This window comes from Streptococcus ilei (genome assembly GCF_000479335.1).
GTDB classification, from domain to species: Bacteria; Bacillota; Bacilli; order Lactobacillales; family Streptococcaceae; genus Streptococcus; species Streptococcus ilei.
In genome coordinates this window covers 56,505-171,847 of the sequence record NC_022584.1, presented here as the reverse complement: position 1 = coordinate 171,847, position 115,343 = coordinate 56,505, and the positions used below count along the sequence as shown (strand labels likewise).

121 protein-coding genes, 3 pseudogenes and 1 riboswitch (2 of these 125 cut by a window edge) are annotated in these 115,343 nt (G+C 41.3%); of the genes and pseudogenes, 17 read left to right on the top strand and 107 right to left on the bottom strand.

Annotated elements, in window-relative coordinates; translation table 11 throughout:
* The 8 genes from pepF to N596_RS00930 form a co-directional block, all read right to left on the bottom strand.
* A protein-coding gene (pepF, locus tag N596_RS00965; protein WP_023026612.1) for an oligoendopeptidase F crosses the window boundary here: on the bottom strand, positions 1-573 show its 5' end (the start). The gene continues 1,230 nt to the left of window position 1, outside the view; the window shows 573 of its 1,803 coding nt (coding positions 1-573); it begins with the start codon at positions 571-573; its stop codon lies beyond the left edge, outside the window.
* Between the two features lie 70 nt (positions 574-643).
* Positions 644-1,594 (bottom strand): competence protein CoiA, encoded by a 951-nt coding sequence (locus N596_RS00960; RefSeq protein ID WP_023026611.1) that lies wholly within the window; start codon positions 1,592-1,594, stop codon positions 644-646.
* 424 nt (positions 1,595-2,018) lie between these two features.
* On the bottom strand, positions 2,019-2,573 hold the full coding sequence (locus N596_RS00955) for a hypothetical protein (RefSeq protein WP_023026610.1): 555 nt from the start codon (positions 2,571-2,573) through the stop codon (positions 2,019-2,021).
* A 362-nt stretch (positions 2,574-2,935) separates the two neighbouring features.
* Positions 2,936-3,487 carry a hypothetical protein gene (locus N596_RS00950; RefSeq protein WP_023026609.1) on the bottom strand — a complete coding sequence of 184 codons (552 nt, stop codon included), beginning with the start codon at positions 3,485-3,487 and terminating at the stop codon, positions 2,936-2,938.
* Positions 3,488-3,961: 474 nt separating this feature from the next.
* Positions 3,962-5,251, bottom strand: coding sequence for a DUF1958 domain-containing protein (locus N596_RS00945; RefSeq protein ID WP_023026608.1), 1,290 nt, complete (start codon positions 5,249-5,251; stop codon positions 3,962-3,964).
* 83 nt (positions 5,252-5,334) lie between these two features.
* A complete protein-coding gene (locus N596_RS00940; RefSeq protein WP_023022707.1) occupies positions 5,335-6,498 on the bottom strand; it encodes an MFS transporter in 1,164 nt (387 codons plus the stop codon).
* A 72-nt stretch (positions 6,499-6,570) separates the two neighbouring features.
* Positions 6,571-7,905: a DUF1958 domain-containing protein gene (locus N596_RS00935; RefSeq protein WP_023026607.1), complete on the bottom strand. Its 1,335-nt coding sequence runs from the start codon at positions 7,903-7,905 to the stop codon at positions 6,571-6,573.
* A gap of 107 nt (positions 7,906-8,012) precedes the next feature.
* On the bottom strand, positions 8,013-8,714 hold the full coding sequence (locus N596_RS00930) for a glucosamine-6-phosphate deaminase (protein ID WP_023026606.1): 702 nt from the start codon (positions 8,712-8,714) through the stop codon (positions 8,013-8,015).
* A gap of 203 nt (positions 8,715-8,917) precedes the next feature.
* On the opposite strand from N596_RS00930, the gene queA reads away from it, so the two are divergent.
* Both queA and N596_RS00920 read left to right on the top strand, forming a co-directional pair.
* A complete protein-coding gene (queA, locus tag N596_RS00925) occupies positions 8,918-9,946 on the top strand; it encodes a tRNA preQ1(34) S-adenosylmethionine ribosyltransferase-isomerase QueA (RefSeq protein WP_023026605.1) in 1,029 nt (342 codons plus the stop codon).
* A gap of 12 nt (positions 9,947-9,958) precedes the next feature.
* Entirely contained in the window at positions 9,959-10,429 is a 471-nt protein-coding gene (locus tag N596_RS00920; protein ID WP_006596653.1) for an arginine repressor, read from the top strand.
* A gap of 53 nt (positions 10,430-10,482) precedes the next feature.
* Here N596_RS00920 and N596_RS09525 read toward each other — a convergent pair.
* The 15 genes from N596_RS09525 to N596_RS00840 all read right to left on the bottom strand — a co-directional run bounded on the left by N596_RS09525 (position 10,483) and on the right by N596_RS00840 (position 28,550).
* A protein-coding gene (locus N596_RS09525; protein ID WP_123159464.1) for an IS3 family transposase occupies positions 10,483-11,834 on the bottom strand; the annotation gives its coding sequence in 2 pieces (ribosomal slippage) (positions 10,483-11,393 and positions 11,393-11,834; 1,353 coding nt in all).
* An 86-nt stretch (positions 11,835-11,920) separates the two neighbouring features.
* A complete protein-coding gene (locus N596_RS00905; RefSeq protein ID WP_023026602.1) occupies positions 11,921-13,261 on the bottom strand; it encodes a dipeptidase in 1,341 nt (446 codons plus the stop codon).
* 17 nt (positions 13,262-13,278) lie between these two features.
* Positions 13,279-14,790 (bottom strand): YfcC family protein, encoded by a 1,512-nt coding sequence (locus tag N596_RS00900; protein ID WP_006596655.1) that lies wholly within the window; start codon positions 14,788-14,790, stop codon positions 13,279-13,281.
* Between the two features lie 203 nt (positions 14,791-14,993).
* Positions 14,994-15,938 carry a carbamate kinase gene (gene arcC / locus N596_RS00895; RefSeq protein ID WP_023022692.1) on the bottom strand — a complete coding sequence of 315 codons (945 nt, stop codon included), beginning with the start codon at positions 15,936-15,938 and terminating at the stop codon, positions 14,994-14,996.
* A gap of 85 nt (positions 15,939-16,023) precedes the next feature.
* The gene (argF, locus tag N596_RS00890; RefSeq protein ID WP_023022690.1) at positions 16,024-17,040 is read right to left on the bottom strand and encodes an ornithine carbamoyltransferase; all 1,017 of its coding nucleotides are present in this window, start codon (positions 17,038-17,040) and stop codon (positions 16,024-16,026) included.
* A 95-nt stretch (positions 17,041-17,135) separates the two neighbouring features.
* Entirely contained in the window at positions 17,136-18,365 is a 1,230-nt protein-coding gene (arcA, locus tag N596_RS00885) for an arginine deiminase (protein ID WP_023026601.1), read from the bottom strand.
* 266 nt (positions 18,366-18,631) lie between these two features.
* Complete coding sequence (locus N596_RS00880) at positions 18,632-19,318, bottom strand: Crp/Fnr family transcriptional regulator (protein ID WP_042361014.1); 687 nt, start codon at positions 19,316-19,318, stop codon at positions 18,632-18,634.
* A gap of 143 nt (positions 19,319-19,461) precedes the next feature.
* Positions 19,462-20,514, bottom strand: a complete 1,053-nt coding sequence (locus N596_RS00875; RefSeq protein ID WP_023022684.1) for a serine hydrolase — start codon at positions 20,512-20,514, stop codon at positions 19,462-19,464.
* Between the two features lie 142 nt (positions 20,515-20,656).
* A complete protein-coding gene (locus tag N596_RS00870; protein ID WP_023022682.1) occupies positions 20,657-22,129 on the bottom strand; it encodes a helicase HerA-like domain-containing protein in 1,473 nt (490 codons plus the stop codon).
* A gap of 254 nt (positions 22,130-22,383) precedes the next feature.
* On the bottom strand, positions 22,384-22,989 hold the full coding sequence (gene sodA, locus N596_RS00865; RefSeq protein WP_023022680.1) for a superoxide dismutase SodA: 606 nt from the start codon (positions 22,987-22,989) through the stop codon (positions 22,384-22,386).
* A gap of 71 nt (positions 22,990-23,060) precedes the next feature.
* Positions 23,061-24,098, bottom strand: coding sequence for a DNA polymerase III subunit delta (gene holA, locus N596_RS00860; RefSeq protein ID WP_023022678.1), 1,038 nt, complete (start codon positions 24,096-24,098; stop codon positions 23,061-23,063).
* Positions 24,076-24,741 (bottom strand): DUF805 domain-containing protein, encoded by a 666-nt coding sequence (locus tag N596_RS00855; protein ID WP_023026598.1) that lies wholly within the window; start codon positions 24,739-24,741, stop codon positions 24,076-24,078. The genes holA and N596_RS00855 overlap by 23 nt, the downstream gene beginning before the upstream one ends.
* A 62-nt stretch (positions 24,742-24,803) precedes the next feature.
* A complete protein-coding gene (locus tag N596_RS00850) occupies positions 24,804-27,044 on the bottom strand; it encodes a DNA internalization-related competence protein ComEC/Rec2 (RefSeq protein WP_023026597.1) in 2,241 nt (746 codons plus the stop codon).
* A complete protein-coding gene (locus N596_RS00845) occupies positions 27,028-27,705 on the bottom strand; it encodes a helix-hairpin-helix domain-containing protein (RefSeq protein ID WP_023026596.1) in 678 nt (225 codons plus the stop codon). Before N596_RS00845 ends, N596_RS00850 begins: the two co-directional genes overlap by 17 nt.
* Positions 27,706-27,806: 101 nt before the next feature.
* Entirely contained in the window at positions 27,807-28,550 is a 744-nt protein-coding gene (locus tag N596_RS00840; RefSeq protein WP_023026595.1) for a lysophospholipid acyltransferase family protein, read from the bottom strand.
* A gap of 137 nt (positions 28,551-28,687) precedes the next feature.
* Here N596_RS00840 and N596_RS00835 point away from each other — a divergent pair, with 137 nt between their 5' ends.
* From N596_RS00835 to N596_RS00825, 3 genes are all read left to right on the top strand, one after another.
* Positions 28,688-31,027, top strand: a complete 2,340-nt coding sequence (locus tag N596_RS00835) for an HAD-IC family P-type ATPase (RefSeq protein ID WP_023026594.1) — start codon at positions 28,688-28,690, stop codon at positions 31,025-31,027.
* A gap of 98 nt (positions 31,028-31,125) precedes the next feature.
* Entirely contained in the window at positions 31,126-31,872 is a 747-nt protein-coding gene (locus N596_RS00830; protein WP_023026593.1) for a tRNA1(Val) (adenine(37)-N6)-methyltransferase, read from the top strand.
* Positions 31,862-32,149 carry a GIY-YIG nuclease family protein gene (locus N596_RS00825; RefSeq protein WP_042361012.1) on the top strand — a complete coding sequence of 96 codons (288 nt, stop codon included), beginning with the start codon at positions 31,862-31,864 and terminating at the stop codon, positions 32,147-32,149. The genes N596_RS00830 and N596_RS00825 overlap by 11 nt, the downstream gene beginning before the upstream one ends.
* Positions 32,150-32,196: 47 nt before the next feature.
* Here N596_RS00825 and N596_RS00820 read toward each other — a convergent pair whose 3' ends face one another.
* The 15 genes and pseudogenes from N596_RS00820 to N596_RS00755 all read right to left on the bottom strand — a co-directional run bounded on the left by N596_RS00820 (position 32,197) and on the right by N596_RS00755 (position 45,303).
* Positions 32,197-32,835, bottom strand: a complete 639-nt coding sequence (locus tag N596_RS00820; RefSeq protein WP_023026591.1) for a GNAT family N-acetyltransferase — start codon at positions 32,833-32,835, stop codon at positions 32,197-32,199.
* 283 nt (positions 32,836-33,118) lie between these two features.
* Positions 33,119-33,262, bottom strand: a pseudogene (locus N596_RS09520) (CAT RNA binding domain-containing protein); the annotation flags it as partial.
* Between the two features lie 291 nt (positions 33,263-33,553).
* Positions 33,554-34,348: pseudogene (lacD, locus tag N596_RS00815) on the bottom strand (tagatose-bisphosphate aldolase); the annotation flags it as partial.
* A gap of 4 nt (positions 34,349-34,352) precedes the next feature.
* A pseudogene (gene lacD, locus N596_RS00810) lies at positions 34,353-35,030 on the bottom strand (tagatose-bisphosphate aldolase); the annotation flags it as partial.
* A gap of 1 nt (position 35,031) precedes the next feature.
* Positions 35,032-35,961, bottom strand: a complete 930-nt coding sequence (locus N596_RS00805; RefSeq protein ID WP_023026586.1) for a tagatose-6-phosphate kinase — start codon at positions 35,959-35,961, stop codon at positions 35,032-35,034.
* An 11-nt stretch (positions 35,962-35,972) separates the two neighbouring features.
* A complete protein-coding gene (lacB, locus tag N596_RS00800) occupies positions 35,973-36,488 on the bottom strand; it encodes a galactose-6-phosphate isomerase subunit LacB (RefSeq protein WP_023026585.1) in 516 nt (171 codons plus the stop codon).
* Positions 36,489-36,504: 16 nt separating this feature from the next.
* A complete protein-coding gene (gene lacA / locus N596_RS00795) occupies positions 36,505-36,930 on the bottom strand; it encodes a galactose-6-phosphate isomerase subunit LacA (protein WP_023026584.1) in 426 nt (141 codons plus the stop codon).
* 69 nt (positions 36,931-36,999) lie between these two features.
* Positions 37,000-37,884, bottom strand: a complete 885-nt coding sequence (locus N596_RS00790; RefSeq protein ID WP_023026583.1) for an aldose 1-epimerase family protein — start codon at positions 37,882-37,884, stop codon at positions 37,000-37,002.
* Positions 37,885-37,987: 103 nt separating this feature from the next.
* A complete protein-coding gene (locus N596_RS00785; RefSeq protein WP_023026582.1) occupies positions 37,988-39,463 on the bottom strand; it encodes a PTS galactitol transporter subunit IIC in 1,476 nt (491 codons plus the stop codon).
* Positions 39,464-39,559: 96 nt separating this feature from the next.
* Positions 39,560-39,865 carry a PTS sugar transporter subunit IIB gene (locus N596_RS00780; RefSeq protein ID WP_023026581.1) on the bottom strand — a complete coding sequence of 102 codons (306 nt, stop codon included), beginning with the start codon at positions 39,863-39,865 and terminating at the stop codon, positions 39,560-39,562.
* Positions 39,866-39,904: 39 nt separating this feature from the next.
* Complete coding sequence (locus N596_RS00775; RefSeq protein WP_023026579.1) at positions 39,905-40,381, bottom strand: PTS sugar transporter subunit IIA; 477 nt, start codon at positions 40,379-40,381, stop codon at positions 39,905-39,907.
* A 198-nt stretch (positions 40,382-40,579) separates the two neighbouring features.
* On the bottom strand, positions 40,580-41,326 hold the full coding sequence (locus N596_RS00770) for a DeoR/GlpR family DNA-binding transcription regulator (RefSeq protein WP_023026577.1): 747 nt from the start codon (positions 41,324-41,326) through the stop codon (positions 40,580-40,582).
* Positions 41,327-41,651: 325 nt separating this feature from the next.
* Complete coding sequence (cshA, locus tag N596_RS00765) at positions 41,652-43,226, bottom strand: degradosome RNA helicase CshA (RefSeq protein WP_023026575.1); 1,575 nt, start codon at positions 43,224-43,226, stop codon at positions 41,652-41,654.
* Between the two features lie 702 nt (positions 43,227-43,928).
* Positions 43,929-44,837: a magnesium transporter CorA family protein gene (locus N596_RS00760; protein ID WP_023026573.1), complete on the bottom strand. Its 909-nt coding sequence runs from the start codon at positions 44,835-44,837 to the stop codon at positions 43,929-43,931.
* 85 nt (positions 44,838-44,922) lie between these two features.
* Positions 44,923-45,303 (bottom strand): PH domain-containing protein, encoded by a 381-nt coding sequence (locus N596_RS00755; protein ID WP_023026571.1) that lies wholly within the window; start codon positions 45,301-45,303, stop codon positions 44,923-44,925.
* Positions 45,304-45,404: 101 nt separating this feature from the next.
* Positions 45,405-45,529, top strand: a riboswitch (TPP riboswitch).
* Positions 45,530-45,610: 81 nt separating this feature from the next.
* On the opposite strand from N596_RS00755, the gene thiT reads away from it, so the two are divergent.
* A complete protein-coding gene (gene thiT / locus N596_RS00750; RefSeq protein ID WP_023026569.1) occupies positions 45,611-46,186 on the top strand; it encodes an energy-coupled thiamine transporter ThiT in 576 nt (191 codons plus the stop codon).
* A gap of 553 nt (positions 46,187-46,739) precedes the next feature.
* Here the strand turns inward: thiT and N596_RS00745 are convergent.
* The 10 genes from N596_RS00745 to pbp2b form a co-directional block, all read right to left on the bottom strand.
* A complete protein-coding gene (locus N596_RS00745) occupies positions 46,740-48,284 on the bottom strand; it encodes a peptide chain release factor 3 (RefSeq protein WP_023026567.1) in 1,545 nt (514 codons plus the stop codon).
* 201 nt (positions 48,285-48,485) lie between these two features.
* Positions 48,486-50,411: a DUF2207 domain-containing protein gene (locus tag N596_RS00740; RefSeq protein ID WP_023026565.1), complete on the bottom strand. Its 1,926-nt coding sequence runs from the start codon at positions 50,409-50,411 to the stop codon at positions 48,486-48,488.
* Positions 50,412-50,471: 60 nt separating this feature from the next.
* A complete protein-coding gene (locus N596_RS00735) occupies positions 50,472-51,152 on the bottom strand; it encodes a YwaF family protein (RefSeq protein ID WP_023026563.1) in 681 nt (226 codons plus the stop codon).
* Between the two features lie 12 nt (positions 51,153-51,164).
* Positions 51,165-51,854, bottom strand: a complete 690-nt coding sequence (locus N596_RS00730) for a YwaF family protein (RefSeq protein WP_023026562.1) — start codon at positions 51,852-51,854, stop codon at positions 51,165-51,167.
* A gap of 28 nt (positions 51,855-51,882) precedes the next feature.
* Positions 51,883-52,584 (bottom strand): YwaF family protein, encoded by a 702-nt coding sequence (locus N596_RS00725; RefSeq protein ID WP_023026560.1) that lies wholly within the window; start codon positions 52,582-52,584, stop codon positions 51,883-51,885.
* A 30-nt stretch (positions 52,585-52,614) separates the two neighbouring features.
* The gene (locus tag N596_RS00720) at positions 52,615-53,226 is read right to left on the bottom strand and encodes an NUDIX hydrolase (RefSeq protein WP_023022628.1); all 612 of its coding nucleotides are present in this window, start codon (positions 53,224-53,226) and stop codon (positions 52,615-52,617) included.
* Positions 53,216-54,586 carry a UDP-N-acetylmuramoyl-tripeptide--D-alanyl-D-alanine ligase gene (locus N596_RS00715; protein WP_023026558.1) on the bottom strand — a complete coding sequence of 457 codons (1,371 nt, stop codon included), beginning with the start codon at positions 54,584-54,586 and terminating at the stop codon, positions 53,216-53,218. The genes N596_RS00720 and N596_RS00715 overlap by 11 nt, the downstream gene beginning before the upstream one ends.
* 88 nt (positions 54,587-54,674) lie before the next feature.
* Entirely contained in the window at positions 54,675-55,721 is a 1,047-nt protein-coding gene (locus N596_RS00710; RefSeq protein WP_023026556.1) for a D-alanine--D-alanine ligase, read from the bottom strand.
* Positions 55,722-56,100: 379 nt separating this feature from the next.
* A complete protein-coding gene (recR, locus tag N596_RS00705; protein ID WP_006596694.1) occupies positions 56,101-56,697 on the bottom strand; it encodes a recombination mediator RecR in 597 nt (198 codons plus the stop codon).
* Between the two features lie 10 nt (positions 56,698-56,707).
* Positions 56,708-58,789 (bottom strand): penicillin-binding protein PBP2B, encoded by a 2,082-nt coding sequence (pbp2b, locus tag N596_RS00700; protein ID WP_023026554.1) that lies wholly within the window; start codon positions 58,787-58,789, stop codon positions 56,708-56,710.
* Positions 58,790-59,105: 316 nt separating this feature from the next.
* Between pbp2b and N596_RS00695 the strand changes: the two genes are divergently transcribed.
* The 3 genes from N596_RS00695 (at position 59,106) to N596_RS00685 (ending at position 61,095) form a co-directional block, all read left to right on the top strand.
* On the top strand, positions 59,106-59,933 hold the full coding sequence (locus tag N596_RS00695; RefSeq protein WP_023026552.1) for an exodeoxyribonuclease III: 828 nt from the start codon (positions 59,106-59,108) through the stop codon (positions 59,931-59,933).
* 11 nt (positions 59,934-59,944) lie between these two features.
* Positions 59,945-60,331, top strand: a complete 387-nt coding sequence (locus N596_RS00690; protein WP_023026551.1) for a bleomycin resistance protein — start codon at positions 59,945-59,947, stop codon at positions 60,329-60,331.
* Between the two features lie 170 nt (positions 60,332-60,501).
* A complete protein-coding gene (locus tag N596_RS00685) occupies positions 60,502-61,095 on the top strand; it encodes a helix-turn-helix domain-containing protein (RefSeq protein ID WP_023026549.1) in 594 nt (197 codons plus the stop codon).
* Between the two features lie 25 nt (positions 61,096-61,120).
* Here the strand turns inward: N596_RS00685 and nth are convergent, their stop codons facing one another.
* From nth to N596_RS00525, 32 genes are all read right to left on the bottom strand, one after another.
* Positions 61,121-61,750: an endonuclease III gene (gene nth / locus N596_RS00680; protein WP_023026547.1), complete on the bottom strand. Its 630-nt coding sequence runs from the start codon at positions 61,748-61,750 to the stop codon at positions 61,121-61,123.
* A 105-nt stretch (positions 61,751-61,855) separates the two neighbouring features.
* On the bottom strand, positions 61,856-62,164 hold the full coding sequence (locus tag N596_RS00675; RefSeq protein WP_023026545.1) for a YjgN family protein: 309 nt from the start codon (positions 62,162-62,164) through the stop codon (positions 61,856-61,858).
* A 21-nt stretch (positions 62,165-62,185) separates the two neighbouring features.
* On the bottom strand, positions 62,186-62,878 hold the full coding sequence (locus tag N596_RS00670; protein WP_023026543.1) for a 5'-methylthioadenosine/adenosylhomocysteine nucleosidase: 693 nt from the start codon (positions 62,876-62,878) through the stop codon (positions 62,186-62,188).
* Between the two features lie 27 nt (positions 62,879-62,905).
* The gene (gene macP / locus N596_RS00665) at positions 62,906-63,244 is read right to left on the bottom strand and encodes a cell wall synthase accessory phosphoprotein MacP (protein WP_023026541.1); all 339 of its coding nucleotides are present in this window, start codon (positions 63,242-63,244) and stop codon (positions 62,906-62,908) included.
* An 18-nt stretch (positions 63,245-63,262) separates the two neighbouring features.
* The gene (locus tag N596_RS00660) at positions 63,263-63,811 is read right to left on the bottom strand and encodes an NUDIX hydrolase (RefSeq protein WP_023026540.1); all 549 of its coding nucleotides are present in this window, start codon (positions 63,809-63,811) and stop codon (positions 63,263-63,265) included.
* A 9-nt stretch (positions 63,812-63,820) separates the two neighbouring features.
* Positions 63,821-65,200: a bifunctional UDP-N-acetylglucosamine diphosphorylase/glucosamine-1-phosphate N-acetyltransferase GlmU gene (glmU, locus tag N596_RS00655; RefSeq protein ID WP_042361008.1), complete on the bottom strand. Its 1,380-nt coding sequence runs from the start codon at positions 65,198-65,200 to the stop codon at positions 63,821-63,823.
* 258 nt (positions 65,201-65,458) lie between these two features.
* Entirely contained in the window at positions 65,459-65,899 is a 441-nt protein-coding gene (locus N596_RS00650) for an ASCH domain-containing protein (RefSeq protein ID WP_023026536.1), read from the bottom strand.
* The gene (locus N596_RS00645; RefSeq protein WP_042361007.1) at positions 65,841-66,743 is read right to left on the bottom strand and encodes a putative PEP-binding protein; all 903 of its coding nucleotides are present in this window, start codon (positions 66,741-66,743) and stop codon (positions 65,841-65,843) included. The genes N596_RS00650 and N596_RS00645 overlap by 59 nt, the downstream gene beginning before the upstream one ends.
* A gap of 41 nt (positions 66,744-66,784) precedes the next feature.
* Positions 66,785-67,513, bottom strand: coding sequence for a GNAT family N-acetyltransferase (locus N596_RS00640; RefSeq protein ID WP_023026532.1), 729 nt, complete (start codon positions 67,511-67,513; stop codon positions 66,785-66,787).
* Between the two features lie 7 nt (positions 67,514-67,520).
* The gene (locus N596_RS00635; RefSeq protein ID WP_023026530.1) at positions 67,521-68,000 is read right to left on the bottom strand and encodes an NUDIX hydrolase; all 480 of its coding nucleotides are present in this window, start codon (positions 67,998-68,000) and stop codon (positions 67,521-67,523) included.
* Positions 68,001-68,145: 145 nt separating this feature from the next.
* Positions 68,146-68,751 (bottom strand): DUF6707 family protein, encoded by a 606-nt coding sequence (locus N596_RS00630; RefSeq protein ID WP_023022589.1) that lies wholly within the window; start codon positions 68,749-68,751, stop codon positions 68,146-68,148.
* Between the two features lie 72 nt (positions 68,752-68,823).
* On the bottom strand, positions 68,824-69,375 hold the full coding sequence (locus N596_RS00625) for a hypothetical protein (RefSeq protein ID WP_023022587.1): 552 nt from the start codon (positions 69,373-69,375) through the stop codon (positions 68,824-68,826).
* Between the two features lie 22 nt (positions 69,376-69,397).
* Positions 69,398-69,985 carry an SMI1/KNR4 family protein gene (locus N596_RS00620; protein WP_023022585.1) on the bottom strand — a complete coding sequence of 196 codons (588 nt, stop codon included), beginning with the start codon at positions 69,983-69,985 and terminating at the stop codon, positions 69,398-69,400.
* Between the two features lie 64 nt (positions 69,986-70,049).
* Positions 70,050-70,409, bottom strand: a complete 360-nt coding sequence (locus N596_RS00615) for a hypothetical protein (RefSeq protein ID WP_023026528.1) — start codon at positions 70,407-70,409, stop codon at positions 70,050-70,052.
* 208 nt (positions 70,410-70,617) lie between these two features.
* A complete protein-coding gene (locus N596_RS00610; RefSeq protein ID WP_224781601.1) occupies positions 70,618-70,980 on the bottom strand; it encodes a hypothetical protein in 363 nt (120 codons plus the stop codon).
* A gap of 132 nt (positions 70,981-71,112) precedes the next feature.
* Positions 71,113-71,658 carry a DUF4304 domain-containing protein gene (locus N596_RS00605; protein WP_023022580.1) on the bottom strand — a complete coding sequence of 182 codons (546 nt, stop codon included), beginning with the start codon at positions 71,656-71,658 and terminating at the stop codon, positions 71,113-71,115.
* A gap of 50 nt (positions 71,659-71,708) precedes the next feature.
* Entirely contained in the window at positions 71,709-72,029 is a 321-nt protein-coding gene (locus N596_RS00600) for a hypothetical protein (protein ID WP_023026524.1), read from the bottom strand.
* A 100-nt stretch (positions 72,030-72,129) separates the two neighbouring features.
* The gene (locus N596_RS00595; protein WP_023022576.1) at positions 72,130-72,822 is read right to left on the bottom strand and encodes an Imm43 family immunity protein; all 693 of its coding nucleotides are present in this window, start codon (positions 72,820-72,822) and stop codon (positions 72,130-72,132) included.
* A 247-nt stretch (positions 72,823-73,069) separates the two neighbouring features.
* Positions 73,070-73,999, bottom strand: coding sequence for a hypothetical protein (locus tag N596_RS00590; RefSeq protein WP_023026522.1), 930 nt, complete (start codon positions 73,997-73,999; stop codon positions 73,070-73,072).
* Positions 74,000-74,087: 88 nt separating this feature from the next.
* Positions 74,088-74,486, bottom strand: a complete 399-nt coding sequence (locus tag N596_RS00585; RefSeq protein ID WP_023026520.1) for an NTF2 fold immunity protein — start codon at positions 74,484-74,486, stop codon at positions 74,088-74,090.
* Between the two features lie 37 nt (positions 74,487-74,523).
* Positions 74,524-75,087 (bottom strand): hypothetical protein, encoded by a 564-nt coding sequence (locus tag N596_RS00580; protein ID WP_023026518.1) that lies wholly within the window; start codon positions 75,085-75,087, stop codon positions 74,524-74,526.
* A gap of 54 nt (positions 75,088-75,141) precedes the next feature.
* Complete coding sequence (locus N596_RS00575) at positions 75,142-75,426, bottom strand: hypothetical protein (RefSeq protein WP_023026516.1); 285 nt, start codon at positions 75,424-75,426, stop codon at positions 75,142-75,144.
* Positions 75,427-75,523: 97 nt separating this feature from the next.
* Entirely contained in the window at positions 75,524-75,964 is a 441-nt protein-coding gene (locus N596_RS00570; protein ID WP_023026515.1) for a hypothetical protein, read from the bottom strand.
* A gap of 13 nt (positions 75,965-75,977) precedes the next feature.
* Positions 75,978-76,625, bottom strand: a complete 648-nt coding sequence (locus N596_RS00565) for a hypothetical protein (protein WP_258025870.1) — start codon at positions 76,623-76,625, stop codon at positions 75,978-75,980.
* 172 nt (positions 76,626-76,797) lie between these two features.
* Positions 76,798-77,424 (bottom strand): hypothetical protein, encoded by a 627-nt coding sequence (locus N596_RS00560; RefSeq protein ID WP_023026511.1) that lies wholly within the window; start codon positions 77,422-77,424, stop codon positions 76,798-76,800.
* A gap of 16 nt (positions 77,425-77,440) precedes the next feature.
* Positions 77,441-77,953: an Imm26 family immunity protein gene (locus N596_RS00555; RefSeq protein ID WP_042361005.1), complete on the bottom strand. Its 513-nt coding sequence runs from the start codon at positions 77,951-77,953 to the stop codon at positions 77,441-77,443.
* A gap of 19 nt (positions 77,954-77,972) precedes the next feature.
* Positions 77,973-78,407 carry an immunity protein gene (locus N596_RS00550; RefSeq protein WP_258025869.1) on the bottom strand — a complete coding sequence of 145 codons (435 nt, stop codon included), beginning with the start codon at positions 78,405-78,407 and terminating at the stop codon, positions 77,973-77,975.
* A gap of 178 nt (positions 78,408-78,585) precedes the next feature.
* Positions 78,586-78,924 carry a DUF7716 domain-containing protein gene (locus N596_RS00545; RefSeq protein WP_023026507.1) on the bottom strand — a complete coding sequence of 113 codons (339 nt, stop codon included), beginning with the start codon at positions 78,922-78,924 and terminating at the stop codon, positions 78,586-78,588.
* A 176-nt stretch (positions 78,925-79,100) separates the two neighbouring features.
* Complete coding sequence (locus N596_RS00540; RefSeq protein ID WP_023026505.1) at positions 79,101-79,799, bottom strand: 3-oxoacyl-ACP reductase; 699 nt, start codon at positions 79,797-79,799, stop codon at positions 79,101-79,103.
* Positions 79,792-80,028, bottom strand: coding sequence for a DUF2829 domain-containing protein (locus tag N596_RS00535; RefSeq protein ID WP_000141913.1), 237 nt, complete (start codon positions 80,026-80,028; stop codon positions 79,792-79,794). Before N596_RS00535 ends, N596_RS00540 begins: the two co-directional genes overlap by 8 nt.
* 100 nt (positions 80,029-80,128) lie before the next feature.
* Positions 80,129-80,959 (bottom strand): hypothetical protein, encoded by an 831-nt coding sequence (locus N596_RS00530; protein ID WP_023026503.1) that lies wholly within the window; start codon positions 80,957-80,959, stop codon positions 80,129-80,131.
* Positions 80,956-81,285, bottom strand: coding sequence for a PadR family transcriptional regulator (locus N596_RS00525; protein ID WP_023026501.1), 330 nt, complete (start codon positions 81,283-81,285; stop codon positions 80,956-80,958). The genes N596_RS00530 and N596_RS00525 overlap by 4 nt, the downstream gene beginning before the upstream one ends.
* A 233-nt stretch (positions 81,286-81,518) precedes the next feature.
* On the opposite strand from N596_RS00525, the gene N596_RS00520 reads away from it, so the two are divergent.
* On the top strand, positions 81,519-83,483 hold the full coding sequence (locus N596_RS00520; protein WP_023026499.1) for a peptide ABC transporter substrate-binding protein: 1,965 nt from the start codon (positions 81,519-81,521) through the stop codon (positions 83,481-83,483).
* Between the two features lie 109 nt (positions 83,484-83,592).
* Here N596_RS00520 and N596_RS00515 read toward each other — a convergent pair whose 3' ends face one another.
* From N596_RS00515 to N596_RS00505, 3 genes are all read right to left on the bottom strand, one after another.
* Positions 83,593-85,584, bottom strand: coding sequence for an FtsX-like permease family protein (locus tag N596_RS00515; protein ID WP_023026497.1), 1,992 nt, complete (start codon positions 85,582-85,584; stop codon positions 83,593-83,595).
* Positions 85,577-86,344 carry an ABC transporter ATP-binding protein gene (locus N596_RS00510; protein ID WP_006597128.1) on the bottom strand — a complete coding sequence of 256 codons (768 nt, stop codon included), beginning with the start codon at positions 86,342-86,344 and terminating at the stop codon, positions 85,577-85,579. Before N596_RS00510 ends, N596_RS00515 begins: the two co-directional genes overlap by 8 nt.
* Before the next feature lie 175 nt (positions 86,345-86,519).
* Complete coding sequence (locus tag N596_RS00505) at positions 86,520-86,777, bottom strand: SemiSWEET family transporter (RefSeq protein ID WP_003011864.1); 258 nt, start codon at positions 86,775-86,777, stop codon at positions 86,520-86,522.
* A 280-nt stretch (positions 86,778-87,057) separates the two neighbouring features.
* On the opposite strand from N596_RS00505, the gene N596_RS00500 reads away from it, so the two are divergent.
* Positions 87,058-87,321 (top strand): SemiSWEET family transporter, encoded by a 264-nt coding sequence (locus N596_RS00500; protein ID WP_003006096.1) that lies wholly within the window; start codon positions 87,058-87,060, stop codon positions 87,319-87,321.
* 279 nt (positions 87,322-87,600) lie between these two features.
* Here the strand turns inward: N596_RS00500 and N596_RS00495 are convergent, their stop codons facing one another.
* From N596_RS00495 to N596_RS00480, 5 genes are all read right to left on the bottom strand, one after another.
* On the bottom strand, positions 87,601-89,586 hold the full coding sequence (locus N596_RS00495; protein WP_023026494.1) for an FtsX-like permease family protein: 1,986 nt from the start codon (positions 89,584-89,586) through the stop codon (positions 87,601-87,603).
* Positions 89,587-90,345 carry an ABC transporter ATP-binding protein gene (locus N596_RS00490; RefSeq protein ID WP_023026492.1) on the bottom strand — a complete coding sequence of 253 codons (759 nt, stop codon included), beginning with the start codon at positions 90,343-90,345 and terminating at the stop codon, positions 89,587-89,589. It abuts the gene before it with no gap.
* Positions 90,346-90,360: 15 nt separating this feature from the next.
* Positions 90,361-90,489 carry a hypothetical protein gene (locus N596_RS10300; RefSeq protein ID WP_023026490.1) on the bottom strand — a complete coding sequence of 43 codons (129 nt, stop codon included), beginning with the start codon at positions 90,487-90,489 and terminating at the stop codon, positions 90,361-90,363.
* A 157-nt stretch (positions 90,490-90,646) separates the two neighbouring features.
* Complete coding sequence (locus tag N596_RS00485; protein ID WP_023026488.1) at positions 90,647-91,621, bottom strand: sensor histidine kinase; 975 nt, start codon at positions 91,619-91,621, stop codon at positions 90,647-90,649.
* A complete protein-coding gene (locus N596_RS00480; RefSeq protein ID WP_023026486.1) occupies positions 91,614-92,291 on the bottom strand; it encodes a response regulator transcription factor in 678 nt (225 codons plus the stop codon). Before N596_RS00480 ends, N596_RS00485 begins: the two co-directional genes overlap by 8 nt.
* A gap of 184 nt (positions 92,292-92,475) precedes the next feature.
* On the opposite strand from N596_RS00480, the gene N596_RS00475 reads away from it, so the two are divergent.
* From N596_RS00475 to N596_RS10400, 4 genes are all read left to right on the top strand, one after another.
* Entirely contained in the window at positions 92,476-93,633 is a 1,158-nt protein-coding gene (locus tag N596_RS00475) for a DUF2974 domain-containing protein (protein WP_023022521.1), read from the top strand.
* A 184-nt stretch (positions 93,634-93,817) separates the two neighbouring features.
* Entirely contained in the window at positions 93,818-94,384 is a 567-nt protein-coding gene (locus tag N596_RS00470) for a helix-turn-helix domain-containing protein (RefSeq protein ID WP_023023319.1), read from the top strand.
* On the top strand, positions 94,315-94,950 hold the full coding sequence (locus N596_RS09510; protein WP_081698214.1) for an IS3 family transposase: 636 nt from the start codon (positions 94,315-94,317) through the stop codon (positions 94,948-94,950). Before N596_RS00470 ends, N596_RS09510 begins: the two co-directional genes overlap by 70 nt.
* A gap of 15 nt (positions 94,951-94,965) precedes the next feature.
* Positions 94,966-95,202, top strand: coding sequence for an IS3 family transposase (locus N596_RS10400; protein WP_373364507.1), 237 nt, complete (start codon positions 94,966-94,968; stop codon positions 95,200-95,202).
* A gap of 350 nt (positions 95,203-95,552) precedes the next feature.
* Here N596_RS10400 and N596_RS00460 read toward each other — a convergent pair whose 3' ends face one another.
* Positions 95,553-96,821 (bottom strand): DUF6287 domain-containing protein, encoded by a 1,269-nt coding sequence (locus N596_RS00460; protein WP_023026484.1) that lies wholly within the window; start codon positions 96,819-96,821, stop codon positions 95,553-95,555.
* Between the two features lie 175 nt (positions 96,822-96,996).
* Between N596_RS00460 and N596_RS00455 the strand changes: the two genes are divergently transcribed.
* On the top strand, positions 96,997-97,518 hold the full coding sequence (locus tag N596_RS00455) for a DUF2975 domain-containing protein (protein WP_023022517.1): 522 nt from the start codon (positions 96,997-96,999) through the stop codon (positions 97,516-97,518).
* Between the two features lie 10 nt (positions 97,519-97,528).
* On the top strand, positions 97,529-97,735 hold the full coding sequence (locus tag N596_RS00450) for a helix-turn-helix domain-containing protein (RefSeq protein WP_003006064.1): 207 nt from the start codon (positions 97,529-97,531) through the stop codon (positions 97,733-97,735).
* A gap of 216 nt (positions 97,736-97,951) precedes the next feature.
* Here the strand turns inward: N596_RS00450 and metG are convergent, their stop codons facing one another.
* The 18 genes from metG to N596_RS00365 form a co-directional block, all read right to left on the bottom strand.
* Positions 97,952-99,943 (bottom strand): methionine--tRNA ligase, encoded by a 1,992-nt coding sequence (gene metG, locus N596_RS00445; protein ID WP_023026482.1) that lies wholly within the window; start codon positions 99,941-99,943, stop codon positions 97,952-97,954.
* A 161-nt stretch (positions 99,944-100,104) separates the two neighbouring features.
* A complete protein-coding gene (locus N596_RS00440) occupies positions 100,105-100,797 on the bottom strand; it encodes a phosphoglycerate mutase (RefSeq protein WP_023026480.1) in 693 nt (230 codons plus the stop codon).
* A 258-nt stretch (positions 100,798-101,055) separates the two neighbouring features.
* Positions 101,056-101,517, bottom strand: coding sequence for a Fur family transcriptional regulator (locus N596_RS00435; RefSeq protein ID WP_023022509.1), 462 nt, complete (start codon positions 101,515-101,517; stop codon positions 101,056-101,058).
* Between the two features lie 277 nt (positions 101,518-101,794).
* A complete protein-coding gene (locus tag N596_RS10225) occupies positions 101,795-101,950 on the bottom strand; it encodes a hypothetical protein (protein WP_023022508.1) in 156 nt (51 codons plus the stop codon).
* Between the two features lie 119 nt (positions 101,951-102,069).
* The gene (gene hbs, locus N596_RS00430; protein ID WP_006596762.1) at positions 102,070-102,345 is read right to left on the bottom strand and encodes a non-specific DNA-binding protein Hbs; all 276 of its coding nucleotides are present in this window, start codon (positions 102,343-102,345) and stop codon (positions 102,070-102,072) included.
* A gap of 134 nt (positions 102,346-102,479) precedes the next feature.
* A complete protein-coding gene (gene fakB / locus N596_RS00425) occupies positions 102,480-103,313 on the bottom strand; it encodes a DegV family protein (RefSeq protein WP_023022507.1) in 834 nt (277 codons plus the stop codon).
* Between the two features lie 83 nt (positions 103,314-103,396).
* Positions 103,397-104,128 carry a metallophosphoesterase gene (locus N596_RS00420; RefSeq protein ID WP_023026478.1) on the bottom strand — a complete coding sequence of 244 codons (732 nt, stop codon included), beginning with the start codon at positions 104,126-104,128 and terminating at the stop codon, positions 103,397-103,399.
* 16 nt (positions 104,129-104,144) lie between these two features.
* Complete coding sequence (gene recN, locus N596_RS00415; RefSeq protein WP_023026476.1) at positions 104,145-105,809, bottom strand: DNA repair protein RecN; 1,665 nt, start codon at positions 105,807-105,809, stop codon at positions 104,145-104,147.
* Between the two features lie 7 nt (positions 105,810-105,816).
* Complete coding sequence (locus N596_RS00410) at positions 105,817-106,248, bottom strand: arginine repressor (protein ID WP_006596766.1); 432 nt, start codon at positions 106,246-106,248, stop codon at positions 105,817-105,819.
* Positions 106,241-107,056: a TlyA family RNA methyltransferase gene (locus N596_RS00405; RefSeq protein ID WP_023026474.1), complete on the bottom strand. Its 816-nt coding sequence runs from the start codon at positions 107,054-107,056 to the stop codon at positions 106,241-106,243. Before N596_RS00405 ends, N596_RS00410 begins: the two co-directional genes overlap by 8 nt.
* Positions 107,037-107,924 (bottom strand): polyprenyl synthetase family protein, encoded by an 888-nt coding sequence (locus N596_RS00400; RefSeq protein ID WP_023026472.1) that lies wholly within the window; start codon positions 107,922-107,924, stop codon positions 107,037-107,039. Before N596_RS00400 ends, N596_RS00405 begins: the two co-directional genes overlap by 20 nt.
* Positions 107,921-108,133: an exodeoxyribonuclease VII small subunit gene (locus tag N596_RS00395; protein WP_023026470.1), complete on the bottom strand. Its 213-nt coding sequence runs from the start codon at positions 108,131-108,133 to the stop codon at positions 107,921-107,923. The genes N596_RS00400 and N596_RS00395 overlap by 4 nt, the downstream gene beginning before the upstream one ends.
* Positions 108,111-109,451, bottom strand: a complete 1,341-nt coding sequence (xseA, locus tag N596_RS00390) for an exodeoxyribonuclease VII large subunit (RefSeq protein WP_023026468.1) — start codon at positions 109,449-109,451, stop codon at positions 108,111-108,113. The genes N596_RS00395 and xseA overlap by 23 nt, the downstream gene beginning before the upstream one ends.
* Positions 109,452-109,870: 419 nt before the next feature.
* Positions 109,871-111,325, bottom strand: coding sequence for a glycoside hydrolase family 32 protein (locus N596_RS00385; RefSeq protein WP_023026464.1), 1,455 nt, complete (start codon positions 111,323-111,325; stop codon positions 109,871-109,873).
* 9 nt (positions 111,326-111,334) lie between these two features.
* A complete protein-coding gene (locus N596_RS00380) occupies positions 111,335-112,180 on the bottom strand; it encodes a carbohydrate ABC transporter permease (RefSeq protein ID WP_023026462.1) in 846 nt (281 codons plus the stop codon).
* Position 112,181: 1 nt separating this feature from the next.
* The gene (locus N596_RS00375; protein WP_009732413.1) at positions 112,182-113,084 is read right to left on the bottom strand and encodes a carbohydrate ABC transporter permease; all 903 of its coding nucleotides are present in this window, start codon (positions 113,082-113,084) and stop codon (positions 112,182-112,184) included.
* An 84-nt stretch (positions 113,085-113,168) separates the two neighbouring features.
* Complete coding sequence (locus tag N596_RS00370) at positions 113,169-114,482, bottom strand: ABC transporter substrate-binding protein (RefSeq protein WP_042360999.1); 1,314 nt, start codon at positions 114,480-114,482, stop codon at positions 113,169-113,171.
* Between the two features lie 132 nt (positions 114,483-114,614).
* Positions 114,615-115,343, bottom strand: partial view of a LacI family DNA-binding transcriptional regulator gene (locus N596_RS00365; protein ID WP_023026458.1) — the 3' portion only. The gene runs 264 nt beyond the window's last position; 729 of the gene's 993 nt are visible here — the last part of the coding sequence; its start codon lies beyond the right edge, outside the window — the gene reads right to left on this strand; it ends in the stop codon at positions 114,615-114,617.

Sequence of the window (115,343 nt, the reverse complement as noted above, 5' to 3'; positions counted from 1 at the left end):
TTTTTGCCCTTGGTCATCTTTCACCATTGGGAAGACGATATCGGCATTGTCCAGAATCTCAAAGGTTTCACCCGCAGCAGCAAAGATTTCACCCGCTCCTGCTAGCAATTCTTCTTCTTTTTGAGAAAGAACGTGCTCTTTGGTTTTGAGCAATTTGTCAAAGTAATGAGCATAAGCTTCTAAGGCAGGGACTTCTTTCAAGAAGTTGGCATATTGCTCTTCGGTGATCTCCATAAATTCTGGTTCGTAGAAGGCAAAAGTCTCCCCTAAAAGGCTGTAAAGGGACATGGCTTTTGATTGGAATTCTTGGTATTTGGCTACGCGCGTATCCTGATCATTCTTCATATGGGCGTAGACATAGACCTTCTCCAAACGACGGCTCAAGTCCAAATAAACTTCTGTTGTTTCTAATAGGTTGGCTGGAGAAGACAATAAAGAGCCTGCAAAATGGGCAGCATCTTTAATCGCTGCAGCTAAAGCAGTTGCTTCTTCTTCCCAAGCTTGGTCTGTCGCAAAAATGGTTGACAAATCCCATTGGTATTTTTCATCAATTTCATTTCGTTGTTTTACCATTACAAAAATCCTCCAATGTTTCTATTTTATCACATATATTACCATTTGGGGGTATTTGATTCACGGAAATTTAAGCTTTCCCATTCTGATAAAAACGAGGTGAATAAAGAGTCTGCGTCGCTTTCATTCCAGTTGAACGATAGTAGGTCATAAAGTCCTGGTAATAGCTTCGCCAATCTCCCCTAATCTGGATAAAATGGGAAGACTTCAGCGGCCGACAAAGGGGATAAAAAGCTTCCAAGTCCAATTCCAGGAGATGCTTTCCTTTCAGATAGAGTTGTTCCTGAAGAGCCATCCATTTAGAATGCCGGTAGTACAGCTGTTGACGAAGATAGTCCTTAAACTGTCTGTCTAGAGGGACTGTCATTTGTTGCAAGTTTTGTTGGGCATAAGGCGTCCGCAAAACTTCTAACAGATTCCCTCCATAAAAAGGAAAATGTTGAGTCCGATAATAAAGACGCCCTCGCAAGTCTTGATGAATGAGATAGTGGAGACGAACTTCCTGCTTCTCTAGGTCCAACTCCCAGAGATGAAAGCCCCTATTTTGACTAAAATAGACAAAACCTTCTTGCAGAGCAGACAAGCTTTTCTTAAGCCACAAGTTTTTCCCTAACAACCAATAGACCTGATAACCATGCTTGCGATAGGCATCGCTCCGTTCTTTCAAACGCTCCATAGACAAGGAACTACATTGCACTTCTAAGGCAATCTTTTGATCCGGAAGGAGAACATCCGCAATCTGTTGGAAAGCCTGCAGAGGACTTTCTACTTCAGCATCTGAGTTTTGCTTGGCCCATTGATAAAGCCCCAGCTTTAACTCTAGATGTTCGGGACTTTCCGTCTCATGATGAAAGGGGCAAGCCTCTAGGCTAACGTGAGCAAAATGAGGACGCATCACGACCCCTTTCTTTAAGCGGACTTCCTTTCCACACAAGAGACAGAAAAAAGGACCTTCCTTTTTCATCGGGATCTTCTCCAAACAATTCCAACGCTGTTGCTTTGCATCTGTCGCAATAAACATGTCATCACCTCCACTTATATAATTCGTAACCGAAGAGGCTTCTATAGAAGAGAAAGAAAAAAAGGAGCCCAGCTCCTTGTTGAATCCAGACAAACTATTATTTTTTTATAAAACAGCTGGATGATTTTCAAAAAATGACTTTCATTTTTTAGTCGTTTAAGAAGATGAAAAACTTTCCGCCGTGAGAAAAGTGCCTGAAACACAGTTGTTTCAGGCACTCGGGAGTTTTGAGACCTTAGGCTCAAAACTAAGTCATGGAACTTCGTAGAAGTTCGCTGACGTCCGTACTCACCTAAGGAAAGTTTCTAAAATTACTTTATCTTCAATCTGAAAGGAGCCAAGCTCCTTGTTTAGATATAATCGTCCTTACATGTAAAGCAACTGCTCATCCATCCTAGACGAGACGTTTAAAAACATCCCTCGCTTATTGATCTGACTCGCTCGAATTCTCGTCTGATGCCGGATCTGGAGTTTCCGATGATGGAGCGGTCCCATTTTCAGATGCTTCAGCTTGTTTTCGAGCCGTTTCAAATTTTTCAACAATGGTTGCACGAGTAGCTTCCGGAACTTCGGTATCTTCGGACCCTATCGTATCCATGGATTCATTAAAGCGGGCCTTGCTCGTTTCCATTTTCTCTTTCAAATCTTTCAGATAGGTCTCATAGGTCTCTTTAGCTGAGCCCGTCAGTGATGCTCCTGCTTCCTCTGAATGAGCAACGGTTCGGTCCATCATCAAAGCATAGAGCGCTTTAAAGTCTCCAACAGTTCTAGCATTTTCAAGTTCCTCATCTGTATACAAGACAAAAGGAGACTCTGAGGATCCTTTCAAGCTGGTCACTTTCTTGCCCTGAGAAGAGGTTGATGACTGGCGTGTTTCCTTTACAGACTTTTCACTGGACGAGGTCCCTTCTTGATTCGAGCAGGCTACTAGCCCCATCACTCCCAGTAAAGCAAGCGTCGATAATAGTATTTTTTTCATTCACTCTCTCCTTTTTAAGCTTCCACTACCATTTTAGCATCAAGCTAGGTTGCCGTCAATTCATGCATCCTCCCTGAGACTTTCTAAAAAAGACCAGAGATCAGTTGATCTCCGGTCTATCGATTTATTTGGATGAGGCGCACCTCTCCCTTATCTCCAGATACTTAAAGGTTGATTCACTGTCGAAATCCTAGAAAATATCGGCATCACGTGGACAAGTTCTTCTATCTCTACAACTTCTCCAACATGAGGTATAAGAGAGGATACCCTAAGGGAAGAGGGAGATTCTTGCAAGTAGAAAATCCCTCCACTCGTCTCCTCCTTTTGGCTTTTAACCAAAAAGTCCAATGCTAGCCATCTATTTATTCATCTGAATCGCTGTCTTCATCGTCTGAATCATGGTCCACTGGTGACTCTGATGAATCTTTGGCAGAGTCGCGAGCATCCTTCAACTGTTCAATAAAGGTTTCACGAAACTCTTTTGGAACTTCCGCATTATCATCCCCATAACGCTCAACCGCTTTGTTAAATGCTTCCTTAGATTTTGCAAGAGTCTCCTTAAGAGAATCTGCCGTTTGAGCAAATGTCTCTTTGGCACTTTCAGGAAGAGATTCCATTGATTCAGTCATCAGGCGATTGGATTCATCCAAGATTTTTGCGAAACACTTTTTAAAATCACCAACTGTTTTTAACTTCTCAAGCTCTTCATCTGATGGGAATATATCACTAGTTGTTTGAGAGCTAGTATTAGAAGAAGTCTTTTCTGCCTTAGATGAGCTAGAAGACTTGCTTGTTACCTTTTCTGTCTTCTCAGTAGATGAAGAAGCTTCGGTTTTTACTTCTTGCTTACCTGAACAAGCTGCAAGCGAAGCAGCTGCCAACAAGGCTGTAGTAGATAAAATCAATTTTTTCATTCGATTACTCCTTTAATATTGATTCGAGACCATTGTATCATCGAATAATTTGACAGTCAAATCAATCACTAACTGATGATAGATTGTGAAATCAAATCCGAAAATGTAGGAGAACAACTGCTCTAGCACTGCTTCTCTCCTCCCAGGAAGCAGCGGTTCCTTTTGTTCACTACAAAAAAAGATTTCCGTATTTGGAAATCTTCGAATGTAGAGAAACTATTTTTTACTTAAGATAGTCGGATGATTATCAAAGAATGACTTATATTTTTTAGGCATTTAAGAAGGACAAAAACTTTCCGCTGTGAGAAAAGTGCTAGAAACACTCTTGTTTCTAGCACTCGGGAGTTTTGGAGCCTTAGATCCAAAACTAAGTCATGGAACTTCTTCGAAGTTCGCTGACGTCCGTACTCACCTAAGGAAAGTTTCTAGGAATACTATTTCTTTAATTTAAGATTTCCAAATCTGGAAATCTTTTTATTTTCTCTTATATCTGATGTTAAAGAAAACTCTTAAGAAAATAAAGGGAAGGAAGCAACAGAGCCACATTGGATCCCAGCCTTTTTGACGACTACTCGTGGTCTTCTGGTGGGGCGCTTCTACTGCGCTTACAGCCTGCGTTTGCTGAATGGACGGAGATACCGTTTGCAAGCCATTTGCGATTTGTAGTTGTCCATTTTGAACACTAATCTCTGGATTGGTCCCTCTTTTCACTGTAGCATAGAAGGGTTTGTCTAAGTGATAGGTTTGCCCCTGAATCGTGTGATCCCCTGCAGGCAGCACCTCTTTGTACTCATAATCCTGATACAGTCTTTCAATCAGGGCATTTCCAATGACGTGGCGCAGGCTCTCTGCAATTTCCACATCGTAATGCCCAACTCCCATAATGACTTGAACAAATCGCTGATTTCCGCGATTAACCGTCAAGGTGTAATTATAATCTGCTGTCGGACTAGAGCCGGTTTTTAGGCCATCCGCTCCCTTTAGAGAATACCTTCCACCTTCCAAGGAATAATTGTAATTTTCATGGGTTTCTTCATAATCTGTCCCTTGGAAGAGTGTTATCTTGGCATTTTTAGTATAGTTGAGAATTTCAGGGAACTCATTAACTATGTGATAGGCCAAAATAGACATATCTCTTGCTGTTGTTTGGTTAATGGCATGTTGATCATAGCGGGTCGGATTATAGTAGCCATCTAAGACTGCAGTTGGGGCACCATTAGGATTGTTCCACTTGGTATTGGTCATTCCAATTTCCTGGGCCCGCTGGTTCATCAAATCCAAGAATTTATCTGGATCTCCTCCAGACACCTTATTGGCAATCATGATGGTAGCAGCACTGGATGAAGGAACAAAAATCATATTTAGGAGGGTAGATACCTTGTATTGAGCACCCGCCACAATGGGACTATTGCTCAACTTCTGATTTTGAGAAATGATCACATCCGTATCCGTCGCTGTAATCAGGGTATCATAATCCAGCTGCCCTTCTTTAATAGCTCTCAGAAGCACGTAGACGGACATCAATTTAGCCATACTACCGGAGTCACGAGGAGCATCAATATTATCTCCGTAAAGAATAGCTCCTGTATGAGCATCAACGACAATATCAGCCTTGGGACGGAAAAATTCATCCACCGAAGTCCCTGATTTTTCTGTGATCGACATGATATCTTCTTGTTGATAAAGATCATCCGCCTTTGCTAGCATTGGGAAAGACAGGCAAGCAAGGGAAAGTGTCGCAAATAAGGCACGTTTAAACTTCATTCTCTCTCATTTCTTTCATAAACATCATCGTTCTCCATTATAGCATAAGTCCTTCTATTCACAAACTCTATTTCCTAAACTTTTTACTCCTTCGTGTTCCCAAAGAGACCTGGAGATTTTCCTTTTGGCATCTTTAAAAAGAGACTTAGTAGAAGGACGAGGACCAGGACAGCCACCAAGAAGTAACTCATCATTGAAAATCCTCCGTGATCCACAAAGAAAGCTGCTAGCGGTTGCAAGAGAATGGTACCAAGATAGCGGACTCCTTGCACAAGAGCCATGGCTAATACTAGATCTTTTTTATCCACCTGTTGGGAGATAAAACGCAAGGAGACCATGATCAAGACCATCCCTGTCGTATGCTTAGCCAAGAGGGTGACCAGCACTTTTAAGAAGACCGGACTCGGAAGAGCATAGATGAGATACTGAAGCAAGAGAATCCCCACAGGAAGCAAAATCAGGAGACGCAAGGGCCAATGGTCCATAAAACGGTCCGAGAAAAAGATGAGGGGCGCTTCTACAACGACAGATAGGGCCACAACCGTAGACGCTATCTGAACAGGGAGCCCACTATCCATCAAGAGAGCTGGAATATAGGTATGGCCAATATTACCCACGCCCGACACAAGCCCCATCAGTAGTAGGAAAAAGAGATAGGGACCATTGTGGAGCAAAGGACGGATCGATACAGCTTCTTTCTGTACCCGACTGGTCTTGTCGATACGAATAGCTCCTAAAGTGAGGAAACTAAGAAGGATAGTTACCAAAACACAATAGTATACAGACTGGGGGCTAAGATGAGCATAGAGCCAACCAGCTAGTTGCGCTCCAGCCGCATACCCTAGTGTCCCCCAAACGCGGATTTTTCCAAAAGCATAGGAACTCTGGGTAGCGAAAACCTCCATCATGGGAGCCGTCCCATTTAGACACAGCAAAACTAAGCCATAAAAAATTGTCAACCAAAAGTAGTTAGGGGCCCAGATGAAGCCAGCCACTCCTGCCATGAGGACTCCTAAGCTCAAAGTGGTGATTTTAACAATACCAAATCGTTCATTGATATAACCAAATAAGGGCTGGGTAAGCATGGATAGGAAAAAGGCCATTGATACCAAATGAGAGACTTGACTGGCTGAATACTGCTGGCCGATAAGATAGACAGAGATTAGAGTCGTAAAGAGAGCAGTCGACATGAAGTAAAAACTATATAAAAATAAATAAGCAGAATAGGAATTTCGAAATGCTTTCATTAGTTTCCTTTCAAATTTAAATATAAGAGGCAATGACAAAACCCAACTGGATTTCAGTTGAGTTTTGATTATTTATTTTTTGTATCGATCCTGAGCCTTGAGCGCACGTTCTTTACGACGGGCTTTTTCTAAATACAGAATCATAGCAAGAATGAAAATTGGAATCAGAATGATCAGGCTTTCAAGAGGAAAATGGAAGGATTTCCCTGTAGTTGAAGCCGTAGTACTTTGGGTATCCGATTGATTCACGGCTCCTTCTTTGACTGGAAGTCCATCAGAAATCTTTTCTGATAGGGTCATCAAGCCTGAATCCGCCTCTACCAGTCCATTTTTGACAACGAGTTTTGGATTCTCTTCTCCTTTTTTGACCGTGGCATAGAAAGGTTGATCCAGTGTGTAGGTCTTTCCATCAATCGTCTGAACACCCTTATCCAATAACTTCTTATAACGATAATCTGCAAAAGCTTTTTCGATCAAGGCATTGCCAAATGGATGTCGATAGTATTCGCCATCCTGGTCAGACCAATCACCAACTCCCATGACTACGGAGATAATTCGTTGCTCTCCTCGTTTAGCGGTTGCGATGTAGTTAAAGGCACCACGAGGACTCGAGCCTGTCTTCAGACCATCTACTCCTTCAAGAGCATATCTAGCTCCTGGCAAGGAATAGTTATAGGTATCAAAGGTTTCCTCATAAGGAGTTCCTTGTTTGACGGTCACCTTAGCCTGATTGGTATAGCTAAGAATCTCAGGATATTCTTTCACGAAATGATAGACGAGAATCGCCAAGTCTCTTGCAGTTGTCTGGTTAGCAGCATCATTTGGATAGTTATAACTGGTATATAAACCTTGGAAGGTTGAAATGGCCGCACCACTAGGATTGTTCCAAATGGTATTAGTCATCCCCAACTCCTTGGACTTTTCATTCATCCTCTGAATAAAGGCATCCGCATCGTGGTTAGAAAGGAGATTGGCCAACATAATCGTGGCAACATTGGAGGATGGAACCGCGGTCATGGTAATCAATTCAGAGACCGTATAGTCTACGCCTGCAACGATGTTATTGTTGGAAATCTCATAGATTTTTGACATGGATTGATCCGCAGCTGTTGCAGTGACAACCGTATCTTTGGTAATCTTCCCCTCTTTCGTGGATTCGAAAAGCAGATACAACGTCATGAGCTTACTCATACTTGCAGGATCCCGCACCTCATCAATATTGTCTCTCCACAAAACATCCCCGGTATTCGCGTCGATAACGAGGGAAGACCTAGGTCGGTTATAGGCCTGCACATGATCATTGGGATACATTTTTTGCGCCATATCCACTAACTCATCAGCCACAATCGACAATGGCCGGAGCAGAGATAAGACGACGATTCCTAAAACGAGCAACTTCTTTTTCAAAATATATTTTCCTCAAATATAGAATTTTATCTTATTGTACCATACTTCAATCCATAAAAAAACCTATCTTTCAGGATATTTCAGATAGGTCTCTCTTTTTCAACTGGTTACAGTAGGCTCAAGGCTGCTTGGTCTGCAATAATCACGACATCTGGATGACCTTGAAGCGCACTCGCTGGTAAACTCTCTGTTTTTGGACCATTGACCATTCCTGCGATTGCTTGCGCCTTTGATTCTCCATAGGCAAAGAGAATGATAGACTTAGCAGCGAGAATATTCGCAATCCCCATGGAAATGGCTTGAGTTGGCACATCTTCAATTTTTTCAAAGAAGCGAGCGTTGGCTTCAATCGTTGATTGATCCAAATGGACCAAATGCGTTTGGCTGTCAAAAGGGGTTCCAGGTTCGTTAAAACCAATATGCCCGTTGCGACCAATTCCTAGAATTTGCAGATCTACTGGGTTTTGGGCCAAAATTTCATTGTAATGAGCTGTTTCTTCTTCTGCAGTATCTTCATTTCCTTTTGGAAGATAGCTGACTTTAAAGGGTTTCTCATTAAATAAATTTTCCTGCATAAAGTAACGATAAGATTGAGGATCCTCTCCCGTCAAACCGACATACTCATCCAAGTTGACACTGACCATGTCTGAGAAATCCAAGTCACTTTCTCGAATCAATTTATAAAATTCAAGTGGACTACTTCCAGTCGCAAGCCCCAGCGTTTTCGCACCTTGTTCTAACTTTTCTTTTAACAGGCCAAAAGCAACCTGCCCTCCTTCGATTTGATTGGCTACTTCAATAACTTTCATGATTAGACCTCCGCTTATTTCTTATTTTCATTATATGGTATAGACCAATTTTTGTCAAGCGCTTTCTTCATACGAAAGAAGGATTTTTCACCTTCATCCCTTTAAAATTCGCCTAGTGATTTCCTTTGTTTCACTCTTATTTCATGATATAATGGGGAAGGTTAAATGTAAGAAATAGAAGAATTTAGATACAAGGAGAGAACATGAACACGAATGACTTTGATTTCCACCTCCCCGAGGAATTAATTGCGCAAACCCCACTAGAGAAGCGCGATGCCTCAAAACTACTAATCCTCAATCGACAAACAGGTCAGATGGAAGACCAACATTTTGACGCCATTATCAATGAATTAGAACCAGGGGATGCTTTGGTTATGAACAATACCCGTGTCCTTCCAGCTCGTCTTCATGGGGTCAAACCGGATACAGGAGGTCATGTGGAGCTTCTCCTCTTAAAAAATATCGAGGGCGATCAATGGGAGGTTCTTGCCAAACCTGCTAAACGTCTCAAAGAGGGAGGGGTCGTCAGCTTTGGAGATGGACGTCTTCAAGCTACCCTAATCAAAAAGCTGGAACACGGAGGATGTATCGTAGAGTTTTCTTATCAAGGGATTTTCCTTGAAGTCTTGGAAAGTCTAGGAGAAATGCCCCTACCACCTTACATCCATGAAAAATTAGAAGATCAGGAACGTTACCAGACGGTCTATGCCAAAGAAAATGGATCTGCCGCAGCTCCTACAGCTGGCCTCCATTTCACACCTGAGCTCTTACAAAAGATTGAAGACAAAGGGGTTCACTTGGTTTATCTAACCCTTCATGTCGGGCTGGGTACCTTCCGTCCTGTATCCGTCGATAACCTAGACCAACATGAGATGCATTCCGAATTTTATCAACTCTCTGAAGAAGCTGCCCAAACCCTTCGGCAAGTTAAAGCGAGTGGTCACCGCATCGTAGCTGTTGGAACCACTTCTATCCGAACCTTAGAAACAATTGGGAACAAGTTTAATGGGGAGTTACAAGCCGACTCTGGTTGGACCAATATCTTTATCAAACCAGGCTATCAGTGGCAGGTTGTCGATGCCTTTTCAACCAACTTCCACTTACCAAAATCAACCTTAGTCATGCTCGTTTCTGCCTTCGCAGGTCGAGAACTCACTCTGGATGCTTATCAGCACGCTATCGACCAAGGCTACCGTTTCTTCAGCTTTGGAGATGCTATGTTTATCAAATAAGGAGAGCCCCTTATGAATAAGATTGAAAGTCGCCACCGTCTGATCCGGTCCATTATTTCAGAAAAGAAAATTCGAACCCAACAGGAATTACAGGACAGCCTGGAAGCTAACGGCATCATCGTGACCCAGTCAACTCTATCAAGAGATGTCAAATCCTTGAATCTAGTAAAAATTAACGAAGGGGATACCTCTTACTATGCTATCAATAGCATTGCCCCATCTCGCTGGGAAAACCGACTGCGTTTTTATATGGAGGATGCCCTCGTCATGCTTCGTCCCGTCCAAAACCAAGTGGTGGTGAAAACTCTCCCTGGACTGGCTCAGTCTTTCGGTGCTATCCTAGACGCCCTGGAATTACCACAAATTGTCGCAACCGTCTGCGGAGATGACGTCTGTCTCATCATCTGTGAAGACAATCAAGGTGCCTTGGACTGCTTTGAAAAATTGAAAGAATTTACTCCCCCCTTCTTCTTTAGCAAATAAAAAAAAAGCTTAGATGGTCTGATGTACTGACCCCAAAAAGTTAGACAATTAATTTATCCAAAGGATTTAGTTCTGTATTGCACAGGACTGAGTCCTTTTAGTTTTATCTTAATTCGTTTGTTGTTGTAATAATCAATATAGTCTACAATAGCTTGCTCCAATTGCTCAAGTGAGTGAAAGGTCTTCTCATAACCATAAAACATCTCAGACTTAAGAATGCCAAAGAAGGACTCCATCATGCCATTATCTGGACTGTTTCCTTTACGTGACATGGACGGTTGGATTCCTTTACCCTCTAAAAAATGATGATAATACTGATGTTGATACTGCCATCCTTGATCACTATGGAGAATAGTATTTGTGTAATGATCCTCACTGAAAGCCTGGTTTAACATAGCTTCCACTTGATCTAAGTTTGGTGAAGTTGAAAGATTATAGGCGATAATTTCGCTATTAAAGCCATCTAAAACTGGTGATAAGTAGAGCTTTTGATTACTTGCTGGAATGGCAAATTCTGTCACATCTGTATAGCACTTTTCCATTGGTTTGGTTGCTTCAAATTGGCGTTGAATAAGATTATCTGCTTTCTTACCAATCTCTCCTTGGTAAGAAGAATACTTCCGTTTACGACGAATTCGAGCACTTAAACCAAGGACCTTCATCAGGCGTTGGACTCTTTTGTGATTGACCATATAACCACGATTTCTCAATTCAAGAGTCATTCGGCGATAGCCATAATTTCCTCTGTGCTCAGTAAAAATGGATTGAATTTCAGCTTTAAGATCTTTATCTTTGTCAAGCCTATCCAGTTGCTTCAACTGATAGTAGTAAGTTGAGCGAGGTAAACGAGCCGCTTCAAGAAGTAAATCTAGTCGAAATCCTCCTGAAGCCATTTCTCTAATTGTCTCTGCCTTTCTCGTTGTAAGGCTTCGTCCCTGTCTTCTAGCTCTTTTAACTTTTTTAAGTAAGCCACCTCGGTACGTAAGCGTTCATTCTCTTCTTGGAGTCGCTCTAGTTCTGTCATTTCTTCCCAAGTTTTCTTACGTTTACGTCCCATTTTAGGTACTCTCCCTCTTGTTTTCTCAACAATAGTATACCCGTTTTTCTTGTATTGTGCCATCCAATTTGGAAGCATACCACGATTTGGGAGAGCATATTCGAGAGAAACTCTATCTTGAGACCAGTTTTCATGTAGAACTTTATCAATCATTTCTTGTTTTAATTCAGGAGAGTAGTATCTATTTTTTCCCTTTTTGACGAACTCTATTCCGTAACAATCAATCAATTTAATCATGTACCTAAGATTAGAATTGTTTATCCCAAATTTATTTGAAAGCTGCTCTAAGCTATATCCTTGTTTTCTAAGTTCATAGATCTGAATTTTATCTTTATAAGTCAATTTCATAATAAAAACACCCCAAAAGTTAGATTTTTTCTGTCTAACTTTTGGGGTGCAGTTCACTGACCATCTAAGCTTTTTTCAAATCTATATTAGACTTCTTTGCCTGCTAACCGTCGAATGGTCTCGGCATAAATTTCCATTGCACGATACAAATCATCCAGTTTGGCTCGTTCATTCGCCTGGTGCTCTGTTTGGAGAGCATCAGGGAAGAGGGCCCCATAAGCCACACAATTTTCCATGGTTCGAGCAAAAGTAGCTCCTCCTGAGGACATAGCTGGAGTCTGATCCCCCGTTTCTTCTTGGTAGACCGCCATCAGAGTACTCACCAACGGACTATCTAATGGAACGTACAGGGGAGCTACATAATCAAACTCTTCATACTGAAGTTGATAGCTAGCTGCCACTTCAGTTAATCGCTCTACTAAAGCATCCTTATCTGCTAGGACAGGGATCCGAATATCAATCCCGATTTCAGATTGCTCTTCATCAATAGAGAGGGTCGCAATATTGAAGGAAAGAGCACCACTTGGTTCATCTTTGATTTCACCAAAGAGAGCTGCTCCTATCGCATCTTCCCCAACAGCATCTGCTATAAAGAGAAGGGCTGGATGAGGCTGGATCAAGGAAAGACTTTCCGCTAAGCCGACAATAGCATTGACACCCTCAGCCGCATCCTTGGAGTGTTTAGACAGTCCAAGAACGGTTACTGCTCCAGTTTCTTCTGTATAGTTCACACCACTTTGCTCGATCACTGGTAAAAGTTCCTCTAAGCGTTCCCCTTTATAAGTTGCCTTATCTGGTACCACGTTAAGGGCACGACCAGCTTGTAAAGGACGATCCTCCCAGCCTGGTCCATGGAGCTTCACTTGAAGCAAGCCTTTTTCAGCATAGGTTAATGGGAAGGACGAATCTGGAGCAAAGCCAAGATCTGCTTTTTCTTCTAGCTGATTGTAGCGGTTCATACAGCGCCAGAGAGTTTCCTCGTCCGTACCAAATATAAAGCGAATCCGTTTGGTAAATACAAGTCCTTGGTCAAGCAGACTCTTAACTGCGTAAAGGGCCGCAAGGGATGGCCCCTTGTCATCTTGTACTCCACGTCCGATCAACCATCCATCTTTCAGAGTCGCCTCAAAAGGTGGCGTCTGCCAATCTTCTAAATCACCGGCTGGAACAACATCCAAGTGACAAAGAACGGCCAGGAGTTCTTCCCCCTGACCGATCTCTGCATATCCATAGTATCCTTCAGGATCTAGATAGGTTTGAAAGCCCATTTCTTGAGCAATTTCTAACGTTTTCTCAAGGACATCTTGGATAGCTTGTCCAAACGGTGTTCCATTTTCGCCTTCGTTTAAAACCGAAGGATAAGAAATGATGGTTTGAAGAGAGGTTAAAAACTGCTCTTTTACATCGTCCTTTATTCTATTTTTCATGAAACACCTACTTTATTCTATTGTAAGAATGGAACCACAGTTCCTAGTAGAAGAAGGGCAATGGTAATCACTACAATCGCTACGACCAATTTACCCATGAATTTCCACCATGCACTCAATTCAACACGTCCAAGAGCAAGAGCTCCCATTACGATACCTGAAGTTGGTGCGATCAAGTTCAAGACACCAGATGCAGATTGGTAAGCTGTAACAATCAAGCTAGCTGGTACATTGACGAATTTACCAAGAGGTGCCATGATACCCATTGTCGCGCTGGCAAGACCAGATGATGATGGAATCAAGAATGACATTGGCAAGTAGAAAATGTAAGTCAAGACAATGAACAATTGAGATGAAAGACCTTTAAGTCCTTCTTCACCCCAGTGAAGAATTGTTGCAGTGATCATACCGTCGTTCATGATGACTTGGATACCACGTGCTACTGCTACGATAATAGCAACACTCAAGAGGTCAGCTGCACCATTCATGAAGGATGAAATGATTTGTTCTTCTTTCAAGCCATAAATGATACCAACAAGGATTCCCATGAAGGCAAAGAGCATAGCTGTTTGAGGGAAGTACCAAGTACCAAGAGCATCTGTGTTACCGATCAATTGACCAAGGTAAGGAACTTTATGGAGAGACTCGTTAAAGCTGTCAAAGAATGTAATACCCAAATCTTTGAATGGGATAAATCCAGCAACCATGATGACGAATGTTGAAATGAAGACGAGCAAGACACGTTTTTGTTTCTTGTTCATTTGTGAAGGAATTTCTTCGCCACTATCAACGTTGAAGTGTTTCAAATCTTCTTCACGAGTAGCATAGGTGAGAGATTTGGTTGGGTCTTTTTGAATTTTATCAGCGTAACGGTATACATAGTAGGTGCTAAGGGCTGTCATGACAATCCAGAAGATTAAACGAAGCAAGAGACCTGAAGCACTTGAGATACCTGCAGTATCAGATGCGATAACTGTCGCAAATGGGTTCAAGGTAGATGCCAAACATCCAATCTGTGAACCAAGCAAGATAATGGCTACCCCTGTCAAGCTGTCAAAACCAACAGACATCATAACAGGTACAAGAAGTGGATAGAAGGCCATGGTTTCCTCACCCATACCATAAGTTGTCCCACCAAGGGCAAACAATGGCATTAAGATCAAGATCAACATTTTTTCGCGGCCTTTGTATTTACGAACGATAGAAGCAATCCCTACATCAAGGGTACCTGTTTCGTTCACAACACCAAGGAAACCACCGACCATCAAGATAAAGAAGGCTACGTCAATGGCTGCACTGGTTGGTGCTTTACCAAGCATGGCATTGATTGGGGCCATCAAGACGTCCCAAATCCCTTGAGGATTTTGTTTCACAGCTTCATAACTACCTGCGATGATGGCACCACCATCGTCAACTTTGTATTGACCAGCTGGAATAATCCAAGTTAACACTGCCATAATGGCAATGATGATTAACAATACGGTATAAGATGAAGGCATCTTAAACCCTTTTTTCGCTTTTTCACTCATTTGCTTATCCTCCTAACGCAACAAAGTTTGAGTGACTCTTTCAAAAGGTTTATCTTTTAGAAAGCGCTTACCTATATGTTTATTTTATCATATTTAAGATTAAAAAACTAGTTTTTCCTAATCTTTTTTAGAAAAAACAAGGGGAGAATCTTTATACAAAATCCTGTAAAAATAAGATTTACTCCCCTCCTCATGTGCATGAATTAGTCTTTAACGATAATTGTTCCACTTTCAGACTCAATCAAAGCGCCAAGGTTTTCAAGTGAAGTGATGACTGCTTTTCCTTCTGGACGACCATTTACAAAGGCGATCGCAGCTTCTACTTTAGGAAGCATGCTTCCTGGTGCAAATTGGTCTTGTTTGATGTACTCTTCCAATTGAGCGACATTGACATGTTCCAATTTTTCTTGATCTGGTTTGTTGTAGTTCACAAAGACATAGTCTACACCTGTCAAAACGATGAAGAGGTCTGCTTCTACCAATTCAGCCAAACGTTGAGATGCGAAGTCTTTATCGATTACCGCTTCAACACCAGATAGGCTACCATCTGCTTCTTTCACAACAGGGATACCGCCACCACCGGCAGCTACAACGACTTGACCGTCGTTCAACAAAGTACGGATAGTATTAATTTCTTTGATATCCACTGGTTTTGGTGAAGCAACAACTTTACGCCAGCCACGACCAGCATCTTCTTTGAAAGTTGCACCTGATTTTTCAGCTTCTGCTTTTGCTTCTTCTTCAGAGTAGAATGGGCCGATTGGTTTGCTCAAGTTAACGAAAGCTGGGTCATTCTTATCCACAACGACTTGTGTCACAACAGAAGCCACATCTTTTTTAATTCCTTCTTCAAGAAGAGCATTTTGAAGAGCATTTTGAAGCCAGTAACCAATGCTTCCTTCGGTCATAGCAACTAATGAATCAAGTGGGAAAGCTGGGTTCTTTTCAGAATCTGCTGCCAAATGTTGGAGCAAAAGGTTTCCTACTTGAGGACCATTTCCGTGAGTGATGATCAAGTCATCCCCATTTTTGATTAATTTAACTAAGTGTTTAGCTGTTTCTACAAGTGCTTCTTGTTGAGCTTGCGCAGAAGGATCAGATGAGAGAATAGCATTTCCTCCCAAAGCAACGACGATTTTTCTTGACATAGGTTTTCCCTTTCTATAAAAAATAGGGGCAGGACTAAAGCTAGCAGTCCAGCCCCTATAGCTGTTGGTATACGGTTATAAAGTCTTAAACTTTTGGAATGTACAAGTTACCAAGAGTAGCTGCCATAACCGCTTTGATTGTGTGCATACGGTTTTCAGCTTGGTCAAAGTGGCGAGCATATTTGCTACGGAACACTTCGTCAGTAACTTCCATTTCTTCAACGCCGAATTTTTCAGCAACGTCTTTACCATAAACAGTGTTTGTGTCGTGGAAAGCTGGCAAGCAGTGCAAGAAGATCAAGTCTTCGTTATCAGCTTTCTTAACCAATTCCATGTTCACTTGGTAAGGTTTCAAAAGGGCAACGCGTTCTGCAAATTTGTCTTCTTCACCCATAGATACCCAAACGTCAGTGTAAAGTACATCTGCACCTTTCACAGCTTCGTCAGCATCTTCAGTGATCAAGATATGAGCGCCACTTTCTTTTGCGAATCCTTCTGCCAATTCAACAATTTCTTGTTCTGGGAAGAGTTCTTTTGGTGAGAAGATGTGTACGTTCACACCAAGGATAGCACCTGTTACAAGAAGGCTGTTTGCAACGTTGTTACGTCCGTCACCACAGTATACAAGTGTCAAACCTTCCAAACGTCCAAAGTTTTCTTGAACAGTCAAGTAGTCAGCAAGCATTTGAGTTGGGTGCCATTCGTCAGTCAAACCATTCCATACTGGAACACCTGAGAATTCAGCCAATTCTTCAACCATGCGTTGGCTGAAACCACGGAATTCAATACCGTCAAACATACGTCCAAGAACTTTTGCAGTATCTTCTGTAGATTCTTTTTTACCAAGTTGGATGTCGTTTGCACCAAGGTATTCTGGGTGAGCACCAAGGTCGATGGCTGCAGTAGTGAAGGCTGCACGAGTACGAGTTGAAGTTTTTTCAAACAAAAGCGCAATGTTTTTACCAGCTAGGTAGTGGTGTTGGATGTTGCGTTTTTTAAGGTCTTTCAAGTGAGCTGAAAGTCCGATAAGGTATTCTAACTCTGCACGTGTAAAGTCTTTTTCTGCTAAAAAGCTACGTCCTTGGAATACTGAAGTTGTCATTAATTATCTCCTTTAATTATGCATGATAAGATCCTGTCATTCAGTTTAGAGGGCTCAGTTTAGACACTGAGCCCGTCTAACCTGTAGAAGGATGATTAGATTTCTTCACGTTCGAATGGCATTGACATACAACGAGGTCCACCACGACCGCGAACCAATTCACTTCCGCGGATCTTGATCAAACGAAGTCCGTATTCTTCTAATTTCTTGTTAGTAACAGTGTTACGGTCGTATACGACTACCACACCAGGTGCGATTGTAAGAGTATTTGATCCGTCGTTCCATTGTTCACGCGCAGCAGCAACGATGTTGCCATCTCCACATGGAATCAAAGTAACTTTTTCAACACCAAGGTTTTCAGCAAGAAGTTCTGCCAAATCACCTTTTTCTTCAACGATCTTCAACTGTTCGTTTTCATAAGTTACAGAGAAGACGCGAAGGTTACCTTGGATTTCTGGGTGGATTGTGAATTTATCGTAGTCCACCATTGTGAATACTGTATCCAAGTGCATGAATTTACGGTTGTTAGCAAATTCGAAGGCCAATACTTTCTTGAAGCCAACGTTCTTCTTGAAGATGTTTACCAACAATTTTTCGATTGATGCAGCATCTGTACGTTGTGAGATACCAACTGCCAATACATCTTTAGAAAGTACCAACTCATCTCCACCTTCGATACGAGTATCTTCTTCACGGTTGTAGACAAGTTCTGCTTTTCCACCGTAAACTGGGTGGTATGTGAAGATGTATTTACCATACAATGTTTCACGGTTACGTGTATCTGCGTACATGTGGTTCAATGATACTGCATTACCAATTGTCGCAAATGGGTCACGTGTGAAGTACAAGTTTGGCATTGGGTCGATAGCAAATGGATAGTCAGATTCAACAAGGTCTGTCAATCCTTTTGCTTCTTCAGGAATTTCTGGAAGTTCAGCTTTTTGAACCCCTGCCATTGTTTTTTCAACCAATTCTTGGTTGTCTTCAATGCTGTGAAGCAATTCACGGATCGCAATTTTTGTTTGGCGTCCACGAATGTTCGCTTCTTCAAGGTATTCTTCGATGAACTGATCGCGAATTTCTGGAGAAGTCAATGACTCAGCAGCCAACTGTTCAAGGTAAAGTACTTCGATTCCTTCGTTACGAAGTGCTTCAGCAAATGCGTCGTGTTCTTTTTGAGCATCTTCCAAGAAAGGAATATCATCAAAAAGAAGACGTTCAAGATAGTCAGGCATCAAGTTTTCCAACTCTTTACCTGGACGGTGCAAACAAACTTTTTTCAGTTTTCCAATTTCTGAGAAAACATGAATTGGGTGTGTAGACATCTATAGTCCTCCTTTTTCTTGCGGTTTAGCTTAGCTAATCCCGTTTACAGGTTTTATTTTATCACCAATTGGTACCGCTTTCACAATCAATCTTCCATTACGAATGCCAAGAATCTGACATTTTTTTAAATATCACCCTTGTTTTATGAAAAATGAACCGCTTTCTTTGAATATTTTGCTAAATATATTCTTTTTGCGAGTAAATATTTTTTTATTTGATTTTTGAAACTTTTTAACGTTTTTGACAGAAAATAAAAGAAGCCCTATTAGGCTTCTTCAAAACTATCTAAAAAGAATGGAAGATCTAGAAAGGTTAATTTCTTATGCTTGTACTCGATTCTCTCCTCTTCTAGGAGCTTCTTTAACACTTGATTAACGGTTTCTCTCGTCGTAGCAGCTAATCTAGCCAACTCCTTCATACTCATTGGAAAAGGAATAGTTGGCCCAGACTTTTGATAATCCTTACAGAGTAGAGCTAGGGATTGGATCACACGATCACTGGCACTAGCTGCCACCACATTGCGAAGCCGCAACTCCTGGAATTCCAGAATTTTTGAAAGTTTTCTCGTTATAAAGAGAACTTGTTCCATACTGGACTGAACAATTTCCTCATAAAGCTGAACAGGGATACTGAAATATTTTACCGTTGTCATGGAAGTGGCTGTATAGTGATAAGTTGAATCTGTAAACATACCACCGTATGGGAAGACAGCTCCTTCTTTGATGTAATCCATATACGAGAAGGTGTCAGAAGAGTCAAACTCCTCAATCCGGACATAGCCTTCCACCACTAAAAAGATACGATCGCGTTTATCACCAGCAAAAAATAGGATTTGTCCCTTTGGTATTTCTCTATAATGAAGCTCTACAGCTAATTTATCAAATTTTTCAACTGGAATTTCAGAGAAAGCTGGATGGGATCGAATCAACTGATAATCTTCTTTTGTAATCATTTCTATTCTTTCTTTAGGTTCTTTAGTTATTATATCATATTTATTCACTGACCTCAAAGAATGTCACCAAGATTTTAACCATTAAACCATATTTTGCATAGAAAAAACCTTCCCAAAACTATCTTGGGAAAGGTTCTAATTCCTTAATTGACATTTACACGGTGCCATTCATTGATCACATAGCAGAGTTGACCAAGTAAATGAAGACCGTAACCACTGATCTCCGTACTTTCTGGGGTTGTCCCCCCTAGACCAGCTGTAAAAATTGAGATAAGATAAGGAGTTTGTTCGTAAACAATAGCTTCGACATTCAGGGCTTCCGCTACATAACCAGGTTTTTGCTGAATGACTAAATCTGGTAAATACCGTTTGTAGTATTCATTTGGAAAGGACTCTCCGATTAATTCTAGCAAGGTCCCATACTTTTCTTTGTGGTTCCAAAGATAGTCCAAGACTTGAATATAGTAATCAGATGTCGTTTTGTTTTCAGGACTAATAGTTTTTATTTCTGCACGGGATTTTCCATATTTTTCATACTTCCCATAGACATTGTCCATGCCACCAAAGCGGTCGGCCAAGGCATATGCCGGCGTATTTTCTGAATAGACAAGAGAATAACGTTGCATATCTGGAATCGTCATAGCTCCACCAAAGGCAGCTACATAATTATCATGCTCTCCAAGGTACTCGTAGTAAGTATTGGTAATATCAAATTCATCCGTTAAGTTTAATTTCCCTGCATCGACTTCATCCACGACTAACATATTTAGGGGCAGTTTATAAGTACTTCCCGCTGTCATTGGCTGTAACTCATTCATCGAAAATTGTTGACCTGTCGCAGGATTTTTATAGGTAAAGGTAATTTGGGAAGGATCAATACCATATTCAGCCATGTAGTCTTGTACAACTTCTACCAAGCCTTTATTGGCATAATCATAGACAAGACCCAAATTCTCCATGGTTTCACGATCTTGATCCATGACGGCTTGTTTCTCCTCAGGAGTTTTGACACGAGGAGGTTGGAGGGGTTGCTTCTCTTGCTTGGACCCAGCTGGTTGAGCCGTCGTTCCCTCTTGAGCAAGCGGTGGAACTGGAGCTTGATGTAGATGGAGGTAAGTTAATGCTCCAACTCCTCCTATACATAGTAAAATTCCCAATACAATCATGATCGATCGAACATTAAATATTTTTTTCATATGAAGTTAATTATAAAAGATTCTCTTTAAAATAACAAGGTATTTCTGAATCAGAAAACGATTTCTTCTGGAAGAAACTTTTTTAGCAATCCCGACTGAATCCTTCCTCCTGTTCCTATGAATCTGTCCCCTTTTGACTGTCTTACTTGCGCTTAAAAGATCCCATAATCAATTTAGCAACTTCACGCGCAATGGTACGGAACAAGGAACTGATAAAGGAATCTTTGGCCTTTTCTATACTAGATTTTCGTGGACGGCCCGGACTCCGTTTTTGGCTAGCCTTCTCTTCTGCAACTCTTGTCTTTTCTTCCGCTTCCCTCTCCTTTTCCTTCTCTTCTCTAGCAGATTTTTCAGTCAATTTTTCATAAGCTGATTCATTGTCTACTCGAACAGCATATTTTTGATGGAAAGGAGAGCTGGTAATCAAGGCCAACTGTTCACTCTCGTTTAACAAATCAAAACTGGATTGTGGAGACAAAATATAGGAGCGCTCAACCACACTTGGTTGCCCCTTTTCATTTAGGAAGGAGACTAGAGCTTCCCCTGTTCCCAACTCCGTCAAGACAGTTTCCGTATCAAACTCTGGGTTTGGTCGGAAACTTTGAGCAGCAACTTTGATAGCCTTCATTTCCTTTGGCGTATAGGCACGCAAAGCATGTTGGACACGATTCCCAAGCTGGGCCAATACAGATTCAGGAAGATCTTGAGGATTCTGTGTAATAAAGTAGATCCCCACTCCTTTAGACCGGATGAGTCGAACGACTTGCTCAACTTTTTCAAGGAAGAGCTTGCTCGCATCATTAAACAAAAGGTGGGCTTCATCAAAGAAGAAGACAAATTTTGGTTTTTCTAAATCTCCAACTTCTGGCAAGGTTTCGAACAGACGAGATAACATCCAGATAAGGAAGGTAGAATAGAGTTTAGGAGAGTTGAAGAGACGAGTCGCTGATAGAATGTTAATGTAACCTCGTCCACTGCTATCCAATTGCATAAAATCTTGAAGATCCAAGGCTGGCTCTCCGAAGAATTGATCTGCTCCCTCTTGCTCTAGCACTAACAAGCTTCGTTGAATAGCCCCTACTGATTGTTTACTGATATTTCCATACTGAGCGGAATAATCTGAGGCATGGTCATACACTTCCTTCAAAAGGCTCTGTAAATCCTTCAAATCAATCAAAGACCAATTTTTTTCTTTGGCCAATTTAAAGACAATGGCCAAAATCCCTGTTTGCGTTTCGTTGAGGTCCAATAAGCGAGCTAGTAAAAGAGACCCCATTCCTTCAATCGTTGCACGGACTGGATGGCCTGCTTGACCAAAGACATCCCATAAACGAACTGGAAAAGCTTGAGGTTCAAAAGGATCTGTAATACCTAGTAGCTTATAGCGCTCTTCCATCTTTGGCGTCCATTGTCCAGCTTTTGCAAGACCTGAAAGATCTCCCTTGATGTCTGCTAGAAACACCGGAATCCCTTGCTGACTTAATTTTTCAGTTATCACTTTTAAGGTCACGGTTTTCCCTGTACCAGTAGCTCCTGCAATTAAACCGTGGCGGTTGAGCATTTTTAGATAAAGTGGCGTATCCACTGCTCCTTTTGTAATCGTAATACTTGTCATTTTCATTCTCCCTTTTGTTAAGGCACAGTTTTTTCAGAAAAAGTGACAAGGCTTCTTCCTTATGTAGGAAGCCTTTCTCCTCATTTTCACATACTCCTCTAGTGTATCATTTTCAAGTATAAACGCAAGAAATATCCCTTCCAAAAATGGGAGATTCATTTGAATCTAATTCGACCAATTTGAAAAATAAAAAGCCTGAATCGAGAGGCACCATTAAGCTACCTTTTGATTCAAACTTTTTTTATTATGAAAGCTTATTTAGCTGCTGCGTAAAGCTCATCAACTTTGTTCCAGTTAATTACTGAGAAGAAAGCTTTGATGTAATCAGGACGTACATTGCGGTATTTCACGTAGTAGGCATGTTCCCAAACATCCAAGCCCAAGATTGGTTTCTTCCCTTCTGAGATTGGTGTATCTTGGTTTGCTGTTGAAGTCACTTCAAGCTTCCCTTCTTTGTTAACAACCAACCATGCCCATCCAGAACCGAAGCGTGTTGTAGCCGCTGCAGTAAAGGCTGCTTGGAATTCTTCAAATGAACCGAAAGCTGCATCGATTGCTGCTGCAAGTTCTGCTGAAGGAGCTGTTTTTTCAGGAGTCATCAATTCCCAGAAAAGAGCGTGGTTCAAGTGTCCACCACCGTTGTTGATAAGCGCTTGGCGGATATCAGCTGGGATAGATTCTACATCTGCAAGCAAAGCTTCAAGGTCTTCACCGATTTCAGGGTGTTTTTCAAGAGCTGCATTAGCGTTATTTACATATGCTTGGTGGTGTTTGTCATGGTGCAAGTGCATTGTTTCAGCATCAATATATGGTTCTAATGCATCGTATGCGTATGGAAGATCTGGTAAAATAATTGCCATGGAAAATACCTCTTTTTCTTTATGTATATAAAAATGATAACGCAATCATCTAATTTATTCAACTATTCTGCTTACACCGATGGGTTAGCCAGCTTTAGTAAAGCTAAATCAAATAGATAATCTTTCTCATAAGTTCCCGATTTCATTTGAAAATCGGTATCAATCAAAAGACAAATAGCCTGCTCCAAATAAGAAAGAGAAATTCCTCTACTATCCCTTAGGGCAAATTTGACTTGGTAGGGGTTCACTTTTCGGCCGGTCAGCTCTGATAGGTCTGAAACGATTTGAGATTCTGTCCGTCCCTCTTGCTTCAATAGTTTGACCTGTGTGTAGACGCGGAACTGACTCAACAAAATGGCCAAGAGTTTGATTTCATCTTCGCCTTGTAACCGCAGGTCCTTAACCAAACTACGGGCGGGATCAATTTGTTTCTTTAAGATCATCTGGATTAGATCAAACAGATTATCCTGTAGGGTCTTCGGAATAGCCTCTTCAATATCTGAGATGGTAATGCTCGAAGCTCCCTTGTACGTTTTAAGAAACTCCAAGTTTTTCTGAATCTCACTAAAATCAAAGCCAGATTTAATCAAAAGTTGTTCGAATGCTGGTGAATCAATCGCTAGCCCTAGTGACTTAATCTCTTCCGTGAAATGGGCACGCAACTCTTGTTCCTTTAATTCAGTTGCCTCCAGCACCTGGGCATCCCGTTTTAAAAGCTTGACAATCCTTCGTTTGCTATCCAGTTTTCCTTCCGCAAAAACAATTAAGCGAGTCGTTTCTAAAGGCGCCGATAAGTAATCTTCAAAGGACTGCAATTCATCATCCGTCAGGTATCTTTTTTTCGCGGTCGTCACATCGACAAAATGATCCAAAATCACTATTTTTTCATCCGCAAAAAATGGGAGGCTGACCAAGTCAAGCTCAACTTCTGAATAAGCTGTTTCCTTCATGTCAAAATAAGAATAGTTTAAATCAGATGAATCGTAGCCTACTTTCTTTAAAAGTTGCTCTTTCATCCACTCAAACTGACCAATGTCGTCCCCTGAAAGAACCAGGATAGGAGGAAGGTTCTTGGCACTAATTTTTTTAATTGTTTGTAAAGCCTGCATGTTCTGAAGGTACCTCATTCCACTCTCTAAAATGATACTGAGTCTGTTCCGATTCCATTTTCTTTTCTAGTGGCGCTTTCTCTAGTGGAGTTGGTGGAGCCGAAACAATCTGGGGAATAGCTGAAAAACTGTTGGGCTCCATCAAATGGAAAGGAATACTTGGCGAAGAGACCTCGGGACTCGTCGAAGCAAATCCTTGAGAAACAATTTGGTCCGGTTGCGCCAGTCTAGCAGTTGGAAGGATCAAGAGACAAGCCAAGCATAGCAAACCTGCAAGAGATAAGACTAGAAAAATCGAAATAGGAGATAAAAGGTAGATCAAGATAGGACCTAGAAATAGGAAAATCAAAGCCCAATGAAGACCTGCATCTCTTAAGCGCCGAACGACTACTGCTTGTTGAGGAACAAAAATAAGATAGAGATAGAGGAGAAAAAAGATGCTTAACCAACCCGAAACGTCCATCCCGATCAAAGGAATCACCTCTTCCTCTGATTTCGAATTTGAAAAGAATAAGACCAATTGGTAAATCCAAAAAGGACTTGTAAACAATAAGTGCCAGACTTGGCTTATCCAAAATTCTTTTCTATCTGATCTTCTAGAAAAATCAGCATATTGCATCCAGAACAACTGTAATGATTTCATACTTGTAACCTCATTTCCTTGACTTTATCATAGCAATTTTCAAGCTAGAAATCAAACAGCTCTTATCGAACGGTTTCAATCTTCCACTGATTCCATCCTCTAAAACGAATCGCTCCTTGCTGATCTGTCCGAAAAACCATCATCTGCAACTCTTTAAATCGCTCCAAGGTTTCCTGATGAGGATGCTGGTAACGATTTTTTTCTCCCGCAGATATCAAGGCAATTTTTGCTTGGATTCGCCTTAAGAAGGCTGGGTGAGAAGAGCCCTTAGAACCATGGTGCCCTGCTTTTAATACATCCACGCGCAGTTGAGGATAGCGGGCTAACAAGGTCTTTTCCCCCTCTTCTTCTAAATCTCCTGTAAAAAGGAAGGTCCAACCATAAAACCGGCCATAGAGAACAAGAGAATCGTTATTACTCCCATCTCCTACTTCTACCGGATAGAGAACTTCTGCACTCCCATCAAAGATTGACAGTTGATCACCAGCCTCCAGCGTCTTTACAGGTAGGTTTAACCGTTTGAGCAAACGGACAAAGGAGTCTTTTTTTAAGCTTCCCTTGGAAATGTTGATTTCCTTAATGCTAACCTTAGCCGCAAGGACTTCCAAATCTCCCATATGATCTGTGTCAGTATGCGTGAGAACCATATGGTCAATCTGATCAATCCCTCTACTTTTGAGATAAGGAAGCAAGGTCCGTTCTGCATTGCTAGTAGACCTCCGATTCCTCCATGCTTCCTTTTGGCCAAAGTCCACTTTTCCACCTGTATCAATTAGGATCGTCTTCCCTCGCCAATCACGTAGCAAAATACTATCACCTTGGCCAATATCAATGATGGTAATCTCATTTTCTAAAGGATGCTTCACAATGGCGAATACGGAGCAGACTAAGAGTAGAAAAAGATATCTCCACTTCTTAACCTTTCGCATCTCATAGAGGAAAGCCAATAAGAATAACAGCAAGAGGAAGAAAGAAATACTTGGTTGTCCAAAAACCAAAGATTGACTGGTAAATCCCGCTATAGACTCCATACTTTTTTCCATCCAGATGAAGAAGGGATTCCAGAAGGTCAATGGATATAGAAATGAGAGGAGAAAGACGACACTCAGTCCTGGTAACAAAAGGACATCAAATAAGAGGGAAAAAACAAAGGTTAGAGGAAGAGACCAGGGCTGGTATTCTCCAAAGAAAAAAATCAAAAAAGGAAGAACCCCTAGTGTTAACACCAGACTCTCCTTGACGACTTTTCGTATTCCTGACTTCTCCTCCTCGGAAGAGGTTAGCGTCAATATAAAAGCGTAGGCACAAGATAAGAGTCCTCCAGCAGTCAATAATGAAGAAGGCAGAAAAAGGAGCAACAAGAGGAGGGTCATCCCCATATTCTCCATTCCTTTGAGACCTTGCTGGGCTAGGAGCTTCTGTATAAGGCTTCGAACGACCGAAACCGAAAAGCCCGTCATCCCAGCATAAAGAAGCGAAAACGGATAGAGGAGGGTTGCAACTTTTTCCTGCTCCAATCCCAAGCGAAGAAAGAATCGTCGAAAAGTATCTAAGAAGAAAGCGACCTGCATGCCCGACAAGGCGAACAGATGGATAATCCCCAAGTTCGAATACAGCTGACTCATTTCTTCGAACTCTACATCTAAAAAACCAAAAAGCAAGCCCGTCATATAGTGACTCATGGGCTGGGGGAAATGCTGGTGAACCCACACAAGAGCCTTCCGCCTCCAACTAGACAGGAGGCCTATTAAATCTCTAGGTTCAGCAGGTCTCTTTTCAAGGATCTGGCTGATTTTCAAAAGATGATAGATCCCTTGTGTTTTCAGATAAGCCTGGTAATCAAAGCCCATGAAATTTCGCTGTTTTGTCGGGGTCTCTAATTCTCCTTTTATTCTTAATTCTAGCCCATGATCCAAGTGTTTAAAATAGGCTTGTTCTTCTTTTGTCTGAAGCTGATAGAAAACCTGAAAAGTACGACTACCTGACTGAGCACGAAAGGATAAGGCATCTCCATTCACCTTGATGGTATCTGGTAAGAGCTGAATAACCCTTGGAACCTCTTGATCCCGCGCTTCCTGCTTACCATGTTCGATTCGAAAAGCAAAACAAAGTGTAGCAAACAAGAGAAGCCCTATTAGGATTAGAAATTGTTTGCCATTGTAGCGTCTACTAAACAAGATGAAGAAGGCCAGAAGGAAGATTGGAGCGAGCAAGTGACCTGTATACATCCAATAATAAAGAGCCAAGACGGGAAGAGTCAGATGAAATGGATGAATATTGATGCTTCTAATCCACTGTAACATGCTCTTTTAACTTTTCTAACATCTTTTGGCCAATCCCAGAAACATTTTTCAATTCATCAACAGATTGAAATTTTCCTTTTTCCTCTCGATAAGCAATGATATCCTGAGCTCGTTTTTGACCAATCCCAGAAATAGTCTGTAATTCTGCTTCTGTGGCTGTATTGAGATTAACCTTGCCATCCTTTTGCTGGTTTTCACCACCTGTGGTCCCAGCAGAAGCAGACGCTACAGGCGCCACTTCTTCTCCATTCTTAGCAACATAGACAATAGACTCATCCTCTAATTTTTGAGCCAAGTTGACAGATTGGCTATTGGCTTCGTCTGTCATCCCTCCTGCTTTTTGCACTGCATCATAGACCCGACTCCCCACCGGAAGCTCATAGACTCCCGCTTGTCTGACAGCCCCCTTCACATCCACCATGATTTTCTCATGCGAGGAGTCGGTCTTTTCCTCACTTCTCTCCTGAGAGCTCGAAGTAAAGCTTGAATCTCCCTTAGGAGAACTCTCTTGCTCCACCATTTCTAACTGAGAAATGACCGTTTCCGGTGCTTGTGGGGTTGGCTTAGGCCAAAAGAGAAACACTCCTCCCACCACTAGCCCCACAGCAACCAAGCCTAAAAACAGTTTATATTCCTTGATCTTCTCAATCCATGTCTCCATAAATACCCCTTTTATTTTTATTATTCGTAAAAAATCAAACAAATAAAAAAAGAATGTCAAAAATACATGATTTTTGACATTCTTTTTATCTAGAGAGCTGTCTAGTCTTTCCGATGCTTATCTGGATCCCAAACAAAACTAGCGATATAACTAAACAAGAGGGTCAGTAAAGCGACAACCAAGACAAATGGCAGCAGTAAAAACTTCAACAAACGGATGAGGATAAAAGGTTTTCGGTCGTTGCGGAGTGCCTGAGATTCCGCATCTAAGCGATCAAACTCAGCCTGGATACGTCTTGCAACTTCTTCCACTCCCTCATCATTCATTTTTGCAATATCAGAGATATCAATAGGGTGCCCAAAGTTCATGTCAACCCGTTCACAGGTCGCTAGTCCTTTCAAAGTCATTGGACCCGTATAAGTGACAGGCATAATACGTACCTTGGCCATCTTGGCAATCACGGCAACTCCACCCTTAACATCCTGAGAATGGCGACTTCCACTTGGAAACATAATCAAGGAACGCTTGCTTTTTTTGAGCATATTCACTGGGTATTTAATCGCTGTTGCACCTGGATTTTCACGGTCAATTGGGAAAGCCCCGCACATGCGAATCCACCATCCAAAAATCCGATTGGTAAAGAGTTCCTTCTTAGCCATAAAGATAAATTGCTTGGGTTTGGTCGCAAAGGCCATGTAGACCGGATCCCACCAAGTTCGATGAGGAGCTACGAGAATGTAATTTTCCTCTTGACTCGGAATCAGTTCCTTATGATGGTAATGAGCATTTCCATTCAGAACCCATAAAATAAAGGTCACTAAGCCACGTAAATAGGTATAAAACATGCTTTCTCCTTTGATAATTCTCTTGTTTATCCATTATACCGTATCCTTCTCTTCCCCGCAAATCTTTTCAAAAACTTGATGACTCAACAAACCGACTGCATCTAGTCTTTTTCTTAAAAAAATGATATGATGTTTTTATGGAAATGAATGAATTAAAGGGATTAACCCATGAAGAGGTCCGCAAAAAAATACAGCGTGGCCAAACCAACGAATTTAAAGCGAATACCAGTACCAGTACCTGGCAAATCATCAAGCGCAATGTCTTCACCTTGTTTAATGCTTTGAACTTTGTGATCGCCCTCGCTTTGGTTGCGGTACAAGCCTGGAGCAATCTGGTCTTTTTTGCAGTCATCTGCTTTAATGCCTTATCCGGAATTGCCACAGAGCTTCGCGCTAAACGGATGATTGATAAATTGAACTTGATGAGTAAGGAGCTCGTCACTGTTATCCGAGCTGGGGAAGAGGAAACCATTGATCCAGAGGAAATCGTCCTTGGCGACCTGATTAAGCTATCTGCTGGAGACCAAATTCCGAGTGATGCCATCGTTCAAAAGGGAGTTGCTGAAGCCAACGAAGCCATGCTGACGGGAGAAAGTGACTTGGTTCTCAAGGAAGAGGGAGATGAACTTCTATCCGGTAGCTTCTTAGCGAGTGGCCAGGTCTACGCTCGTGTCAAACGTGTGGGGGCCAATAACTATGCTAATAAATTGATGGTAGAAGCAAAAACTCTCAAACCCATCAATTCTCGCATCCTCTACAATCTCGCAAAAATCTCTAGTTTTACTGGAAAGATTATTATCCCATTTGGAATCGCCCTCTTCTGTGAAGCCTTTTTGATTAAACTGCTTCCAATGAAAGATTCTGTGATTACCTCTTCCACTGCTCTCCTCGGCATGTTACCAAAAGGGATTGCCCTTCTGACAGTGACTTCTCTCTTGACAGCCGTGATCAAGTTAGGGATGCGCAAGGTCTTGGTCCAAGAGATGTACTCTGTGGAAACCTTGGCTCGTGTCGATACTCTTTGTTTGGATAAGACAGGAACCATCACCCAAGGAAAAATGACCGTCAAAGGCATTCACTCCCTGTCTGAACACTTTTCTGAAGAAACTATCGAAGTTATTCTCGCTGCCTATATGCAAAATTCTGAGGATAACAACCCAACTGCCCAAGCTATCCGCAAAGCATATGGTGAGCTAGAACACGCTTATACAGCTGAATCAATCATTCCATTTTCAAGTGATCGAAAATGGGGTGCCATGACCCTGACCAACTTGGGGACCATTTATTTAGGGGCCCCAGAAATGCTCCTCAAAGAAAATCCTCCAGCGGTATTGGAAGCCCAAGCCCATGGATCACGGGTCTTGATCTTAGCTCGCAGTGTGGAAGCCATCGATATGCATGATTTGACTTTGCCAAGTGATGTAGAAGCAATCGCCGTCATTGAAATCCTCGATCCAATCCGCGAAGGAGCTGCCGAAACCTTGGATTATCTTCGCTCTCAAGATGTAGATCTCAAAATCATCTCTGGTGATAATCCAGTCACTGTTTCTTACATTGCTAAGGAAGCTGGTTTTGAAAGCTACGAAAGTTATATTGACTGTTCTAAGATTGAGGACGATGAGTTGGTGGACCTAGCTGAAAGTACAGCCATTTTTGGACGGGTTTCTCCTCATCAAAAGAAACTCTTGATTCAAACCCTCAAGGCTGCTGGTCGAACCACTGCCATGACAGGGGACGGGGTCAATGATATCCTAGCCTTACGAGAAGCTGACTGCTCCATCGTGATGGCCGAAGGCGATCCTGCAACTCGTCAAATTGCCAATCTCGTCTTGTTAAACTCAGACTTCAATGATGTTCCAGAAATTCTCTTTGAAGGTCGTCGGGTCGTCAACAACATTGGACGAATCGCACCCATCTTCTTTATTAAGACCATTTACTCCTTCATTCTGGCGATTATCTGTATTGCAAGCGCCCTTTTATTTGACATCAACTACTTGTTGATCTTCCCATTTATTCCGATTCAGATTACGCTGATTGACCAGTTTGTCGAAGGGTTCCCTCCATTTGTCTTAACATTTGAACGAAACATTAAGCCAGTGGAAAAACACTTCCTCAAACGCTCCTTGCATCTGGCCTTACCAAATGCCTTGATGGTTGTCTTTAGCGTCTTATTTGTTCGTTTATGGGGAGCTCATCATGGCTGGTCTAGCCTGGACATGTCTACCCTTTCCTACTACTTGTTAGGATCTATTGGCTTCTTGTCCGTTATTCGAGCTTGCTTGCCACTCAATATCTGGCGAGGTCTCTTAATTATCTTCTCTGTCTGCGGTTTCTACCTTTCTGCCTTTTACTTGAAAGGTCTGATTGAAATCGGAACATTGACAGCTGTGACCTTCCCAGTCTACCTTGCCTTGATGGCTCTCTTTACGGGAATCTTCATCTTGGCGACCATTTATCAAAAATATGAATTTGATTAAACAACTCTTGGATAAGGATGGGACGAAAGTTCTGTCCTTATTTTTTCTTATCCCTTTCTACGCTTTTCCCCGCTCTCTTTTCATGCTATAATAAAGCCATGAACAATATCGAATTAAAAGACGGCGAACGCGTCAACCAACTATTTTCAAGCGATGTGAAAATCATTCAAAACAGAGAGGTTTTTAGCTATTCTATTGATAGTGTCCTTTTGTCACGTTTTCCTAAGTTGCCCAACCGTGGTCTGATTGTCGATCTTTGTGCCGGCAATGGCGCTGTCGGACTCTTCGCTAGCACGCGCACCAAAGCAACCATCGTTGGAGTGGAGATACAAGAAAGACTCGCCGACATGGCAGAGCGTTCCATCCAATTGAATGGCCTCTCCGACCGCATGTCCATGATTACCGATGATTTAAAAAACTTGCCCCACCATTTCCCTGGTAGTAAAATCGACCTTATTCTCTGTAATCCTCCTTACTTTAAAGTGGACGAGCACTCCAATTTAAATGAGAGCCCTCATTATTTGCTAGCCCGTCACGAGATCACCACCAATTTGGACCAAATTTGTCAAGTGGCCCAACGAACTCTCAAGTCCAATGGCCGACTCGTCATGGTGCATCGTCCGGATCGCTTCTTAGATATCATCGAAACCATGAAACGCTTCAATCTGGCTCCCAAACGGATTCAATTTGTCTATCCCAAGGTCCATAAAGATGCCAACATGCTCCTCATTGAGGCCATTAAAGATGGATCGCGGGATGGTCTAAAAATTCTTCCTCCACTGTTCATCCATGAAGAAGATGGAAGCTATACGCCGGAGATTCATGAGATTTACTATGGAAACTAAAGCTTATATGTATGTAGTCCAGTGTGCGGATGGGACCCTCTATACTGGCTACACCACCGATATCGAGCGCCGTATCAAAACCCACAATGCTGGCAAAGGCGCAAAATATACCCGTCCCAGACTTCCTGTGACTTTGATCTACCAGGAGTCTTTCCCCGACAAAAGAGCTGCTATGTCAGCCGAGGCACTCTTTAAACGGAAGAGCCGAGAGGAAAAACTGACCTATATCAAGCATCAACAATCCAAGCTAGATCCAGAACATAAAGAAACTAAATAATTGTTTGCACACTAAAAGGAGCCCCAAGAGCTCCTTTTTTTAATCATCTAAGATTCGTCATCAAGGGTCTTCAAAAAAGCCCAATTTCCAACGCTTTGTTTTCCATAGTCTAGCACCATAGAATCTAATAGGACGAATTCATTTTTTTCATAGAAGAAGACATTTTGTTGCGTACTAGTAATCAAGCCTAGACGCTTACACCCTTTGGCCTTTACGTAAGGTTCAATCCCGTTTTGGAGAAAATGACTACCAACCCCTTGACCCTGAACAGTTGGGCTCACAGCTAATATCATTAGATACCAATCAAAGTTTCCAGATTTTTTTAAATGTTGCTCCGAACGCTCCACTAGGTCCAGATATTTCATCAATTTCCAAGGGCTAATGTAACGGAACAATTTGATAATTCCATTTAGTAGGTAAGAGACCATTGAGAAATCTTTTTGTTGCAAGAGCCCTACTGCTATAATTTCTCCATCTCGTTCAGCAACTAAGCACGTTTCCCCTTTGATGTAGAGCTTGACTAACAAGGTATGCAATAGTTCAATAAAAGCTGGAAAGTATTCAGGCTTTTTTAAATCTTCTTTAATGACGGTTAAAAATGGATAATTCATAAAAGCATCAGCACAGACTTTTCCAATTAGCTTGTACTCATCTAGCCTTGCTTCTCTATATACGATCCTTTCCATACGCCAACTCCTTCATTCTAATGAAACTATTATACTCTAAAACACTCTTATTTTCGATTGTAATGTGAAATTATCACATAAACCCTTACAAATTAGAAGCCATTTGAATAGTGAATGAAAGCTTAATCAGATTTATGAACATTGGGAACCAATTTTTGATGAATGACGGAACTACTCCTGCATAGAAACAAAAAAATAGTCCTTCTAGATTTTTCTAGAAAGACTATTTGATACGTTAGGAACAAAGAAATTAAATACGCTCTTTCCAAGAAGTTGCGACTTGGAGCTTTTCTACCTTTTCTTTAGGGACTAGGTCGCCCTTCTTTTTCCCAAAAACGATTCCTTTTCCAATGACAATCAGTTCTTCCCCTTTGTCATTCCTCACCAGAGCAACATTGTGATTGAGTGGATTCAAAATCCGATACATGGTACTCTCCTTGATAGTTTATTTAAGGTTTAGGGTATAAAAAATGACCACAAATGAGATCAGAGAGGTTTCTCCCCGATTCATCTGTGATCATGCGTAATCTAACTTACTAACACTCACCTTGTATTCACTTATGGATTAAGTATAGCACACGCTTTTGTTTTTGTAAACCCTTTCTTAACAACTTTTTAACTTTTTTGTTTTTTTCTAAGAAATAGCTGTTTATCGTTGTATTCTCTGGGCTCTTCAAGGAAATTCGAACGCCCATCGTTAAAGGAGTGGTCTACACTGTTAAATACGCTCTTTCCAAGAAGTTGCGACTTGGTCCAAGACTTGGTTGAGTTCTTCAATGTTGCGACGACCTTCGGTACGCAACCATTCACGAGCTGCAGCTTCCCCATTCTTGATGTAGGCTTCTACAGATCCAGCCCAAGTTGCACGGCCACAAAGAACTCCGTTGAAGTTCGCTCCTGCTTCATGCGCAAAAACTAAGGTTTCTTGGAAGAGTTTAGCAGAAACACCTGCACTCAAGTAGATATATGGAAGGTTAGTTGCTGCTTCTTGTTCTTTAAAGAAGGCTGCAGCCTCTTCACGGCTATGAACAATTTCACCATCTCCAAAGCCTTCTACGTATTTGACGTTAACAGGAACTTCTACTTTCAAAACATCGATGTTAAAGCGTGGGTCTGAGAAGACTTTCATAGCTTCGATGACTTTGCGAGGTTTCACTTTAGCGTATTCTACAGAACCTGCATCAGCGATGGTTTCATCGTAAGCCAAGATTTCAAGGAAGAATGGAATTTCTTCTGCCGCACATTCTGAACCGATGCGTTCGATATAGGCTTGTTTTTCTTGGTTGAGTTCATCAGCACTATCCACATCATAGTAGAGCAAGAATTTCACTGCATCTGCACCTTGTTCTTTGATGCGTTTAGCTGACCAAAGGTTGAGGCAGTCTGGCAGACGCTTGGTGCTTGAAGTGTCGTAGCCTGTTTTTTCATAAGCCAACAAGAGCCCCGCTTCCGCATCCAAAACCTTAGTCGCTGGAAGTCCATACTCAGGGTCCAAGAGCATAGAAGATGCGAATGGGGCTATGAACAATTTCACCATCTCCAAAGCCTTCTACGTATTTGACGTTAACAGGAACTTCTACTTTCAAAACATCGATGTTAAAGCGTGGGTCTGAGAAGACTTTCATAGCTTCGATGACTTTGCGAGGTTTCACTTTAGCGTATTCTACAGAACCTGCATCAGCGATGGTTTCATCGTAAGCCAAGATTTCAAGGAAGAATGGAATTTCTTCTGCCGCACATTCTGAACCGATGCGTTCGATATAGGCTTGTTTTTCTTGGTTGAGTTCATCAGCACTATCCACATCATAGTAGAGCAAGAATTTCACTGCATCTGCACCTTGTTCTTTGATGCGTTTAGCTGACCAAAGGTTGAGGCAGTCTGGCAGACGCTTGGTGCTTGAAGTGTCGTAGCCTGTTTTTTCATAAGCCAACAAGAGCCCCGCTTCCGCATCCAAAACCTTAGTCGCTGGAAGTCCATACTCAGGGTCCAAGAGCATAGAAGATGCGAATGGTGTCAATTCTTCAGCCACCAAGACCTTCAATTCTTCCATTTGAGCCACGGTTGGTTCTGTGTCTTGGTACTGAGCCATGAGGCGTTTCAAGGCACCACGTTGGTCAAAGGCCAAGGCTGAGATCACACCCTCTTTGGTGCTCAATTTTTCTAAATAGTTGCGTTTTTGTTCTGTTAATACCATCTTATACCTCTTTTACAATTATATTCTGATACAAATCATCGTAGTGGGCCATATTGACATGCCCTGTCATCTTTTCTTGGGCATTTAGCATCCCTAGGACCATAGCATGGGTCAAGAGGGCCGCGTCATCTTTTCCGCTACTGAGGGCGGCAGAGATCCCAGCCACGGTTGAATCTCCAGATCCCACTGGATTGACCACTTCAATTTTTGGAATATCGACCTTATAGAAGCTGTCTCCGTGTTTGGCAAAGGCACCATCTCCACCTAAGGAGACGATAATCCATTCGATTCCTTCAAACAGTGGGTCTTTCAAAACTTCTTTTAAGTCCTCAAAATCAGCTGAAACATCCCGTCCTAAGAGTTGAGATAATTCTTCGCGATTGGGTTTAATCACCGTTGGTTTGAATGGTGAGTGAAGGACCGCTTCTAAAGATTTGCCTGATGAATCAAGTACAACCTTGCGTCCTGCTTCTTTTGCAATCTCAATTAGGCTCGCATAATAGTCCACTGGTAGCCCTGTAGGAAGACTCCCTGAAATAGCAATCACATCCGCTGTCGGCATGAGGAGTTTGAAATGATGAAGGAATCCTAAAGCTTCCGTCCGGATAATTTCTGGACCTGCTTCTAAGATTTCTGTTTGATTTCCTTCATGCAAGATGGCGATACAGTTTCGCGTATCTCCCAGGATATCATAGAAGAAGGATTGGACATCTCGTGGAAGATGGGTCTTGATGAATTGACCATTGGTCCCCCCAACAAAACCTGTTGCTCCAACTGTTTCACCGCTCTCAGCTAGGACACGGGTGACATTTAACCCTTTACCACCAGCCGTCTTAGAAACTTCCGACACACGATTCACAGTATCCAACTTTAATTCTTCCAAGGGATAAGAAATATCAATGGAAGGATTCAAGGTGACAGTTAAGATCATAAGCTCACCTCTTAGTCGTGGTATTCACCACGATCCCATTTTTCAAGGAATTCTGTAAAGAAGTCTGCATCCTCTTGGTGATCATTATGGGTTTCCAAATGTTGAATCTTGGCAATCAATTTCTTGTTTTCTTCACTTGGTTTGTATTCAGCATGGATGAATGCTTCAATGATATCACACATGAGCAATTCACCGGTTACTTTCCCACCAAAACCAATGACATTAGCATTGAGTTCTTCTTTTGCATAAAGAGCCGTTGTCATGTCGCGTACCAAGGCTGAACGAATTCCAGGAACCTTGTTAACAGCGTTGTTAATTCCAACACCAGTACCACAGATACATACTCCAAGATCAGCTTGACCACTAGCTACTGCTTCTCCGACTTTTTTCCCAAAAATTGGGTAGTGGGTACGCGCGTGGTCATAGGTTCCGAAGTCAAGAACTTCATAACCTTTTGATTTCAAAAATTCAGAAACAGCCATTTTTTCATTTGTGACAATATGGTCACATCCAATTGCAATTTTCATTCCTTTACTCCTCCCCTTAGCACATCTTGTTGAGCATATCGACACGGATTTGGTGGCGACCGCCGTCATACTTACCGTTTACAAAACCTTTGGCGATATTTTTGGCCAATTGGTCACCTACGATTTGAGCGCCCATGGTGATCATGCGAGAATTGTTGTGGCCACGAGTCATATAAGCAGAACGCTCATCTGAAACTTCTGCCGCAACCATTCCTTTAATTTTAGTAGCAACCATGAATGGACCAGCTCCATAAGCATCAATAACAATACCAAGATTGTCTTCTGCTTGTTTGACTTCCTTAGCAACAGCCAAGGTCACATCCACAAAGTCTTGCCCTTCTTCTGTCACATCCACTACTTGGAAACCTTCTGCTTCCAAATATTCTTTGACTACTTCTTTTAAGCGGATACCTGCTGCATCCGCACCAATAATAACTGACATATTATGCTCCTTCTTTTAATTCATTTTTCAATCAAATACAGAAACTTCTATATTCAACAACATTATTATCTATAAAATTTCGATTTCAAAACTTAGTTCAGCTGTTTGACCTGCTGGCAAAAGTCGAACTTGCTTTTTATATTCCAAATAATCACTCTCTTCAAGGGAAGTGGATAAACCAGACCAAGGTTCTAATGCGATAAATGGCCCTTTATTTGGCGTTGTCCAGATAATCAAGTTTGAAAAATCTGGAAAATGCAGACTTACCCCCTTCTCATGCTTTTTAGAGCGGAGAGTCACCCTTCTTGATTGTAAGCAATCTAAGGTGATGGCATCCTTTTGGAAGAGATCGTAATCGAGATTTAGAATTTTCTCTTGCTGTAAGAAAGGTGTCCGATCAAAGACGTTTAGCAAGCCTGTCTCTGGATAGGATTTTGGAATGCTACAGGTCTCTTCTTGTTCGAACTCCAGGTAGTAATCTTCAAACCCTTCATCCGCCAGCAACGGACAATTAAATCCTGGATGACCACCAACGAAAAAGGGCATGACTCCTTCTTCACCAAGATGGTGAACCCGATAGGTTACTTGAATGGTTTTACCTAGCAATTGATAGGAAATTTCTAATCTGAAATGGTAGGGATATTGCTGATACATTTCTTCCGTATCTTCTATCCCAAAAGTCACCTGATCTTTTGTTTGCTCTACCAGCTCAAAATTTTTCTTGCGAACTAGCCCGTGGCGAGGGATCTTCCCAACACCTTGAGGGCGATACAAGGTCGTATCATTTCGAACCGAACCACAGATAGGAAAGAGAACTGGGGCTTGGCCACTCCAATACTGAGCATCACCCTGCCAAAGATATTCGATACCATCCTGATCTTTGATAGAGGCCAGCTCACCACCTAACTCCTTGAAACAAACTTCCAGATCATTATTTTTTAAAGCTATCCTCATATTTCACTCCTTAGCATGTTATTTTAGAGAAAAAACTAGGCTACCCCTCCATATCTGGAAAATTGATACCCTAGTTTTATCAAGTTACATATTTAGGAGCGGATTATTTTGCATTTGCTGCGTATTCTTCGTTACGTTTGATCATTTGTTTTCTGTACCATGCAAAGATTCCAACGTAGAATGCTAAGAAGGCAACAACACCAATGATCAATTTAATATCACCAGTTGTTGCATTACCGATTGTCCAACCGAGCAATTTTTCAACAGGTCCTTCAAGAGTTGAGTGAGTGATCAATTGAGCTTTGTCAACTCCTTCTGGAAAGGCTTTTACACTTTTCGCCAATTCAGTAGCGAATGGTGCAATAAGAGTACCTGAAAGAAGGAAGAGTGGCAACAAGAGTGTTCCAAATACAATCATACGGATCAATTTACCACGTGTTACAACCAACAAGGCTGGAGTCACACCCATAGCGATGATCCCTGCAAGTGGCAAGATACCATTTCCAACTTTAGAAAGAAGCACTGCTTCGATCAACATGATTGGTGCAAGTACGTTGGCACAAGCCCAGATTTCTGCACGACCAGCGATAAATGGCCAGTCCAAACCGATATTGAATTTACGTCCTTGAAGACGTTTAGTAGCAACGTTTGTAATACCTTGTGACAATGGTTCTACCGCTGCGATGAACCAAGAACCAATCAATGAGAACAATTCCAAGCAGACACCGGCAGTCAAACCAAGGCTCAACCAACCTTTAATAACCAATTCCCAAGTTTTAGCATCAGCTACATCAGCAACTGGATGTGGAGTACCCATGATACCGATGACAATACCAAGAAGGAAACCGATGAAGAATTTAGATCCCCAGAAACCAATTTTCTTGTTCAATTTAGCTGCGTCAAAGTCGTATTTGTCAAGACCTGGGAAGAATTTGTCAAAGATTTTATCCAAAACCATGATGATTGGGTTCATCATGTAGTTCATGTGAGTTGAAGTCATAGGTGATGAACTTGGTGCATTCAACAAATCGTCAAATGTTGGTTTCATCAAGTCTGAGTTGATGATTTTCATAATCCCTACAAGAACAACTGCAAGAGTGGCAACTAAGAGGGAAACTCCTGCGCTAACTCCATTTTTATCCGCATACCATTTAATCAAAAGACCTGTGATAGACAAGTGCCAGATATCAAAGATATCGACATCAAGTGTATCTGTTTTCTTCATTGCAAGCATGACAATGTTGACAACCAACATAACTAGCAAGAAGTAAAGTGTCCAGGCAGACCCCCAAGTGATGGTAGCAAGTGGTGCCCAACCAACGTCTGTGATATTCAATTGAATACCAGTGTTCTCAACGAATTTTGCAAGAGACGCTGAGAAAGCTCCATTCAACATACCGATGATTGCACCGATACCAGTAAGGGCGATGGCAAGTTTAATACCACCTTCAAGCGCTTTGGAGAATTTCACTCCAAACAAGAGAGCCAATAAAGTCAAGACGATCAACATGATGATCGGTGCGCCCATATCTAGAATGGGTTTGAAAAACTTATTGGCAAAATCGATAATGCCATTCATAATAAATCCTCCCGATTTATATTTTTATATTTTACAAAATTAAGAATGTTAGCAACTCCCAATATAGGAATCGCTTACAAAGAAAAGAAGAACAAATTAGCTTAACCCATGTTCTTTGATGGCTGCTTCGATATTGTCATATACCGGAGCGCTCATAGCTGGAATACGGAACAAGATTGGACCAGCTTCAACTACTGGAATACCAGGGTCAAAGCCTAGATCTGTTGCAGCGATTGGCGTGAAGATATCATAACCTCTAATCAAGTCTTCATTGACATCTTTTACCATTACCGCATCACATTGTACATCATATCCACGGTTTGAAAGCTCTTCTTCTAGAGCACTTTTAATTTGGTGGCTTGAGTTAACCCCTGCACCACAGGCAGCTAAAATTTTAATCATTTGAATGACCTCCATTATAAATATATTTAATTGTTACTATTAAGCAATCGCTTCTGTGATATAGCGATATAAGTCTTCTTCATTTTCCAATTTCGACATGTTTTCAAGATTTCCGTTTGTCGTAAAGAAATCCATCAAATGCGCCAAAATGTTTGTTTGGCTGGAACTAGAATTGTTAATGATGAAGAATAAAAGCGAGACTTCTACTTCCTTATCAGGTGCGATCATATTGTGGAAGGTTACCGGATTTTTTAATCGAACGACTACAATATTCTCTGTCAGGTTATGGATAATATCCGTATGAGGAATGGCCACATTTGGCAAATCCTTTCCTAGAAATTCCATATCTAAACCTGTAGGGAACGATTTCTCTCTTTCTTTCAATGCAGCTCTATAAGAATCTGTCACAATCTGACGTTCTTCCAATAAAGTTGCAACCTGATCAAACAATTCTTCTTGATTCCCAACATCTAGGCAAAAGACTAATTCCCGATTAAACAGTTGATTTAATCCCATCTTTTCACCCCTTCCACTTTTACCTTTTTTTAATTTACACGATAAGTATATCACTATATGAATGCGCTGTCAATTACAATATGTAATTTTTTGTTCTTTTTTGTTTATTTTTTTACAGATTTATTTGTAGGTCCTCCCCTATGAAAAAGACCAGAATCTGCTTGAATCCTGGCCGTTTAGCTGTTACTTTGCTAATTTTTACAAAATTTTTGTATAAGAATTGTATTTCTCACGCACCTTTTTAGAGATTGAATGATCTGTAATCACCGCATCTAAATCATCTAGACGGTAAAAGGCATAGAAAGAATAGCTATCAAACTTACTGTTATCTGCTACTACATACTTTTCAATAGCATTGTTGAGAATGATTTTATTACCATTTCCTTCTTCTTCGTTTGCTGTCATTGCTGTATGACCATCAATCCCATTTACCCCGATAAAGGCTTTCGAAACTTTTATTTCCTTTAAGAGCTTATTTGCAAACTGTCCTACAAAGGTCTGCGTCTTGACCCTATAGCGTCCGCCAACTAAAATGATGTCACAATTAGGTTGGTCTTTTAATTTTTCAAAAATAGGCAAGGAATTGGTGACAATACTGACATGTTTCCCATCAAGATAATCGCCGATAAAATCTGTAGTTGTCCCTGCTCCAATAAAAATTGTATCGCCTTCATCAATTAAAGCTGCACATTTTTGAGCAATCTCCCTTTTCTCTTCTACATTCAACATGTTCTTCTCTGTATGGGAAACTTCTATCAGGCTATCTTTGATTTTTCGATGGGCCCCTCCATGAACACGGACCAATAGACCTTGTTCCTCTAAGTCTATCAAATCCCGGCGAATTGTCATATCGGTGACACCTAAGAGATCGCTTAGATCCTTAACAGAGACCACTTCATTTTTATCCAACTCTTGTAAGATTGCTACATGTCTACTCTCTTTCATATGACGTCCTACTTTCCTGATTATGCTTTTATTATACTATAAAAGTGAACAATTTCAATAAGAAACAAACATTTCACTCTAATTTTTCTATATTAACCACTTATTTTGTTGATCGTTTTTGTGTAATGATCATTTTTTTGTTCTTTTTTTTAAAAAAAGTAGATTTTTTTTAGCAAACCTGTTGACAGGGCTAAATAAAAGTTGTATTCTTAATATGTTAACAGAATTGATAGCGCTGTCACAAGATGATAGCAAACGTTTTGTTTACGAATTTCGGTCTCCTTATAAATATACAAGGGTAAACATGTGTTTACCCTTGTATATTTTATTTATCCCCTTTGTTCCGAATCACAAAGCCTGTTTTCTTCTCACTTGAAGTATTGCGAGGTTTTTTATGATCCTTGCGGTAACGCTTCTCTTTATCAAATCGATCCTTTGAGCGTCCACCTTTACGATAGTCATCACGACGTCCATTGCCACGGCGTTCATGGTCTCGACGGTCGTCTCCACGACGGCCACCGCGACCAGACTTGCCTTTTCCGCCAAATCCACCACCAGACGGTTTAAACGGTAGTGGTTTTTCACGCGCAATTTCAACCTCTGGAAGACTGTCTGGATCCTGAACCGTCAAGCTAAGGATGTACATAGCCAATTCTTCTGGGCTGAATTCTGAAGCCAATTGACGAGCATCCTTGCCAAACTTCTCAAAGTTGCTACGAATCTCCTCATTAGCAAAATCACGTTCGATTTTCTTAAGAGCTACTTGCTTCTTAGCTTGGAAGGCTTCTTCTGCACTTGCTGGCTTGAGACCTTTCATGCGTTTTTTAGTCAAGTTCTCAATGATTTGGAGATAACCCATTTCATTAGGTGAAACGAAGGTAATTGACTGACCTGACTTACCTGCACGCCCTGTACGACCAATCCGGTGAACATAACTCTCAGGGTCTTGAGGAATATCATAGTTGTAGACATGGGTCACGCCTGAGATATCCAAACCACGAGCAGCAACGTCTGTTGCAACAAGGACATCGAGGTTTCCATTTTTAAAATCACGAAGGACACGAAGGCGTTTATTTTGGTCCAAATCTCCATGAATCCCTTCTGCACGGAAACCACGGATCTTCAATCCACGAGTTAACTCGTCTACACGGCGTTTCGTACGACCAAAAACGATTGACAATTCAGGTTGATCAACATCCATCAGACGTGTCATGGTGTCAAATTTTTCTTGTTCTTTAACACGGATATAGTACTGGTCTACCAGTTCTGTTGTTAATTCTTTGGCAGCAATCTTGACATGCTCAGGTTCTTTCATGAATTGAACACCGATCCGTTTGATGGCATCAGGCATGGTTGCTGAAAAGAGGAGAGTCTGACGATTTTCTGGGACACGTGAGATGATTGCTTCGATATCTTCCAGGAATCCCATATTAAGCATTTCGTCTGCTTCATCAAGGATGAGAGTTTCAATATCTTGTAATTTCAAGGCCTTGCGTTTAATCAAGTCTAGGAGACGTCCTGGTGTTCCTACAACGATATGAGCCCCTGATTTAAGTGCCTTAATTTGTTTTTCAATACTTGAACCACCGTATACTGAACGGACTTTCACACCCTTACTACGACCAAAGCGGAAGAGTTCTTCCTGGCTTTGAACAGCCAGTTCACGAGTTGGGGCGATGACCAAAGCTTGGATAGTTGCTTCTTCTGTACGAATTTTTTCAAGGGTTGGCAAGCCAAAGGCTGCTGTTTTCCCTGTACCAGTCTGTGCTTGACCGATTACATCTTTACCTTCAAGAGCCAAAGGAATGGTTTGCTCTTGGATAGGACTTGCTTCTACAAATCCTGCTTTTTCAATTTCTGCTAACAAATCAGCAGAAAGATTAAATTCATTAAATTTCACGTTATTCTTCTTTCTAAAGATGGTGCGAAGCCATCCTATAGCGCTTAGTTTATACTTTTCTTGTCATGACGTACTTTCATAACTTTTATGAAAGATCGTGTTGCTTCTTTTCCACGAAAGAAAAGTACTGCTTTCTTTGCAACCTATCTAGTATACCACAGACCTGGTTTAAAAGATAGTAAAACGAAACAAGTTAAAAGCTTTTTATTGTGTAACCCCTTTCAAAAAAAGTTTTTTCACCTTTGTTTCATTAATATAACCCCTTTTTTATTTCTTTTTAAATTTGCAATAATATAAAAGACTGTGAAGTCTCTTCTTTACTTTGAACCATCTCAGAAAAACAGCCTTACATTAGGCTTTCTAAAGGTTTTTTCTCACAAAAACCCCTTTTATTTTGGGTTTGTTTTCTTGATTTTTAAAATAAAAGTATGTATAATAAATTTAGTATTTAGGATATTTCAGTATAATTAAAATGCTTCATTCATTTAACTGATTCAACGATTCAATCCAATTATAAATTGTTTATAATCCACTCAGTACTTTTAAATCTACTCCTACTATTTCCAAGAAGATTATGTACAGTCGATCACTTGTATCAAAACTGCCTCTTCTTCTTAGGGGAGGCAGAGTTAAAAATGAAGGATTTTCTGAAATAGCCAAGATACGAAAGAGGTAAGGAATTTCTTCCCTACCTCTCTTTTTTTATCGTTTATGGGCAATCCAGCGCAAAATTCGTGATAAAATCATCCACAAGACCAAGCTAGCAATCGAAATATAAATCCAGGCATTGGGATCGTCTGTAAATGGTAATGGAACGTTCATTCCAAAGAAACCAGTGACAACTGCTAAGACCGCTAAGAGTGCTTCCAAGATGGTCAAGGTGGTCAAATTGTCATTCAGATTGTTATTTAGGATGTTATTGTAGGAGCTAGACAACTGTTGCAAGACTTGACAGTTCAACTCCGTCATATATACCAACTGTCTGGCCTCGATCATGGCATCATCAAACTGTTCTTTTTCAACATCATCAAATTGGCGATAGATTAGGTGAGCCTTGATATGTTCCAAGAGCATACGATTTTGCTTGGCAGCGGATGCCAGATAGACCATACCTGTTTCCACGTCAGAAAGAGCATAAAGATTTTTACTAGTTGTCGTTTTTCGTAAGAGACGAGTGATTTCATCCTTGTGCTTATCTAGACGCTCAATAATCGGATAATAAGCATTACTAATCATCTCAAGCCCTGCAAATAAAAGCTTAAAGGTCGATAAACTCTCGTGATTATCGACATAGCGTTCCATTTGTGCAATAATATAGGCGTTGTCTCGGTTACTAATAGTCACAAGACGTGGTCCCTGGACAATGAAGGTCATCGGAATGGTTTCATAATATTCCTTTTCCTTTTCCATGTCCAAGACATTATAGATAAATGTTACGGTCCCATTCTCACGGTTGTAATCCATGTGGGCACGTTCGTTTTTATCCAATGCATATTCAATGGTTTCTTGATCAATACCATACTTTTGGTACAACTGGGAGGTTTCCGCAATCAAGTCAGAATCAATATTAATCCAACTCCGGCCATCTCCTAACTTTTTTTCAACGAACATTTTGCTCCCTCTTTACCTTATCTGCCAGTGCTCCTATCCGATTGTCCTAAATCGCTAGATGAAGACTATTTAAATTTATTTTTTATCAACGCAAAACAGCTGCTGCCAAGGCCTGCTGGATTTCGATGACACTATTGTCGCTCTTAAATTGAAGTGTTTCTGATGGTTCTACAGCTGATGAAACCCAAATTTTTAATTCAGCATCCAAATCAAAATGACAAGATGTTTCTACTGAAAAACGCGAAATAGAACGATAAGGAAGGGATTTATATGATGTCTTCTTCCCTGTCATTCCTTGCTTGTCCACCAAAATCAGACGGTACTCAGTAAAGACAATCAAGTCACGAATCAAACTAAAAGCCAGAGTTACCTGCTCACCTGGAACTAGGATATCCCCTAAATCTTTTTCAACCTTATCGACGTCTTTTTGAGAAGCATTGCCCATCAAACCTGCAAAAATACCCATGATTATTTCCTCCACAACTTGTGCATTTTCTATCTTAATAACTATACCATATTTTTTGCGAGTTAAAAAGTTGCGGGAACGTTTTTTAGATAGTATAATGAAAGAGTCACAAGAGGAGCAGCTGCTGAGATTGGCTAGATGGAATACCAAAAGTGTTCGTTACCGGCCTAAACTCTTACCACCTGATCAGGTTAGGACCTGCGTAGGGATGTGTCTCAAAACAGAATGAAATAGAGAACTTCTATGACAACGTTTTGATGTGGCAACAAATGAGCCAATCAAAACGATTGGTATAGGAGGTTTTTTTATGTCGAAAACTACGGTTCGACCAATGATTGAGGTTGCTCTTTTAGCGACCATTGCTTATATTTTGGATTTGGTTACTCAACCGATGTCCTTAGGTCCTTGGATTTCTCTATCTTTTAAGATGGTTCCCATCTTTCTCCTCAGTTTCCGCTGGGGCGTGAAGGCTGGTGCCATGGGAGGCTTCATCTGGGGATTGTTGCAAGTCGTGACAGGGGAAGCAGCTGGTGGTTGGTTGACTCCAATCCAAGGTTTCTTAGAGTACTTTGTAGCCTTTAGTCTTATTGGACTGAGTGGAACTGTCAAACCTGCTCTTGACAAGGCTATCCGAGAAAAGAAACGACTACAGACGCTTACTTATATCACAGTCGGAGTCATCTTAGGAGGGTTCGCACGTTACACAATTCACTATATTGCAGGTGTCATCTTCTGGGGAAGCTATGCTCCAGCTGGCCAAAGTGCCTACCTGTACTCACTGATTGTGAATAGCTCGTCCTTCTTAGGCGAGACCATTGCCAGCCTAATTGTCTTCTTTATCTTACAAGAATTTTTGGGAAGACTCCTCATTACAGAACAATAAAAAGCCAGCTCATTTGAGCTGGTTTTTTATTAAAGAAAAAATATTCTTAGAAACTTTCCTTAAGTGAGTACGGACGTCAGCGAACTTCTACGAAGTTCCATGACTTAGTTTTGAACCCCTTCGCTCTTTAATTTCTGGGCTCAGGCTAAAACAGTTTCCCAAACTGTTTTACTTTCAAAACTCCCGAGTGCTTGAAACAACATTGTTTCAAGCATTTTTCTCACAGCGGAAAGTTTCAGTACTGGCTTTAATGACTATAAAAATATGGAATTATTTTTATTTATTGAAAAATCACTTGATTTTTTATGTAAAATGGAAGTTTGGCTTCATCCTAAAACCAGCTCAAGTGAGCTGGTTTTTCAATTTATATATTTTATTCGCCAAAAGTAGTTAGTGAGGCAGTTAGGATAATCTTCCCATCGGACTGTTACGACGTAAAGTTTTACGAATCGATATCATTCGTGGACTTTTCCTAGTGAAGTGTTTAGGTAAACCGCCATAGCGGTTACCGTCAAATGACAGCAACTTTATGTTGCTAGTCATTTGTAACAATTTACATCTTTTCCTCTAGTTCAACATCTGGATACTTGTCCGCAAACCAACGGAGAGCAAAGTCGTTTTCAAAGAGGAAAACAGGTTGGTCAAAGCGGTCTTTGGCCAGGATGTTTCGGCTTGAAGACATGCGTTCATCTAGATCTTCTGGTTTGATCCAGCGAACCGTCTTTTTACCCATTGGGCTCATCACCACTTCGGCATTGTATTCATTTTCCATCCGGTGCTTAAAGACTTCAAACTGCAATTGACCAACAGCACCCAACATGTATTCACCCGTTTGGTAGTTGGTATAGAGCTGGATGGCTCCTTCTTGTACCAATTGCTCGATTCCCTTATGGAAGGACTTTTGCTTCATGACATTCTTGGCAGATACCTTCATGAAGATTTCAGGAGTAAAGGTTGGCAGTGGTTCAAATTCAAACTTATTCTTCCCAACAGTCAGCGTATCCCCGACCTGATACGTACCTGTATCGTAGACCCCAATGATGTCTCCTGCTACGGCATTGGTGACATTCTCACGGCTTTCTGCCATAAACTGGGTGACATTAGATAACTTAGCACTCTTACCAGTACGAGGCAGATTGACACTCATCCCCCTCTCAAATTCACCAGACACGATCCGAACAAAAGCAATCCGGTCGCGGTGACGAGGGTCCATATTGGCTTGGATTTTAAAGACAAATCCTGAGAAATCCTTGTCATAAGGATCGACAATTTCTCCACCTGTCTTCTTGTGGCCGTGTGGCTCTGGAGCAAACTTGAGGAAGGTTTCCAAGAAAGTCTGCACACCAAAGTTGGTAAGAGCCGAACCGAAGAAGACTGGAGTTAATTCACCTGCAAGGATAGCTTCTTCTGAAAATTCATTTCCTGCTTCATTCAAAAGCTCAATATCATCTTTTACTTGTTCATAGAATGGATTGCTAGCAAAAAGTTTATCGCCATCCTCTAGGCTGGCAAAACGTTCATCCCCTTTGTAGAGTTCCAAGCGTTGGTTATAGAGGTCATAGAGTCCCTCAAAGGCTTTCCCCATCCCGATTGGCCAGTTCATTGGGTAACTAGCGATGCCCAATACTTCTTCCAATTCTTGTAAGAGATCTAGTGGTTCACGACCGTCACGGTCCAGTTTATTCATAAAAGTGAAGACTGGAATCCCACGGTGTTTGACAACCTCAAACAATTTCTTAGTTTGGGCCTCAATACCCTTGGCAGAGTCCACTACCATGACCGCAGCATCCACCGCCATCAGGGTCCGATAAGTATCTTCTGAGAAGTCTTCGTGCCCTGGAGTGTCTAGGATATTTACTCGTTTGCCGTCGTAGTCAAACTGCATCACAGATGAAGTTACCGAAATCCCACGTTGTTTCTCGATATCCATCCAGTCAGATTTTGCAAAAGTCCCTGTTTTCTTTCCTTTTACGGTACCTGCTTCCCGAATCTCTCCTCCAAAGTAGAGCAACTGCTCAGTAATGGTTGTCTTCCCCGCGTCCGGGTGAGAGATAATGGCAAAGGTACGGCGTTTTTTAATTTCGTCAGTGATTGTCATTCTTTCATCCTCAGTTATTTTTTAAAAGCATATTTTTTAGTAAGTAGGATCCTTCTACATTGGTTCTCTCCTTTTACCTTAACTAACTTATTATAGCGGAAATAGAGCCTTTTTTCAATCATCAGTGTATTTATAAATTAAAAGCCTGAGGGAGAACTACAATGGTTCTACATCCCAGACTTCATTCAATCACAAGGGCTATTAGAAGGCTCCAAATCCTCCACCACCACCGCCATCAGAAAAGCCACCGCCGTCAAAGCCACCACTGCCATCTGAGGAGTTAATAGAGAAGCTTGAAACACTATAGGAATCATCTGCATAGTTCATCAAGGTAGAACCGTCTAGGAAGGTATTTGGAGAGGATGTCAGCCAAAGAACAGTGTCCCAGTCTTCATATGGCACGGAAATCTGATGATTTTGGAGTACCTGACTCACTTTTATAGCTTGGCCATACAAGGTCGCATAGACTAAGATACGATTCCATAGGACAACACTCTCAAGTTCTGCTTGATTGAAATTTGGAATACTTTCAATCATATTTCGAAAGGCCATCCATTCAAATTGTGAATCCAAGTTCTCTAAGGATTGTAGATGATCTTCACGAAGTTTCATAACAATATAAAATGGAATGAATAACAAAATCAAACATAAAATAGTCCAAAAATAGAATGAAGATAGGTATGAACCAAATCCAAAAGATAAGAAACACATGCTCACAAACAAGATCAGTAAGAGCCAAAAGTGTAAGGCACAGCCTGTTTTTGAAAAAGCTGCCTCCGTCTCAGATAAGTCTCTAAAATAAGAGGGCAAACCTAATTTCGCAATTTCCTTATCGACACCTTTTGACAATTGCTGGGCATCCTTTTGTAAAAGCGATCGAACGTCACTTCCGACCTTTCGAATACGGTCTCTTTGTGTGTCTGTTTTAGCAGCTCGAAAATCCTTTTTTAGGGCTGCTTGATTAATTTTATACTTTGAAAATACTTCGCTGATCCTGATTTCAGTTTCTTGATCAAAGATCATTTCAATAAACTTCAATTCAAAATCAGCCAAGCCTTCATGGTGTAGACAGGTCAAGGTTCCCCCATTGTCATCTCTCGTCAAACGAAGATTTCCTCGATCAATGAGATCCAAAATACTTGCTTGGATGAGATGATTAAATTTTAGTTGACCTTTCTCTCTAGACATGACCATCTGTTCAAAATCAAGTTGATACAAGGCCTTGGCTAGGACAAAGGGTGGCAAATTCTGTGGAGGTTCGTATAATCGTACTCCCTTTGCAATCCGACGAGTTCTGGTACTGATCATATAGCGGATCCATGGAATGAAAGCTAGAACAAATAAAAGAATTGCTACAATTGGAATGACTCTGAGAAACAGTGTCTTGTAGATGACTGTTTTTTGTTGAATGGATTTTTCTTTTTTAAGAAATTTATCCTTTCCCTTTTCCTTTTTAATCTCATTAGATTGGCCTCGACGTAGAGCTTCTGTCATGGGCCAGTATGCGTGGAGCTCCAATTTTCCATTCTTTGGGAAGTTCCATAACTGAATGTGATAGCCAGTCTCAGTCCGTTCAATCTGGGCTGGTGGATTAAAATAACCGGTATGAGCATACAACTCTCCCTGCTTGGCATCCAAGCCATCCACATAAAAATCTAATTTCGCGACGTCCTCATCCCCATCTGAAATGGGGAACCAATTGAGCTCGGCGATATCGGAATACAGTTCTAGAATATGATCAATCTTCCATACAACCTTGATGGTAACTTTGCCACCAACAATCCTCGAATTGTAGATTTTTAATAGACGTCCATTTCCGAGATCCGATTCTTCTACACGGATCTCTCGTTTTTCCCCATCCACATAAGCTTCCACTTGAGGATTTTCATGGATTTTAAATCCTTTGGGAAGAGGATCTACACTTCCTAACGTTACATACTGTCCATTGTAGCCAGTTGAAAAAATGTAGGTAATCTCTTGCGTAAATGTCGCCTGGCTATCTTCCTGCAAGTGGAGGTGTCCCACATAGGACTCAATCGAATAACGAACTTCATCATCTGCCTGAGCCGGACTAACCGTAAAAAATAAGCCACACAAGATGACAATGACTAGTAAAAACCTCTTCATTTCAAACTCCTATTAACTAAAAGAAGGCTGAGACTGATGGTCCCACCCTCCTTTTTCTTTTTATCGAAGAACTCTTTCTCTTGCAGGCTTACGACTGAAAAATACATTAAAGAGAAGCAAGGCTGCTGCTAAGATGCTAGAGACCACGACGTAATTCACCAAGAGGCTGTCCCCTTTGATAATCGGTGGCCGGGCCATGAGTCCATAATTCCCTCCAGTGACTTGGTTGACGCCGACTAGAAATAGATCCAAAACGAAAGTATAGAGAACAATCTCTCGATTTTTTAAGAGGCTCGAATCATAGCATCTCAAGAGATAAATCAAAGAATTAACCAAAAGACAGTAATGCCCGAGGAGGAAAGAAAAGCTCGTAATATGAGGGAAGGTGTAGGGATCAAAGACTGGATAGCCCAAGGCAAAGATCGCTCCACTCACTCCCATCAAGGCAAAGAACTGCTTGCTCTTCCATCGGTCTGGCAACAGCAAAACAGCAAACATAGCCAACCGACAATGGTACAAGGGTAAACTATTGGACCAGGGAAGCTGAAAAGCAAAATACCAGATATAGAGACAGATCAATTGAAATATTTGTAAGTTTCGAAAAATCTTCCGAAATTGTTCATTTTGATAGTAACGTAATGAAGCCCATACTGCCATTACGATTAAAAGAACCATGACCCCATACCAAAGGAGCGGTATAACAGGTGGTACAGTGGATTCAGTTGTAAAAAAATGATGCATAAGGTCTCCTTATTAAACGGATTCAGATGTTCTTTTTCTTTTCTTACTGGACTTAATAAGATGATTGATCAGGATGAGGGTTCCTGTCATCAGGATAGTCACAATCAAGTAATTGAACACGAGCCCATGATCGCCAATTACAGGAGGACGACGCATAAAGCCGTAATTTCCACCCGTTACGAGATTAGCAAGCTGAATAATAGCGTTGACACCAAAGGTCATCTGACAGATCTTCCAAACGTCTCCTTCTTCTACTTGGTAGAATTGGACCAGATAGATCAAGCAATTGGCCAAGAGGGCCCAGTGGCCAAAAACATTGTTGATCGAGGATACATGAGGAAAGGGATAGGGATAAAAGACGGGATGAACCAAGGCCATGATGGACCCAAAGACACCAACAAGAGCAAAATATTGCTTGAAGCTTCCCTTGGGAGCCAAAAGAATTATCCACATAGCCATCCGACTATGATAGAAGGGCAGGCTCTCTGAAAAAGGTAAGTGTGCTGCAATATACCAAGAGTTGATTATCAGCAACTGAATCAATTGCCCCCAATACCAAAAGTTTTGATAGCCTTTGGAAGAAGCAAATCGAATAGACAGATAGCCTACCACCATCAATGAGGTCGGCAACAAAAAGTACCAAGCTCCCAATTGAGGAGGGGCCGTTGGTTGACTGGTGAAAAATAAATCCCAAAGTGGCATGATTTCCTAACCTCAGCTCATCAATTTTCTATTCTGAACGTGAAACGACCGTCTCTTCAACCATCTTGTATTTGTACTTATAACGCTGGTTGACCAAGCAAATTCCAGCTACCATCACCAAGCTAACCAAAAAGTAGTTCAGGAGAGCACCATGGTCCCCAATGATTGGTGGACGCCGTAAGAAGCCATAATCCCCTTTCGTCAATAGGTTAACCAAGAAAATCAAGGCATTCATGCCAAAGGTGATCTTGACAATTCTCAAACTGTCTTGCTTTTCAGATTGATAATGATCCTGTAGGTAAATCAAACTATTGGCAAGCAAGGCCCAGTGACTGAAAATGAGATTCAGAACGGTGATATGAGGGAAAGGGAAGGGATCAAAGGCTGGGTAAACCAAGGCCGCAATCGATCCTAGAACTCCCAAGAGAGCAAAATATTGCTTGATATAGGTCCCTTTAGGGGCAAAGAGAATCACCAGCATGGCCAAACGGCAATGATAGAACGGCAAATTATCCGTCAAAGGCATGTGGGCAAGAATATACCAAGCATTAATAGTCAAGACTTGGATCAACTGCGCCCAATACCAAAAGCGTTGGTAGCTTTTGGACTGCGCATATCTGATGGAAAAGTAGCCAACCACCAACAAAGAAGCTGGCAGAATGAAATACCAGAGCCCAAATTCAGGCGGGGCTGATTTTTGGTTTGTAAACAATAAATCCCAAAGTGTCATTTTCATATTCCTTTAATTTATAGATCGTTTTTAATCACAATACAAATCTCGTTTCCCATCATAGACCTCCCAAAGGAAGTTCAATTGTTCTTCTGTATTGCGCTTGGTAGAAAGAGCAGGTATTTTTTCTCTCTCAAAAAAGGCAAGGTCGGAAATTTCCTGGTTCTTTTCAAAATTTCCATCTAATAATTCACATTCAAATACCAATTTCACATATTGGCGACTTTGCAATTGGTAGCGATTGGTATCAAATACTGCCAACAATCTGATTACACGCGCAGAATAGCCCGTTTCTTCTTGGATTTCCTTTAAAATGTTTTCCGTCGGAGAATAGCCAACCTCACCAAAGCCACCCGGCAAGGCCCAGGTCTCTTCTCCCTGACCTTTCACCAGACAAAGTTTTCCATCTTTGACAATCCATGCCCTAACATCAATCAAGGGAGTGTCGTAATGGTCTGTCGGGCGAAACAAATCCGATAATTCTTGTGGATTCAAATCAGTCGCTTCTCTCACAAGATCCTGTAAAATGGCACGAATATCCTGATAGCGCTCTTGATCAAATGGATCTTTTGAGAACGCTAAGCCTGTATTAGTGATTGAAATCAAGCGCTGAATGTTCTTTAGCACATTATTACTCGCCATTCTCCAACTCCTCTACCAATTTGGCTAAATTCATAGAATTGCTTCCCTTGATGAGGATTTGGTCCTGCTCTTTTAAGCTTTCCTTGACTTGTTTGACCAGGTCCTCAAACTGGTCTTTCTCAGCGGTCTTTTTGAAATAATAGACATGTCCGAGTGGGAACATCTGACTCGCTAATTGAGCCAGTCCCGCAATATCTTGACCGTAGAAAATAACGGTATCCAAGACATCCGGTGACAGGCTGAGAATCATTTGGTTGTGCAGATCAATAGATTGCTCCCCTAGTTCTTTCATATCCGCTAAGACCGCTAGCTTGCGGCCATTTGGATTGGCAGGAATGGTCGAGAAGGTTTCTAAAATCAGGCGCATGGCCGTCGGATTGGCATTGTAGACATCGGATAGGATATCCGCTCCGTTACTTGCCTTCTTCCATTCTGTACGGTTCTTAGTAAGCTCTAAGCCTTTAAAGCTTGCACGGATGGCCTCTTCACTGACTCCTTCTTTCAAGGCAACATAGGCCGCAATCATGGCATTGGTCGCATTGTATTTGCCTGTGACAGGTAAGTCAATAGCATCTGATAAGAAATTCGCTTCAAAGGTTAGGCTGTCCTTGCGTTCCTCCAACTTGGTAATGCGGATATCTGCTCCTTCACCAAAGCGCACAAGCTCTTGTTGGTTGGGTAAAAAATCCTCTACAATGGGATCGGCCGGTACTAGGAGCAAGCCACCAGCTGGCATACCGTCCGCAATTTGCAATTTCCCTTTAGCGATTTCTGTGCGATCTTTGAAAAACTCCAAGTGAGCTTCCCCAATGAGGGTCACGATTGCTGCCTTAGGATGGGCAATTTCTGAGAGGAGATGGATATCTCCCAGATGGTCCTGTCCCATTTCAAGGACAAGCTTCTCTGTTCCTTCTGGCATATGGAGAACCGTGTAAGGAAGGCCAATCTCGTTATTGTAGTTCCCTTGTGTTTTATAGGTTTTATAAGTAGTAGATAATAACTGAGCTAACATATCTTTGGTCGTTGTCTTACCGTTTGAACCTGTGACCGCCAAGACATCTACTTGACTCTTCTCCAAAACATATTGAGCTAATTTTTGAAAGGCCCCTAGAACATCATCTACCAACAAATACGGGTGGCCTTCTACTTCTTTTTCAGACAAGGTCGCTACAGCCCCATTTTCAAAGGCGGTTTCAATAAAATCATGCCCATCACGCGCCCCCTTGAGAGGGACAAAGAGGTCCCCCGGACCAATAAGACGACTATCAAATTCTGGCTTCTGTAAATCAAAATCTTCAAATTGACTGATATCATTGCGAATAGCCAGGACACGAGCCACTTCGTGCAAGGTTACATTCATGGTATTCTCCTCTAAAAAGTGGGAGCAGGAAGAAAAGCGACTCCTCTATGAGTTGACTTCATCTCCCACTCCCGCTAGGAACAGTTTCTTAAAGTAAGTGCGCTTCGCGCTTTTCAAAGGTTTCTTTGGCTAATTCTACCAAGCGCTCGATTAAATCAGGATAGGCCAAGCCCATGTTATCCCAAAGTAAAGGATACATAGACCATTGGGTAAAGCCAGGCATGGTATTGAGCTCATTCAAGTAGATGCCCCCGTCCTCTGTGTAGAAGAAATCACAACGGGAGAGACCTTTGCCACCAATGGCACGGAAGGCTAGTTCTGCATTCTGACGCATGGTCGCAGCAACTTCTGCAGGAATTTCAGCTGGAATCGCCATCGTAATCTTATTATCGATGTATTTGGCTTCGTAGTCATAAAAGGCTACATCTTTGACCACTTCACCAGGTAGGGTGCTCTTGACATCGTAGTTGCCTAACAATCCTACTTCGATTTCGCGCGCTACGACACCTTGCTCAACCAAAACACGGCTATCATATTTAAAGGCCAATTCCAAAGACTTGCGAAGTTCTGCTTGGTTCTCTGCTTTTGAAATCCCGACACTAGAGCCCATATTAGAAGGCTTGGTAAAGACCGGATAGGTCAATTCCTTTTCGATTAAGGCAATCTTAGCTTCTAGCTCATCTCCTTCAAGGACAGCCACATAAGGAACTTGTGGAATCCCTGCAGATTCTAGGACCCGTTTGGTGGTAATCTTGTCCATCGCCACACTAGAAGAAAGGATATCACAGCCCACATAAGGGAGTTTCAATACTTCTAGGAAACCTTGAACCGATCCATCTTCTCCCATCGGTCCGTGAAGGACTGGAAAGACAACCGCTCCTTCTTGGGAGATACTGCTCGGAGATACTTTAGCGTCCCAATCAATGGTTTCATTGGTCATCAAGCGTTCTGTTTCAGCAGGTTTCTCTTCAAAAGTTTGAGTCTTGATGAAGTCTCCAGCTTGAGTAATGAAATAGGTCTCAACAGAATACATGTCATAATTAATCGCCCGCATGACGCTTTCAGCGGAAAGCACAGACACTTCGCGCTCTGCGCTACGGCCACCATAAAGAAGTACAATTTTTTCTTTTGCCATTGTTTGGTCCTAATCCTTTATTTAATTTTGTGCTTCATAATCGACTTATCAAAAGCACTCCTCACATACGAGTTCGTCCCTCTAGTATACCACACTTTAAAAAGAAAGAAAACGAGTGAGAACACCTAAAAAACAAAAAAGAGAGTGGGACAGAAATCGGTCATTCGTTAGAATTCGATTTCGTCGTCCCACCTCCGCACAGCTTCAACAGTCTGGGAGACTGTTGAAGGTTGCAGATAAAGGAAACTTTGTTTCCCTCATTAGGCCATATTTGGAGCTTAAAAAGCGAACAAAGAGCCCACTCAACCACTGCGTCTTGCTCGACAATCCAAAGACAATTGAGAGGCTAGGACTTTTGTCCCAGCCTCTCTGTAACCGCTTATAACTCGGTTCGATTTTCGATAGCCCGAAGAAGGGTCACTTCATCCGCATACTCGATATCGGCTCCGACGGCTAATCCACGTGCCAGGCGGGTCACTTTGATACCAGCTGGTTTGAGGACGCGTGAGATATACATAGAAGTTGCTTCCCCATCTGCTGTTGCATTGGTCGCCACAATCACTTCTTGGACCTCATGATCCATTAATCGTGTGATCAAGGACTTGAGATTAATATCATCCGGTCCGACCCCATTCATGGGCGAAATCAAGCCATGAAGGACATGGTAGCGTCCGTGGTACTCCTGGATATTTTCCATGGCCGACACATCTCGACTATCTTCCACCACTAAGATGGTCGATGGATCGCGAGTCTCGTCTCGACAAATGGCACACTCTTCTTCATCTGTTAGGTTCCCACAGATGGAACAATAGCTTAATTCCCGCTTTGCTGACAAAAGATTCTTTGCAAACTCATTGACATCATCATCACTCATTCCGATGGTATAAAAGGCCAGACGAGTTGCTGTCTTGATCCCAATACCAGGGAGCTTCGAATAACTTTCAATTAATTTTGCGATAGGTGTTGGATAGAGCATAGCTTCCTTTCTAATTCATAGGATGTTTTTGCTGGTAGAGATTGATAATCTCTCTGGTAATACTGTGACTGACTGTCGCTTGGAGATTAGTATTATGTGGGAAGACCACTGCAACTGCAATCTGAGGATTTTCAGACGGAGCATAGGCGATGACATTGGTGTTTACAGCAGGGGTCCCACCATTTACAAATGTTTCTGCAGTCCCAGTTTTCGCACTGATTGGTACCGCCGCACCTTCTCCGATGGTTTTACCAGTCGAAAAGCCACTGGTTCCATATACTACCTGATAAAAACCTTGTTTAATGATGTCTAGGTTTTCAGGTGATATAGCCACTTGGTTGAGTTCTTTTGTTGCAATCTCTTCTTTCAGAGGACCCAAACCTCCCTTGGCATCATTCTCATAGATTCCTTGAACCAGGTGTGGAGCCACGCGTTTCCCATCGTTGGCAATGGTTGCCACATATTGAGCCAACTGCATAGGCGTATAGTTATCAAACTGACCAAAAGCGTCTGTTAAGTAATTGCCAATCGAATACTCTTTGGGAACATAGCCCGTTGATTCATTTGGAAGGTCTATCCCTGTTTCCGCTCCCAGACCATAGGAGGCGAAAGTCGAACGCAACTTCTCCATAGCAGGATCCAATTGATCTGTCTTTAAGGTCATATTAGGCTGATAGGGTTGGCCCATCAAACCAAGAGCAATCTGCACCATATAGGTGTTGGAAGAATATTCTAACGCTTGCACCGCATTGATTTCTCGGCTTCCAAACTGGGTGAACCAAGAAGTGATTGGAGTTGAACCAGAAAATGAGATTGGTTGATCCAACAAGACTTGGTTCCCAGAAATCACCCCATTTTCCCATCCTGCTGTCAAGGTAGCCGCTTTAACGACAGATCCTGGGACAAAGACATTGGTCACCGTCCCTAAAGCATCAGGGGTAAGATCTTGAGAACCTGCTTCATGCTTCATCCCCGCCATAGCAAGGATTTTACCCGTTTTTGGATCTAAGGCAACAGCATAGACTCCTTCTGAGTAGGTCGCATTGCCAGCAGCTAATTCTGCCTGGAAGGACTTCTTCAAGATGTCTTCCACTCCTCTTTGGAAATCCAAATCAATCGAAAGCTTGATATTATTTCCCTTGCTTCCTTTTGAGAGGGTTTCGATCTTTTCGACATTGCCATTCTTGTCCAAATGGATTTCTTTTTCAACCCGTTCTCCTTGAAGGACTGACTCATATTGTTTTTCTAAATAAGAAGTTCCGACGCGATCATTTAAGGCATAGCCTTTTTCCAAATAATCGTTCACATCTTCAGCTGGTAGGCCAGCTTGCTCTGTCGACACACTACCAACGATGGATGCCAAAGGACTATCGACAACTTTTCGATCCCAACTCGTGATCACTTCAAATCCTGGAAATTCTTTTAAATGATCTTTGACCGTCGTCACTTGTTCATCGGACATCGGATCCGTCACAATCGTAGCACTGGCGAAGTTTTCGACTGCATTCATTTGGCTAAAGAGATAGATGGCCTTTTTTTCTTCATCCGTATAGCCTAATTTAGCTGGGTCAATACTGTCCACCGCATACTGGTAGATTTTTGATTCTGGAAGTGGGTTACCATCCGTATCGATGCGTTCCTCCTTGGGCAGTTTGTCCACTACTTCTTTGTAGACTTCTGTGTTTGCGAGATAAAAGTCAATTTCTTGACGCTTGGTGACTTGAGGATTTGACACGCTTACGTAATTTAGGAGAAGTTGTGCTGTTTGACGCATCTCTTCCGCAGTAAATTTATTGCTACGTGTAAAGGACAAGACCTTCTTATCGACATTCTCCACTAGTGGCTGACCAGAAGCATCATAAATCTGTCCCCGGATACTTCCTCTTGTTAAATGTTTTTTGGTAGCTTTTGCTAATTTTTGTGTATAAAAGCCTTGATGAGTAATCTGCATATACCCTAGTCGAGCAATTAAAATCAAAAAGAGGGTACAGACTAGACTGAATAACAAATAAAGTCGTCTAGTAATCCACCGATTATCAAATTTTCTCACCTTTGCATTCGCTTTTTTTGAACGTTTAGATTTTCGAGCCATACCTCTCCTTTCATCTGGATTCTCAGCCCCAGCCCCTATCAAGGCAACCTAAAAATAGGATAACTTTAAAGGGAACCTGAGGAATATTTCTATTTTAAACTCAACCTCCATTATAGCACATTTCATCCAGACGCGAGTCGCTAGACCGGATAAAAAAATAGCCATTGTGAACTCCATGGCAACTATTCTTTTAGCAATATGAACAATATAAACAATTTTCTACCAAAAGCGGATCCTTCATCAAATCACAAGAGACAGGAGACTGGATATTTTTTGGTATAATAGAAGCATCGACAAAGTTAGTAAAGGAAACGATATGAAACTAATCTCATGGAATATTGACTCATTGAATGCCGCCTTGACGAGTGACTCTGCGCGCGCGAAGCTCTCGCAAGACGTCCTCCAAACCTTGGTAGCCGAGGATGCGGATATCATTGCCATCCAGGAAACAAAATTATCTGCCAAAGGACCAACGAAAAAACACTTAGAGGTCTTAGCAGAACTCTTCCCTGGTTATGAAAACACCTGGCGCTCCTCTGTAGAACCAGCCCGCAAAGGCTATGCAGGAACCATGTTCCTCTACAAAAAAGAATTGACACCGACCGTAACTTTCCCAGAAATCGGTGCTCCCTCTACCATGGATGTCGAAGGTCGAATTATTACCCTTGAATTTGATGACTTCTTTGTGACCCAGGTCTATACTCCGAATGCTGGGGATGGGCTCAAACGCCTAGAAGAACGCCAAATCTGGGATGCCAAATATGCAGACTACCTGGCAGAACTAGACCAGCAAAAGCCTGTTCTGGCAACAGGAGACTACAACGTAGCCCACAAGGAAATCGACTTGGCCAATCCAGCTAGCAACCGTCGTTCCCCAGGCTTTACTGATGAAGAACGGGCAGGCTTCACCAACTTGCTAGCCAAAGGATTCACCGATACCTTCCGCCACTTGCATGGGGACCTTCCAGATCAATATACTTGGTGGGCACAACGTAGCAAGACATCTAAAATCAACAACACAGGCTGGAGAATTGACTACTGGCTCACTTCTAACCGAGTTGCGGATAAGGTAACTAAATCAGCTATGATTGATTCTGGTGCCCGTCAAGACCATACACCAATTGTCATGGAGATTGAGCTCTAAGGAGAAAACGAATGGACTATCAAGCTGTCATCCCTGAATTTGTCGTATCGGATATCGAGCAATCGCGTCACTTCTACTGCGACTTATTGGGATTCTCTGTCGAATACGAGCGTCCAGAGGAGAAATTTCTCTTTCTCTCGCTTGAAGACTGCCAACTTATGCTAGAAGAAGGCAGTACAGAAGAATTAGCCCAACTGACTTATCCTTTCGGGCGTGGTGTCAATATTTCCTTTGGTATCAAGGATGTCCCACAACTCCACCAAAAATTGCTGGAAGCCAACTATCCCATCTATCGTCCGCTGATAAAAAGAGAATTTCGAGTCGGAGATAGCTTTATTTATCCCCATGAATTTGCGATTTTGGATCCAGATGGTTATTTTTTAAGATTTAGTGAATAAGAAAAAGGAGGCTCTTGGCCTCTTTTTCAGTAGGTAACTATCCATTGACAGGCTTGTAAATCTATAGTCAAAAACAGTTGCTAAACCCTATGAAATCAACATGTCAAAGAACTTTGATAGCCCTTTTTTATAAAATTGAGTAGAATGAAATCAGGAAGCGAGGAAATCTTATGCAAGTCGGAAAACAAATCCAGCACTATCGTAAAGAGAAAAACTTATCTCAAGACGAATTAGCTGAAATCATCTTTGTCAGCCGTCAATCCATTTCCAACTGGGAACGCGGCGCAACCTATCCTGATATTCAAAACCTGCTCTTACTAAGCAAGGTCTTTGAAGTGTCATTGGACAAACTAGTCAAAGGAGATTTGGAAACTATGAAACAAATTATTCACGACCAAGAATTTATGCGCTATCAAAAAGATGAAATGGTCTTTAGCTTACTGCTAATTGGCAGTCCTATCATCAGCACTCCCCTCATTCTTTATTTGGATGGATACGGTATCGCTATTAGTTGCTTGATTCTTGCTGTCGCTATATTCTACGCCCTACGCATTGAAAAATTCAAGAAAAAGCATAATCTTCGTACTTATCGCCAGATTGTCGCCTATGAACAAGGACGCAGTCTGAGCGAGATTGAAGAAGCTGAGGAAAGGGGCAAAGCTCCCTACCAAAGAATCATCCTTCCTCTTCTATTTGGCCTTGGAATTGGTGCTATTACTCTACTGATTTCTTGGCTCTTACTTACTTTCTTCCCTATCAAATAAAAGCGAAGTCATTAGACCTCGCTTTTTAACTGTCTTTAAAGTTATACAATTGCGGATAGTGATCACATTCAGGATTTTTCGGATGGCAAATGCCCCGTCCAAAATAGATCATGGCCTGATGAGCTGGGAGCCAGCGTTCAGGAGGAAGAACATCCATGACTCGTTTTTCCACTTCTAATGGTGTTGCTGACTTCTTGACAATGTCATGGTGCTTGCAAATCCGCTCTACATGGGTATCAACAGCAAATGCAGGAATTCCGAAACCGACACTCATGACCACATTGGCTGTTTTACGTCCCACTCCGGCTAAACTCTCCAGTTCCTCCCGTGTCTGAGGGACTTGGCCATCAAAGTTGTCCAACAATTGTTTGGCACATTTTTTGAGAAACTTAGCCTTATTGCGATAGAGACCTAATTTGGAAATATGCTTGGCAATGTCGGCTTCACTAGCGACCGCCATGGCTTGAGGAGTTGGGAAAGCCTCAAACAAAGCGGGAGTTGCCTTATTAACTGCCGCATCTGTTGTTTGAGCAGAAAGCATCACCGCTACTAATAATTCAAAATGGTTGCGAAAATCCAAACTTGGCTGAGCATCCGGAAAGAGGGCAATAATTTCTTCAATCACATGACGGGCCCGTTTTTTTGATAAGACCATAACTTCTCCTTTGCATTACTAGAATCTATTATAGCATGAAGAACCCAGAATGTTTAAAGAATCGGCTTCACAAAAAAGACTAGCCTGTTGACAAGTCCTTTTCTATTAGTCTATAAAATGAGTATGTTTGGTAACCCATTGAGTAACCTTGATATTTAACCAGAACACATAGATTCCAAAAGTAATGATGGTAAAGAACCACCATTTGATCCAATTACCAAACAATTGCATAGCTGTTCCATCAAAGTATTGACGATGACCATCAATCACGGTATGCTTGACCTTCCAGTTATACATAATACACATGCCCCAAGGAGCACATATACCGAAAGTAAATACTGTAATTAATGTTGATAATAAAACATGGCCAATATATGAAAGTAGGCCTCCATCAAAATATGATTCCCGATACATGTTCAATCTCTCTATCTTTTTCTATACTAATCTCTTCAAGAAAGTCATCAAGGTTTGAGCAGAACGCTCGCCAGCCTCTACGATAAATTCATCAAAAGAGATATTAGCTGCGTGATCTGCCGTGTCACTCATAGCCCGAATAACCATGAAAGGACGGCCAGCTGCATGAGCCGCTTGGGCAATAGCTGCCCCTTCCATTTCAACGGCCAATACTTCTGGGAAATGTTCCCTAATCGCTGCGACTTTTTCTTCACTCGCGATAAAGCTATCCCCAGTCGCAATCAGGCCAACATGGGTTGGTGTTTGTTCCTCAGCTAGCACTTTTTTCATCTCTGAAACAAAATAGCGGCTGGATTCAAAGTAAAGAGGTTGCCCTGCCATCTGGCCATAGTCATAACCAAAAGCTGTCACATCGACATCATGGTAGGCCAATTTGTCCGCTAGGACGATATCTCCAACAGCCATCCCTGGTGCTACGGCACCTGCAGAACCTGTATTGATAATGGCTTCCACCTTAAAATCGTTGGCCAACACAGCCACACTCATGGCTGACATGACTTTTCCGATACCACTTTCAACCAAGACCACTTCATGGCGACCAATCGACCCTGTATAGTAGACCTTTCCTAGGCGAAGGTGTTTCTCTCCGTTCTGCAAAGCTTCCACTAAGATTTTTAATTCTTGTGGCATGGCCGCAATGATTCCAATTTTCATATTCGTCACTCCTTTAGTAGACGCAGCTTATAAGCGCCAGATTGCAAGAATTAACAAGATGAGGAGCAGGATGACCCAAAATAAGATCTTATTCAATTTTGATTGAATCACCTCATCTTTTTGGTTCTCAATCCGACGGCTCTTGGTCACTGTAGGTTGGACTCTGATTGGAATAGTCTCCTGAGGATACGATGCTCCATGTCCACTATCTCCTTCCCCTGAGGTCACTGGCCGTTCATAACCAAATCCCCTGTTTCCAGTCGGGAGAATTTTTGTTTCTTCCTCATCAAAGAGAGGGGGACCAGAGATAGCTTCTCCCCGGTTGGCCCGCTCAATCATTTCATCGGTTAATAAAGGTTTGCCCATGGGTGTCTCCTCTATTCTTTATTTGTTTTGTAGGTGTTTCCAATATTGAACTGCCATGATGGTTTTAGCATCGCAGATATCACCCGTTTGGATCAAGTCCTCCGCTTCTGCTAAAGTCACCTCAAGGAGTTCCAAGGTCTCGTCTTCATCTTGAGGGCGAGGATTTTCCACTTTTTTCAAGTTGGTCGCAGCATAAAGTTTGATCCGCTCATTGCAAAATCCAATGGCAGAATAAAAATCATACAACAACTCTAGATCCGCTGTGTAACCAATTTCTTCTTCCAATTCACGCAAAGCAGCTGCTTGAGGATCCGCATTTTCACCCTTTTCCAACTTCCCTGCTGGGATTTCTACAGAAGTCCTCTCGATCGCCTTGCGGTACTGCTTGACCAAAATGGTCTTGCCCTCATCTGTGATCGGTAAAACCGCTACTGCTCCATTATGGAAGATTAAATCACGCTGCGCTTGACCTTTTCCGTCAGGTAGTTCCACTTGATCTGTGACTACTTGGAAAATCGGTCCTTGATAAATCTCCTTGCGCTCAATGGTTTTTTCTTCAAATTGCATGAAAATCTCCTATTTATTTTTAGGATGGTGGGGAAGGCGAGTCGCGTACTCATCTTTATTGACTTGGCGACCACGACCAATCGCAATCGCATCTGCTGGCACATCCTTGGTAATGGTAGATCCAGCACCGACTAGAGAATTATCTCCTAGCTCAACTGGAGCAATGATGGTCGAATTCGAACCGACAAAGACATTGTTGCCAATTACTGTCTTGTATTTATTTTTCCCATCATAGTTGACGGTAATGGTTCCCGCACCAAAGTTGACGTTGCTGCCAACTTCACAGTTGCCAATGTAGGTCAGATGACCAGCTTTGGTATTTTCGCCAATAGACGAACCTTTGACTTCGACAAAGTTTCCAATATGGACATCTTTTGCCAAGCTAGATCCAGGACGAATATGGGCGTAAGGTCCTACTGTCACACCATCCGCTACCGTGCTCTCTTCAATCATAGAGTTGGTAATAACGGCACCTGAACCGATTTCACTGTCCACGATATAGGTTCCATTGGTTAAGACTGTCTCGGCCCCAATTTTTGTGTGCCCTTTTAGAGTGACATTGGCTTCGATTTGTACTTCTGGTGCGATCTCAACATCGATATCGATATAGGCCGCATCAGGATTAACAAAGCTCACTCCATTCACCATATGAGCTTGGTTAATGCGGCGACGCATGATGCCTTCTGCTGTCGCAAGGGCTACGCGGTCGTTAACGCCGAGGCTTTCATCAAAGTCTTTGAGCGTATAGGCTCCAACTTTCTCTCCTGCTTCTCGGAAAATCCCAATCACGTCTGTGATATAGTATTCGCCTTGGGCATTGTTGGTGTTGATATTCTTCAACGCTTCAAAGAGGCGGGCATTGTCAAAGACATAAGTTCCTGTATTGATTTCTTTGATTTGCTTTTCAAAATCTGTCGCATCTTTTTGCTCGACGATGCGAAGCACTTCCGCATTGTCATTACGGACAATCCGGCCATAACCAAATGGATTAGCTGCCTCTGCTGTTAAAATCGTTGCCACATTCTTGTGGTTGATATGGAAATCGATCAAGTGTTTGAGGCTTTCACCCGTAATCAAAGGTGTATCCCCTGCAATGACAAGGGTGTGACCTTCCAAGGCTTCAAGAACTGGCTCCGCCATCATCACAGCGTGACCTGTTCCTAACTGCTCCGTTTGCTTGACAAATTCTGTTTGTCCCGCTAAGACTTGCTCCACCAATTCAGCCTTGTGGCCCACAACCGTTACAGTCTTTTCGGGTGAGATGGCTCCAACACTACGGAAAACGTGTTCCAACATAGAGATCCCAGCAACCTTGTGTAGAACCTTCGGCAAATCTGATTTCATACGGGTACCTTTTCCCGCTGCTAAAATAATGGCATAATTTGGCATATACATTCTCTTTTCTGTACAATATCGCTTACATTATACCATTTTTTAGCCCTTTTGGAAAATTAGATCCGAACCAAAGGGAGTGGGAAAGAAATCGGTCATTCGTTAGAATTCGATTTCGTCGTCCCACCTCCGCACAGTTGAGCAGGGCTGTAAAAGCTGATGAAATCAGCGTAGTAGAGCCCACTCAACCACTGCGTCTTGCTCGACAATCCAAAGACAATTGAGAGGCTGGGACTTTTGTCTCAGCCTCTTGTCCTATATTGGATAAACCTTACGAAATTCTTCTAAAACAACCTTACTATCAGGGGTAAAAGTCAACCCTGCTTCTCCAAAGCAGTCTTTGAAAAAATCTTCATGAACCTGACGCCAATAAGCTAGAGATTTGTCTCCCTCACCTTCCTTGTAAGCATGGTCAGCTGACACTTGATGAAAAGGCTGAACGGAAACCTTGGTGATTTCGACAATGCAGACAGCCTGATCTTGACTGTCTAAAATGACATCAAAGGTCCCTTCTTGGGGAAGGGGTTCGTCCTCTAGTGTATAGAGGTCGTAAGCAGAGGCTGTTGCCGTCTTTTCACCTTTTAAAACTAAGTCAGCCAAGAGATCAGCTTCCACTCCAAAAGCCCAGGCATCTATCTCATCTCCAATCGAGGGGTTGATTTGCTTGTAGGCTTTCCACATTTCTTGAGGTGTCATGGGGGCTCCTTTGTAATTTTTTACTCTCTTCTTTTATGCGTTTGAGATGGTCTGGATGGTCAATTTCTAAATCAAAAATCTCTGGAATAGAGCTGTAATGGAGAATACATTCGATACCCATCTGATTCATTTTTTGTATGAAAGAAAGATTCAGATAACCTGCTACAGCGAAATCAATCTTTTTAGTCTTTGCTTTTTCCTGCATCTGTCTCAGCATATCTAACATAATTGGATTTTCCATATCATGCCATTGACTGTTTCTCACAGTCGCAAAAATAAAAGAAGTTAAATCATTCATTCCAACTACAATCTTTGAAATACCAGTTTCCAGTATCCTGTCCAAGTCGAAATAAGCTGATGGTAATTCAATCATCGTGCCGACTTTCCCGGTAAAACCATACTGACGCAATACTGTAATAGCTTGTTTTAATTGTTCGGCATCATTGACAAAAGGAAAAATAACAGACAGATTGAGATTGGTTTGAAAAACTTCTGTAACAACATTTGTCTCAGCCTGAAATTCATCTGGACACGCCAACAAACGCCTGATACCTCTGTATCCAAATAAGGGGTGGCGTTCGTCAAAATACTCTTTAGTCCCGTCTAGACTATTTGCTTCTGCATTTGTTAACTCTGAAAAGCGATACCAGACTTCTTCATCTGAGTACAAATGACAAATAGTGTCTAGATAATCTTTCACAAATTGCTGACAATTTGGTAACAGGATGTTTTGGTTGAGCTCTCTTAGCAAGTATTCCCCACGAATCATACCAATGTGGTGAAATAGTTGAAGATAAACTTTTTCAATAATTTTTTCTCCACTAAGAGCCAGTTGATTTTGCATGTCCATTCACCTCGTCTTATAAGATACAATATCAGATATCATTATACGACACTTCCCTCTAGTTCAAAAGCTTCATAAGGTTCAACTAACTCATATCCTAAAAATTCTGCTACTTTTTTGGAAGCCTCGTTATGAGCATCCCAAAGTGGAAACATATCTCTGTTTAAACTCTCTAGAATCATTGCAGCACCAAGCTTTTTAGCAAATCCATTTCCTTGTTCGTTTGGTCTAGTTGCAACTTCCACTTCAACTGCACCTTGGTAAACTAACCCTGAGGAAATCCCAGCAATCAGTTCTTTATTTTTAAGAATCACAAAGCCAAATCCACCTTTTAAAGCAAAATCCTGATAGGATTCAAAATCCCCTTGTAAATCTTGTGACCATTCTTCCTCAGAAAAGCTGTCATAAATATGATTATCAATAGGCACAATATTGTAATCTTCCTCTAACTGACTAACTAGATTATTTAGAAATTCAACTTGAAAATTTGCCTTATCTTTAAAAGAATAACGAGTAAAAGAAATTAGCTCCACTTTCTGATGCAGAAAATCTTGCCAATTGGTATTTTCTGAAATAATAATCCTATAATCTAGACCATATTGCCTAACAAAATCTTCCCAAAATCTAGAATTTAGCTCCCCTGCTAGGTATAGAAAATTCCCAATATCATAAAAGCTCGTTGTCCTATCACTGTTTCGATAAACAGTCCCGATTTGAGATTTAAGACCATAGAGAACCATATATTTCTTCCATGTTTTAAATAGTTCCATTATCCCTCTATTTTACCTTCCAATTCTTATAGCTTGTCCGTTCTAATTCTGGAAATCCTCGTAACTCCGCCTTGGCCTTCAATACTAAAGGCGAGGCATTTTCTTCGGTCATCTGCTCAAGAGGAAGCCAAATTGCATTTGCTGAATCATTGCTTCCATCAAGAAGCTCCTGAGGAAGGGATTGTTGAGAGCGTTCGAAATCGAGGACGATATCATAAAAGGCCATGATATGGTGTACTGCGAAATCTTGCCCTTCTTCCTGAACCAGCACATCATAAATCCTAGGTTTTGAATAAGAGCTTATCGCATATCCTGTCTCTTCCTGAACTTCTCTCTTGAGAGTTTCTGTCAACCCCTCACCGAGTTCCTGACTACCACCCGGTAAATCAAAACGATACTGATAAGGTCCTCTCGTTTTCTCAATGCAGAGTAATTTTCCATTTTCAAAGCAAACGCCATAGACGCCAAAGTGATTTTTGATTTCCATTTTCTACTCTTTCTAATACTCAATGAAAATCAAAGAGCAAACTAGGAAGCTAGCCGCAGGCTGTACTTGAGTACGGCAAGGCGAAGCTGACGTGGTTTGAATTTGATTTTCGAAGAGTATAAAAATCCAAGATTGCTAGCTCACCTTATCCCTTAAAAGGAAAGAGGCTATAAATTTCATGCTCCTTGATATACTTCTTTAGTATCTCCATATTCTCTTCGATTTTTGTCTGAATATCTATCTCTTCACAAGTTGACTCAGTAATAAAGAGGTGAATCTTCAACAAATCTGCCAAGTATAGCAGACGACGTTCCATTTCTGATTCAGGGCTTGGAGCCTTTTCGATTTTTGCAAGCTTTTGCTCCAGGCTATCGCCATTCAAAAATCTCTGATGAACTCTCCTTCTAATTTTTTGAGTTGATTCCTCCCCTTGTTCTAACGGAGACAAAAGGAGTTTTTTATAGACGAATACCTGATTTTCTACCTCTCTTTCCAGATAAGCCAATAAAACCAGAGAGCTATCAATAAAGGTCCAGGTGTTAAAATTCCCTTCAAATGGAACCTGTATGATCCTATCTAATAATTCCTTAGCCGTTTCCTCTTGACCATCCAGATAAAGTAAATAGGCCAGATGATTCAGTGATTCGAGATAGACAGCTTGGGTCTTCTTATTCTTTTTGGGTACAAGACTGATATAGGATGCTAAATCAACATCATTTTCAACCTCTTCAATTAGTTCTTTAACATTCATTTCTTTTCTCCTATCCAGTTCATTTTTTGTTATAGAGAAGGGCTTTAATTGCAAATCTATCTCAGCTCACTCTTACCTTAATAGAAATTCTTTCGCTGTCGCTTGGACGTCTGGGGAAAGGTAGTGCTCTATTAAGTCACCTGTCCCAGCAATAAATTCCTCCAGAGGGACATCTTCTCTTTGGCCCCAAAAATTTGAAAAAGCGAAATAGAACTCCAAAAACTCCGTCAAACTATCGCTGAGTTTGTAGAAAATAGGATCTCCAGGCCTGCCCGCGTAAACTGGAGAACTTTCATCTTGCATATCACAGAAAAGAATATCGTCTGTATCTGTAGTAGCGAATATCTGGTATTGCCCTTCACTAAACTGAAGAACATCTTGTAAGGCCCAACATTCGACTGTCCTGGTAGGAGAATCTAATGGCAACAAAATGATATTAAAATTTTGATTGGCAAAAGATAAATCCTCTTTGAACACTATATGTTGATAGTAATCAAGTAATTCTCCTGTCAAATTGAAAGACTGGGTACTTAATTTTGTATCTGAAAAACTCACCGATTGGGGGATAAACGTTGTTTCCTCATAGAGTCTAATGATCTTTTTTAATACAGTAACTACTGCCATTTTTTCTCCTTGGTCATTCCTCTTACGTCTCCTTTAAGAATTCCAGCCATATCTGCAGATCTGGATTTAACTCATGTGCTATCTCAGCATGCTTCCTATAATCCATATCCAAGTAGCCTTGTTCATTCCGGAAAATAATACCTTGTTCAAAACAGTTTTTAAGAGCTATGAGCATAGATTCTAATGACTGGTATTCTACCTGAGGATCCTCTTCATACACGTAGAAACCAAGTATATGCCCCTGAGCTTCTGAAGCTAGATTCATGGCATAAAAATCTCCCCCTCCGCTGGCAAAAATTGGAAACCAGCATTGATTCCAAGTAGAAGTCTTCCTCAACTCCTGATAGGTCTGGATACTTTCTTCCAGAGACATCAAATAGAAACCAGGAAAAAATGCCAGCTCACCGAGTGTGATTCCCTCACAATCTTTTGATCCGTTTCTCCAAGTATAAAGGGCACGCAAGTCCTGAGTTGGCTGCAATGGGATTTCCTCAAACAATTCTTGAATTTTTTGAGAAGATATTCCCGAATTAAGATGGTCTAAACAAGGATGATCTAACTGTTGGAGACATTTTTCAATCTCATTTAATAATTGGGGGATCATTTCCATTTGTTCTCCTTGCCTTGTAAATCATTAGAGACGAGTTCCTTCGTCCCTAGAAAAGAGATTACGATTATTCAATCCCATCCTCTTTGTTATACTCTATCATGCATTTTACCGCATATTCCACCCATTCCCAAAAATCGTTAAACTCTTTTCGTTGCTCCCATCCTTCGGTAGCAAAATCATGGATGAGTTGGACCTTATTGCCCTTTCCTATTTCAAAACAAGCTGTATCATCACAATCTCCTCTTTTAGCAAATGGAATCAACTTTCTGGTTGGGTACCTTTCCTGCAATCCCTCATACAAAGACAGGGCCCATTCTGAATCTAACAGATACCAAATATCAAAATCAACTAAATTAAGTTCGATCAATTTTTTAAACGATTCAGGATACTGGAATATCTTTTCGTCCATTAGATAATTTTTCATTTCTTATTTCTCCTTTTAGAATCATCAAACCATTCTTTCTTGCCTATCCGCTATTTTGCGTAAGTACTCTTCCCATGTGAGGATTATAAACCTTAAATAGATCATCCTCACTCAGCTAAGTCTTGGGTTGAGGCTGTCAACTACTCTTAAAATACGCGACCTCGAAGTCCATAAATTTCATTCTTAAAATTCAAAGGAAAATAGATGACTAGTCTGAGATGGACAAATAAGAGACTAATATATCCTTAACCAATTCTAGAAAGGCAACTTTATTTCTTGGCTCTTTTGAAGCAAAACCAAATTCATATTCAAAAAAATGCTCAACCACTTTATCTCCAGCCCGTATAACATCCTCAATGGTCTCAAGCACTTGCTTCTGCTTCTCTTCTTCTAGGCTCAAGAAATCCTCTTTCACAAATGCATCAAATACTTTAAGGACATCTTCCTTTTTACTCATATCAAAAGGATATAGAAACTCAGCCTCTTCACTGGTTACAACATTACTTTCTATGGACATCATTAGGTTCCACAATACTAAATAGTGTCTATGAAAATTATCTCTACTTTTCAACTTTTCCCCCAATTTTTGCGACACATCCTTTACTGAACAGGTTTAGACTAGCATTCTTGACTATTACTTACTTTATTGAGAAACTCTCCCCTTTGACCATCATCCCTTCCTAATCTCAAATTACTGGTAATATTATTTTAAAACTTCTCCCGAACGAATATAGGTTTTAAAGAAGTTTTTAGGTACAGAGGCAATCTTAGGTGTAATGGATAAGCCATAGTTTGCAAAATCTAAAGCTACCTTCTCAGAATCGATGGTATCATAATACTCAACATACAATCTGCATAAGTTCACTTTGGTGATAGAGAATTCTTTTAGCAACCCATCCTTCTCAAGATCCTTCTCGGGATTTATGCTTGAAAATACGGTAGGATACGATGAATACTGAGTAGTAAAATCGATGGCCTCTTGGACAGCATTTTCCAATTCAGCTTGATCCATGCCATTTCTATTATCGATAGAACCTAATCGAGTCCTTAGAGCACAATCCACTTCTTCTAACAGTCCCGAGTCCAGAAAGAGGGGATGAATGCCAATATTAACGAAATAGGCAGTCCCATCTGATTTTCGTTGAAAATAGATCACCGTGTAAAAATCATGATTGATTTTATAATAGTTATTGGTTCGCTTTAGTCGCGAAAAGCCATTTTTTACGAAGAGTTCTTTGGCCTCTTTCATTTCATTACCTGCTCTTTCATAGGATGTTAAGAGTTGTTCGTTACAGTTTACTAGGAGTCTAAATGGATATAGATCATTCCTACAACTTTTCCATTCTCAATATTGTATTGTTTCACTGTATCTATGTAGCCAATCAATCCTTCATCACTAATCTCTTCTAGCGTTGCTGGTACTATGTTATCTTTTAATTCAAAATCCCTAGCTTTATTCATGTTACCTACATCCTCAATGGAGGTCCAAAAAAGCATATATTCATCGCAATAAAAATAGATCTGATCATCACAAAACTCCGGTATTTTACAGAACTCAACTCCGTCACTTTGCCTTTCTATCGCTCCACTATCTTGATAAACAAAGTATGTTTTCTTCATATCTTATCTCTCCTTTTAGAAGCATTTTCTTCTGATATTTTCTGCCTGAAATCTCGAATGATGTAGACTAGAGTCTTATTTTTTAAAGGAATACTTAATGTTAGGGTAATTTAGGCTTTGCTCTTTTTAATAAACTAGTAAAATCCTTAAAACTATTCTTACAATATTCTTCTTGAGCTGTTTCAATCGGTAAAAAACGAATGCCTCGACCACAGTGATTCGTTTCGATGGCTTCTTTTACTTCCTCCGTAACGACAAAGCCAGCCGCTGCAAGTAATTCAACCCTTCCAGGCTTAAAAATATCATAGTCAACATCCTCTTTTAAGACCAGTTTTCTTGAAACTGTATACATCGTTTTAGAAGGTAATGATTCTGTTTTCTCATAATCAATAAAATCAGGAGCAGGATTATCTTTGGTATAGGTATTAAATTTTAATAGATAAAAGTCAGGAGATTCCATGACATCGCCATTCACTGTAAATTTAAGCTTTTTCCAAACATGACCTTGAATCTTGAATTGTTTAAAAATGGTTGCTAACTTTTTAGAAAGGATAAAACCATGGGAATACCAATAATAATCATAATCAAAATTTATTTTATTTATGTATTGTTTTTTATTCACAAAATTATAATAGATCACATCAGGACAATTTGGATTGTAAATATAATCTATTGGTTTAGTCCATTCTTCTTCGTAAGGTTTTTTTTGTATTTCAAAATCAACTCGCCCATATTCAACATCAAAATTAAAAGTCTTATTGGATTTATCATCCATTATAAAATAATAATTCATCGTTTTCTCCTAGCTTAATCTACCTTTACAATTAATAATTCTAGATTTTGGTTTTACCATTGCCCCTATCAGTAACTTCTATACTTTTTACCAGCTTTTAATGCATCTAAAGCAGCCTCTGTTACAGAAAGCTGTTCATTATCAAGAGCAAAATCTCTGGCTTTTAGTATTTGCTGATTGCTGTTCGTTTACTTTTTTTATTTGAAATTCTTTTGTTCCTATTGACTTCTCCATGTATTCTACATTGCTACTCTAAGATTGTTCCAAGTATCATCTTATTTTGCTCGGATATCTGAAAGTCATCCATGAAATAGGGTAAAAAGTCATCAAGCAAGGGATGGCTAAGACCGTCGATTGGGAGGCCTCTTTTCTGACGTTCTTTTAGTAAAACTAAGATTTCAATTGGGAAATACTGCCATAGTAAGGTATTGAAGTCTACTAAATGACTATCTTTGGTGTTCGCTAAATGATAATCACACATGGATAAAATTGTTTCTCTAAAAACATCAACATCTTCTGAAAAAATAGTTTCCATAACCTGTTTATAGGCATCATTCACATTATGATAAGGGTTCGAGTCCAATGGTTTATATTTAGGATCATAAGCATTCTCCAGTAGGCTAGCAAGTCGATTATGCTCTCCATTTCCATAAAGAAAAACGACTAAAGGCAATAAACTACTGGATGAAAAGAAAATAGGTTGCTTCCCTTTTTCAACTTGAGCTTCTTTAAAATAGACTAATTTATCAATTAAAAACTCTACATAAGCATCATCTAAATAGGCAAGGGCAAATAAGATATTCAAACAAATATCTGTATCAAAGTTTGAGCCACCTTTAGCTAAATATTTAGCAGAAGCCATATCACCCATTACAGAACAAAAACAGCCGTTTAGTAAAGATTGATAGGTTTCTGATGTTTTGTTTTCTATAAATTCAGCAACCAAAGTATATGATCGAATAACATGAATCATTCGCACATGTTTATAGGTGTAGGTTTCAGTTTTTCCCTTTTCCTCCCAATTGATCTCAAGGCTTTTTTGACCAGCTTCTAATGCTTTTAAAACAGCCTCTGTCACAGAAAACTGTTCTTTTTCAAGAGCAAAATCTCTTGCCTTCAGTACTTGATTTCTAATGCTTGTTAATTTTCTTTTTTGATTTGAAAGTGTTTTATTCATATTGACCTCTAAAATTTCATTTCTTACTCTCAACTACCGGTGTTTTTGAAGTTCATCTCTCCCCGGCTTCCTACATTATCCATGTATATCACAAAAAAGAATTAACCCACTTCCTATTATCAAGCCATTCTTTCTTATCAATCCACCATTTCCCCTTTTGAAACACCATATGAATACGATAGAGGGTTTCTATACCAGAACGATTCTCCTTGATGTAGAAATAAGCTTGATTCCCGTCATGCTCTTCATCAACGATGGGATGTGTTTCTAATTTATAGTCAAACGGAAACCGGACAGATAAAGATACTTCCCTTTCTCTGAGTGTTTTTTTAGATATACAAAACTGATCAAAAATAGTAGCTAATTCATCCTTCAACATATCTTTATAGGCTTGGTTTCTTAGGCTCCTAGTGGCCTTTTTCTCCCAAGAATACATAGCCTGCATAAACTGGAGTAAGGTTTCTTTTGCTAGATTCGTATGAGTCATGTTTCCTCCTACTTTTCTCATTCTCCGGTTTTTATCATCAGCCCATCATAAAGTCTATAAAATCCTTTTGATAGTCTTTAGGAATATGCTCGTTAATAATAGCCATAATCTCCTCCAAGAAGCCCTCTTTATAGTCCAATAAATCCTCATCAATATAAATATTGTTCTCAAACTGGGTGATTTCTAGCTTTTTCATCAGCATATAAGTAGTTAAGAAAGTAGAGAGAGAAGGACTGAGAGCATAGAGCTTAGAATCTCCTGGGATTCTCCCATAGACTGGACTGAGATTATTCTCGAGGTCACAAAAGATAACTTCATCCCCCATCATGTGAGCAAAAACCACATAACTCTCTTTCCAGCTAGGATCCTGCCATCCTTCTGATGCAGCTTCACATAGAGGGAGAGGAATTAGAGCAAGATCATAGGGAGCTCCTCTAAAATAAGCTTCTTCATCAAAGTCTAAATGCTGGTAGAACTCTTTCAATTGACCAGACAAATCTGGCTTTTCGACATAGAGACTTTCACTGGTAAATTCTAACTCTCCCAAGCCCTTGTTTCTATGATAGACTTCTACGAATTCCTTCAACAAATTAAGCATCATTATTGGACTCCTCTCACATTTTTGGGATTCTATTTGGCTATTTTCAACTGACGATTACGTTTCATTCTGACCGCTAGCGACAGCCTGAGTCCAAATTCGTTCAAATTCCTCTTGACTAATCTTGATGGAGTCTGATAGATCCAACTCATCTTTTCGACCATCATAGAGTAGAAACCCTACTTCTGGAACATAATCCTGTAGGCAAGAAGAAGCATAAGAGTGCCCATTCAAAACGTTAATTTGTCGACTTGCACGCTGACCAGTAAACTCTGTATAAATAACTCCTAGACCTGACATAAACTCACTATTGCCATAATAATAATATTCTTTTTCACACATTAGAACCACCTTTACCATTTGTCTCTACAAGAATGGCATTCTTTCCTCTTTGCCTCTTTCATCGACTAATTCTATGTTCATTTTCAATTTATAGAATCTACCGGTTCTTAGCCTTATTCTCCAAGACTCTCACTTCTACTTTATCCTCCGCTAAATGGAGATCCAGTACTTTTTCCTGGTCTCGAAAGAAAAGTGTCAGGTCTCTGGTAGAAAATTCAGTAGAATAAGAGGGCAAAAATTCATCCAAAGACTCCATTTGAAACAAGACGTAAACTGGTGAAAACTCCCAAAAAACTAGGATAAACCGACTGCTATTGCCAACAAGACTTTGAATCGACCTACTTAGATCTTTAGTAATAAGGTCGGCAGGAAACTCATAAAGGCAAGCAATCGGAGAGTCTATAGGATTCAACTCACCGGAATACCAAGCAATTTCTTTCGGTTTAGTGGTCAGAAAATGGACATCCTTTATCCCCTTCAAACTCTTGATTCGTCTTTCCACTTTTAATAAGGATAATTTCTTTTTTACGTCACTCATTGTTCTTGCTCCATCATTCTGAAACAGAAATTTTGCTCACAATCTCATTCTGTTTATCCAACAGATATAGGAAGTTCCCTTTTGCTTCCAGTTTACCAAGTTTAGCCCCATAATCCATCTCATGAGGAGGGCAGGATTGAATCAACTGATGGATAGTCTTGTCCTTATGTTCTATCTTCCAAAACAAATCCACCTTATCAAGCTGGTGCTCCACTTGAATAGAATAGGTCGTGGAGTGGATCTTCTTCCTTTTCCACTCCCAGCTATTTTCATAATCATTTTTCTCTATTTCACTTCGTACATCCTCTATCAAGGAGCATGGAATAGAGAGTTCCTGAAACACGCGCTTCACCCCTTTTAGCAAGGCTTCCAAGAGCATCTTTTTCTGATCCAATGGGCTTAAGGTTTCATAGCTAGAAAAATCAAATAAGACCTGGACAGTATAGGCACCAAGTAGGTTCATGATAGCTGGATTGCTAATCGTATCTACACACTCTACGATGATTTTCCAACAATCCTTGGTCACAACTGGTTTGAAGAGGCGCTCTACCATAGAGGTCATACATTTGGATTTATATACGAACTCTCTTCGCAGGTCTTTCCAATTCTGTCGGTAGTCCTCAACTCTAGCTTCCTCGTATGTTAGTGTAGCTGAGTCCATTAGCTCCTCAATCCTCTGACGATTTTCCACATAGGGCCTATCTAGTTCAAAATATTGTAACTTCATATTTGTGATCTCGCAGTGTTTTTCTTGTATAAAGGTCCATCCTTAAGTCAAGGTCCAATGTTTGTACTCTTTTAAATAAGTAATAGTTTTTTCCTTTAAATAGACTTTAAAAGAGACTAATCCTCCTGCCGTCCTTTCCTTTTGTAACGTCATTGATTAAGTCCTTGACGGTAGATATATCGAACTGACGGGAAAAGTCTACAATTTTCTCTCGATTTTTCTCAGAAAATAAATAAGATGCTGCTAAAATAAATAAAAATGGATTTGTGACTTTGCCAATATGCTCAAGGTATTTAGGCTGAGTTACATAAGACATAATTTTGTTAAAATCATCATCTTTAAGTACTATCTTTTTCATATAAATAGCAGCACAAGCACCTGCAACTTGCGAGAAGTTATTCGATTCCAAGGACTCATAAACAAAAGACAAGTTCTCTGTTTCTAAATTTTCTAAATAAGCAATCGCTACTGCTAGAGAGCGGTAGGTTACAGGTGTTGGGATGTCTCTCAGCAGTAATGACTTGAGATAGGTGACTTCTTCTGTACAATCCGTTGCGGCTATGGCGTAGAGTAAGTACATTTGTGATTCCCATGATTTAGGTTTTTCCATCTCCCCTTCCAAGGCCTGATGCAAAAATGGTCCATATCCTTTTAGTTTGCCCTTTAAAATTTTCTTAGCTGCTTTTTTTACCAAGGGCGTACGTCCTGAAGTTAACTCATCTACATAGTCCATCTAAAACTCCTTTATTTCATCTGCTTGCCAGTTCTTCTTCCAATATTCTGTTATAAACTATACTTCCGACACAGGCTTCCCAGTCCAGCTCCTCAACTTCTTCCCTAGAAAAAATCTTAGGTTCTGTCCTACCATCTATCCAGACCTTCCCAAAGTGAGGACCATTTGGATCTCCCCATTTAAAGGCTAAATCCTTAAAAGGGCTTGGATCAAAATCCACTTGATGACCAATTATCTGCCAAGACCATACTGGACTTCGATCAAACAAGGTGTAAGAATCTACAATGATGGGCTTACCTATAAATTGAGCACGATTTAGCTCCTCAACTGTTATAGTAGGACTTGCTTGAAAGATATCGAAAAATTGGATGACATGACCAACGTTCACTTTTCCAATAATTTGACCAAATACAAAAATTTTCTCCAAAAATTGATAGCAAAAAATATCACCAATTTTAATAAATCGGAGTTTTGTTCTTGGCTTTTCATTCCACTCACGAATCTTTATCTGGGGCAATTTTTTCTCCATGATTAATTTAATTCTATTCCTACTGCTCTTTATTTAAGATATGAAAGAGATCATCTCTTAGTACAATTCCATCGTCTTCTATCAAATAGGCCATGTGCTCCCAGAAGGGCAATTCTTGTTCAGGGTGAGCTTCCAAGGCAAGTACTTGATTCTTCAAGTTTACTGCAATCTCTTCGACTTCAACTTGCTCAATTTCATAAAATTTTGCTTTTAAAAGAAAGAGTGCTGATAGAAAAAGCGAATAAGAGGAAACAAAAGCTTGCAAGGAAGAATTGACATAAATCCTCGCTTCTTGAAAAACTTCCCTTCCTTCTTGATTGCAAAGTAAAAAGATTTGCTCCTCTTCTCCAATGACAAAAAATCCTAAAAAACACCGGCCAACAAACCTATAACTCTCCTGATTTTTCCTTAGTTCGACTAGTTCGTCACCTGCTTTAACAAAAGAAAAACCCATTTTGGAATAATCTTCTAAATAAGCAAAGAGGTTGAAACGAATCTCATCAAGACGAAATGGTTTCTCCTCTGAAGTTACCACAGAAAAGCCGTGCTCCTTCACGAATTCATCGATATTGACTGTCATTTTTCTCCTTATCACTATCAGTCATTGAATACCATTTCTCTAATCGGCCTAGCTAATCTTCAAATGGCATAAAGCTATCATGCTGCTGATAATAATTAAAAGCCTCGACCAAGTCATTGTGACTAGCATTTGGTTTTTCCTCAAGTGCGACTGCAAGAACATCAATCAACTGCTCTCCATAGTAGACTAGCTGCAGATCTTGCTCCGTCACTTCTGTCGGGTAGACATCACGGTCTTCCACGACATCCGGATAATCGGATACCCAATAGAGCCTAGCTAGTGCCAGTTCTCCATCCTCCTTGCCATAGAGGCAAAAATCATCTGATACTAATTGATCTACGCGCACCTGCTCAATTATCTGCTCTAGTGAAAGTTCTTGGTGTTTTCGCATCCCGTCTCCTTTTGAGTCTCTCTTCCCAAAGGCTTTTTTTATTTGACCTCCATATTACAGGTCCCTTTTAGGCTATCATACCATAAGATTTCCTTTCCATAAAGCTAAAATAGAAAATGAGTCCAGCTGTTCAACTAGACTCATTTCATTCTTATCTTTTATGCTTATCTCAGCCCTTACTTCAAACTCCAGCCACCATCAATGGTCAGGATTTGCCCCTGCATGGCAGAGGCCTTCCCACTGGCCAAAAAGAGGCTGACTTCTGCCACTTCTTCTGGCTCTATCCAGCGTTTAATAGGGGTCTCACTAGCCACCCAGTCTGCTAGGCCTCCTGGTTCAAAGTCCGCTGCGGTCATGCCTGTTTTGACAGCACCTGGTGCAATGCCAAAGACTTGAATACCAGCTTCTGCATAATCTAGGGCCAACTGCTTGGTAAAGCCCGCTAGGGCATGCTTGGAGGAGGTATAAGCGTGACCGCCTCCACCCGCTAGGCTAGATGCAATGGAGCACATATTGATGATGATCCCTTGCTTCTTCTCCAACATTTGAGTCAGATAATGCCTTGTCAACTCTACCGGAGTCACATAGTTGATCTCAAAGATCTCCTGAATCTCCTGAGCGCTTTGCTCAAGAAGTGGTTTGTAGTCATCCAAAACGCCGGCCGTATTGCACAAGACGTCGACCTCAGGACACCAGTCAAAAATCGGCGTCAAATCCAAGGTCAAGTCCCGCTGCAAAAAATGGAAAGCCCCTGGCAACTGGGGATCAGCTCCCTGGTCCACCCCATAAACCTGGTAGCCCTTTTCTAGAAAGAGACGAGCTTGAGCCAAACCAATCCCGGAGCTCACGCCCGTAATCAAGACCCGTTTAGTCATGGACTTCCACCCAATCTGTCGCTAAGACATCACAAGGAGTTGGACTCCACATGGAAAATCCTTCGCCTTCACCAGAGACATTAATGAGAAAATAAGGCGTCACTTCTAGAGCCACTCCATTTTGCTCGATGGTATCAAAAAGCTGAACATAGTTCTCTGCTCCACCCCAACCCGTACGGACATATTTCTTTTTTGCCTTTAGTCCCGGCAAGATTTCTTCAAATGTCATCATCTTCTCCTTTGATTTATAGTCCCTTTCATTATAACAAAAATCAAGCTTGCTCGTTGTTTTTCAACAGAAAAAGGGGAGTTTCCTCCCCCTTTTCACTCTATTCACCATTTTCTGTCTTGTTCTTTTTCAAGGCGCGAATCGTGAACCAATAGTAAATCATCAATCCTATAACAATGATTACCGTAGGCAGAATGATAGTCATGGTAGAATTCTGAATTCCTTGCGCCAAGGTCCAGCGATGCAAGAATCCCACTACTAAGAAGGACAGAATAGGAAAGATGAAGGCACGAGCAAACTCTTCTTTCCACTGCCACAGGATAAGTCCTGCACAAGCCCCTGTAATGAGGAAGGTATCCCATGGATTTGGCACTGTTAACCAAGCAATAGCTGGCAAGAAACGGACACCCACTATCTCACTAGCGAAATAGAATCCTAGAACGAAAACGACTGCTACATAAATTGCTTTTTTTGACTTCTCTTCTGCAAAAATAAGGCGACGAAGGAGATAGAATAGTAACCCAACGACTAAAATACCTAAAATACTATCCGTTAGATAGACGAGTGGCTTGAGAACCAGGACTGCTTGCGAAGCAAAATCACTTAAGAGGCGATAGAAAATCACAATTCCCGAGACAATCGCACCATATTTCAGAACAGAGCGCGTGGATTCTTTGGGCATATTCTCTAGGATTTGGTCTGCCATTCCCTTTGGATCCTGTCCAAAATAGTCCTTAGCCGTCAATCCATCTCCGCTTGCTTGCGAAAAATCTAGCGCTAGATTATAGACCTGCTCTCTCAAAGCCTTCTCCTCATATAAGAAACCGGTGAAATTGAAATAATCCCAGAGATCTTGGAAGTAAGCTTGGTCCTCCTGGCTAAAGGTTTCAACCAAAGCCTGCGTTTCTTCATAATAAATAGCTGATGTCATATTGCTTTCCCCTCCTTTTTCACGCGTTCTACTTTAATGACCAGATCCTGCCACTGGTACCAAAATTCCTCTAGGCGCTCTCTTCCAGCATCACTTAGTGAAAAATACTTGCGATCAGGGCCATCTGGAGAGGGCCTCATCTCTCCTATTATAACTCCCTGCTTCTCTAACTTCTGAAGCAAGGGATAAACAGTCCCCGCAACAATCTTATCAAAGCCGGATTCCTTGAGGCTTTGGATCAATTCATAGCCATAGATAGATTTTTTTGAAATAATTTCTAGAACACAACCTTCCAGGACACCCTTTAGCAATTGCGACTCTTTCATCCTTCTCCCCCTTTCTATACAGGCTTCTTTTAGCTAGTTTGTTTTACATACTAGCTCTTTCACTATTAGTATACTCCACCTAAGCTAGTTTGTAAAGCATAATAGTGAAATCTTGAATAAAACTCAATAAATCCGAACAATATGACTAAATATACAATTAATTTCAAAAAAAATTTGCTTTTTATAAAAAAAGGTGTATAATAATACAAAATCTTTATTAAAGGAGATAAGTGATGAAAAAATCTAAACTAGCTTTCCTTGCAGGTGTCACGGTTGCTTCAGCCCTGTTCCTTGCTTCATGTGGATCATCTTCAAAATCTTCTCAGACAAACACTTACTCATACGTGTTTAGTACTGATCCAGATTCTTTGAACTACCTCCTTTCAAACCGTTCTACAACAAGTGACGTTACAACTAACTTGGTTGATGGATTGTTTGAAAATGACCAATATGGTAATCTCGTCCCTGCACTAGCGGAAGATTGGTCTGTCTCTAAAGACGGATTAACCTACACTTATAAACTCCGTAAAGATGCAAAATGGTACGACTCAGAAGGAAACGAATATGCAGATGTCACTGCACAGGACTTCGTCACTTCTCTTAAGTATGTAGCTGACAACAAGTCAGATGCCCTCTACTTGGTTCAAAACTCAGTAGCCGGCCTGGATGACTATGTCACTGGTAAAAATACAGACTTCTCTAAAGTTGGGGTCAAAGCCGTTGATGACCATACCCTCCAATACACCTTGGCTCAACCTGAATCCTTCTGGAATTCTAAATTGACAACTTCGACCATGATGCCTGTCAATGAAAAATTCCTCAAATCTGCAGGTAAAGACTTCGGTAGCGTCAAACCTTCTGGAATCCTTTACAACGGTCCTTACTACTTGAAATCCTTCACTTCCAAATCTTTGATGGAGTTCACCAAGAACGAGAACTACTACGACAAAGACAATGTGAAGATTGAAAATATCAAATTGACCTACTTCGATGGTTCTGACCAAGACTACCTTGCTCGTAACTTCTCTGATGGAAACTTGACCACTGCGCGTCTCTTCCCAACGAGCTCAACATTTAGTACCATTGAGAAAAAATTCAAAGACAATATCGTTTATTCACCACAAGATGCGACTGTCTACTATGTTTACTTCAACGTAAACCGTCAAAACTACGGTCATACTGAGAAAACAACAGACGACCAGAAGAACCAAACCAAAACAGCTCTTCAAAACAAAAACTTCCGTCAAGCCATCAACTTTGCCCTTGATCGTACTTCACTAAGTGCCCAATCAAACGGGAAAGATGGCGCTAGCAAAACCCTTCGTACGCTTCTTGTACCTCCAACATTTGTGCAAGTAGACAACAAAGACTTCGGTAGCGTTGTCGAAGAAAAACTTGCTGCAACAGGAGATGATTGGAAGGATGTCAGCCTAGCTGATGCGCAAGATAGCATGTTCAATGCGGACAAGGCCAAAGCACAATTTGCCAAAGCCAAAGAAGAGCTCCAAGCGCAAGGTGTCCAATTCCCAATCCACATCGACTATGTAGTTGACCAGTCTTCTGCTAGCATTGTGCAACAAGCTGATTCAATGAAAGACTCCATCGAAAAAACATTAGGAAAAGAAAATGTCGTCGTGGATGTTCAGAAAATGTCTACGGAAGATGCGGACAATGCAACCTACTTCGCTCAAAGTCCTGATCAAAAAGACTTTGATATGGATATCGCTGGTTGGGGACCTGACTTCCAAGACCCATCAACTTACTTGGATATCTTCAATCCAGTCGATGGTTCAGCCTTAGCAGGAATGGGAATCAATCCGTCAACTGACCAATCCCTAATTGAAAAACTAGGTTTGAACGAGTACAAACAACTATTGGATGATGCCAATGCGGAACAATTGGATACCAAAACTCGTTATGAAAAATATGCTGTTGCTCAAGCTTGGTTGACAGACAATGCCTTTGCACTTCCTGTCTACTCTAAGGGTGCTGTCCCTTCTATCACGAAGATCAAACCATTTACAAAAGCATTCTCCTTGATTGGTATCAAAGACGGGGCTAGCTACTACAAGTACATGGAATTACAAAGTGATACAGTCACAACGGCTGACTACGACAAAGCTTATAAGAATTGGTTGAAAGAAAAAGAAGAAACCAATAAAAAAGCACAAGAAGAACTTGCAAAACACGTGAAATAATCACGATAAAAACACCGGGGATGTAATCCTCGGTGTTTTTGGTTGAAAAAAGTGTTCCAGTTAATTTCTTCTTCACCTATTTTCCTAAGAGCTTCCATCGTATCAAACGCTACCTCACGACAATCTTCCGATAACTTCTGGAAGTCAGCAGAAAGACGAGGACATAGGAGATGAAAAAGACAGCGCAGATTGCTAAGGTTGTTTGAAGGACCAGTCCCGCATTGGTCGCTCCTAAGATGGCAACGATCTTTGCAATCATCTTGTAGGCTACTCCTAGGTACAAGAAGGAGAAGAATAGTGGAAGGAAAAAGACGGTGAGAATCTGTTTGCGAATGGTGGTGCCGGTTTGCTTTTGGTCCAATCCTACTTGTTGCAAGATCACAAAATTATCCCGATCCTCATGACCCTCTGAAATCTGCTTGTAGTAAATCACGAGAACTGTAGCTAATAGAAAGATGACCGATAGGAAAATCCCAATAAAGAGGAGAGTCCCTGCTGTTTCACGCCACTCCTTCTCTATACTGTATCGTTCATATCCACCAAAATAAGTCGCACCATATTGACTCATTTTGTCTGTCGAATACAGCTCTTTGGTCACGCCACCAGTAAAATCTTTGTTGTCTTTATTTTTGGCATTAATAGAGAATTCTAAATTCTTATCAACTTTTAGACCCAGTTGGTTCAAGTCAGGGAGGACAAGGTACAAACCCATTTGATGTTGAAACAGGTCGGATTGAGGGAGTTTTCCTTGGATAAAATTGGAGTCTAGTTTTTGTTTAATCGTGAAGGTCTTCCCATTGATTTCTAATTGCGAATCTAATTTTCCTGGATACTGATACCCATAGGCTAGGATTTCATTTTCCCCAAGCTCAACTTTTTGACCCGTCAGTTGCTCGTAAGTCGCATGATCAAAAAAGTAGACTGTTCCCTCTGTCTTCATCTCCTGACCAGCTTGTTCATAAACCTCTAAGCTCCTTCCATCAATCTTTCGAATTTCAGCCGACCAGTATGTTGTCTGTGCCACCTGATAATCTGATAGATTTGTCGCATCGGCTGTTTTCTTAATTTGAGCTTGAACATCCTTGATAACCGGTTCTGTCTCAGCATCTGAAGGCATATGCCCCACACTAATCATGTAATCAGAAGGGTAAACAGTATCTAGGTAGTTCTGCCCTCCAATAAAGATATTGAGCGACCCGGTTAAGGTGACCAAGACCATGGTGGAAAGAATACTAATGGTCGCAAGGCCCGCTGCATTTTTTCGCATCCGAGCGATTAAGTTAGAGACGGATATAAAATTCTCTGGCTTGTAATAGTAGGATTTCCTACCTTTGAGAAATCTTAAGAAGGTAATGGAGCCTGCGTTGAATAAGAGATAAGTCGCCAGAATGACCAAAATGACAGCAATAAAGAATCCTTGAACAGCCGCTACCGGACGCTCAACGGTTAGCGCTATATAAAACGCAATTCCTAAGAGCCCAAGTCCTAACAGAGTTTGGACCAGCAAGAAGCGTCCCTTCTTCTCTCCTGCTTTTTTCTGTTGCATGAGGTGGAGGGAACTGTAGCGCAAGAGGCGGAAAGAATTCAACAAGAGAATGAGGCCAAAAGCTAAGGCTAACCCAAGTAAAGTGTCAATGACAGCTCCTAGCTGGAAGGTTGATTGAATGACGACTGGTAGCCCCATACATTTTAGGAGCAAGGCAAAAATCAGGCGATCAAATAAGAGCCCCAAACCTAGTCCTACTCCAACTGTGAGAACATAGAAGAAGAGCAATTCCCATAAGGTCATGATGAGGAGATGCTTCTTCTCCATTCCCAGAACACTGTACAAGCCCAGTTCTTTGGAACGATTTTTCATGACAAAGCCATTGGCATAAGCCACCAAAATGATGACGACCAGCTGGACGACGAAACTACCAAAACCAAGAACAGTTCTCGCCGCCCCCCCTCCGTAAGAATCCTCTAAATGAGGGGTTGATGCCAAAGCGATAAAGCTATAGAGGATCATGGTCGTTAAAATAACAGCCAAGGCAAAAGGGTAATACAGCTTGCGATTTTGTTTGAGGTTAGAAAAGGCTAATTTACTCGATAATTTAAACATCGCTATCCTCCTTACCCGCCATAACCGTCAAAGTATCCGAGATTTCTTGGAACATCTGACGTTCTGTTTTTTCCCCGCGGAAGATCTGGTTGTAGAGAATTCCATCCTTGATAAAGAGCACGCGCTTGGCCCGAGCTGCCGCTGCGGTTGAGTGGGTCACCATGAGGATGGTTTGGCCCATGCTATTAATATCTTCAAAGACATCTAGCAAAGCAGCCGAAGACTTGGAATCCAGCGCCCCTGTTGGCTCATCAGCGAGGAGGATTTCAGGTGAGGTGATAATGGCCCGTGCTACAGCCACCCGTTGCTTTTGCCCACCAGAGATTTCGTAAGGATATTTCTCAAGAAGCTGGTGAATGCCCAATTCCCGACTGACGCCATCCACCTTAGTCATCATTTCCTTGACCGGTCTACGAGAAAGGACCAGAGGCAAGAGGATATTGTCTTTGACAGACAAGGTGTCGAGCAGATTAAAGTCTTGAAAGACAAAGCCTAGTTTTTCCCGACGAAAGCTGGACGCATCCTTGTTCTTGATGGTTGAAGTATCGGTGCCATTGAGGTAGACCCGCCCTTCGGTCGGCTGGTCCAGCATGGCTAGGATGTTAAGGAGGGTCGATTTCCCGGATCCCGATTCCCCCATGATGGCGACGTATTCGCCCTTCTCCACGGTGAAGTGGATATCTTTTAGGGCTTCGACCTGCGTTCCTTGGAAGCGGGTTTTGTAGATTTTTTTCACATGTTGTACATCTAATAAGGCCATTTTCATTCTCCATTTCCATCTAGTTATATGATTGATATTAATAGAACTTCTTACATCTCTATTGTAACGATTTGGAAAGAGATCTACAATAAGCTAACCTTTCATTTTTACCCTGATTTCTTACATTTCTGTAAGGTATTAAAAAACTAGCTTCCATGCGGGAGCTAGTTCCTTCTTATAAGGCTGTGATGGCTGTAATCAACCCAAAGATAATCCCTGGAGCATTGGCTGCAGCAAGTGGGATATCGCGTTCTTTTTTGAAGAGTCCGTAGTAGACCCAAAGACTACAGTTGATGGCTGCCACTAAAGGTTGAATAAAGTTTCCTTTGTGACCAGCGAGATTATCCATAATTTGTGGGAAATAAGAGACATACATCATCACAGACATAAAGGTCGCAACCCAACCAAGAATTTTCATTTGTTTTTCATTCATTTTCAAAATACCTTTCATTTTTTAAGTACGCACTATTCTAACGCTTGCCCTCTTAAAATTCAAGTGCTTTTTTCAAATGTTACCGAACTGTAAAATGTCACAATCTTGTGATTTTGCAGGAAGATGGATTTCTTTTCGAGTGGATTTTCTCTCTAGTTGCCATTTTTTGACACTTTGTCTAATTCTTTTGCAAATGTGATCGTTTTCATTTTGCGTAGCATGCAAATTAATTGCATTATCTTCCTACTTATGCTATTTTGATATACAGAGGTAAAATTTTATGAACAAACAAAAAATCAACCAAATCGTTGGCTCGATCGGTGCCTTTATTGGGATTATCGTTTTCATTGCCTACATCCCACAAATTATTGCCAATTTACAGGGACATAAGGCCCAACCTTTCCAACCCTTGTCAGCTGCTATTTCTTGCTTGATCTGGGTCATTTATGGTTGGACAAAGGAACCTAAAAAAGACTGGATTTTGATTATTCCGAATTCAGCAGGTGTCATCCTAGGAGGATTGACTTTCCTAACATCACTCTAAAAGAAATCGATAAAAAACCGAACTCTAGTGGTTCGGTTTTTTTGTATATCCCTTTGAAAAGCAAAAACAATCGCTGTCGGTTTTCGCACAAAAAGAGGCTGGGACAAAAGTCCTAGCCTCTCAATTATTTTTGGATTGTCGAGCAAGACGCAGTGGTTGAGTGGGCTCTACTACGCTGATTTCATCAGCTTTTACAGCCCTACTCAACTGTGCGGAGGTGGGACGACGAAATCGAATTCTAACGAATTACCGATTTCTGTCCCACTCTCTTCTTTTTCCTTATATCTGCACAATCTTACGATAGCTCCGAGAGGTGATCCAAAAGACAACCAGGTAGGTGACGAGAAAGACGGCACAGACGCTGAGGGTGACGACGAGGACTTGGCTACTATTGATGACACCGAGCACTTTAAGAATAAGGCGGATCATATGGTAGGCAAAGGCCAGGTGGACAAAGGCAAAGATAAGGGGAAGGAAGAAGACGGTCCGCACTTGACGGTTGATGGTCCGTTTGACCTCATCTTCATCAAGTCCCACCTGTTGGAGGATGACAAAGCGGTCACGGTCTTCATAGCCTTCTGAAATTTGCTTGTAGTAGATAACGATGACTGTTCCGACCATAAAGATCAATGACAAGAAAATACCGATAAAGAAGATGCCACCAAAGAGGCTATTCATTTCTCTCACATTATATGCTCGATTGCCTCCATATACAAATTGCATATCTGTCAGCTGGCTACTAAAATCATCAATTAGCTTGTCATAGCTGTCAGCTAACTTAAGTTGGTGTTCTTCATCGATATTGACATTGAAACCACCATAGATTTGGGTAACGACAGCAAGGTTCGGAAACTTGGCAACAAAGGCTGAAAGGTCAGGTACGATCAGGTAATTGAAATCCTCTGTCAGCATATTGAAGATGTTTGGGACATGATCGGTGATAAAATCCTTGGTCACTTCTTCCTTGACTTGAAAGTCTTGCCCATTAATAGTAAACTGCTTTTGCCCTTTCAGAGCCTTGTTGTGGGCAAAGAGGATGACTTGGTTGCCAGTCAGATCGACGTCTTCTCCTGTCATCTGCTCATAGCTAGCTGCATCAAAGACCAGAAAGACTGTTCTCGGTCTGACATCGTGTTCATCATCAGGATAGACCGTGAAGTCTGTGCCCTTTTGGGATTCGACCCCAAAGGTGGCATAGTTCATCAGGTCACGATTTTTGATCTCAAGTTGGTGCTCAGAAGCAAACTCATCAAATTTCTGATTGATTAACTCCAAATCCACGCCTTTTCCTTGAATGGAGAAATCATGTGGATTCATGATTTTCTTGATCATTTCACCACCGATATAGATGTTGGTGGCAGCAGATATAGTCACCAATACCATGGTTGAGAGGATGGCAATGGTCGCAAGGCCCACTGCATTTTTCTTCATGCGATAGATGAGGTTAGAGACCGAGATCATGTTGTTGGGTTGGTAATAATAACTCTTCTTTTTCTTAAGCAGATGCAAGAAGACGGTGATCCCTGCATTAAAGAGCAGGTAGGTCCCAATCATAACCAAGACAACTGCTAGAAAGAAGGTTACAATCGCAGACATGGGGTCTTTGACAGACAAAGCTAGGTAGTAGCCAAAACCGAGAGAAGCTAAACCCAGGATGGTTTGGGGCCACAAAAAGCGAGCTTTCTTTTCACCACTCGCTTTCTCACGAGTCAATTGCAGGGCATTCAAACGAAGAATGCGCCAAGCGTTGAGAAGAACCAAGAGGGCAAAGATGAGGCCAAAGGTAACAAAGACTGCGACCACAATCCCAGGTTGGAAGGTAGATACTAGCTGGACCTTCATCTTCATCAGTTTCAAGAGAAAGGCAAAGATCAGCTTGTCAAAGAGGGCGCCGATCAAGATACCGCTTGAGATAGTCACAAAACCAAAAATCAAGAGTTCTTTGAAGATCATGCTGATGAGATGCCGCTTTTCAAGGCCCAGCATGCTGTAGAGTCCCAGCTCCTTGGAGCGGTTTTTCATGACAAAGCTATTAGCATAGAGCACGATGATGGCTCCAGCAGCATTGACCACAAACAGTCCCAAGCCTAGGGTGAAGAGTATGGAAGATCCCCCTCGCAGCTTAGAAATGTTGGGATTAAAGGTCAGGGAGTCAAAGAGGTAGGCGATGGTCACTGCGAGAATGACCGCAATCGCAAAGGGATAATAGAGCTTGCGGTTCTTGATGAGATTGGAGCAAGCTAATTTAGTGGTTAATCGAAACATCTACTCCACCTCACTTGCCATGACCGTCAAGGTATCCGAGATTTCTTGGAACATCTGACGTTCTGTTTTTTCCCCACGGAAGATCTGGTTGTAGAGAATCCCATCCTTGATAAAGAGCACGCGCTTGGCCCTCGCTGCGGCTGCGGTTGAGTGGGTCACCATGAGAATGGTTTGGCCCATGGTGTTGATATCTTCAAAGACATCTAGCAAAGCAGCCGAAGACTTAGAATCCAGTGCCCCTGTTGGCTCATCCGCAAGGAGGATTTCTGGTGAGGTAATGATGGCCCGCGCTACGGCTACCCGTTGCTTTTGTCCACCAGAGATTTCGTAAGGGTACTTTTCCAATAGCTGGTGAATGCCCAACTCCCGACTTACGCTATCGACCTTGCTCATCATTTCCTTGACTGGTCTGCGAGAAAGGACCAATGGCAAGAGGATATTGTCCTTGACAGACAAGGTGTCGAGCAGGTTAAAGTCTTGAAAGACAAAGCCTAGTTTTTCGCGACGGAAGCTGGACGCATCCTTGTTCTTGATGGTCGAGGTGTCTATGCTATTTAGGTAGACCCGTCCTTCCGTCGGCTGGTCCAGCATGGCTAGGATATTGAGGAGAGTGGATTTCCCGGACCCTGACTCCCCCATGATTGCGACATACTCCCCTTTTTCAACAGTGAAGTGAATGTCCTTTAGGGCTTCGACCTGCGTTCCTTGAAAGCGGGTTTTGTAAATTTTTTTGATATGTTGAACGTCTAGTAATGACATGCTTTTCTCCTTTTACTAGTAGATCAAGAAAAATTCTTGGGTTTGTTGTAGGACTTGGCGACCAAATTCCGCCTTTTCCAAATCGGTTTTCTTATTTGGTTTCTTAATCTTTTTGGGTTCTTTCATCCAATTCAAGAGTTTCATTTTCTTGACCTCCTTTATTTGATGAGACTATTGTATAAAAAATAAAAGGTGGTCGCCATAACCTAACCTTTCATTTTTAAAATCTAATCTTACATTTTTGTCATTTTCAAATAAAAGAGAACCTGAGGGAAAGAATCATTAGTATCGACGAGTTCCCCTAATCCATCACCAACTTTTTCTCTTCAAAACGTATGGCAACAGTCGTGCCTTGACCAACCTGAGACGTCATATGAATCTGGTGTCCTAGCTGATCGGCAATCTTTTTAGTTAGGTAGAGGCCTAGTCCTGAAGATTGCTGAGTCAGATGACCATTGTAGCCGGAGAAGCCCCGCTCAAAGACACGGAGTATATCGCTATCCTTGATTCCGATCCCACTATCTTTGATATATAGGGTCTGGTCATCGAAATAGATCTCAATCCCGCCAGCACTGGTATACTTGAGGCTATTAGACAGCAATTGCTCGATGATGACCAAGAGCCACTTGCGATCGGTAATGACAGCGACATCTAAGTCATGCAGATCCACCGTCAATCCCTTTTGGATAAAGAAGATAGCGTACTTTCTCACCACTTCTTTGACCAGCTCTTCGAGTGGAACACGCTTAAGCACCAAATCATCGTGAAAGCTTTCGAGTCTCAGATATTGGAGGACCAGATTGGCATAGGAGTCAATCTTAAAGAGCTCCTGCTCCATTTGTTTTCTCAGGTCGCTGTCTTCTATATTTTGAACCAGGAGTTGGCTGGCCGCAATAGGTGTCTTAATCTGGTGGACCCAGAGAGTATAGTAATCCATCAGGTCATTATAGGCCTCTAGACTCACCGTGGTTTGCTCACGCTGGGCTTGCTGACTGCTTGCTAGCTTCTGACTCAAGACCATTTCTAGAGGGGTCTCAGCTACTCCCTCCCCATAGAGCACTTCCTTCCGATAGGCCTGATACCCAGTGGCTACATCCCACATAATGAGAAGAAGGCTCAAAAAAGCCAAAATGCCAGTCAGGTAGAGAAGAAAATTGCGGTAGCCTTCGAATATATAGGCAAACAAAACAAGAGAAGAAAGGAGTAAACCGATCAAATAGAGATAGCGGCGATGAGAGATTAGATAGTGTTTGACAAATAAGAATCGATTACCCATTGCTCAACCCGTATCCTATCCCTTTTTTCGTTTCGATAAAATTCTCCAGTCCTGCTTCTTCGAGTTTCTTCCGAAGTCTAGCTACATTGACCGAGAGGGTGTTGTCATCAATAAAGAAGTCACTGTTCCATAGTTCCTTCATCAGATCATCCCGAGCCACTACACTTCCAGCTTTTTCAAAAAGGATGCGAAGGATTTGAAATTCATTTTTGGTCAGATTAACTACTTCTCCCTCGTAGACCAGATCCATGGATTTGAGATTGAGGATGGCCCCCCGGTGTTCTAACAAATCTTGATCAGTTCCAAACTCATAAGAACGACGAAGAAGCCCCTGGATTTTTGCCAGGAGGACATTGGGATCAAATGGCTTGGTCACATAGTCATCTCCTCCCATATTGATGGCCATGACGATGTCCATCGCTTGATCGCGTGAGGATAAAAACATGATCGGGACTTTAGACACCTTACGAATTTCCTGGCACCAATGATAACCATTATAAAGAGGAAGGCCGATATCCATCAATATCAGATGAGGATTAGTTTGGACGAAGGTGCCCAATACATCCATAAAATCATCAACTGCAATGACCTCAAAGCCCCACTGTTCCATGATTTTCTTTACCTGTTGGCGAATGGTTTCATCATCTTCGACAAGAAGAATTTTATGCATGCTCTTTCCTGCTCTTTCTTACTAGAGTATTACCCTTTCATTATATCAAATTATCCAAGGAGCACACATATTTTTCGACATCTCGACTTATAGGTTACTCCCTTTGGTCAATTACCTATTTTTACTGAGGGGCTTTTCCGGTATTTTATGCTATACTGAACATACAGATACAAAGGAGAATCTCATGTCCACGATTTTTGATTATCTAGACCATGTCACCTATGATTCAATTTACGATCGCCCTTTTAAGGAACTGGATGTCCTCGCACTAACGGAGCTGACCTATCTTCCTTTTGATCGGATTGTTCCCCAAGGAGATACGACCAATATTGAAGTCCGCTTGTCTGATGTGACAGAGCTGGTCGATCGAACGACTAATTTCACCGTGACGAATCAACACCTGCAGTTAGTAGATAAGTTGGCCACATCCAAACGCTTTAGGAATGTCAAACTTCTTAACTATGTCGACGAATACGACCCTGATGTTCAAAAGCAGTTTGCGGCGATGACCTATCGTCTTACCATGGATGTTTATTTAGTTGTCTATAGAGGGACGGATGATACCTTGATCGGCTGGAAGGAAGACTTCCACATGACCTATATGGACCATGTCCCATCTCAGAGGCGTGCAGCCAGCTACCTACAACATGCCATGAAGGAATTTCCTAAAGGACGCTTTATGGTAGCCGGCCACTCCAAAGGAGGCAATCTCGCAGCCTACGCCTGCTCTTACCTTCCAGATCATCTGATTGAACGGGTCAACGCCATCTACTGTTACGACGCTCCTGGCCTCAACAAGGCCATTATCGAAACGGAGGGCTATCAACGAATCGCGCACCTCGTTCACCGCTTTGTCCCGCAAGGGTCCATCGTTGGGATGATGCTGGAAGTTCCTGAGCCTGCTAAGATTGTCAAAACCCGTGCCTTTGGTGGCTTTGCCCAGCATGACGCCTTTACTTGGATGGTTGAAAAGGATGGATTTGTGACACTAGATCAAACCAGTCCTGATAGCCAGCAGACCGTCGAGACCCTGAAGCAGTGGGTTCGCGAAACATCGGCGGATGAGCGCAAGAAGTTCTTTGATACTTTTTTTGGCATTTTTCTGGACGCCGGCATCACTTCGATTAATGATTTGATGAACTTGAAAAATTTCTCCAAGATCAAAGAAATCTTTCAAAATGCTCAGGACCTAGATCCAACAGAAAGGGAAATGCTAGAACGTCTAGCCAAGCAACTCCTCGATACCCGTGTCCAAGCTTGGAAAAAATGGCAGACGGTTCCCCGCATCCTAGTTCAAATGGCTGCATTTTTCAAACGAAAAAAAGCCGTCGAGTCTTCCTAACCTCTGCTTCTTGAGCACAAAGAGTGACCATTTCAACTCTATTTTATGAAATGGAACAATATCGTTTAGATCAAAAGGTGTAAACGATTTTTTATAGAAAGAGAATGAATTGAAGTAAAACAAAACCCAGGAAATCATTGATATGTACCCTCTTTACTGGACACCCAGTAAGGAGGGTATTTTCATGCGTTACAGTCATGAGTATAAGTTAGAGTGTATTGAGCTATATAGAAAAGGAATATGGCCTGAAACACCAGAAGGAATAAAAACATCAAACTTTCATCTAATGGTTCGATACTGGGCTCGTATCGAAGAAGAAAATGGACCAGATGCATTAAAGCACTTAGGTAATAACAAAGTGTGGACCCCTGAAGCGAAATATGAATTAGTTGCTAAAGTATTAGCAGGACAATCCAACAAGTCAGTTGCTGTTTCTGCAGGTATAAATAATGGAATGCTATATACCTGGGTTCGCAAATACAAAGAATTAGGTTACAATGGTCTTGTGAATAAAAAGAAAGGTCGCAAGAGTAAGAACCCTGTTATGAAAAAGAAAACGATTAAGCCCAAACCTTTAACTGAATCAGAACGTGAAGAGTTAATCAGACTGAGAGAAGAAATTGCGGCAATGAAAGCGGAGATTGAAGTAGTAAAAAAAAGGATCGCCTTGAGGCAAGAAAGATGGGCTGCGCAACTCAAGGCGAAAAAGCAGCAATCATCAAAGCGCTCAGAGAAGAAGGATACCAATTAAAGCACCTACTAAAAGGTTTAAATATGCCTAAATCAACTTACTACTACGAAATCAGTAAAGTTGATACTGTAGACTTTAGAAATATTAAGCTCACTGAAGAAATCAAGAAAATATTTAGCCAGCATAAAGGTAGATATGGTGTGAGAAGAGTGTATAGAGAGCTCTTAAGACGTGGAAATTCTGTCAATCATAAAAGAGTAGAACGTATCATGCATTCACTTGGATTGCAAGGCAAAAGACCTAAAGAAAAGTATCACTCATTCAAGGGTGAAGTAGGTAAAGTAGCACCAAACATAATAGATAGAGACTTTACAGCAACAGCACCACTTCAGAAGTGGACAACTGATGTATCTCAGTTTAACTTTTCATGGGGAAAGTGTTACCTTTCTCCGATAATTGATATGTACACAAATGAAGTTATTTCATATGACTTGTCGATGAGTCCAAACCTAAATCAAATCAAGAGAATGCTAGAGATGGCGTTTAAAAAGTTCAAATCACTTACAGGATTAATATTTCATTCAGATCAAGGATGGCAATATCAACACAACTACTATCGTCAGTAACTAAAAAACAGGGGAATTATCCAATCAATGTCTAGACGTGGCAATTGTATAGATAATTGCATTATGGAAACATTCTTTGGACGTCTAAAGAATGAAATGTACTACAGCTACGAGAAAGAATATGAATCATTTGAGAGCTTTTCAAAAGCACTAGATGAATACATAAGTTATTACAACAATGAAAGAATACAAGGAAAAACAAAATGGATGCCACCTGTAATGTACAGGATAGCATCCATGTGTTCCACTTAGTTCATAACATGTGTCCAGGATTCTGGGTACATATCACATAGTTCCTGGGTTTTGAATGTAGACAAACTACTTTTTTACATAAAATAGCTAAATGATTCTTCAAAAGGATGACTTCTATTTTTAAATTTATTTAAGTAGAATTAAAACTTTCCGCAGTGAGAAAAGTGAGGCTGGGACAAAAGTCCCAGCCTCTCAATTGTCTTTGGATTGTCGAGCAAGACGCAGTGGTTGAGTGGGCTCTACTACGCTGATTTCATCAGCTTTTACAGCCCTACTCAACTGTGCGGAGGTGGGACGACGAAATTGAATTCTAACGAATGACCGATTTCTGTCCCACTCTCTTTCGCTTCTTATTGACGATAGAAGTATTGATCTGCTGGATAGTTTCCAGCTGATTGGGTAACAACTAAGCGAGGTTTGCTCTTATCTGACTGGTCTCCATCAGGATTTTCAAAACCAATCTTAAAGAGGCCAACTGCCACTCCTGTTTCTCCCACACGTAGATCTACATAAGGGACTTTACTTGTCTTATCCGAGTTCGGCACTGCTTTTAATCTTCCTTGGCCCTTTACAGTTCCATCTTCTTGGATGACCATCTCCTGGCCTTTAGCATTGCGCCATGTCCCTGCTAGACTTGAGAAGTCTCCACTATTGATGGCCGTAATATCAAGGTCTGCGTCCTTCTTAGGCTCTGGATAGGCTTCCCACCATTTGTCTTGGTAGGCTTGGAAGGAGGCTTGATGGTAGAAGATGCGTCTCAAAGGCGACACGACACCATCAGGACCTTGAACATTTTCAGGAATCAAGGTGACAATCAATTCCTGACCAGGAGTTTCTCCACTTGTACCAGCTTGGACAAAGTAAACCTGATAGGTCGATCCAGCTTTCTTCGGTTTCTTATCTTTATTGAGGACAAATTGGACATTGCTAGCTCCACTCCAGAAGCTCCATCCCTTATCCTGATCAGAGTAGATAGAAGGGAAGACAGTAGTCCGATGATTATAATAATCTTCTGGACTATAGCCATACAACTTAAAGCCAGAATCTGCGATCTGCTTTTCAATCGATTCATTGGAATAACTTCCTGAGAAGGTTGTCAAATCCCCATCCAATACCGCATCATCTGGATTCGTCGACTTGAAGAAATCCTTCCGATTGGCAAAGACCATCTCATGATCGGGGTCTTTATCTGACATAGTTACCGTAATGAGGGGATCCTTATCTGATTGGTATTTAAAGATACGCACAGTGACGGTGAAATCAGTATTTCCATCAGACTTTTTCATCTGACTAGTAGAAACTTTATTGGCACCTTCTACTTTGAAATCCGTTGAGAACGTTGCTGAAACAGCACCATCATCTGTTTGATAATCAATTTTCCAAGATTTCCCATCTTTCTGTATCTTGGCCTTATCACGCGCGCTAGAGACATATTCACCAGACAAATCGATGGCTTTTTCCTTAGATGAGGACGAGGTCTTCGAGGTCTGGTTGAACTCTTTTTGATGATCCGGTTGGATATTGGAGCTAGAGTAGAGATAGACTCCTCCAATTAGAACCACTGCACTCACAAAAGCGATGATCATCCAAAGATATTTCTTATCTAACTTTTTGATCATTTCAATACCTCCTTGAAATGGTAGTTACCTATTAGTATACCTTAAATTCTATTTAAAGCAAACTTTGACCGAATTTCATAAATTTTTTATCGTTTTTCGATACTTTTTTATTGACTTATTTTTTATAAAGAGTATACTATAAGTAAATAATAAATAAACTTTAAGGAGGCTTGCGATGAAAAACTCAAAAACCTTAAAAAATGTTATTGAAGTCTTAACGGCTTTCATTTACTTCTGTGGCTTTATGACTGTGGCAGCACTGGTCATCCACCTGCTTTCACGGATGGGTGTGTTTAAGGATCTCGTTCAATCTGGGCGCTTGTCCTTTGAGGTGAATGGCATCCAGCTTTTCCCAAAACATCTGCAACCCCTATGGCAGTTGCTCTTCCCACTAGCCTCAAGTGCTATTTATATTCTTCTTCTCATCACCATTCGTAGCTTCCTCCAAAATCTCTACCAAGAAAAGATCTTTTCTCACTCCAACATTGATCTTTGCAACCGAGCTTGGAAGATCTTATTGGTCTTGTCCTTTATGTCTGGTACACTTGAAACCAGTGGCGACGTTTATCTCCTTCCCTTTACCTTCCAATTGACCTTTAATACGGGACTCCTCCTCGCTGTCCCAATTGTCTGGGTCCTTGGCAAGATTTTAGAGAGAGGAATTGCGATCGCTGAAGAAAATGAGCTGACCATTTAAGGAGGGGACCATGATTATCGTCAATCTAGATGTCATGCTGGCCAAGCGAAAGATGAAATCCAATGAGCTAGCTGACAAAATCGGCATCACTACCGCCAACCTCTCCATCCTTAAGACAGGCAAGGCCAAAGCTATCCGCTTCACCACCCTTGAAGCTATCTGCAAAGAACTGGACTGCCAGCCCGGAGATATCCTGGAATACCGGCCAGATGAATAGGAAATATCTTAAGAAAAGTAATTGGAGACTTTCCTTAGGTGAGGACGGACGGTAGCGAATCCCTCTGGGATTCCATACCTAAAATTTGAGCCTACTGTCTCAAATCTTCCGAGAGTCTGAAACGAAACTGTTTCAGACTCTTTTCTCACTGATGAAAACTATAGCGATACAACAAAAGCACTCCCGCGGGAGTGCTTTTAGTATACAATCATCAGTTTAGCCAATGATGCTGCCATTTAGCACAGATGGATCAACGGTTAAGACTGTTAATTGATCCCCGTGTTCTGCAGAAAGAATCATGCCTTGGCTGACATATTTCTTCATCATCTTACGTGGTTTGAGGTTGGCCACGATTTGGAGTTTCTTGCCGACCAATTCTTGTTCATTTGGATAGAATTTTGCGATACCAGAGAGGATTTGACGGTCTTCGCCATCTCCTGCATCTAGGCGGAAGCGAAGCAATTTGTCAGATCCTTCGACGCGTTCAACTTCTTTGACCTCTGCCACACGGATTTCGACCTTGTCAAAGTCTTCAAATTTAATCTCATCTTTTTCAGACTTGAGTTCCACTTCTTCTGGAATCCATTCTTTTTCTTCTGTTTTACCAGCAGTCATTTGAGATTGGATGTAGGCAATTTCTTCATCCATATCCAGGCGAGGGAAGATTGGAGTTCCTTTGGCAACTACTGTGACATTTTCAGGGAAGCCTGCTAGGGTCAAGTTCTCAAGATCGAAGTCCAAGCCCAAGCCAAGTTGTTCCATAATGGCATTTGAGGTGTTCATCATGAATGGTTGGATGAGGTGAGCTACGACACGGAGACTTGCTGCCAAGTGAGCCATGACCGCTGCCAATTGTTCCTTGTCACCATCTTCTTTAGCAAGTACCCAAGGAGCAGTCTCATCGATGTACTTGTTGGTACGAGAGATGATGTTCCATACTGCTTCCAAAGCGCGTGGGTAATCAACCGCGTTCATTTGCTTGTGGTATTCAGCGATGTTTTCTTCGACTACCTTGGCCAAATCTGCATCAAATGCAGTGGCATTTTCGATATAAGCAGGGACTTGACCACCAAAGTACTTGTTGATCATGGCCACCGTCCGGTTGAGGAGGTTTCCAAGGTCATTGGCCAATTCATAGTTGATGCGAGCCACATAGTCTTCTGGTGTGAAAGTACCATCTGAACCAACTGGCAGACTGCGCAAGAGGTAGTAGCGAAGCGGATCCAAGCCAAAGCGTTCCACCAACATTTCTGGGTAGATGACATTTCCTTTAGACTTAGACATCTTACCGTCTTTCATGACAAACCAACCATGGGCAATCAAGCGATCTGGCAATTTGATATCGAGCATCATGAGAAGGATTGGCCAGTAGATAGAGTGGAAACGAAGAATGTCTTTTCCAACCATGTGGAAGACCGTTCCGTTCCAGAATTTGTCAAAGTTGCCATGCTGCTCTTGACCATAACCAAGTGCCGTCACGTAGTTGAGAAGGGCGTCAATCCATACATAGACTACGTGTTTTGGATTGGATGGGACTGGGACTCCCCAGGTAAAGGTGGTCCGAGATACCGCCAAGTCTTCCAAACCGGGTTCGATGAAGTTTTTCAACATTTCATTGAGACGGCCATCCGGCGTGATGAAATCCGGTTGGGACTTGAAAAATTCGACCAAGCGGTCTTGGTATTTGCTGAGGCGAAGGAAATAAGATTCTTCAGAAACCCATTCTACTTCGTGACCTGATGGCGCTACCCCACCGATGACTTTACCATTCTCATCACGGTAAACCTCAGCCAATTGGCTTTCTGTAAAGAACTCTTCATCAGAGACTGAATACCAACCAGAGTATTCACCCAGGTAGATGTCATCTTGCGCAAGTAGGCGTTCAAAGACTTGGGCCACCACTTTTTCATGGTAATCGTCAGTCGTACGGATGAATTTATCATATGAGATATCGAGTAATTGCCAGAGTTCTTTCACTCCAACCGCCATCCCATCTACATAAGCTTGTGGCGTAATCCCAGCTTCCTCTGCTTTTTGCTGGATCTTTTGCCCGTGCTCATCGAGACCAGTCAGGTAGAAAACATCGTAGTTCATCATGCGTTTGTAACGCGCCAAGACGTCACAGGCAATGGTTGTATAAGCTGAACCAATATGCAATTTACCAGATGGGTAATAGATAGGGGTTGTGATGTAGAATGATTTTGTCATTTTCTTTTCCTTTCAAGGCTAATGAAACCTTATGTACTAACACTTCATTATATCATTTTTAGGAGGCCCTGAAAACCAAAAAAGCGCTAGGGGACTAGACAAGATAAACAAAAAAGCTGACCTAAGTCAGCTTTCTATTATTGATAACGAATCCTGCTATCTTACTTACCAAGATAGTATTCAGAAACTACGTTCAATTTTTCGTCAAATTCGAATATCAATGGTGGGAAGTTAGGGATTTCCACGTCCATGATTTCATCGTCTGACAATTGTTTGATGTGTTTTACAAGGGCACGGATTGAGTTACCGTGTGCTCCTACGAATACGTTCTTACCGTCTTTAAGAGCTGGAGCGATTTTATCTTCCCAGAATGGAAGCGCACGTTCCAAAGTAACTTTCAAGTTTTCAGCATCTGGAATGACTGAGTCGTCAAGTGAAGCGTAACGACGGTCAGTGTGTGCTGAGTGCTCATCATCGCGAGCCATTGCAGGAGGCAATACATCGTATGAACGACGCCAAATGTGAACTTGCTCATCACCAAATTGTTCAGCAGCTTCAGCTTTGTTTTTACCAGTCAATCCACCATAGTGACGTTCGTTCAAGCGCCATGATTTTTCAACCGGAACCCAAAGTTGGTCAGATGCTTCAAGAGCCAAGTTAGTTGTTTTGATCGCACGTTTCAATACTGAAGTGTAAGCTTGGTCAAATTCGATACCAGCTTCTTTGATCAATTTACCAGCGTCGATCGCTTGTTGTGTACCTTTTTCAGACAAATCAACATCAGCCCAACCAGTGAAAAGGTTAGCTTTGTTCCATTCAGACTCACCGTGGCGAGCAAAAACCAATTTTACCATTAGATGGATCTCCTTTATATTCTCCGAGGTTTCCCCCGTTTATCTATTTTATTCTACTAGATTTTCAGTAAAAAATCTAGTGGTGACCATAGAAAAGTGCAATTTCTCACAAAAAAAGTCTGAACGGAGATTTAGTGAAATTATATCAATTCTTTTTCATGGACATTTACATTTTTCACTCATCAGCTTCTAAATCTTTCCTCTCTATCTTTTTCCGCAAACCATACCAAACAAAAAAACCTCTAACAAGAGGTTTGCTTATAATTGCTTCTTCTGACACTCTGGACAGATTCCATAAACGGTGGTTTGGCACTTGGTAATGATGTAGCCACTTTTTTCTCTCGCTTCTGCTCTCACGTCTGGAACTTCGATGTCAACATCGTCAATCTTCCCACAAGACTCGCAAATCAGATTCAAATGATCGTGTCCCATAAAATCAAAGTAGGTCGTGGTATCATTGCGTACTTTTATCTCAGAGACAAAGCCTTCATCAATGAGGACCTTGAGATTGTTATAAACGGTTGCCAGGCTCATATTGGGAAAGGCTGGTTTTAAATCTTGGTAGATGGCATCCGCACTTGGATGTTCCTGGCTTTTGACAAGATAGGAAAGGACCGCTCGACGCGTCTCTGTAATCCGTACAGATTTTTCACGCAAGTGTTGCAATACATCTTCTACTTTTTGTTGTTGAACGGAATCAAGTGTTAAACAAGCTAGCATGGTCTTCCCCCTTTCTGTCTCTTCTTTAAAACTATTATATCACGAATGCCAAATTTTGCCTAATTAGAATGTTTGTAAATAAGAAAAGAGGCTGGGACAAAAGTCCTAGCCTCTCAATTATCTTTAGATTGTCGAGCAAGACGCAGTGGTTGAGCGGGCTCTACTACGCTGATTTCATCAGCTTTTACAGCCCTACTCAACTGTGCGGAGGTGGGACGACGAAATCGAATTCTAACGAATGACCGATTTCTGTCCCACTCTCTTTTGTATTCTATTCTTAACTTCCCCAATTAAGGATCCATCTCATGGTTCCTAGTAAAAATTTAACAAAGAGGAACATAAAGAAGAGTTCCACAATAAACCAGAGACCTTTCAATAGATAAATAATTGGTTTAATCATGAGTAGAACAAAGATTCCAAAAATCCATCTCATGGCCCACCCTCCATTTCTCACTTTTTTCTATTATACTCCTATTTATAGGCCCTGTCTAGAAAGGACTCCAATACAAAAAGTTCCCTCTAGCAAGCTAGAAGGAACTTTCGTAATCACAATTATTTAACTGCGTCTTTAAGAGCTTTACCAGCTTTGAATGCTGGAACTTTAGAAGCAGCGATTTTGATTTCTTTACCAGTTTGTGGGTTGCGACCTTTACGAGCTGCACGTTCACGAACTTCGAAGTTACCGAAACCGATCAATTGAACTTTTTCACCTTTTGAAAGGTATTCTGAAACAGCTGCAAATACAGCGTCAACTGCTGCTGCTGAGTCTTTTTTAGTCAATTCTGTAGCTTCTGCCACTTTTGCGATCAAATCTTGTTTGTTAGCCATTTAACAAATCCTCCAAATTTTTTTAGGTTTTACCCTTAACATCTCTATCATATCTAAAAAATGCTTTTAGGTCAAGTACTAAACCTGTTTTTATAAACTTTTATGTAGGAATAAATTCCTTTATTGACGGGCTTCTATGCAAATCGGACAAGAACTGCCCAAGCATCTTCACCAGTGTGGGTTTGAATGATCGAACCTGTTTCCAAAACAGAGATTGGAGTTGCAACCAAAGGCTGTAATTGCGCCTTCATTTCGTTAGCAAAGTCAGGTCCACCAGCATAGGAAATTCCTATCTCAGCGATTTCTTTACCGGATAAGTCTTGCATCAACTCGTCCAACCATTTTTTAAAGGTTTTCTGTCCGCGTCCTTTGACAATCGGTTGCAGTTCATCGTTCTTCATTTCCATGACGACCCGAATATTCAAAAGTGAACTCAATAAACCAGTTACGCGTCCAATCCGGCCTCCTTTAACCAGGTTTTCCAAAGTAGAAACCCCAATATAGAGTCTAGTATTTTGCTTGACCTCTTCAATGCGAGCTACAATTTCCTCTACGCTAGCACCTTCTTGAGCCAGTTTTGCTGCTTCGACCACTTGGAATTTCATGGCTTGGTCCGTAAAGCTACTATCGATAACTGTTACATCTGCATTGGCTAAGGTAGCTCCTTGACGTGCAGCTTCCACTGTACCAGATAAGGCATGAGACATATGGATTGCAATAATTTGCGCCCCTTCTTCAGCCAATCCTTCGAAGATTTCCGCAAACACACCTACTGGAGGTTGGCTAGTCTTTGGAAGGTTTTTACTGGATTTCATCAACTGAAGGAACTCACCTTCGGTTAATTCCGCATCTGAGTAGAGAACACCGTCCACCATAACAGAGAGGGGAACGATGGTAATTCCGTATTTTTCAACAACTTCAGGCTCAATCGTTACGGATGAGTCTGTAACAATTTTTACTTGTGACATAACATTCCTACAATCTTTTCTTAGATATATCCATTCTATTATATCAAATTTTCTAGGCTTTTGTGGGACAAAGTCCTTTTTGCTTAATCATCGATGGCTGCAAATCCATCATTAACCAAAGCAACATCGGCCCTCATTCCATTTTCATCAAAGAGAATACCATGGAGGACACCACCATAAACAGCCCCACCATCCATGCCAATCTTCCCATCTTCGGTCACCCAGAGTTCTTTGGTTCCAATCTTTTGATCCAAGAGATAGTGGACAGGGGTATGGCCAAAAACAATGGTCTTTCCTGTCTGATTGGTTGCTTCATGGAAGGGCTGGCGAATCCAGACTTTTTGGTAATCCGTCGTTTCATGCCAGTCCGTTAGAGTCAAGTCAATCCCAGCATGCACGAAAATATAGTGTTCTGTTTCATAAACAAAAGGAAGCGAACGGATGAAAGCGACGAGGTCCCCACAAGTCTCTTGCACGCGACGAGCATCCTCTACTCCATCGACTGGAGTCGTTAGGGGACGGCCAAGCAGAGAGTTGATCGTGGTATCACCACCATTTCGTCGGTAATGGTCATAGCGTTCAATCGGGTTATCGATCCAGGCTAAAAACATGTATTCGTGGTTACCAGAGAGGCAGATTGCCCCTTGATGGTCGACAAAATCTTTGACCAGTTCGATAACTCTACGACTATCTTCCCCACGGTCTATCAAATCTCCGAGAAAAACCAGCCGAGACTGACCATCCCAATGGGTCATCAGTTCCTCCAACATGCCTGCTTTTCCATGAATATCTCCCACTACGAAATAGCTTCCCATATCGGTTCCTTTCTTCTTAGCTTGGCCGTTTTAGCAATTGCTCCGCCTGCAGGCGGGCTGCTTCTGTCACATCTTCACCAGCAAGCATCTTGGCTACTTCTTCTACCCGCTCTTCATGACTGAGCAAGCGAACGGTCGAAACTGTTGAAAATTCATCACTCACCTTTTCGATAAAGAATTGGTAATCGGCTACTGCAATTACCTGAGGCAAATGAGAGATGGCTAGCACCTGACCAAAACGTCCAATTTTATAGATCTTAGAAGCAATGGCTTGAGCGACCCGACCAGATACCCCTGTATCCACCTCGTCAAAGACGATACTGGTCTTGCCTTCTTTTCGAGAAAAGGCGGACTTGATGGCCAACATAAGACGGGACAATTCACCACCTGAGGCTACTTTTACCAAAGGCTTAAAGTCCTCTCCAGGGTTGGTCGAAATATAAAATTCAACTGTTTCGTTTCCTTCCCGATTAAACTTAGATGGAGTAAAACGCACTTGGAAACGGGCTTTTTCCATGTAGAGATCCGCCAATTCCTGCTGAATTTCTGCTTCCAGCTCTTGAGCTAAGGCATGGCGCCCTTGACTCAGTTCCTTGGCCAAGGCAACCAGCTGGCCTTCCATAGACTTGAGTTCCTTCTCTAAGTCTTCAGAAGAGGTTCCAGCTCCTGTTAACAGGCTATATTCCTTACTGATTTGCTCCAAATAATCAAGGACATCTTTTACCTGACCGCCGTACTTACGCGTAATTGAGTGGATCAGGTCTAATCGAGCTTCTACCTGCATCAATCGGTTGCCGTCAAAGTCCAAGCCATCTACCAGATCCTCCAAGCGTTTGGTCAGATCTTCCAGAGTATAGTAGGTCTCAGCCAGTTGGTCAGACAAGGTCTTGTATTCTGGATCATACTCTTCGATACCTTGCAGATCATTCATGGCCGATCGAACATTGCTAAGACTGGAGAAGTCTTCTGCATCCAGCATAGCGTAGGCATTGCTTAGGGTATCCGCAATCATCTTATGATTGAGCAGGCGTTGCCGTTCTTGCTCTAACTGGACATCTTCATCCAAGGACAAGGCGGCCGCCTCGATTTCCGAAATTTGGTATTCCAGCATCTCGATGCGAGCTTGGTTTTCCTGGTTATTTTTTTGGATCTGCAAGACCTGCTTACGCAAGGACTTATAATTTTCAAAGGTCTCTCTATAGGCCTTCTTGGTCGCAAAAAAAGCATCCTCCCCAAAGCTATCCAGCATAGCGATATGCAATGGAGCCCGCATCAGTTCTTCCTGATCGTGCTGGCCATGAATATCTACCAAATGCTGGCCAACCGCCTTGAGAACGGAGAGGTTAACCATCTGCCCATTGATCCGACTGACACTCCGACCATTCTGGAAAATTTCTCTGCGAATAATCAACTCATCTGCCCATTCTAAGCCCTGCTCCTCAAAGAGTTGCTGAAGGGCACGGTTTTCATCAATCGCAAAGAGGCCTTCAATCTCAGCCTTAGGAGCACCATGGCGGATAACATCAGTCGTCGCTCGGCTCCCCAGCATCATATTCATAGCATCGATAATGATGGATTTTCCTGCTCCAGTTTCACCGGTTAAAACCGTCATCCCCGTCTCAAAATTCAGAGCGATTTCTTCAATGATGGCAAAGTTTTTAATTGAAATTTCTAATAGCATCTCTCTCCTACCATTCCATCAATCGTTGTTCGATAAACTGTGCCTTCTCTTCCGAGCGGGCCACAATGAAAATACTATTATCGTCTGAAATCATACTAAAGATGATGGCATCAAAATCTTCCTGCAGATGCCGCTTGACTAAATAGGCTGTCCCTGGGACAAGCTTGAGGGTCAAAAAACTCCCCATGCGTTCAAACGATTGAAGATTATTTTCTGCTAATTTTCCACTATGTTGGACGCGTGGCAATTCATAGACATAGGCTGAACCTTTTAATGGCGTTTTAATAATCCCTAACTCTTTAATATCACGGGAAACAGTCGCTTGTGTCGCAGAAATCCCTGCTTCTTTCAAATGCTCAACAATTGCATCCTGAGTACCGACCTTATTTTCACGAATAAAGCGGCGTATTTTTTCTAATCGGTTTTGTTTACTATTCATGTTTAAAATCAGTGTGGGCTTTGTTGACGACAGCTGCAAACTCTTGCTGATCGAGACAATTTTGCCCGGTATTTTTTTCTAAATAAAGTAAAAATTCAATGTTGCCATGGCCCCCTTGAATCGGTGAATAATCCACTCCTAAGACAGAGAAGCCATGTTCTAACGCAAAGCCTTGAACCTGTTCCAAGACGGACAGATGGACCTTGGCATCCTTGATAATCCCATTTTTCCCAATCTGCTCCCGACCAGCTTCGAACTGGGGCTTGACAAGAGCGACCACCTGGCCTCCTTCTTGTAAAATCCCATGGAGGGCAGGCAAGATAAGGTTGAGGGAAATAAAACTAACATCAATGCTAGCAAAACTTGGTCTTTGCTCAAAATCCTCAGACGTCGCATAGCGGAAGTTGAACTGCTCCATCGAGATGACACGAGGATCCTGACGGAGTTTCCAAGCCAACTGATTGGTCCCTACATCCACTGCATAGACCAAGGCTGCTCCATTTTGGAGCATAACATCCGTAAAGCCCCCTGTTGAGGCACCAATATCTAGCGTGACCTTGTCCTGCAAGTTAATCTCAAAACGGGCCAAGGCCTTTTCTAACTTGAGACCACCGCGACTGACATATTTGAGTTTTTCACCCTTGAGTTTTAATTCAGTCGCTTCATCAATTTTTTCACCTGGTTTATCGAAGCGCTCGCCATTATGGACCGCAACGACCAAACCAGCCATCACACCGCGTTTGGCCTGCTCCCGGGTTTCAAATAGTCCCTGCTTGTAGGCCAGTACGTCAACTCTTTCCTTGACCATGAATTCTAAGTCTTTCTATTATCTTCTTGATTCCAGTCCCTTCAAAGGAAACTTGATTAGAAATGCGATCGAGCAAGTCCTCACAGGCATCCAACTCCCGATCCAAATAAGCCTGCGCTCCATCTAGACCAAGTAGTGCTGGATAGGTTGATTTTTCAGCCTGCAGGTCCTTCTGAGGGGTTTTTCCTAAAGAGGCAAAATCGGCTATCACATCCAAAATATCATCCCGAATCTGAAAGGCCAAGCCTAAATGGAGGCCAATTTCCTCTAAGAGAGTCGCAACAGTTGTCTCAAGCTCTAAAAGGATCCCCGCAGCTTGGAAAGGATATGCTAGCAGTCGTCCCGTCTTATTGGCATGGATGACTTGCAACTGGTCCAAGGTCAGGCTCGCTCCTTCCCCTTCCATATCCAAGACTTGGCCTGCCACCATCCCAGCTGTCCCTGAAGCATCCGATAATAAGGCGATCAGTTGCACCCGGATAGAAGCTGGAAGATCCGCCTCTGCCACACAGCCAAAGGCATCCAAGAAGAGCGAGTCTCCTGCTAAGATGGCTAAGTCTTCACCAAATTTTTTGTGGTTGGTCAATTGACCACGACGATAATCATCATTATCCATCGCTGGTAGATCATCATGGATCAAGCTTCCCGTATGGATCATTTCAAGAGCGGCTGCTACCTGAAAATGAGCCTCAAGGATTGGAGCATGAAAGGCCTCTAGTAATTCCAATAAGAGCAAAGGCCGAATCCGTTTGCCCCCTGCATGGACTGAATAAAGGATGGATTCTACCAAGCGGGGAGCGATTTGTTTGGTCTCGTAGAAACCTTCAATCGCTCTTTCAACCCCTTGCAGTTTTTCTTCTAAAATCATACCAGTTCCGTTTCTGAGCCATCTGCTTGCATAACCTTGACCAAGGTCTTTTCAGCCTGATCAAGCGTTTCTTGCAAGTTTTTTGATAGCTTCATTCCTTTCTGAAACTCTGAGATGGCCTCTTCAAGGGGCACTTGCCCACTTTCCAATTTTTGGACAATAGCTTCCAAATCAGCTAAATTTTCTTCAAATTTCTTTTCTTTCGACATGCTTTACCTCTACTTCTACTTGCCCATCCCGCATGACTAGCGTCAAGGCATCCTTTTCTTTGATTGTATCTACACTATCCAGAACATGATCTCCAGCCTGCACCAAGGCGTAGCCTCTAGCCACGATACGACTGGTATCCAACATCAAGAGAGCTTCTGATAGGCGCTTGGCATCTGCTGCTTTTGTCTGGTAGAGCTCCTTGATTTTCAAGGTCATCAATCGCTCCATTTGGAGAATCTGGTCTCGATAGCGCTCAAGTTGATGCTGGGGCGCTTGAGAAGCCAATCGATGGCAGAGTTCTTGTAACTGGTGGCTATTTCTGGTAACTGACTCTGACACAGCCTGTTTCATTCGCAACTGAATCTGATCTATTTTTTGCAGATAAGAATCATACAGCCGCTCTGGTTGACGGAAGATGACCGATTGGCTTAGTTTTTGCAGTCGCTCCCGATTATATACTAGGCGGTTGCGCATAGCGGTTGCCATCCGCCCTTCCTGCTTCTGCAAATGATTGAGTAGGTCCAACTTGGTCACAGGCGTCGCTAGCTCAGCCGCAGCTGTAGGAGTGGCTGCCCGCCGATCTGCTACAAAGTCTGCCAGAGTGGTGTCTGTCTCATGTCCCACACTGGAAATAATGGGAATTCTAGACTCAAAAATAGCACGCACAACTGGCTCTTCATTAAAGGCCCATAGGTCCTCGATGGACCCACCACCACGACCGATGATCAAGACATCTAGGTCCGTCCGAGCATTAGCCTTCTGGATATTGGCGACAATTTCTTGAGCTGCCCCCTCTCCTTGTACCTTGGTTGGAAAAAGGAGAATCTCCACGCCAGGAAAACGCCGAGTGACAGTCGTAATAATATCGCGAATAACAGCTCCACTCTGACTGGTAATAACCCCAATTTTATTGGAGAACTGGGGAATGGCCTGTTTGAACTTCTCTTGAAAAAGACCTTCTTCCTGGAGTTTCTTTTTCAACTGCTCAAACTGAATAGCTAAAGCGCCCACACCATCTGGCTCCGCCTTTTCGATGACAATGGAATAACTACCACTTGGCTCATAAAGTTGGATCCGACCAATAACATTGATCTTCATGCCTTCTTCTAGCTCAAAACCAAAACTCTTATAAATTCCAGCCCAGACAGTCGCCTGAATCACAGCCTTTTCATCCTTTAGAGAGAAATACTGGTGATTGGGACGCTTCCGAAAATTCGAAACCTGACCCGTCAAATAGACCCGCTCCAGATAGGGGTCCTTATCAAATTTCAACTTGAGGTATTTGGTCAGACTGGATACCGATAAATAGTTGGACATAGGAACTCCTTTCTGCAGAATATGATCAAGTTTAATTATACCAAAAAACACCAAAAAAGGCTGGTAGACAAACGAAATCATGAATTTCCTTTCTCTACAATCCTCATTTTATTCAAGTCATTTTCTACTAGTCTATTTTAAACCAGCTTCCCTATTTGTCACACTTCTCTAATCGTTCAATAAAGGAGCTAAGAAGTGCTTGGGGCTCCCCTTCATTTGGATAGGCATAACTAATATAGAAGACTGTTTTTTCCTCTTCAACCAGGGGAATTTTGACAAGATTTGGATATTCTGGAAAAAGAGTCAGAACGGTCATGAGGCCAATTCCTAAATTTTCTTCGATGAAACTCAAAACCTATTTAGGATACAACAAAAAGACAAGTCTCAGGACTTGTCTTCTTTAGGAGATTTTTATATACCTATTTTTGATAGGCTTTTACAACTAAATCGACCCCTTCATCTGCTTTGAAGGTATAAACAGGGTTCTCAGTCGTTTCATAAAAGGTCATTGATAGAGTTTTACCATCCACGAATACTTCAATTGAGTTGGTATCTCGAAGAATCGAGAAATGATAATCCTTTTCACCATTCAACTGAATCCATCTTGATTGAAATTCTGGGCTTTCTTTTCCAGAAATGAGATGTCCAAATTGGTCTCGACTCAAGCTAAAGCGTTTATTGGAGGCATCGTAAATCAATTGCAAGGCACTATCAACATCGGATTCATCCCCATATTTTAGGATAAAGGAGCGACCTGATTTGGAATCTATCTCAAATAAGGTTTGTTTCCCTCTAGCCGGGATAATGATCTGATTGCCCTTAACAATGGTTTCTGGTGCATTCTCTACAAGAAAGTGATTTTTCACAGACTCAGGTAGCTCCTGAACCAATCTTCCGTCTTTCAAGCCTAATTTTCTAGGAATCGTCATGCTTCCTGCCCAACCATGACCTAAGTCATGACTAGGGATGGAACGTTGCCACATTTGCATCCAAGCAACCATGTATCGTTCGCCATTTGGTCCTTGACAAGTTTGAGGAGCATAGAAATCCAAGCCACCATCAATTTCATCATATGTATCGACAAAAAACTGACCCGTTTCCCAATTCATGTCACCGATAAAGGCAACAGTCGAATTTAAATTCCAGTATTTTTCTTGCTGTCTTTCCATTTCAATGGGAGACAGAATCAAGACCCATTTACCATCTAAGGGAAAGAAATCCGGACATTCCCACATGATACCTTGCCCTTTTTCACCTTCCAGTAAGACTGATTTAAAGCTCCAGTCCTCTAGATTACTTGACGCAAACAAGAGAATTTGCCCTCGATCATCTACTGTTTTGGAAGCAACTACAGTATAATAGATTCCTTGGTATTCAAAGACTTTGGGATCACGAAAATCAGCAATATCTGCGATACCCTCAATATGCTGCACATGGATCACTGGGTTGGCTGGCAATTTTGCGAAAGTAACTCCATCCGTTGAAACTGCAAGACACTGGGTCTCTTCTCGCTTCTCCTCATCATCTATATGACCAGTATAAAGCAAATAGAGCTTGTCATCTTTCACAATAGCACTTCCTGAGAAACAACCATCCTTATCATAGTTTTCACTTGGTGCTAAAGCTACTGGTAATTCTTCCCAATGGAGGAGATCTTTTGACTTAGCATGCCCCCAATGCATAGGTCCCCAAACACTATCATAGGGATAGAATTGGTAAAACAAATGGTATTCCCCACGGAAATAAACAAAGCCATTAGGATCGTTCATCCAGCCAATTGGAGGTAGTAAGTGAAAGGATCCTCTATATTGCTGGTCAACCTTCTCCCTGTTTTCATCGATATACTGATTCGCTTTTCGAATAGTTTCCCTCATACTTATCACCTACTTAATACCTGTTCCAGACCCACCTAAACCTTGAATAATATATTTTTGTGCTACGATATATACTAGAATAAGTGGAATTGTAGAAATTGTCAAAACAGCCATCACTTGATTAATATAAACTGGTTGAGTTGTATTAATGGTTGTAATCGCAACCTGCATTGAAAATTTTGAAGAATCGGTTAACACCATCAATGGCCAGATATAATCATTCCAACTAGAAATAAAGGAAAGAACACCGACTGTGGCAACTGCTGGTTTCGACATAGGCAACATAATCTTGAAAAAGATCCGCAAGATACTTGCACCATCTATTTTTGCAGATTCGATAATTTCTTCTGGAATGGCAATAAAGAAGTTTCGGAAAAGATAGATATTAAAGACACTAGCTAATCCAGGGATAATAACCGCTAAACGATTATTGACTAAGCCAAGTGAATTAATAATTGTAAATTGAGGAATCAAAACTGTTTCAATCGGAATAATTAACAAGGCTAATAAAAATCCAAACAGAATTTTTTTACCTGTAAAATTAATTTTTGCAAATGCAAATCCCGCTAAGGCATTAACAATAATAGAACCAAGTGCAAATGTTCCTGCATAAAAAATACTGTTCCCCAGGTATGTTAGAATACTAAAACGCGAAAGAACTTCTTGGTATGGTTTAAACCAATCAGCTGGATTTAAACTAGGTAAGAATGCTTTCCAACTTGTTAAATTCTTGTACACATCTGCTTCTGGTTTCATAGCTGAAACCACCATCCAGATCATAGGAAATAGAAAGAGGCCTGCTAATAGAATTAATAAAATATATTCTAAAATAGTAGTCGGTTTTAAACGTTTCATCCTAATCGTCCTCCTTCAAAACTCGCCGTTGTACAAGACTAATCATACCAATCAATGTTGTAAATACTAGGGCAATAGAACTTGAATAACCAACGAGACGGTCTGTGAAACCTTGTTGGTAAATATAATATACCATAGTGATTGTCGAGTTCAGAGGTCCACCTTGAGTCATGACCATTGGCTGCACAATCAATTTAAAGGCTGAAATCAACGTTGTCAATAGGACAAACAAGGCCGTTGGTTTTAATAAAGGCATTGTGATATATCTAAATTGAGCCCATTTTGAAAATCCATCCAACTCTGCCGCCTCATAAATATCTTGTGGAATATTTTGCATTCCTCCAAGGAATAACAACATTTGATACCCTGCACCTTGCCATGCAGAAACAAATACAATGGCATACATGGCCTGTTTTGGACTTGTCAAAAATGGTTGTGAAGAAATACCAATTTTATTCAGTAGAGCATTGAGCAAACCATTATTTGGATTTAACAAGTATAACCAGAGGATAGATATAACGACAAGAGACATCACAACAGGAGCAAAAAATGCTACCTTAAAGAACATATTTCCTTTACGTTTCTTATTAACAATTAAGGCCATACCGAGAGCCGCTCCAAGTTGCACTGGAATAATCCAAACTACAAATTTCAAGGTATTCAAGAAACTTTTTATAAAGATTGGATCTTGTGCTAAGCGCATAAAATTTTGTAGCCCTACAAATTTTCTGTCCTCTGGGGTCAATAGGTAATAATCTGTAAAGGCATAATAGATGACCATACCAACAGGTATCACTAAAAAAATAAAAAGTAATACTAAGGCTGGAGCTAAAAAGCTATAGCCCATAATATTTTCTTTAAGACGTTCTTTCTTTTTTGTTTCGACTTTCTTTGTTTCGCTCATTGTTCGTCTCCTAAGATGAAATCATTAAATAAAATAAGGTGGAAGGTACATTTCATAACTTTCCTTCCACCTTTTGAATATCAACTATTTATTTAAAGATTGGTCGATTGCTGTTTGCATTTCTTTCGTACGAGCATCTAATACTTTTTGTACATCTGGATTATCTTTATAATAGCTGATATCTTGCATCGCTTGTTGGAAAGCGCGTGAAACTTGTGGATAAGCTACTACAACTGGACGAGGATGAGCTGATGCAGCATTTTGTTCCATCAAGAAGCGCAATGGTTCAGATACTTTATCCTTAATATTTTTAATTGTTGATTTTCTGATTGGAAGAACACTGTTCCCCAAGCTTATAATTTCACTAGATTCTGTATTTGTTGCAAACTTAACAAATTCAGCAGCAGCTTCTTTTTTATCAGATTTTGTCGTAACAGCTAATTGCCAACTACCTGAAGGTGAGACCAATTTCTTCGTTTTATCTGAAACTGGATAAGGAAGAATACCAAAATCAATATCTTTGTAATTTGTTTGTAGATCCCCAATCGTCCAAGACCCGCTTAGAACCATCGGATACTCACCTGTTTCAAATCCTTTTTCAACAGGACTAACTGTAGTGTAATCCTCTTTTACTAGATTTTGAATAAATTGAACAGCTTCAACACTTTCCTTACTGTTGAAGTAACCTTCAGCTTTTGTCCCTTTAGAATTTACTACAGACCCACCATTTGACCAAATAAGTGGCATATAAGCATATGGTAACATCTCATCATTTGAATTCAAACGGAAATCTATTGCTGGTTTATTAAAATGATCTTTTAATTTTTTAGCAATAGCATTAAACTCAGACCATGTCCATGGTTTTTCAAGGGTTGGCAAACTCGCTTCATCAATTCCTGCTTCCTTAAACATCTTTTTGTTATAGTAAACACCTACATTTGATTCAGAAAAACCAAACGCATAGAATTTACCATCATAAGTTCCCTGTTGCTTAATACTGTCCAGTACATCATCCATGTCATTGTCCTTTAGATAATCATCCAAGGGAGCAATCACTTTTGATTTTGCATAGGCAGCAGTATTTGGACCATCTAGCGTAATAACATCTGGTAAACTATTTGTCGTAATAGCAGCGTTTACCTTATCTTCATATCCTCCACCGCTACCACTACGTGGAATATACTCTGTCACAACCTTGTATTTGGTTTTCTTTGACTTGTTGAAATTATCAACAACTTGTTGCCAAGCTTTTCCCTCAGCTGTTTCATCTGAGAATTGAACCCAGACTTTTATTTCGTCCGAAGAACTTGCAGTTTTGGATTTTGATCCCCCACCACATCCTGCAAGCAATCCTAATGATAGTGCTGCAACTACAGATAACTTAATACCTTTACGCATAGCGTCCTCCTTTTTGAAACGTTTCATTTTTTATTTGTTTTTTTTAACTCAAGCTAAAATAGTTGAGTTTTTTGAAACGTTTCATTTTATAGCTAAATTATAACAGCGTTTTCATAATTTGTCAAGCACTTTTTATAATTTTTTTGTTGTGTTTCCTTCAAAAAAAAGTACCGGTAAACTAATTACATTCTGATCTATTTTTTCTTCACGAATTAATTTAAGCAATAGTTCAACTGCTGCTTGAGCCATCTGAGCTATTTGTTGAACAATCGTAGAAAGTAAGTAAGGTTGATCAAAAGCTGGTCTTAATCCATCAAAACCAATAATCTGATAATCTTCTACAGGAGTTTTTCCCATCTCCCCTAAAACTTTTATCACACGAAGGGCCATAAAATCATTTACTGTGAAAATCCCATCAATCTGAGGATGCTTTTCAAAAAAGGTTCTTATTTGCTCTTCTGCTTGATTCAGTGGTTCCGGCATTTCAAGACAATAAAGGTTCGTATTTTTCTGTTTAGCCTCCGCTTTGAAACCTCTCCCCCGTTCCGTTGTTTCATTCAAATGTTTGTTCACACCACTAATGTAAGCTAGATTTTGACAATCGCGTTTGACTAATTCGCGGCAAGCTAGTTGACCACCATGAAAATTTTCAGAAGTTACGTAATAGACATTTTCAGAAAAATGACGGTCAATACTGACAAAAGGTAAATTTGATGAAACATACTTATCAATATCTGAATAGGTGATCCCTATAATTCCATCTACTTTATTTTTCTCAAGTAATTTTATGTATTCTATCTCATTTTTAGAATCTTTATCAGCATTACAAATTAATAATTTATATTGATTTTTTAATAGTTC

Bases quoted from the DNA above. Each gene is read 5' to 3' on its own strand.
- N596_RS00790 (WP_023026583.1), bottom strand. From the start codon at position 37,884: ATGAGGATAGCTTTAAAAAATAATGATCTGGAAGTTTGTTTCAAGGAG.
- N596_RS00530 (WP_023026503.1), bottom strand. From the start codon at position 80,959: ATGACATCAGCTATTTATTATGAAGAAACGCAGGCTTTGGTTGAAACC.
- hbs (WP_006596762.1), bottom strand. From the start codon at position 102,345: ATGGCTAACAAACAAGATTTGATCGCAAAAGTGGCAGAAGCTACAGAA.
- N596_RS00570 (WP_023026515.1), bottom strand. From the start codon at position 75,964: ATGAGTGACGTAAAAAAGAAATTATCCTTATTAAAAGTGGAAAGACGA.
- N596_RS00820 (WP_023026591.1), bottom strand. From the start codon at position 32,835: ATGGAAAGGATCGTATATAGAGAAGCAAGGCTAGATGAGTACAAGCTA.
- N596_RS00685 (WP_023026549.1), top strand. From the start codon at position 60,502: ATGCAAGTCGGAAAACAAATCCAGCACTATCGTAAAGAGAAAAACTTA.
- thiT (WP_023026569.1), top strand. From the start codon at position 45,611: ATGTCGAAAACTACGGTTCGACCAATGATTGAGGTTGCTCTTTTAGCG.
- N596_RS00740 (WP_023026565.1), bottom strand. From the start codon at position 50,411: ATGAAGAGGTTTTTACTAGTCATTGTCATCTTGTGTGGCTTATTTTTT.
- N596_RS00630 (WP_023022589.1), bottom strand. From the start codon at position 68,751: ATGAATGTTAAAGAACTAATTGAAGAGGTTGAAAATGATGTTGATTTA.
- N596_RS00785 (WP_023026582.1), bottom strand. From the start codon at position 39,463: ATGAATGGCATTATCGATTTTGCCAATAAGTTTTTCAAACCCATTCTA.
- N596_RS00470 (WP_023023319.1), top strand. From the start codon at position 93,818: ATGCGTTACAGTCATGAGTATAAGTTAGAGTGTATTGAGCTATATAGA.
- N596_RS00410 (WP_006596766.1), bottom strand. From the start codon at position 106,248: ATGAATAGTAAACAAAACCGATTAGAAAAAATACGCCGCTTTATTCGT.
- N596_RS00645 (WP_042361007.1), bottom strand. From the start codon at position 66,743: ATGCAAAATCAACTGGCTCTTAGTGGAGAAAAAATTATTGAAAAAGTT.
- lacB (WP_023026585.1), bottom strand. From the start codon at position 36,488: ATGAAAATTGCAATTGGATGTGACCATATTGTCACAAATGAAAAAATG.
- N596_RS00760 (WP_023026573.1), bottom strand. From the start codon at position 44,837: ATGTTCGTTGAAAAAAAGTTAGGAGATGGCCGGAGTTGGATTAATATT.
- N596_RS00615 (WP_023026528.1), bottom strand. From the start codon at position 70,409: ATGAAAAATTATCTAATGGACGAAAAGATATTCCAGTATCCTGAATCG.
- N596_RS00855 (WP_023026598.1), bottom strand. From the start codon at position 24,741: ATGAAATCATTACAGTTGTTCTGGATGCAATATGCTGATTTTTCTAGA.
- N596_RS00515 (WP_023026497.1), bottom strand. From the start codon at position 85,584: ATGTTTAAATTATCGAGTAAATTAGCCTTTTCTAACCTCAAACAAAAT.
- N596_RS00535 (WP_000141913.1), bottom strand. From the start codon at position 80,028: ATGACATTTGAAGAAATCTTGCCGGGACTAAAGGCAAAAAAGAAATAT.
- N596_RS00555 (WP_042361005.1), bottom strand. From the start codon at position 77,953: ATGGAGAAAAAATTGCCCCAGATAAAGATTCGTGAGTGGAATGAAAAG.
- N596_RS00845 (WP_023026596.1), bottom strand. From the start codon at position 27,705: ATGGAGACATGGATTGAGAAGATCAAGGAATATAAACTGTTTTTAGGC.
- N596_RS00440 (WP_023026480.1), bottom strand. From the start codon at position 100,797: ATGGTAAAATTGGTTTTTGCTCGCCACGGTGAGTCTGAATGGAACAAA.
- xseA (WP_023026468.1), bottom strand. From the start codon at position 109,451: ATGTCCAACTATTTATCGGTATCCAGTCTGACCAAATACCTCAAGTTG.
- N596_RS00805 (WP_023026586.1), bottom strand. From the start codon at position 35,961: ATGATCTTAACTGTCACCTTGAATCCTTCCATTGATATTTCTTATCCC.
- metG (WP_023026482.1), bottom strand. From the start codon at position 99,943: ATGACAAAATCATTCTACATCACAACCCCTATCTATTACCCATCTGGT.
- N596_RS00450 (WP_003006064.1), top strand. From the start codon at position 97,529: ATGATTATCGTCAATCTAGATGTCATGCTGGCCAAGCGAAAGATGAAA.
- N596_RS00525 (WP_023026501.1), bottom strand. From the start codon at position 81,285: ATGAAAGAGTCGCAATTGCTAAAGGGTGTCCTGGAAGGTTGTGTTCTA.
- N596_RS00955 (WP_023026610.1), bottom strand. From the start codon at position 2,573: ATGAAAAAAATACTATTATCGACGCTTGCTTTACTGGGAGTGATGGGG.
- N596_RS00850 (WP_023026597.1), bottom strand. From the start codon at position 27,044: ATGTTACAGTGGATTAGAAGCATCAATATTCATCCATTTCATCTGACT.
- N596_RS00695 (WP_023026552.1), top strand. From the start codon at position 59,106: ATGAAACTAATCTCATGGAATATTGACTCATTGAATGCCGCCTTGACG.
- N596_RS00385 (WP_023026464.1), bottom strand. From the start codon at position 111,325: ATGAGGGAAACTATTCGAAAAGCGAATCAGTATATCGATGAAAACAGG.
- N596_RS00420 (WP_023026478.1), bottom strand. From the start codon at position 104,128: ATGGGAAGCTATTTCGTAGTGGGAGATATTCATGGAAAAGCAGGCATG.
- N596_RS10225 (WP_023022508.1), bottom strand. From the start codon at position 101,950: ATGAGATGGATTTTTGGAATCTTTGTTCTACTCATGATTAAACCAATT.
- N596_RS00905 (WP_023026602.1), bottom strand. From the start codon at position 13,261: ATGAAAAATAGAATAAAGGACGATGTAAAAGAGCAGTTTTTAACCTCT.
- N596_RS00690 (WP_023026551.1), top strand. From the start codon at position 59,945: ATGGACTATCAAGCTGTCATCCCTGAATTTGTCGTATCGGATATCGAG.
- N596_RS09510 (WP_081698214.1), top strand. From the start codon at position 94,315: ATGGGCTGCGCAACTCAAGGCGAAAAAGCAGCAATCATCAAAGCGCTC.
- N596_RS00900 (WP_006596655.1), bottom strand. From the start codon at position 14,790: ATGAGTGAAAAAGCGAAAAAAGGGTTTAAGATGCCTTCATCTTATACC.
- N596_RS00950 (WP_023026609.1), bottom strand. From the start codon at position 3,487: ATGAAAAAATTGATTTTATCTACTACAGCCTTGTTGGCAGCTGCTTCG.
- N596_RS00715 (WP_023026558.1), bottom strand. From the start codon at position 54,586: ATGAATGTAACCTTGCACGAAGTGGCTCGTGTCCTGGCTATTCGCAAT.
- N596_RS00830 (WP_023026593.1), top strand. From the start codon at position 31,126: ATGAACAATATCGAATTAAAAGACGGCGAACGCGTCAACCAACTATTT.
- glmU (WP_042361008.1), bottom strand. From the start codon at position 65,200: ATGCCAAATTATGCCATTATTTTAGCAGCGGGAAAAGGTACCCGTATG.
- N596_RS00395 (WP_023026470.1), bottom strand. From the start codon at position 108,133: ATGTCGAAAGAAAAGAAATTTGAAGAAAATTTAGCTGATTTGGAAGCT.
- pbp2b (WP_023026554.1), bottom strand. From the start codon at position 58,789: ATGGCTCGAAAATCTAAACGTTCAAAAAAAGCGAATGCAAAGGTGAGA.
- N596_RS00745 (WP_023026567.1), bottom strand. From the start codon at position 48,284: ATGACAATCACTGACGAAATTAAAAAACGCCGTACCTTTGCCATTATC.
- N596_RS10300 (WP_023026490.1), bottom strand. From the start codon at position 90,489: ATGAAACTCTTGAATTGGATGAAAGAACCCAAAAAGATTAAGAAACCA.
- N596_RS00660 (WP_023026540.1), bottom strand. From the start codon at position 63,811: ATGCAATTTGAAGAAAAAACCATTGAGCGCAAGGAGATTTATCAAGGA.
- N596_RS00635 (WP_023026530.1), bottom strand. From the start codon at position 68,000: ATGGAAATCAAAAATCACTTTGGCGTCTATGGCGTTTGCTTTGAAAAT.
- N596_RS00595 (WP_023022576.1), bottom strand. From the start codon at position 72,822: ATGAATTATTATTTTATAATGGATGATAAATCCAATAAGACTTTTAAT.
- N596_RS00940 (WP_023022707.1), bottom strand. From the start codon at position 6,498: ATGAAAGCATTTCGAAATTCCTATTCTGCTTATTTATTTTTATATAGT.
- recN (WP_023026476.1), bottom strand. From the start codon at position 105,809: ATGCTATTAGAAATTTCAATTAAAAACTTTGCCATCATTGAAGAAATC.
- N596_RS00460 (WP_023026484.1), bottom strand. From the start codon at position 96,821: ATGATCAAAAAGTTAGATAAGAAATATCTTTGGATGATCATCGCTTTT.
- queA (WP_023026605.1), top strand. From the start codon at position 8,918: ATGAACACGAATGACTTTGATTTCCACCTCCCCGAGGAATTAATTGCG.
- N596_RS00670 (WP_023026543.1), bottom strand. From the start codon at position 62,878: ATGAAAATTGGAATCATTGCGGCCATGCCACAAGAATTAAAAATCTTA.
- N596_RS00545 (WP_023026507.1), bottom strand. From the start codon at position 78,924: ATGCGAAAACACCAAGAACTTTCACTAGAGCAGATAATTGAGCAGGTG.
- N596_RS00505 (WP_003011864.1), bottom strand. From the start codon at position 86,777: ATGAATGAAAAACAAATGAAAATTCTTGGTTGGGTTGCGACCTTTATG.
- N596_RS00945 (WP_023026608.1), bottom strand. From the start codon at position 5,251: ATGAAGTTTAAACGTGCCTTATTTGCGACACTTTCCCTTGCTTGCCTG.
- N596_RS00370 (WP_042360999.1), bottom strand. From the start codon at position 114,482: ATGCGTAAAGGTATTAAGTTATCTGTAGTTGCAGCACTATCATTAGGA.
- N596_RS00490 (WP_023026492.1), bottom strand. From the start codon at position 90,345: ATGTCATTACTAGACGTTCAACATATCAAAAAAATTTACAAAACCCGC.
- N596_RS00775 (WP_023026579.1), bottom strand. From the start codon at position 40,381: ATGGGATTAAATCAACTGTTTAATCGGGAATTAGTCTTTTGCCTAGAT.
- N596_RS00380 (WP_023026462.1), bottom strand. From the start codon at position 112,180: ATGAAACGTTTAAAACCGACTACTATTTTAGAATATATTTTATTAATT.
- lacA (WP_023026584.1), bottom strand. From the start codon at position 36,930: ATGTCAGTTATTATTGGTGCGGATGCAGCAGGTATCCGCTTAAAAGAA.
- N596_RS00520 (WP_023026499.1), top strand. From the start codon at position 81,519: ATGAAAAAATCTAAACTAGCTTTCCTTGCAGGTGTCACGGTTGCTTCA.
- N596_RS00880 (WP_042361014.1), bottom strand. From the start codon at position 19,318: ATGATTACAAAAGAAGATTATCAGTTGATTCGATCCCATCCAGCTTTC.
- N596_RS00475 (WP_023022521.1), top strand. From the start codon at position 92,476: ATGTCCACGATTTTTGATTATCTAGACCATGTCACCTATGATTCAATT.
- N596_RS00375 (WP_009732413.1), bottom strand. From the start codon at position 113,084: ATGAGCGAAACAAAGAAAGTCGAAACAAAAAAGAAAGAACGTCTTAAA.
- N596_RS00840 (WP_023026595.1), bottom strand. From the start codon at position 28,550: ATGTTTTATACCTATTTACGTGGCTTAGTGACCTTTATTTTATGGGTT.
- N596_RS00640 (WP_023026532.1), bottom strand. From the start codon at position 67,513: ATGGAACTATTTAAAACATGGAAGAAATATATGGTTCTCTATGGTCTT.
- arcA (WP_023026601.1), bottom strand. From the start codon at position 18,365: ATGTCTACACACCCAATTCATGTTTTCTCAGAAATTGGAAAACTGAAA.
- N596_RS00540 (WP_023026505.1), bottom strand. From the start codon at position 79,799: ATGACTAAACGGGTCTTGATTACGGGCGTGAGCTCCGGGATTGGTTTG.
- N596_RS00920 (WP_006596653.1), top strand. From the start codon at position 9,959: ATGAATAAGATTGAAAGTCGCCACCGTCTGATCCGGTCCATTATTTCA.
- N596_RS00580 (WP_023026518.1), bottom strand. From the start codon at position 75,087: ATGATGCTTAATTTGTTGAAGGAATTCGTAGAAGTCTATCATAGAAAC.
- arcC (WP_023022692.1), bottom strand. From the start codon at position 15,938: ATGTCAAGAAAAATCGTCGTTGCTTTGGGAGGAAATGCTATTCTCTCA.
- N596_RS00435 (WP_023022509.1), bottom strand. From the start codon at position 101,517: ATGCTAGCTTGTTTAACACTTGATTCCGTTCAACAACAAAAAGTAGAA.
- sodA (WP_023022680.1), bottom strand. From the start codon at position 22,989: ATGGCAATTATTTTACCAGATCTTCCATACGCATACGATGCATTAGAA.
- nth (WP_023026547.1), bottom strand. From the start codon at position 61,750: ATGGTCTTATCAAAAAAACGGGCCCGTCATGTGATTGAAGAAATTATT.
- N596_RS00560 (WP_023026511.1), bottom strand. From the start codon at position 77,424: ATGGACTATGTAGATGAGTTAACTTCAGGACGTACGCCCTTGGTAAAA.
- N596_RS00495 (WP_023026494.1), bottom strand. From the start codon at position 89,586: ATGTTTCGATTAACCACTAAATTAGCTTGCTCCAATCTCATCAAGAAC.
- N596_RS00605 (WP_023022580.1), bottom strand. From the start codon at position 71,658: ATGAAAGAGGCCAAAGAACTCTTCGTAAAAAATGGCTTTTCGCGACTA.
- N596_RS00500 (WP_003006096.1), top strand. From the start codon at position 87,058: ATGAACAAACAAAAAATCAACCAAATCGTTGGCTCGATCGGTGCCTTT.
- N596_RS00720 (WP_023022628.1), bottom strand. From the start codon at position 53,226: ATGGCGAGTAATAATGTGCTAAAGAACATTCAGCGCTTGATTTCAATC.
- N596_RS00875 (WP_023022684.1), bottom strand. From the start codon at position 20,514: ATGAAAAAAATATTTAATGTTCGATCGATCATGATTGTATTGGGAATT.
- N596_RS00735 (WP_023026563.1), bottom strand. From the start codon at position 51,152: ATGCATCATTTTTTTACAACTGAATCCACTGTACCACCTGTTATACCG.
- N596_RS00585 (WP_023026520.1), bottom strand. From the start codon at position 74,486: ATGACTCATACGAATCTAGCAAAAGAAACCTTACTCCAGTTTATGCAG.
- N596_RS00620 (WP_023022585.1), bottom strand. From the start codon at position 69,985: ATGGAAATGATCCCCCAATTATTAAATGAGATTGAAAAATGTCTCCAA.
- N596_RS00725 (WP_023026560.1), bottom strand. From the start codon at position 52,584: ATGACACTTTGGGATTTATTGTTTACAAACCAAAAATCAGCCCCGCCT.
- N596_RS00480 (WP_023026486.1), bottom strand. From the start codon at position 92,291: ATGCATAAAATTCTTCTTGTCGAAGATGATGAAACCATTCGCCAACAG.
- N596_RS00600 (WP_023026524.1), bottom strand. From the start codon at position 72,029: ATGAAGAAAACATACTTTGTTTATCAAGATAGTGGAGCGATAGAAAGG.
- N596_RS00405 (WP_023026474.1), bottom strand. From the start codon at position 107,056: ATGGTCAAGGAAAGAGTTGACGTACTGGCCTACAAGCAGGGACTATTT.
- N596_RS00870 (WP_023022682.1), bottom strand. From the start codon at position 22,129: ATGACAAGTATTACGATTACAAAAGGAGCAGTGGATACGCCACTTTAT.
- macP (WP_023026541.1), bottom strand. From the start codon at position 63,244: ATGGGCAAACCTTTATTAACCGATGAAATGATTGAGCGGGCCAACCGG.
- recR (WP_006596694.1), bottom strand. From the start codon at position 56,697: ATGCTCTATCCAACACCTATCGCAAAATTAATTGAAAGTTATTCGAAG.
- N596_RS00625 (WP_023022587.1), bottom strand. From the start codon at position 69,375: ATGGCAGTAGTTACTGTATTAAAAAAGATCATTAGACTCTATGAGGAA.
- N596_RS00455 (WP_023022517.1), top strand. From the start codon at position 96,997: ATGAAAAACTCAAAAACCTTAAAAAATGTTATTGAAGTCTTAACGGCT.
- N596_RS00675 (WP_023026545.1), bottom strand. From the start codon at position 62,164: ATGTATCGGGAATCATATTTTGATGGAGGCCTACTTTCATATATTGGC.
- argF (WP_023022690.1), bottom strand. From the start codon at position 17,040: ATGACAACTTCAGTATTCCAAGGACGTAGCTTTTTAGCAGAAAAAGAC.
- N596_RS00565 (WP_258025870.1), bottom strand. From the start codon at position 76,625: ATGGACTCAGCTACACTAACATACGAGGAAGCTAGAGTTGAGGACTAC.
- N596_RS00755 (WP_023026571.1), bottom strand. From the start codon at position 45,303: ATGGGTATTTTTGCAGGTTTGATGGGCAATGCTTCTCAAAAAGACGTC.
- N596_RS00485 (WP_023026488.1), bottom strand. From the start codon at position 91,621: ATGGGTAATCGATTCTTATTTGTCAAACACTATCTAATCTCTCATCGC.
- N596_RS00650 (WP_023026536.1), bottom strand. From the start codon at position 65,899: ATGACACCTCAAGAAATGTGGAAAGCCTACAAGCAAATCAACCCCTCG.
- N596_RS00835 (WP_023026594.1), top strand. From the start codon at position 28,688: ATGGAAATGAATGAATTAAAGGGATTAACCCATGAAGAGGTCCGCAAA.
- N596_RS00575 (WP_023026516.1), bottom strand. From the start codon at position 75,426: ATGTGTGAAAAAGAATATTATTATTATGGCAATAGTGAGTTTATGTCA.
- holA (WP_023022678.1), bottom strand. From the start codon at position 24,098: ATGCAGGCTTTACAAACAATTAAAAAAATTAGTGCCAAGAACCTTCCT.
- N596_RS00930 (WP_023026606.1), bottom strand. From the start codon at position 8,714: ATGAAAGTTATTGAAGTAGCCAATCAAATCGAAGGAGGGCAGGTTGCT.
- N596_RS00710 (WP_023026556.1), bottom strand. From the start codon at position 55,721: ATGGCAAAAGAAAAAATTGTACTTCTTTATGGTGGCCGTAGCGCAGAG.
- N596_RS00730 (WP_023026562.1), bottom strand. From the start codon at position 51,854: ATGCCACTTTGGGATTTATTTTTCACCAGTCAACCAACGGCCCCTCCT.
- N596_RS00825 (WP_042361012.1), top strand. From the start codon at position 31,862: ATGGAAACTAAAGCTTATATGTATGTAGTCCAGTGTGCGGATGGGACC.
- N596_RS00960 (WP_023026611.1), bottom strand. From the start codon at position 1,594: ATGTTTATTGCGACAGATGCAAAGCAACAGCGTTGGAATTGTTTGGAG.
- N596_RS00590 (WP_023026522.1), bottom strand. From the start codon at position 73,999: ATGAATAAAACACTTTCAAATCAAAAAAGAAAATTAACAAGCATTAGA.
- N596_RS00550 (WP_258025869.1), bottom strand. From the start codon at position 78,407: ATGGGTTTTTCTTTTGTTAAAGCAGGTGACGAACTAGTCGAACTAAGG.
- N596_RS00400 (WP_023026472.1), bottom strand. From the start codon at position 107,924: ATGATTTTAGAAGAAAAACTGCAAGGGGTTGAAAGAGCGATTGAAGGT.
- N596_RS00510 (WP_006597128.1), bottom strand. From the start codon at position 86,344: ATGGCCTTATTAGATGTACAACATGTGAAAAAAATCTACAAAACCCGC.
- fakB (WP_023022507.1), bottom strand. From the start codon at position 103,313: ATGTCACAAGTAAAAATTGTTACAGACTCATCCGTAACGATTGAGCCT.
- N596_RS00780 (WP_023026581.1), bottom strand. From the start codon at position 39,865: ATGATTAAAATTTTAGCTGCCTGTGGTGCAGGGGTTAACTCAAGCCAC.
- N596_RS00770 (WP_023026577.1), bottom strand. From the start codon at position 41,326: ATGAAAGAGAGTAGACATGTAGCAATCTTACAAGAGTTGGATAAAAAT.